This window comes from Noviherbaspirillum sp. (genome assembly GCF_036563305.1).
Taxonomy (GTDB): domain Bacteria; phylum Pseudomonadota; class Gammaproteobacteria; order Burkholderiales; family Burkholderiaceae_D; genus Noviherbaspirillum.
Map to the genome: position 1 here is coordinate 1 of NZ_DATCMQ010000015.1, position 111,155 is coordinate 111,155.

General features: G+C 66.7%; 107 protein-coding genes and 3 tRNA genes (1 of these 110 running past the window's edge). 45 read left to right on the forward strand and 65 right to left on the reverse strand.

Features of this window, described 5'->3' with window-relative positions; all coding sequences use genetic code 11:
- The 5 genes from VIM12_RS15285 to VIM12_RS15305 all read right to left on the reverse strand — a co-directional run.
- Window positions 1-135 (reverse strand): GTP-binding protein (locus VIM12_RS15285; protein ID WP_331942740.1); only part of this gene is annotated, 135 nt, incomplete at its 3' end.
- A gap of 76 nt (window positions 136-211) precedes the next feature.
- A tRNA-Thr gene (locus VIM12_RS15290) sits at window positions 212-286 on the reverse strand.
- 39 nt (window positions 287-325) lie between these two features.
- Window positions 326-399: transfer RNA gene (locus VIM12_RS15295), tRNA-Gly, on the reverse strand.
- Between the two features lie 36 nt (window positions 400-435).
- Window positions 436-521, reverse strand: a tRNA-Tyr gene (locus VIM12_RS15300).
- A gap of 86 nt (window positions 522-607) precedes the next feature.
- Entirely contained in the window at window positions 608-1,558 is a 951-nt protein-coding gene (locus VIM12_RS15305) for a type 1 glutamine amidotransferase (protein ID WP_331942533.1), read from the reverse strand.
- Between the two features lie 142 nt (window positions 1,559-1,700).
- On the opposite strand from VIM12_RS15305, the gene arsC reads away from it, so the two are divergent.
- Complete coding sequence (gene arsC, locus VIM12_RS15310) at window positions 1,701-2,057, forward strand: arsenate reductase (glutaredoxin) (protein ID WP_331942534.1); 357 nt, start codon at window positions 1,701-1,703, stop codon at window positions 2,055-2,057.
- On the opposite strand, the gene VIM12_RS15315 is transcribed toward arsC, so the two are convergent.
- From VIM12_RS15315 to VIM12_RS15335, 5 genes are all read right to left on the reverse strand, one after another.
- Entirely contained in the window at window positions 2,058-3,683 is a 1,626-nt protein-coding gene (locus tag VIM12_RS15315; protein ID WP_331942535.1) for a tetratricopeptide repeat protein, read from the reverse strand.
- Between the two features lie 97 nt (window positions 3,684-3,780).
- Window positions 3,781-5,190, reverse strand: coding sequence for a DHA2 family efflux MFS transporter permease subunit (locus VIM12_RS15320; protein WP_331942536.1), 1,410 nt, complete (start codon window positions 5,188-5,190; stop codon window positions 3,781-3,783).
- 90 nt (window positions 5,191-5,280) lie between these two features.
- Complete coding sequence (locus VIM12_RS15325) at window positions 5,281-5,499, reverse strand: DUF2905 domain-containing protein (RefSeq protein ID WP_331942537.1); 219 nt, start codon at window positions 5,497-5,499, stop codon at window positions 5,281-5,283.
- A 22-nt stretch (window positions 5,500-5,521) separates the two neighbouring features.
- Window positions 5,522-5,719, reverse strand: coding sequence for a DUF2905 domain-containing protein (locus tag VIM12_RS15330; RefSeq protein WP_331942538.1), 198 nt, complete (start codon window positions 5,717-5,719; stop codon window positions 5,522-5,524).
- 50 nt (window positions 5,720-5,769) lie between these two features.
- Window positions 5,770-6,930, reverse strand: coding sequence for a class I SAM-dependent methyltransferase (locus tag VIM12_RS15335; RefSeq protein WP_331942539.1), 1,161 nt, complete (start codon window positions 6,928-6,930; stop codon window positions 5,770-5,772).
- Window positions 6,931-7,023: 93 nt separating this feature from the next.
- On the opposite strand from VIM12_RS15335, the gene VIM12_RS15340 reads away from it, so the two are divergent.
- The 3 genes from VIM12_RS15340 to ttcA are packed head-to-tail and all read left to right on the forward strand — an operon-like array spanning window position 7,024 to window position 9,160.
- Entirely contained in the window at window positions 7,024-7,791 is a 768-nt protein-coding gene (locus VIM12_RS15340) for an SDR family oxidoreductase (protein WP_331942540.1), read from the forward strand.
- An 11-nt stretch (window positions 7,792-7,802) separates the two neighbouring features.
- Entirely contained in the window at window positions 7,803-8,195 is a 393-nt protein-coding gene (locus tag VIM12_RS15345; protein ID WP_331942541.1) for a dihydroneopterin aldolase, read from the forward strand.
- A gap of 14 nt (window positions 8,196-8,209) precedes the next feature.
- Entirely contained in the window at window positions 8,210-9,160 is a 951-nt protein-coding gene (gene ttcA, locus VIM12_RS15350; RefSeq protein ID WP_331942542.1) for a tRNA 2-thiocytidine(32) synthetase TtcA, read from the forward strand.
- A 13-nt stretch (window positions 9,161-9,173) separates the two neighbouring features.
- On the opposite strand, the gene VIM12_RS15355 is transcribed toward ttcA, so the two are convergent.
- On the reverse strand, window positions 9,174-10,061 hold the full coding sequence (locus tag VIM12_RS15355; protein ID WP_331942543.1) for a DUF6279 family lipoprotein: 888 nt from the start codon (window positions 10,059-10,061) through the stop codon (window positions 9,174-9,176).
- Window positions 10,062-10,079: 18 nt separating this feature from the next.
- Between VIM12_RS15355 and glmU the strand changes: the two genes are divergently transcribed.
- Window positions 10,080-11,438: a bifunctional UDP-N-acetylglucosamine diphosphorylase/glucosamine-1-phosphate N-acetyltransferase GlmU gene (gene glmU, locus VIM12_RS15360; protein WP_331942544.1), complete on the forward strand. Its 1,359-nt coding sequence runs from the start codon at window positions 10,080-10,082 to the stop codon at window positions 11,436-11,438.
- A 36-nt stretch (window positions 11,439-11,474) separates the two neighbouring features.
- On the opposite strand, the gene VIM12_RS15365 is transcribed toward glmU, so the two are convergent.
- Window positions 11,475-11,948 (reverse strand): Lrp/AsnC family transcriptional regulator, encoded by a 474-nt coding sequence (locus tag VIM12_RS15365; protein WP_331942545.1) that lies wholly within the window; start codon window positions 11,946-11,948, stop codon window positions 11,475-11,477.
- A gap of 160 nt (window positions 11,949-12,108) precedes the next feature.
- On the opposite strand from VIM12_RS15365, the gene glmS reads away from it, so the two are divergent.
- A complete protein-coding gene (gene glmS / locus VIM12_RS15370; RefSeq protein ID WP_331942546.1) occupies window positions 12,109-13,926 on the forward strand; it encodes a glutamine--fructose-6-phosphate transaminase (isomerizing) in 1,818 nt (605 codons plus the stop codon).
- A 205-nt stretch (window positions 13,927-14,131) separates the two neighbouring features.
- Here the strand turns inward: glmS and VIM12_RS15375 are convergent, their stop codons facing one another.
- The gene (locus tag VIM12_RS15375; protein ID WP_331942547.1) at window positions 14,132-15,727 is read right to left on the reverse strand and encodes a methyl-accepting chemotaxis protein; all 1,596 of its coding nucleotides are present in this window, start codon (window positions 15,725-15,727) and stop codon (window positions 14,132-14,134) included.
- A gap of 195 nt (window positions 15,728-15,922) precedes the next feature.
- On the opposite strand from VIM12_RS15375, the gene VIM12_RS15380 reads away from it, so the two are divergent.
- Complete coding sequence (locus VIM12_RS15380; RefSeq protein ID WP_331942548.1) at window positions 15,923-16,552, forward strand: carbonic anhydrase; 630 nt, start codon at window positions 15,923-15,925, stop codon at window positions 16,550-16,552.
- A 9-nt stretch (window positions 16,553-16,561) separates the two neighbouring features.
- On the opposite strand, the gene VIM12_RS15385 is transcribed toward VIM12_RS15380, so the two are convergent.
- The 3 genes from VIM12_RS15385 to VIM12_RS15395 all read right to left on the reverse strand — a co-directional run bounded on the left by VIM12_RS15385 (window position 16,562) and on the right by VIM12_RS15395 (window position 22,508).
- On the reverse strand, window positions 16,562-18,832 hold the full coding sequence (locus tag VIM12_RS15385; RefSeq protein WP_331942549.1) for an ATP-binding protein: 2,271 nt from the start codon (window positions 18,830-18,832) through the stop codon (window positions 16,562-16,564).
- A gap of 315 nt (window positions 18,833-19,147) precedes the next feature.
- Window positions 19,148-21,682 (reverse strand): sensor domain-containing protein, encoded by a 2,535-nt coding sequence (locus tag VIM12_RS15390; RefSeq protein WP_331942550.1) that lies wholly within the window; start codon window positions 21,680-21,682, stop codon window positions 19,148-19,150.
- Between the two features lie 196 nt (window positions 21,683-21,878).
- A complete protein-coding gene (locus VIM12_RS15395; RefSeq protein ID WP_331942551.1) occupies window positions 21,879-22,508 on the reverse strand; it encodes an ANTAR domain-containing response regulator in 630 nt (209 codons plus the stop codon).
- 384 nt (window positions 22,509-22,892) lie between these two features.
- Here VIM12_RS15395 and VIM12_RS15400 point away from each other — a divergent pair, with 384 nt between their 5' ends.
- Entirely contained in the window at window positions 22,893-23,927 is a 1,035-nt protein-coding gene (locus VIM12_RS15400; protein WP_331942552.1) for a GGDEF domain-containing protein, read from the forward strand.
- Here VIM12_RS15400 and VIM12_RS15405 read toward each other — a convergent pair whose 3' ends face one another.
- The gene (locus tag VIM12_RS15405) at window positions 23,928-24,557 is read right to left on the reverse strand and encodes a LysE family translocator (RefSeq protein ID WP_331942553.1); all 630 of its coding nucleotides are present in this window, start codon (window positions 24,555-24,557) and stop codon (window positions 23,928-23,930) included. It abuts the gene before it with no gap.
- Between the two features lie 132 nt (window positions 24,558-24,689).
- Here VIM12_RS15405 and VIM12_RS15410 point away from each other — a divergent pair, with 132 nt between their 5' ends.
- The 5 genes from VIM12_RS15410 to icmF all read left to right on the forward strand — a co-directional run bounded on the left by VIM12_RS15410 (window position 24,690) and on the right by icmF (window position 34,334).
- Window positions 24,690-25,136, forward strand: coding sequence for an Lrp/AsnC family transcriptional regulator (locus tag VIM12_RS15410; protein ID WP_331942554.1), 447 nt, complete (start codon window positions 24,690-24,692; stop codon window positions 25,134-25,136).
- A gap of 2 nt (window positions 25,137-25,138) precedes the next feature.
- A complete protein-coding gene (locus VIM12_RS15415) occupies window positions 25,139-26,074 on the forward strand; it encodes a LysR substrate-binding domain-containing protein (protein ID WP_331942555.1) in 936 nt (311 codons plus the stop codon).
- Window positions 26,075-26,682: 608 nt separating this feature from the next.
- A complete protein-coding gene (locus VIM12_RS15420; RefSeq protein ID WP_331942556.1) occupies window positions 26,683-26,943 on the forward strand; it encodes a hypothetical protein in 261 nt (86 codons plus the stop codon).
- Window positions 26,944-27,257: 314 nt separating this feature from the next.
- Complete coding sequence (locus tag VIM12_RS15425; RefSeq protein WP_331942557.1) at window positions 27,258-30,827, forward strand: indolepyruvate ferredoxin oxidoreductase family protein; 3,570 nt, start codon at window positions 27,258-27,260, stop codon at window positions 30,825-30,827.
- A 228-nt stretch (window positions 30,828-31,055) separates the two neighbouring features.
- Window positions 31,056-34,334, forward strand: a complete 3,279-nt coding sequence (gene icmF / locus VIM12_RS15430) for a fused isobutyryl-CoA mutase/GTPase IcmF (RefSeq protein ID WP_331942558.1) — start codon at window positions 31,056-31,058, stop codon at window positions 34,332-34,334.
- On the opposite strand, the gene VIM12_RS15435 is transcribed toward icmF, so the two are convergent.
- Window positions 34,335-35,033: a Crp/Fnr family transcriptional regulator gene (locus VIM12_RS15435; RefSeq protein ID WP_331942559.1), complete on the reverse strand. Its 699-nt coding sequence runs from the start codon at window positions 35,031-35,033 to the stop codon at window positions 34,335-34,337.
- Window positions 35,034-35,166: 133 nt separating this feature from the next.
- On the opposite strand from VIM12_RS15435, the gene rarD reads away from it, so the two are divergent.
- Window positions 35,167-36,051, forward strand: coding sequence for an EamA family transporter RarD (gene rarD, locus VIM12_RS15440; protein ID WP_331942560.1), 885 nt, complete (start codon window positions 35,167-35,169; stop codon window positions 36,049-36,051).
- A 10-nt stretch (window positions 36,052-36,061) separates the two neighbouring features.
- On the opposite strand, the gene VIM12_RS15445 is transcribed toward rarD, so the two are convergent.
- Window positions 36,062-37,939, reverse strand: coding sequence for a potassium transporter Kup (locus VIM12_RS15445; RefSeq protein ID WP_331942561.1), 1,878 nt, complete (start codon window positions 37,937-37,939; stop codon window positions 36,062-36,064).
- Between the two features lie 300 nt (window positions 37,940-38,239).
- Between VIM12_RS15445 and ettA the strand changes: the two genes are divergently transcribed.
- From ettA to VIM12_RS15480, 7 genes are all read left to right on the forward strand, one after another.
- Window positions 38,240-39,907 carry an energy-dependent translational throttle protein EttA gene (ettA, locus tag VIM12_RS15450; RefSeq protein WP_331942562.1) on the forward strand — a complete coding sequence of 556 codons (1,668 nt, stop codon included), beginning with the start codon at window positions 38,240-38,242 and terminating at the stop codon, window positions 39,905-39,907.
- 144 nt (window positions 39,908-40,051) lie between these two features.
- Window positions 40,052-40,264: a DUF3565 domain-containing protein gene (locus tag VIM12_RS15455; protein ID WP_331942563.1), complete on the forward strand. Its 213-nt coding sequence runs from the start codon at window positions 40,052-40,054 to the stop codon at window positions 40,262-40,264.
- A gap of 440 nt (window positions 40,265-40,704) precedes the next feature.
- A complete protein-coding gene (locus VIM12_RS15460; protein ID WP_331942564.1) occupies window positions 40,705-41,085 on the forward strand; it encodes a hypothetical protein in 381 nt (126 codons plus the stop codon).
- Between the two features lie 110 nt (window positions 41,086-41,195).
- Complete coding sequence (locus VIM12_RS15465; RefSeq protein WP_331942565.1) at window positions 41,196-41,699, forward strand: GAF domain-containing protein; 504 nt, start codon at window positions 41,196-41,198, stop codon at window positions 41,697-41,699.
- Between the two features lie 4 nt (window positions 41,700-41,703).
- Entirely contained in the window at window positions 41,704-42,129 is a 426-nt protein-coding gene (locus VIM12_RS15470; RefSeq protein WP_331942566.1) for a response regulator, read from the forward strand.
- 114 nt (window positions 42,130-42,243) lie between these two features.
- On the forward strand, window positions 42,244-42,561 hold the full coding sequence (locus VIM12_RS15475) for a metalloregulator ArsR/SmtB family transcription factor (RefSeq protein WP_331942567.1): 318 nt from the start codon (window positions 42,244-42,246) through the stop codon (window positions 42,559-42,561).
- A gap of 37 nt (window positions 42,562-42,598) precedes the next feature.
- Complete coding sequence (locus tag VIM12_RS15480) at window positions 42,599-43,657, forward strand: alkene reductase (RefSeq protein ID WP_331942568.1); 1,059 nt, start codon at window positions 42,599-42,601, stop codon at window positions 43,655-43,657.
- A gap of 12 nt (window positions 43,658-43,669) precedes the next feature.
- Here the strand turns inward: VIM12_RS15480 and VIM12_RS15485 are convergent, their stop codons facing one another.
- Both VIM12_RS15485 and VIM12_RS15490 read right to left on the reverse strand, forming a co-directional pair.
- Window positions 43,670-44,512, reverse strand: a complete 843-nt coding sequence (locus VIM12_RS15485) for a DUF4198 domain-containing protein (protein WP_331942569.1) — start codon at window positions 44,510-44,512, stop codon at window positions 43,670-43,672.
- Window positions 44,513-45,220, reverse strand: coding sequence for a methyltransferase domain-containing protein (locus tag VIM12_RS15490; RefSeq protein ID WP_331942570.1), 708 nt, complete (start codon window positions 45,218-45,220; stop codon window positions 44,513-44,515). It lies immediately after the preceding gene.
- A gap of 389 nt (window positions 45,221-45,609) precedes the next feature.
- Here VIM12_RS15490 and VIM12_RS15495 point away from each other — a divergent pair, with 389 nt between their 5' ends.
- Window positions 45,610-46,425, forward strand: coding sequence for a substrate-binding periplasmic protein (locus VIM12_RS15495; protein ID WP_331942571.1), 816 nt, complete (start codon window positions 45,610-45,612; stop codon window positions 46,423-46,425).
- 56 nt (window positions 46,426-46,481) lie between these two features.
- Window positions 46,482-47,381: a lipid A hydroxylase LpxO gene (gene lpxO, locus VIM12_RS15500; protein ID WP_331942572.1), complete on the forward strand. Its 900-nt coding sequence runs from the start codon at window positions 46,482-46,484 to the stop codon at window positions 47,379-47,381.
- A 22-nt stretch (window positions 47,382-47,403) separates the two neighbouring features.
- On the opposite strand, the gene VIM12_RS15505 is transcribed toward lpxO, so the two are convergent.
- Entirely contained in the window at window positions 47,404-47,928 is a 525-nt protein-coding gene (locus VIM12_RS15505; RefSeq protein WP_331942573.1) for a superoxide dismutase family protein, read from the reverse strand.
- A 151-nt stretch (window positions 47,929-48,079) separates the two neighbouring features.
- On the opposite strand from VIM12_RS15505, the gene VIM12_RS15510 reads away from it, so the two are divergent.
- Window positions 48,080-48,649 (forward strand): molybdopterin-dependent oxidoreductase, encoded by a 570-nt coding sequence (locus tag VIM12_RS15510; RefSeq protein WP_331942574.1) that lies wholly within the window; start codon window positions 48,080-48,082, stop codon window positions 48,647-48,649.
- Between the two features lie 24 nt (window positions 48,650-48,673).
- On the opposite strand, the gene VIM12_RS15515 is transcribed toward VIM12_RS15510, so the two are convergent.
- From VIM12_RS15515 to VIM12_RS15560, 10 genes are all read right to left on the reverse strand, one after another.
- Window positions 48,674-49,843 carry a zinc-dependent alcohol dehydrogenase gene (locus VIM12_RS15515; RefSeq protein ID WP_331942575.1) on the reverse strand — a complete coding sequence of 390 codons (1,170 nt, stop codon included), beginning with the start codon at window positions 49,841-49,843 and terminating at the stop codon, window positions 48,674-48,676.
- Window positions 49,840-50,871 carry an SRPBCC family protein gene (locus tag VIM12_RS15520; protein WP_331942576.1) on the reverse strand — a complete coding sequence of 344 codons (1,032 nt, stop codon included), beginning with the start codon at window positions 50,869-50,871 and terminating at the stop codon, window positions 49,840-49,842. Before VIM12_RS15520 ends, VIM12_RS15515 begins: the two co-directional genes overlap by 4 nt.
- 225 nt (window positions 50,872-51,096) lie before the next feature.
- Window positions 51,097-51,645, reverse strand: coding sequence for a hypothetical protein (locus tag VIM12_RS15525; RefSeq protein ID WP_331942577.1), 549 nt, complete (start codon window positions 51,643-51,645; stop codon window positions 51,097-51,099).
- Window positions 51,646-51,738: 93 nt separating this feature from the next.
- A complete protein-coding gene (locus tag VIM12_RS15530) occupies window positions 51,739-52,041 on the reverse strand; it encodes an antibiotic biosynthesis monooxygenase (protein ID WP_331942578.1) in 303 nt (100 codons plus the stop codon).
- Between the two features lie 83 nt (window positions 52,042-52,124).
- Window positions 52,125-53,276 (reverse strand): DNA topoisomerase IB, encoded by a 1,152-nt coding sequence (locus VIM12_RS15535; RefSeq protein ID WP_331942579.1) that lies wholly within the window; start codon window positions 53,274-53,276, stop codon window positions 52,125-52,127.
- Window positions 53,277-53,374: 98 nt separating this feature from the next.
- Window positions 53,375-53,983, reverse strand: coding sequence for a DUF924 family protein (locus VIM12_RS15540; RefSeq protein ID WP_331942580.1), 609 nt, complete (start codon window positions 53,981-53,983; stop codon window positions 53,375-53,377).
- On the reverse strand, window positions 53,980-55,158 hold the full coding sequence (locus tag VIM12_RS15545) for a sensor histidine kinase (protein ID WP_331942581.1): 1,179 nt from the start codon (window positions 55,156-55,158) through the stop codon (window positions 53,980-53,982). The genes VIM12_RS15540 and VIM12_RS15545 overlap by 4 nt, the downstream gene beginning before the upstream one ends.
- 103 nt (window positions 55,159-55,261) lie before the next feature.
- Entirely contained in the window at window positions 55,262-56,005 is a 744-nt protein-coding gene (locus tag VIM12_RS15550; protein ID WP_331942582.1) for a glutathione S-transferase family protein, read from the reverse strand.
- 109 nt (window positions 56,006-56,114) lie between these two features.
- Window positions 56,115-57,239 (reverse strand): branched-chain amino acid ABC transporter substrate-binding protein, encoded by a 1,125-nt coding sequence (locus tag VIM12_RS15555; protein ID WP_331942583.1) that lies wholly within the window; start codon window positions 57,237-57,239, stop codon window positions 56,115-56,117.
- 80 nt (window positions 57,240-57,319) lie between these two features.
- Window positions 57,320-57,463, reverse strand: a complete 144-nt coding sequence (locus tag VIM12_RS15560) for a hypothetical protein (RefSeq protein ID WP_331942584.1) — start codon at window positions 57,461-57,463, stop codon at window positions 57,320-57,322.
- A 180-nt stretch (window positions 57,464-57,643) separates the two neighbouring features.
- Here VIM12_RS15560 and VIM12_RS15565 point away from each other — a divergent pair, with 180 nt between their 5' ends.
- The 5 genes from VIM12_RS15565 (at window position 57,644) to VIM12_RS15585 (ending at window position 62,128) form a co-directional block, all read left to right on the forward strand.
- On the forward strand, window positions 57,644-57,805 hold the full coding sequence (locus VIM12_RS15565) for a cupin domain-containing protein (protein WP_331942585.1): 162 nt from the start codon (window positions 57,644-57,646) through the stop codon (window positions 57,803-57,805).
- Window positions 57,806-57,849: 44 nt separating this feature from the next.
- Entirely contained in the window at window positions 57,850-59,124 is a 1,275-nt protein-coding gene (locus VIM12_RS15570) for an amidohydrolase family protein (RefSeq protein ID WP_331942586.1), read from the forward strand.
- Between the two features lie 76 nt (window positions 59,125-59,200).
- Window positions 59,201-60,307 (forward strand): DUF748 domain-containing protein, encoded by a 1,107-nt coding sequence (locus VIM12_RS15575; RefSeq protein ID WP_331942587.1) that lies wholly within the window; start codon window positions 59,201-59,203, stop codon window positions 60,305-60,307.
- 185 nt (window positions 60,308-60,492) lie between these two features.
- Window positions 60,493-61,368 (forward strand): lipid A biosynthesis acyltransferase, encoded by an 876-nt coding sequence (locus tag VIM12_RS15580; protein ID WP_331942588.1) that lies wholly within the window; start codon window positions 60,493-60,495, stop codon window positions 61,366-61,368.
- A complete protein-coding gene (locus VIM12_RS15585) occupies window positions 61,358-62,128 on the forward strand; it encodes a phytanoyl-CoA dioxygenase family protein (RefSeq protein WP_331942589.1) in 771 nt (256 codons plus the stop codon). The genes VIM12_RS15580 and VIM12_RS15585 overlap by 11 nt, the downstream gene beginning before the upstream one ends.
- A gap of 39 nt (window positions 62,129-62,167) precedes the next feature.
- On the opposite strand, the gene VIM12_RS15590 is transcribed toward VIM12_RS15585, so the two are convergent.
- Entirely contained in the window at window positions 62,168-64,363 is a 2,196-nt protein-coding gene (locus VIM12_RS15590; protein WP_331942590.1) for a TonB-dependent receptor, read from the reverse strand.
- Window positions 64,364-64,525: 162 nt separating this feature from the next.
- Between VIM12_RS15590 and VIM12_RS15595 the strand changes: the two genes are divergently transcribed.
- Complete coding sequence (locus VIM12_RS15595) at window positions 64,526-65,662, forward strand: PepSY-associated TM helix domain-containing protein (protein ID WP_331942591.1); 1,137 nt, start codon at window positions 64,526-64,528, stop codon at window positions 65,660-65,662.
- A complete protein-coding gene (locus VIM12_RS15600; RefSeq protein WP_331942592.1) occupies window positions 65,659-65,838 on the forward strand; it encodes a hypothetical protein in 180 nt (59 codons plus the stop codon). The genes VIM12_RS15595 and VIM12_RS15600 overlap by 4 nt, the downstream gene beginning before the upstream one ends.
- Here the strand turns inward: VIM12_RS15600 and VIM12_RS15605 are convergent.
- Complete coding sequence (locus VIM12_RS15605; RefSeq protein ID WP_331942593.1) at window positions 65,835-66,524, reverse strand: metalloregulator ArsR/SmtB family transcription factor; 690 nt, start codon at window positions 66,522-66,524, stop codon at window positions 65,835-65,837. The genes VIM12_RS15600 and VIM12_RS15605 overlap by 4 nt on opposite strands.
- A gap of 68 nt (window positions 66,525-66,592) precedes the next feature.
- Here VIM12_RS15605 and VIM12_RS15610 point away from each other — a divergent pair, with 68 nt between their 5' ends.
- Window positions 66,593-67,132 carry an antibiotic biosynthesis monooxygenase gene (locus VIM12_RS15610; protein ID WP_331942594.1) on the forward strand — a complete coding sequence of 180 codons (540 nt, stop codon included), beginning with the start codon at window positions 66,593-66,595 and terminating at the stop codon, window positions 67,130-67,132.
- 1 nt (window position 67,133) lies between these two features.
- The gene (locus VIM12_RS15615) at window positions 67,134-68,225 is read left to right on the forward strand and encodes a cytochrome P450 (RefSeq protein ID WP_331942595.1); all 1,092 of its coding nucleotides are present in this window, start codon (window positions 67,134-67,136) and stop codon (window positions 68,223-68,225) included.
- Between the two features lie 92 nt (window positions 68,226-68,317).
- Here the strand turns inward: VIM12_RS15615 and lon are convergent, their stop codons facing one another.
- On the reverse strand, window positions 68,318-70,753 hold the full coding sequence (lon, locus tag VIM12_RS15620; RefSeq protein WP_331942596.1) for an endopeptidase La: 2,436 nt from the start codon (window positions 70,751-70,753) through the stop codon (window positions 68,318-68,320).
- Between the two features lie 203 nt (window positions 70,754-70,956).
- Here lon and VIM12_RS15625 point away from each other — a divergent pair, with 203 nt between their 5' ends.
- A complete protein-coding gene (locus tag VIM12_RS15625) occupies window positions 70,957-71,556 on the forward strand; it encodes a type 1 glutamine amidotransferase domain-containing protein (protein ID WP_331942597.1) in 600 nt (199 codons plus the stop codon).
- Window positions 71,557-71,598: 42 nt separating this feature from the next.
- Here the strand turns inward: VIM12_RS15625 and VIM12_RS15630 are convergent, their stop codons facing one another.
- Window positions 71,599-72,342, reverse strand: coding sequence for an MgtC/SapB family protein (locus VIM12_RS15630; protein WP_331942741.1), 744 nt, complete (start codon window positions 72,340-72,342; stop codon window positions 71,599-71,601).
- A gap of 59 nt (window positions 72,343-72,401) precedes the next feature.
- Window positions 72,402-73,100, reverse strand: coding sequence for a Crp/Fnr family transcriptional regulator (locus tag VIM12_RS15635; RefSeq protein ID WP_331942598.1), 699 nt, complete (start codon window positions 73,098-73,100; stop codon window positions 72,402-72,404).
- A gap of 195 nt (window positions 73,101-73,295) precedes the next feature.
- Between VIM12_RS15635 and VIM12_RS15640 the strand changes: the two genes are divergently transcribed.
- The 7 genes from VIM12_RS15640 to VIM12_RS15670 all read left to right on the forward strand — a co-directional run bounded on the left by VIM12_RS15640 (window position 73,296) and on the right by VIM12_RS15670 (window position 82,018).
- On the forward strand, window positions 73,296-75,257 hold the full coding sequence (locus VIM12_RS15640; RefSeq protein WP_414691797.1) for an AMP-dependent synthetase/ligase: 1,962 nt from the start codon (window positions 73,296-73,298) through the stop codon (window positions 75,255-75,257).
- 1 nt (window position 75,258) lies between these two features.
- Window positions 75,259-76,047, forward strand: a complete 789-nt coding sequence (locus tag VIM12_RS15645; protein ID WP_331942599.1) for an ABC transporter ATP-binding protein — start codon at window positions 75,259-75,261, stop codon at window positions 76,045-76,047.
- A gap of 488 nt (window positions 76,048-76,535) precedes the next feature.
- Window positions 76,536-77,438, forward strand: coding sequence for a branched-chain amino acid ABC transporter permease (locus VIM12_RS15650; RefSeq protein ID WP_331942600.1), 903 nt, complete (start codon window positions 76,536-76,538; stop codon window positions 77,436-77,438).
- A gap of 12 nt (window positions 77,439-77,450) precedes the next feature.
- The gene (locus tag VIM12_RS15655) at window positions 77,451-78,509 is read left to right on the forward strand and encodes a branched-chain amino acid ABC transporter permease (protein ID WP_331942601.1); all 1,059 of its coding nucleotides are present in this window, start codon (window positions 77,451-77,453) and stop codon (window positions 78,507-78,509) included.
- A gap of 34 nt (window positions 78,510-78,543) precedes the next feature.
- Window positions 78,544-79,845 (forward strand): ABC transporter substrate-binding protein, encoded by a 1,302-nt coding sequence (locus VIM12_RS15660; protein WP_331942602.1) that lies wholly within the window; start codon window positions 78,544-78,546, stop codon window positions 79,843-79,845.
- A gap of 66 nt (window positions 79,846-79,911) precedes the next feature.
- A complete protein-coding gene (locus tag VIM12_RS15665) occupies window positions 79,912-80,751 on the forward strand; it encodes an ABC transporter ATP-binding protein (RefSeq protein ID WP_331942603.1) in 840 nt (279 codons plus the stop codon).
- Window positions 80,752-80,770: 19 nt separating this feature from the next.
- The gene (locus VIM12_RS15670; RefSeq protein WP_331942604.1) at window positions 80,771-82,018 is read left to right on the forward strand and encodes a phenylacetate--CoA ligase family protein; all 1,248 of its coding nucleotides are present in this window, start codon (window positions 80,771-80,773) and stop codon (window positions 82,016-82,018) included.
- Window positions 82,019-82,069: 51 nt separating this feature from the next.
- On the opposite strand, the gene VIM12_RS15675 is transcribed toward VIM12_RS15670, so the two are convergent.
- Window positions 82,070-82,330, reverse strand: a complete 261-nt coding sequence (locus VIM12_RS15675) for a hypothetical protein (RefSeq protein WP_331942605.1) — start codon at window positions 82,328-82,330, stop codon at window positions 82,070-82,072.
- Between the two features lie 100 nt (window positions 82,331-82,430).
- The gene (locus VIM12_RS15680) at window positions 82,431-82,736 is read right to left on the reverse strand and encodes a DUF1330 domain-containing protein (protein ID WP_331942606.1); all 306 of its coding nucleotides are present in this window, start codon (window positions 82,734-82,736) and stop codon (window positions 82,431-82,433) included.
- Between the two features lie 145 nt (window positions 82,737-82,881).
- Here VIM12_RS15680 and VIM12_RS15685 point away from each other — a divergent pair, with 145 nt between their 5' ends.
- Entirely contained in the window at window positions 82,882-83,463 is a 582-nt protein-coding gene (locus VIM12_RS15685; protein ID WP_331942607.1) for a hypoxanthine-guanine phosphoribosyltransferase, read from the forward strand.
- Window positions 83,464-83,550: 87 nt separating this feature from the next.
- Here the strand turns inward: VIM12_RS15685 and VIM12_RS15690 are convergent, their stop codons facing one another.
- Window positions 83,551-84,522 (reverse strand): nitronate monooxygenase family protein, encoded by a 972-nt coding sequence (locus VIM12_RS15690; protein ID WP_331942608.1) that lies wholly within the window; start codon window positions 84,520-84,522, stop codon window positions 83,551-83,553.
- A 175-nt stretch (window positions 84,523-84,697) separates the two neighbouring features.
- On the opposite strand from VIM12_RS15690, the gene VIM12_RS15695 reads away from it, so the two are divergent.
- From VIM12_RS15695 to VIM12_RS15705, 3 genes are all read left to right on the forward strand, one after another.
- Window positions 84,698-85,354, forward strand: coding sequence for a TetR/AcrR family transcriptional regulator (locus tag VIM12_RS15695; protein WP_331942609.1), 657 nt, complete (start codon window positions 84,698-84,700; stop codon window positions 85,352-85,354).
- 535 nt (window positions 85,355-85,889) lie between these two features.
- Complete coding sequence (locus VIM12_RS15700; RefSeq protein ID WP_331942610.1) at window positions 85,890-86,744, forward strand: enoyl-CoA hydratase-related protein; 855 nt, start codon at window positions 85,890-85,892, stop codon at window positions 86,742-86,744.
- A 64-nt stretch (window positions 86,745-86,808) separates the two neighbouring features.
- Window positions 86,809-87,708 carry an SDR family oxidoreductase gene (locus VIM12_RS15705; protein ID WP_331942611.1) on the forward strand — a complete coding sequence of 300 codons (900 nt, stop codon included), beginning with the start codon at window positions 86,809-86,811 and terminating at the stop codon, window positions 87,706-87,708.
- Between the two features lie 34 nt (window positions 87,709-87,742).
- Here VIM12_RS15705 and VIM12_RS15710 read toward each other — a convergent pair whose 3' ends face one another.
- The 25 genes from VIM12_RS15710 to VIM12_RS15830 form a co-directional block, all read right to left on the reverse strand.
- Window positions 87,743-88,369, reverse strand: coding sequence for a LysE family translocator (locus VIM12_RS15710; protein ID WP_331942612.1), 627 nt, complete (start codon window positions 88,367-88,369; stop codon window positions 87,743-87,745).
- A 112-nt stretch (window positions 88,370-88,481) separates the two neighbouring features.
- A complete protein-coding gene (locus VIM12_RS15715) occupies window positions 88,482-89,390 on the reverse strand; it encodes an MBL fold metallo-hydrolase (RefSeq protein ID WP_331942613.1) in 909 nt (302 codons plus the stop codon).
- On the reverse strand, window positions 89,387-89,836 hold the full coding sequence (locus tag VIM12_RS15720) for a hypothetical protein (RefSeq protein ID WP_331942614.1): 450 nt from the start codon (window positions 89,834-89,836) through the stop codon (window positions 89,387-89,389). Before VIM12_RS15720 ends, VIM12_RS15715 begins: the two co-directional genes overlap by 4 nt.
- Window positions 89,837-89,839: 3 nt before the next feature.
- Window positions 89,840-90,475, reverse strand: a complete 636-nt coding sequence (locus tag VIM12_RS15725) for a 2-hydroxychromene-2-carboxylate isomerase (RefSeq protein ID WP_331942615.1) — start codon at window positions 90,473-90,475, stop codon at window positions 89,840-89,842.
- Between the two features lie 27 nt (window positions 90,476-90,502).
- Complete coding sequence (locus tag VIM12_RS15730; RefSeq protein WP_331942616.1) at window positions 90,503-90,706, reverse strand: DUF1289 domain-containing protein; 204 nt, start codon at window positions 90,704-90,706, stop codon at window positions 90,503-90,505.
- A 2-nt stretch (window positions 90,707-90,708) separates the two neighbouring features.
- Window positions 90,709-91,200 carry a YbaK/EbsC family protein gene (locus VIM12_RS15735; protein WP_331942617.1) on the reverse strand — a complete coding sequence of 164 codons (492 nt, stop codon included), beginning with the start codon at window positions 91,198-91,200 and terminating at the stop codon, window positions 90,709-90,711.
- A 1-nt stretch (window position 91,201) separates the two neighbouring features.
- On the reverse strand, window positions 91,202-91,801 hold the full coding sequence (locus tag VIM12_RS15740) for a uracil-DNA glycosylase family protein (protein ID WP_331942618.1): 600 nt from the start codon (window positions 91,799-91,801) through the stop codon (window positions 91,202-91,204).
- Window positions 91,802-91,846: 45 nt separating this feature from the next.
- Window positions 91,847-92,755 (reverse strand): hydroxymethylglutaryl-CoA lyase, encoded by a 909-nt coding sequence (locus VIM12_RS15745; protein ID WP_331942619.1) that lies wholly within the window; start codon window positions 92,753-92,755, stop codon window positions 91,847-91,849.
- Window positions 92,756-92,777: 22 nt separating this feature from the next.
- On the reverse strand, window positions 92,778-94,787 hold the full coding sequence (locus tag VIM12_RS15750; protein ID WP_331942620.1) for an acetyl/propionyl/methylcrotonyl-CoA carboxylase subunit alpha: 2,010 nt from the start codon (window positions 94,785-94,787) through the stop codon (window positions 92,778-92,780).
- 1,002 nt (window positions 94,788-95,789) lie between these two features.
- Window positions 95,790-96,815 (reverse strand): biotin synthase BioB, encoded by a 1,026-nt coding sequence (bioB, locus tag VIM12_RS15755; RefSeq protein ID WP_331942621.1) that lies wholly within the window; start codon window positions 96,813-96,815, stop codon window positions 95,790-95,792.
- Window positions 96,816-96,827: 12 nt separating this feature from the next.
- On the reverse strand, window positions 96,828-97,538 hold the full coding sequence (gene bioD, locus VIM12_RS15760) for a dethiobiotin synthase (protein WP_331942622.1): 711 nt from the start codon (window positions 97,536-97,538) through the stop codon (window positions 96,828-96,830).
- A complete protein-coding gene (bioF, locus tag VIM12_RS15765) occupies window positions 97,535-98,719 on the reverse strand; it encodes an 8-amino-7-oxononanoate synthase (protein WP_331942623.1) in 1,185 nt (394 codons plus the stop codon). The genes bioD and bioF overlap by 4 nt, the downstream gene beginning before the upstream one ends.
- Window positions 98,716-100,041: an adenosylmethionine--8-amino-7-oxononanoate transaminase gene (bioA, locus tag VIM12_RS15770; protein WP_331942624.1), complete on the reverse strand. Its 1,326-nt coding sequence runs from the start codon at window positions 100,039-100,041 to the stop codon at window positions 98,716-98,718. The genes bioF and bioA overlap by 4 nt, the downstream gene beginning before the upstream one ends.
- A gap of 21 nt (window positions 100,042-100,062) precedes the next feature.
- Complete coding sequence (locus VIM12_RS15775) at window positions 100,063-100,848, reverse strand: enoyl-CoA hydratase/isomerase family protein (RefSeq protein WP_331942625.1); 786 nt, start codon at window positions 100,846-100,848, stop codon at window positions 100,063-100,065.
- Window positions 100,849-100,850: 2 nt separating this feature from the next.
- Window positions 100,851-102,458, reverse strand: coding sequence for a carboxyl transferase domain-containing protein (locus tag VIM12_RS15780; RefSeq protein ID WP_331942626.1), 1,608 nt, complete (start codon window positions 102,456-102,458; stop codon window positions 100,851-100,853).
- Between the two features lie 6 nt (window positions 102,459-102,464).
- Window positions 102,465-102,857 carry a YchJ family protein gene (locus VIM12_RS15785; protein ID WP_331942627.1) on the reverse strand — a complete coding sequence of 131 codons (393 nt, stop codon included), beginning with the start codon at window positions 102,855-102,857 and terminating at the stop codon, window positions 102,465-102,467.
- The gene (locus VIM12_RS15790; protein ID WP_331942628.1) at window positions 102,854-103,507 is read right to left on the reverse strand and encodes an HAD family hydrolase; all 654 of its coding nucleotides are present in this window, start codon (window positions 103,505-103,507) and stop codon (window positions 102,854-102,856) included. Before VIM12_RS15790 ends, VIM12_RS15785 begins: the two co-directional genes overlap by 4 nt.
- The gene (locus VIM12_RS15795) at window positions 103,507-103,902 is read right to left on the reverse strand and encodes a rhodanese-like domain-containing protein (RefSeq protein ID WP_331942629.1); all 396 of its coding nucleotides are present in this window, start codon (window positions 103,900-103,902) and stop codon (window positions 103,507-103,509) included. The genes VIM12_RS15790 and VIM12_RS15795 overlap by 1 nt, the downstream gene beginning before the upstream one ends.
- Window positions 103,899-105,029: an acyl-CoA dehydrogenase family protein gene (locus VIM12_RS15800; RefSeq protein WP_331942630.1), complete on the reverse strand. Its 1,131-nt coding sequence runs from the start codon at window positions 105,027-105,029 to the stop codon at window positions 103,899-103,901. Before VIM12_RS15800 ends, VIM12_RS15795 begins: the two co-directional genes overlap by 4 nt.
- Before the next feature lie 73 nt (window positions 105,030-105,102).
- Window positions 105,103-105,771 (reverse strand): SDR family oxidoreductase, encoded by a 669-nt coding sequence (locus VIM12_RS15805; protein WP_331942631.1) that lies wholly within the window; start codon window positions 105,769-105,771, stop codon window positions 105,103-105,105.
- 66 nt (window positions 105,772-105,837) lie between these two features.
- Window positions 105,838-107,022 (reverse strand): acetyl-CoA C-acetyltransferase, encoded by a 1,185-nt coding sequence (locus tag VIM12_RS15810; protein ID WP_331942632.1) that lies wholly within the window; start codon window positions 107,020-107,022, stop codon window positions 105,838-105,840.
- A 15-nt stretch (window positions 107,023-107,037) separates the two neighbouring features.
- Window positions 107,038-108,831 (reverse strand): bifunctional isocitrate dehydrogenase kinase/phosphatase, encoded by a 1,794-nt coding sequence (gene aceK, locus VIM12_RS15815; protein ID WP_331942633.1) that lies wholly within the window; start codon window positions 108,829-108,831, stop codon window positions 107,038-107,040.
- Between the two features lie 8 nt (window positions 108,832-108,839).
- Window positions 108,840-109,766, reverse strand: coding sequence for a pyridoxal-phosphate dependent enzyme (locus VIM12_RS15820; RefSeq protein ID WP_331942634.1), 927 nt, complete (start codon window positions 109,764-109,766; stop codon window positions 108,840-108,842).
- A gap of 48 nt (window positions 109,767-109,814) precedes the next feature.
- The gene (locus tag VIM12_RS15825) at window positions 109,815-110,252 is read right to left on the reverse strand and encodes a PaaI family thioesterase (protein ID WP_331942635.1); all 438 of its coding nucleotides are present in this window, start codon (window positions 110,250-110,252) and stop codon (window positions 109,815-109,817) included.
- 61 nt (window positions 110,253-110,313) lie between these two features.
- On the reverse strand, window positions 110,314-111,155 hold the 3' portion of the coding sequence (locus VIM12_RS15830) for an isovaleryl-CoA dehydrogenase (protein ID WP_331942636.1). Its footprint extends 343 nt past the window's final position; only the last 842 of its 1,185 coding nucleotides appear in the window; its start codon lies off the right edge, out of view; the stop codon is at window positions 110,314-110,316.

The window sequence follows — 111,155 nt, forward strand, 5'->3', positions numbered from 1 at the left end:
CTTCGCCTCGCCGCCGAACTTGGCCGACAGAACGGTTGCGATTGCAGCAGTCAGCGTGGTCTTGCCATGGTCAACGTGACCGATCGTGCCCACATTCACGTGCGGTTTGGTCCGCTCAAACTTGCCTTTTGCCATTTTCGACTCCTAACGATTTGATGAGAATGTCCAGGCACGCGCCCGACTGTCTTGCGTATGGATGACCCAAGAAAACTGGTGCCCTTGACGTGGATTGAACACGTGGCCTCTCCCTTACCAAGGGAGTGCTCTACCACTGAGCTACAAGGGCATCTGGTGTCCGCACTTGAAATGCGTCCGACCTTAAAACTGGAGCGGGTGAAGGGAATCGAACCCTCGTCATAAGCTTGGAAGGCTTCAGCTCTACCATTGAGCTACACCCGCAAGGAACTCTTACTTCAGCCGCGCACATCTCTCTGCTGGTGGAGGGGGCTGGATTCGAACCAGCGTACTCGTAAGAGGGCAGATTTACAGTCTGCTGCCATTAACCACTCGGCCACCCCTCCGCAGGGAACCCCAGACTATAGATTAAGCACGGAGTCCTTGTCAACAGCAAAAAGTGTTCTGCCGATACTTTTTGAAGCGCCACCGGTCAGAAACGGGTTTCTCTCGCGGCCGCCAGGAAATCGTCCAGGATGGGAGTGCAATCGAGCAGTTCGGCGCTGCCGCCGCGGTGGAATTCCGGGTGCCACTGCAGGCCCATCACGAAGCGTGACTTGCGGTAGCGGATTGCCTCGATGATGTTGTCCTTCCCCGACACCGCTTCCACCACCAGGTCGCGGCCAAGCTCCTTGACTGCCTGATGGTGGATGGAGTTCACCAGGGCTTCGGGCTTTGCCGGAAACAGGCGGCTGAGGCTGGATCCCTGGGGGAAGTGGACAAGATGATAATGGCTGTCGTACAGATCGTTGACGTGCTCGATGGCCGCCGGAACGTCGGAGGCAATGTCCTGGTACAAGGTGCCGCCGAAAGCGACGTTGATCAGTTGGCAACCACGGCATACGCCGAGCACCGGTTTGCCTGCCTCGACGAACTCGTGCAGGAGTTCGAGTTCGTAGACGTCGCGCGCACGGTCGCCGCTCCATTCGGGACGGGTTGCGGCTTCCGAATAGGTCTGAGGCGATACGTCGGCGCCACCCTGCAGCACCAGGCCATCGAGATGCTTCGCATAATCGCGCAGGCGGATATTGCTGGGATGGAGCAGGCCGCTTGCATTGACCGTCGGGATCATGAAGACGAGCACGTCGCGCGACATGATCCACTGTGCGATCGACTCTTCGAGATATTGCAGAGTCTTGCTGCGCAGGCCTTTCGCACCTGGTTCGGGGTGGAATATGCGGGCCGAAATGCCGATCTTCAGGGTGCGCTGGGTGATCCGGCGCAGCACCCGGTCGGACAGCGCGCGCATGCGTGCCGAGAGGATGCGCTGTGTCTGGCCCCACGGCGTCTCGCCGGTGCGTGCAGCATGCGTGTCCGCCGGGGTTGCGGTGGCCGGGGCGGACGGATTGGCCGGGTTAGTGAGGGAGTCTTTGTCGTCGGGCATAAATGAGGTGTTCTGGCGCTGCGTTTTGCGCCGCTCCGACTCAGACTGACTTTCCTGCGTGCAGGTTCAATCGACGGGCGGCAGGGGTGCCGTTAGAATGCATCCGCGCATCGCTCAAGATGCGGACCTTTTGCTCGAAACCATGCTGAAAATCTACCACAACCCTCGCTGCTCTAAATCGCGCGGCGCCCTCGCCCTGGTCGAACAATTCGGGCGACAGCAGGGCATTCCGGTCGATGTCATCGAATACCTGAAGCAGCCACCGACGGAAGCCGACTTGCAGGAATTGCAACGCATGCTGCGTATCGACGCACGCGCGATGGTGCGCGACGGCGAGGCGAAATACGCGGACCTGAAGCTTGAAGACGCGGATGACGCGACCCTGCTGTCGGCGCTGGCCCGACATCCCGAACTCCTGCAACGGCCGCTCGTCGTCTATCGCGGTCGCGCCATCATTGCCCGTCCGCCGGAACTGCTCGAGGAATTCCTGCAGGCCTGATCAACCGCGGCCCGAGCCGATGCCGTATTTTCTGAGTATCGACTGGTAGAGGTCCGCCAGTGGCGCAAGACGCGGATTGCCGGGATCGAGGCGCCGCGCAGAATCGATATAGCCCCGGCCGAGCTCGCCCAGTTTCTGGTCCCAGCCCTGGTTCTCCAGGTATTTGAGTACCGCCACCGCGGCGTTGAAGGCGACCTGCGGGTTTTCCGGCAACTTGCGCGCGGCCGCCGTCATCAGCTCGACCGCGCCCTCGTAGTCCCCCTGCTTCGCCTTGTCCACGCCGCCGGCGACCATCTCGACCACCTGCCGCCGGCTTTCCCTGGCCACGACCTCCGCGAGGTCCCGGCGCCCGGCCTGCTCGAACACTTCCATCGCCTTCGCCTGCGCCGCCTCGTCGGGCGCGTTGCTCATGACGTCGCGCATCACTTCGGCGGCGCCGTCATCCAGCCCGTGCTGAAGACAGTGCCTGGCAAGCTCCATCTTCAGGTCATTCGAGATGCCGTGACTGCTGCGGCAGGCAGCGACCGCGCTGCCGAACTCCTGGACGGCCTGCTCCTGGTTGCCGAGACGATCCTGCAGGAGCGCCGACGACAGCGCCCGGCAGGCCGGCGTCTTGCCGATGTGACCGAGGGTCCTGTCCAAGTCGCGGATGACGCTGGAAGCCTGCTGCGTATCGCCCTTCCTCACCAGGGTACGGACCAGGCGGACATGATCCTCGGGGTCGCGAAATTCCGAATACCTGGCCTTGGCGACGACTTTTTGGAACGATTGCTCCGCGAGCTCGAGGTCGCCGGTCTCGAGCGCGACCTCGCCCAGCTTGCGCAGCCGGCGCACCGCGTGCGGCGAGATCGCCACCGCCGCCGACAAGGTCTCCCTGGCCTCGTCAAGCTGGCCGGTCGCCTCCTTGGCCCTGGCCAGCCAGTCGTAGGCGTCCATGTACTTGCTGCTCTCTTCCACCAAGGCGCTGAGCAGCAATTGCGCCTCGCTGAATTTCTCCTGCATGAACAGGGTCTTGGCAAGGCCGAGGCGGCCCCATGCCACGGCCTTGGTGGCGACCAGTTCCTGGTAAATCGCCTCGGCGGTGGCGGCTTCACCGAGGATCACATGCAGTTCGGCCCGCAGCCGCATGAAGTCGGTGGCATAGCGGCGGTGCGTTTCCTCGCCTTGCCTGCACAGCACGATGGCCTCCTGCAGGTTGCCGTGTTCCATCAGGTGATAAACCGGGAGGAAGACGCTGCGCTTCTCGATCGCGCGGGCGATCCGGTCCAGCAGCATGTCGGCGGTGAACGGCTTGAGGATGTAGTCGGTCGGCGCCAGTTCCGCGGCGCTGACCACTTTTTCGTACACACGCTCGGCGGTGACGATGATGAAGATGGTCCACAGCGGAATCAGCTTGTTGTGCCGCAGGTCCTCGAGGAGCTGTTGCCCGTCCTGGCCGTCCCCGAGATCGTATTCGCAGACGATGAGATCGTAGGAGCGATTCTTCAGCGGACGAATGGCGGTGCCGGAACTGACCGCGTGGTCGATCTTCGTGATGCCGCACAGGTTCAGCATGTTGTGCAGGTTGGCGCGCATGCCCGAGTGCGGTTCGATGATCAGTGCAGTCAAGCTTCGGAGTGATGACATGTCCTGTATCCGGGGTGCCGCGGAGTCCGCGCAGGCCGGCGAGTGCCGTTGAGGCTGCCAACATACCATTACTGGCAAGAAATACAACCCCGGCGTTTCAGGTGTCGGACGGCGCTTCCGGTCCCGGCGTCATGCGCCACGCGGCCAGGATCGCGACCATGCACAAGGCCGCGACCAGCAGGAAGGTTTCGCTGAACGCCTGCAACGGACGCCCGCCGGCAGTTGCCGCGAGGCGCCATTCAAGCAGGATACCGACGCCGCTGACGCCGATCGCGCCGCCGAGCTGCCGCATGAAGTTGATGGTGCTGGCGCCCTGGGCAACCAGGTCTGCGCCGAGTCCACGCATCGCCCCCAGGCTCAGGGCAGGCAGTACGAAACCGAGGCCGATGCGGCCGACGACGGCGATCAGCAGCAAGGCGAGATAGCCGGTCCCGCGCGACCCGACCGCCATCATCGCAAACGAGGCCGCCAGCAGCGTCAGGCCGATCGAGACCAGGACGTTGGGCGCAAAACGGTCGGTCAGGCGACCGGCGGCAATGATCGTGAATCCGAGCACGATGCCTGCAGGCAGCAGCACCACGCCGGCCTCCGACGGGGAATAGTGCAGGGCCATCTGCATGTAAACCGGCAGCAGGTAGGTAGAGCCGAACAGGCCGGCGCCATAGATGAAGGCAACCAGCGCCCCCATCGCGAACTGGCGGTACCGGAACAGCTGCATGTTCATCAGGCCGGCGTCATTGCGCAACTGGTAGGCGATGAAGATGCCGATGGCGGCGATGCCGGGCAGCAGCAGGGAGGCCGCCTCGACGAGCCCGTCATGGAGATGCACCAGGCCGTTGAGCAGGCAGGTGATGCCGACGCCGGCCAGCAGCAGGCCTTTCCAGTCGAGCGCGCGGGCGTCGCCGGACATCGACGAGTTCACGGGAAGCAGCTTGTGCACCATGGCCAGCACGGCAAGACAGAACGGAATGACCACGAAGAAGATCGAGCGCCAGCCGAAATGCTCGACCAGCACGCCGCCGACGCTGGGACCCAGCGCCGGGGCCAGCACCACGCCGAAGCCGAAAATTCCCATCGCCCTGCCCTGCTCGCCCCGGTCGAAGGCGCGCAGGATCACGATCGAGGGAATCGGCTGCAGCACGCCGGCGGCGAGTCCCTCGGCCACGCGCATCGAGATCAGCATCGGGTAGTTGATGCTGACGCCGCCGACCACGCCGCCTGCCAGCAGCAGCAGGATCGCGCCGGTGTAGGTGCGCCGCAGACCAAAGCGCAGCAGCAGCCAGGGCGTGGTCAGCATCGAGAGCGTCATCGCCAGCATGAAGGAGGCGGACACCCACTGCGCGCGCTCCTGCCCCAGCGTGAAATGCCGGCTGAGGTCGGGCACCGCAACGTTGACGATGGTGGAGGAAAGGATGGACGCCATGGTGCCGATCATCACGGTCATCAGCACCAGCCATTTGTAGCGCGCGCCGTGGCGGTCGCGGAGTTCTTCCAGGGTGTGGGCCATGCGGGTCGGGAGGGTGAGCAGCGGCAGACGCCCAGCGTACAGGACTTGCGGCCGCGAGGTGTTGTCGCGGCGTAAGGCGGCGCGGCGTCCCTAGCGCGAAATAAATCCGGCCTGACTGAGGAGCTCGGCCACCAGGAAGGCGATCGCCGACCACAGCACGGTCGAGCCGAAGGGCAGGCACATCACCAGGCCCAGCAGCCTGAACCGGATGTCTCCCGGAAGGCGGCCAACCCCGGCCCGGGCCAGGAAGGGCAGCAACGGATAGAACACCAGCAGCGCGAGAAATATGGCGAATACCCAGCGAATCATCGATGGCTCCGTCGGTGGGCGCTCAGCGCAGGAGGCGGCCGACGAGCAGGACCACCATCGACAGCAGCAGGGTGGAAGCGAAGGGCAGGAAGAACTTCCTGCCGAACAGGGTAAAGCGGATATCGCCCGGGAGCCGGCCGACGCCGAGCTTCTCCAGCCACGGCAAGGCGGCGGAGAACACCACCAGTGCGATAAAGATCGTGAGAGTCCAGCGTAACATGGGCGGCCTTCAGCATCGGGGCCGCAGCGGCAGGCGCGGCACGGCTTCCATCATAACCGGTGGCTGCGATCGCCGCGCAGCAGCGCATCCGGGAGCGCCGCCTGCGTGCCGACGGCCAGCACCTTGAACAACTCCCCCATTTCGGCGGGCGAAATCAGCTTCTGCATCGCGTTTGCCTGCGGCAGGTAACGGGCGGCGTCCTCGGGAGGGGTGCGCAGCAGGAGCTCGCCGATCCCGGCGCCGAGCAGGAATGCCGCCTGACTGGTGTACCCGAGCAAATCCAGGCCGGCCTCGACCGCCGAGCCAGCCATGGCGCTGAAATCGACGTGCGCGGTGACGTCCTGCAGGCCGGGCAGGTAGAAGGGATCGGGGTGCGCGTGATGGCGGTAATGGCACATCAGGGTGCCCTGGCCCCGCTGCGGGTGGTAGTACTCGCGCGCGGGAAAGCCGTAATCGAGCAGCAAGGCGACGCTGCCGGCGCCGTCTCTCGCACGACCGGCCAGCAGCATGGCCGCGAGCGAGCGCATGAAGGCGGCGGCCTGCAGGTGCACCTCGGTCAGGTAGCCGGGCGGGAGCGATTCCGCCTCGGGCACCTGGGCCGCCAAGGCGGGATCGCAAGGACGGTCCTCGAACGCGAATCCCTCGTCGCGCAATGCAACGCCGCGCTCCAGCCAGCCATTCCCGGCCCGAACGACCAGGTTCACCGGCATGGCGTCGAGCACTTCATTGCCGATGACGACGCCGGAAAATGCGTCGGGAAGGACATCCAGCCAGCGCACCTCGGGGAAGTCGCGCAGGGTGTCTTCCTGCCGCGCCCGCAGTTCGCCGGAAAGCTCGACGATGGCGTAGCTTTCGACCGGAACCCCGGCTTGCCGCAGCTCGGTCAGGATGTCGCGCGCAAGCTTGCCGGTACCGGCGCCGAACTCGAGCAGCCGCGGTCCGGTCTGTGCAAACAGCGCACCGGCGAGGCGGCCCAGGGTGGCGCCAAAAAGCGGCGTGATCTCCGGCGCGGTTGTAAAATCACCGTCTTTACCGAGTTTTGCCGCCCCGCCACTGTAGTAGCCGAGCCCGGGTGCGTACAGCACCTGTTCCATGTACTGCGCAAACGTGATCCAGCCGCCCGCGCGCCGGATGGTATCGGCAATGACGGCATGCAGCGCGGCCGAGGCGTCCAGCGCGTCCGGCGAGGGTTTGGGTAGTTGAAGTTGCATATTCACTAAGATGGTGAGCGGCGGCGGCAGGCATTGTACGCCGGCCCGGCCAGGGAACGGCGTCGCGGCGATCAAGGTGAAATCAGGAGGGATATGACCACGCAGGCAAGGAAAGTTGCACTGGTAACCGGCGCTGCAAGGCGCATCGGACGCGTGATCGCGCTCGCGATGGCGCAGCGCGGCTGGGACGTGGCGGTCCACTACGGACGCTCCGCCGATGAAGCGCGGCAGACCGTCGGCGAGATCGAAGCCCTCGGCCGTCGTGCCGCAGCCTTCCAGTGCGACCTGGCCGACGCCGACGCGGTCGCGGCACTGCTGCCGGCGGTGACGGACGTCCTCGGCCCGGTGACTTGCCTGGTCAATAACGCATCGCTGTTCGAGCAGGACGATGCCTCGAACTTCTCGGCCGCCGCGCTGGACCGGCACATGCATGCCAACCTCGCCGCGCCAGTGCTGCTGGCGCAGGCGCTGCATGAAGCGACCCCGGAAGGCGGGCAGGCGGTGGCGGTCAACCTGCTCGACCAGAAACTGTTCAATTTGAACCCGGATTTCCTTTCCTACACCTTGTCCAAGTCAGCGCTGCAGACGGCCACCGTGATGCTGGCGCAGGCGCTCGCGCCCAGGCTGCGGGTGGTGGGCGTCGCTCCCGGCATCACCCTGGTCTCCGGCGACCAGAGCGAGGACGGGTTCCGCAAGGCCCACAAGCTCACGCCGCTGCAGCGCTCGAGCACGCCGGAGGACGTCGCATCCGCGGTGTGCTTCGTGGCGGAGGCGCCCGCCATCACCGGCACGACACTGCTGGTCGACGGCGGCCAGCACCTGATACCCCTGCAACGCGACGTCATGTTCGTTGCTCAATAACCAAAGAGATCATGCTTTCTTCCCTCTCCCATCCCCGCCTCGCCGATTGCCGGCGCCTGTTCCTCCGCAACTACGAGGTGATGATCAATATCGGCGTCCATGAATTCGAGAAGAAGGGCGAGCAGCGGGTGCTGGTCAACGTCGACCTGTTCATTCCGCTCGCCGACTCGACTCCGAAGGACGATCACCTGCAGGAAGTGGTCGACTACGACTTCATGCGGGACACGATCGCGCGCCGCATGGCGCAGGGCCACATCCATCTGCAGGAGACGCTGTGCGACGACGTCGCGCGCGCCATGCTGGCTCATCCCAAGGTGCGCGCGGTCCGCGTCTCGACCGAGAAGCCGGACGTCTATCCCGACTGCGACAGCGTCGGCGTCGAAGTCATCCAGGTGAAACCGTGAGCGAGGCGAGGCTGATGGAACAGGCAATCCACATCCCTGCGCGCGAAGGCGCAAACGCGGACGTACACACCGGGGCGAAGAAGGCGGAAAAGATCGCGTACGAGAACAACAAGCTGCACAAGCGGCTGTGCCGCCTGGTCGGCCAGGCGATCGGCGACTTCAACATGATCGAGGACGGCGACAAGGTGATGGTCTGCCTGTCGGGCGGCAAGGACAGCTACGGGCTGCTGGACATCCTGCTGACGCTGCGCGAGCGGGCGCCGATCCATTTCGACATCGTCGCCGTCAACCTCGACCAGAAGCAGCCGAATTTTCCGGCGCACGTGCTGCCCGAGTACCTGACCCGGCTCGGCGTACCCTTCCACATCGAGAACCAGGACACGTACAGCATCGTCAAGCGCGTGATCCCCGAGGGGAAGACCACCTGCTCGCTGTGCTCGCGGTTGCGGCGTGGCATCCTGTACCGGGTCGCCGGCGAGCTCGGTGCGACCAAGATCGCGCTCGGCCATCACCGCGACGACATCATGGAGACCTTCTTCCTCAACATGTTCTTCGGCGCCAAGCTGAAAGGCATGCCGCCGAAGCTGCAGTCCGACGACGGCAAGCACATCGTGATCCGGCCCCTCGCCTACGTGAAGGAGGCGGACATGGAACGCTATGCCGAGGTGCGGCAGTTCCCGATCATTCCCTGCGACCTGTGCGGCAGCCAGGAGAACCTGCAGCGCAAGCAGATCAAGGCGATGCTGCGGGAATGGGAAAAGAAGCATCCGGGGCGCGTCGAGAACATCTTTGCATCGCTGGCCACGGTGGCGCCGTCGCACCTGATGGATGCAAGGCTGTTTGATTTCGCCGGCCTGAAGGCGGACGGCGTCGCGACGGTGGATGGCGACATCGCGTTCGACGACGAACCCTGTGCGCCGCCGGCCGCCAGTGGCGTCGTCAGGTTCGCCGGGCTGGACGACTAGGGGAGTTCGCCCCTTACCGTGCCGCCAGCTCCCGGCTGTCTTCGATCCATTTCTGGAGGCGACGCGACGCATGGTCGCGTTGCTCCGGCGTCGCGATGTTGATGATGGTCGCGACCATCTGCGCCATCCCCTCCCGCGTGTCGTCAAAGAAGGCCCGGTGCTCCGCGTAGGTGAAGTTGTCGACACTGGCGCGCGCATACTCCCGCAGCATCGCCGCCGCCGCCACGCGTGACGGCCGCTCGGCCCGGATGCGATGGAGCATCTTCAGCATCTCCTGCTGCCGGCGCTGCCGTTCCGCCATCCAGATCTCATTGTCGAGCGGCCGCGCGTCGGACGCCGCGCGGATCTTCGCTTCCTGCTCGTCCGAGAAATTGCCGAACCAGTATTCCGCCTGCTTCATTACCTTCTTGAAACGAAAGCGTTGACGGTCCTCAACGCTGCCCCGGAGGTAGTCTTTACGATAGCTCTCGTTGTTGGAAGCAAACTTCCTTTCCAGGTGCGCGATCTGCTCCGGCTCGATCGACATGGCGAGCACGGTCAGCTGGGGCAGGGATTTTTCGACGACGACATCCACGCGTTTCCTGACCTCCGCATAGTCGGCCAGCACGTCCGCAGCGGAAACCCGGGTGCGGAGGCGCTGCTGGACGCGACCCAGGAGCTGTGCGTAATCCTCGAGCTGCGTCCTTCGGTGCCAGGCAACGAATTGTTCGATGTCGCGCTTCACCCAGGGCTTCTGGTCGTCGTTAAAATCGACATAACCATCGAGCCACCAGTACAGGAAGGTGTCGCCATTGGCGTAGCCCAACCGGAGCGCGCTGCACCCGGCAAGCAGGACGAACAGCAGCAACAGGGTCAGCCTGGCGAGGCGAGTGTGCAGGGGCCGCATGATAAGATTTTGCATTACTTCAACTGGTGTCCTATGAACGTTGTCATCCTTGCCGCCGGCATGGGCAAGCGGATGCAGTCCGCGCTGCCCAAAGTCCTTCATCCCCTTGCCGGCAAACCGCTGCTTTCGCACGTCATCGATACCGCCCGCGCGCTTTCCCCCTCCACGCTTTGCGTGATCTATGGTCACGGCGGGGATGCGGTGCCGCAGGCGATGCAGGCAGCCGACCTGGTATTTGCAAAACAGGAACCGCAACTCGGCACCGGCCATGCAGTGATGCAGGCCGTGCCCCATCTGCGCGACGAGGTACCCACCCTGATCCTGTACGGCGACGTGCCGCTGACGAGCCGCAATTCGCTTCAGCAACTGTTGGACAGTGCCGGCAGTAATAAGTTGGCGATCCTCACTGTCGCGCTGCAGGATCCCACCGGCTACGGCCGCATCCTGCGCAAGGCCGGCAACATCGTCGGCATCGTCGAGCAGAAGGACGCGAATGAAGAGCAGCGTGCGATCCGCGAGGTCAACACCGGTATCATCGTCGCCCCCACGCCGTTATTGAAGAAGTGGCTGGGCAGCCTCTCGAACGACAACGCGCAGAAGGAATATTATCTGACCGACATCGTCGCGCGCGCGGTGGAAGACGGCGTCCCGGTCGTCTCGGCTCAACCGGCGGCGATCTGGGAAACCCTCGGCGTCAACAGCAAGGTGCAGCTGGCCGAACTGGAACGCATCCACCAGAACAACATTGCGGCGGCGCTGCTGGAGCGCGGCGTCACCCTGGCCGACCCCGCCCGAATCGACGTCCGCGGCACGCTGAACGCCGGACGCGACGTCAGCATCGACGTCAACTGCGTCTTCGAAGGCAGGGTCGAGATCGAAGACGGCGCCAGCATCGGCGCCCATTGCGTGATCCGCAACGCCCGCATTGCCGCCGGGGCGATCATCAAGCCTTTCTGCCATATCGAGGACGCGGTCGTCGGACCGAAATCGGTGATCGGCCCCTACGCCCGCTTGCGCCCCGGCACCGAGTTGGGCGAGGATGTCCATATCGGCAATTTCGTCGAGGTAAAGAACAGCCAGGTGGCGGCGCACAGCAAGGCCAATCATCTCGCCTATCTTGGCGACACCACCGTCGGATCGCGCGTCAACATCGGTGCGGGCACCATTACCTGCAATTACGACGGCGCCAACAAGGCGCGCACCGTGATCGAGGACGACGCCTTCATCGGCAGCGACACCCAGCTGGTCGCGCCGGTACGCGTGGGCAAGGGCGCCACCCTGGGCGCCGGGACGACGCTGACCAAGGATGCACCGGACGGCAAGCTGACCGTCTCGCGGCCTCGTCAGGTCACGATCGAGAACTGGACGCGCCCTGTAAAGCAGAAGAAGTAGCCGGGACGCGACCAGGATCCGGCCGGGGATCGAGGCTCAGATGGCAATCCGGGTTTCGAACTTGCTGCGATGGACCGAGAAGAACGTGCGCACGTTGCGCACGTTTGCATGGGCCGCCAGGACCCGGTGCGCAAAGGCGTGATATGCCGGCATGTCGGCCACCTGCACCACCAGGACGAAGTCGGGCCCCGGCGAGACCCGGTAACACTGCAGCACGAATGGTTCTCCGGCAACCACCGCCTCGAATTCGGCCAGGCGCTCCGCGCCCTGGTGATCCAGGGTCACCTCGACGATCGCGGTCAACGCCGGCCCAAGCCTTCCCGGGTCGACCAGCACCACCTGCCGGGCGATGACACCGCTGTCGGTCAGGCGCTTCACCCGGCGCAGGCAGGTTGGCGGCGACGCATGGACGGCGGCGGCCAGGTCGTTGTTGGTCAGCGACGCGTCCTCCTGCAGCACCTGCAGAATTCTTCGATCCAGATCATCAAGAAGGAGGGTATCCTCGGCCAAAACGAAATTCTCCAAAAGAATGATTCTTCTGTTTGAAATTATATTTCAATGTGACGAAGGTAAGAAATATTAGTTCAGTTTTCCTGAAATTTCGCAAGCTTATTTCATTTCCTCTCTTCTACGATGACGCCATCTTCACCGACCGTTCAGGGAGTTCACCATGTGTGGCATCGTCGGCGCCGTCGCGCAACGCAATATCACCCCCATTCTCTTGCAGGGCCTCAAGCGGCTCGAGTACCGCGGCTATGACTCCTGCGGCGTCGCGCTGCATATCGACGGCGCATTGAAGCGCTCCCGCAGCACCTCCCGGGTGGCGGACCTGGAGACCCAGGTCGAGAAAGCCGGCCTGAGCGGCTTCACGGGCATCGCGCACACCCGCTGGGCGACCCACGGCGCCCCGGCGTCCCACAATGCCCACCCGCATTTCTCGCGCGAGCGCATTGCGCTGGTCCACAACGGCATCATCGAGAACCATGACGAGTTGCGCGCCGAGCTGACGGCAGCCGGCTACCAGTTCGAAAGCCAGACCGACACCGAGGTCATTGCCCACCTGGTGGACAGCATGTACACCGGCGACCTGTTCGAGACCGTGCAGCAGGCGGTCAAGCGGCTGCACGGCGCATATGCGATCGCGGTCTTCAGCCGCGACGAACCGCATCGCGTGGTGGGCGCGCGCCAGGGTTCGCCGCTGATCGTCGGCGTCGGCAAGGGAGAGAATTTCCTCGCATCCGACGCGATGGCGCTGGCCGGCACCACCGACCAGATCATCTACCTCGAGGAAGGCGACGTCGTCGACCTGCAACTGCAACGCTACTGGGTGGTCGACGCCAGCGGCCGCCCGGCTGAGCGCGAAGTGCGTACCGTGCATGCCCATACCGGCGCCGCCGAGCTGGGCCCGTATCGCCATTACATGCAGAAGGAGATCTTCGAGCAGCCGCGCGCCATCGCCGACACCCTGGACGGCGTCACCGCGATCATGCCGGAGCTGTTCGGCGACAAGGCGTACAACACGTTCAAGAAGATCGACTCGGTGCTGATCCTGGCCTGCGGCACCAGCTTCTATGCCGGCGTCACCGCCAAGTACTGGATCGAGTCGATTGCCCATATCCCCGTCAGCGTGGAGATCGCGAGCGAGTACCGCTACCGCGACAGCGTCCCCAACCCGAATGCGCTGGTCGTCACGATTTCGCAGAGCGGCGAGACCGCCGACACGCTGGCCGCGCTCAAGCATGCGCGGTCGCAGGACATGGTCAACACGCTCACCATCTGCAACGTCGCCACCAGCGCGATGGTGCGCGAGTGCGCGCTGTCCTACATCACGCACGCCGGGGTCGAGGTCGGGGTCGCGTCGACCAAGGCCTTCACCACCCAGCTGACCGCGCTGTTCCTGCTGGCCCTGTCGCTGGCGCAGGTGCGCGGCCACCTGAGCGAGGAGCAGGAGGCGGCACACCTGAAGGCGATGCGCCACCTGCCGGCAGCGGTGAGCGCCGTGCTGGCGCTGGAGCCGCAGATCATCGCCTGGGCGGAGGAATTCTCGCGCAAGGAGAACGCACTCTTCCTCGGCCGCGGCCTGCACTACCCGATCGCGCTGGAAGGCGCGCTCAAGCTCAAGGAAATCTCGTACATCCACGCGGAAGCCTATCCCGCCGGGGAACTGAAGCACGGTCCGCTGGCCCTGGTCACGCAGGAGATGCCGGTGGTGACGGTGGCGCCGAACGATGCGCTGATCGAAAAGCTGAAATCGAACATGCAGGAAGTGCGGGCGCGCGGCGGCCAGCTCTACGTGTTCGCCGATGCCGACTCCCGCATCACGTCAAGCGAGGGCGTGCACGTCATCCGCCTGCCGGAACATTACGGCGCACTCTCGCCCATCCTGCACGTGGTGCCGCTGCAGCTGCTTGCCTATCACACCGCGCTGGCGCGCGGCACCGACGTGGACAAGCCGCGCAACCTGGCGAAGTCGGTGACGGTGGAGTAATCCCCTCCCTGCCGGTGGAATGCCGGCTGGACAACCAGCCCGAAAGCATGGGCCGGCCTGTCACGGGTCGGCCCATGTTATTTGGAAATCCGTCGATGCCCTGCCCGCGCCCCCCGGCTGTTCGTCTGTCCCGGCAATGCAGGGCTACCGCACGGCCGTTTTCCCGGTGCGCACAAGCCCGTAACCGCACACGGCCCGAACCCGGCTATACGCGCACCGATTCAAGTCTGAACACGCTGACCGTCCTGGCAAGGTTTGCCGCCTGGTCCTGCATGGCTCCGGATGCCGCCGCCGCTTCCTCCACCAGCGAGGCATTCTGCTGCGTGGCCTGGTCCATTGCGGATACCGCGCGGTTGATCTGCTCGATGCCGGCGGTCTGTTCCTGGCTGGCGGCGGCAATCTCGGCCATGATGTCGGTGACACGGCGCACGCTCGCGACGATGTCGTGCATGGTTGCGCCGGCATCCTTGACCAGCCTGCTGCCGTTCTCGACCTTTTCCACCGAGTCGCCGATCAGCGCCTTGATCTCCCTGGCTGCGCTGGCGGAACGCTGGGCGAGGCTGCGCACCTCGGTCGCGACCACGGCGAACCCCCGCCCCTGCTCGCCGGCGCGGGCCGCCTCGACCGCAGCGTTCAGCGCGAGGATATTGGTCTGGAAAGCGATGCCATCGATGACGCTGATGATGGCGGCGATCTTGCCCGAGGAGGCGTTGATCTCGTCCATGGTGTCGACCACCTGCGAGACAACGCTGCCGCCTTTCTCCGCGATGCCGGATGCAGCCACCGCCAGCGCGTTGGCCTGCCGCGCATTTTCCGCATTCTGCCTGACCGTCGAGGCGAGCTCCTCCATGGACGACGCGGTTTCCTCCAGCGAGCCGGCCTGCTCCTCGGTACGCGAGGACAAGTCCTGGTTGCCGCTTGCGATCTGCCTGGAGGCAGTGGCGATGAGATCGGTGCCGGCGCGGACTTCCCCGACGATCTTCACCAGGCTGTCGTTCATGGTCTTCAGTGCCAGGAGGAGCTGCCCGGTCTCTTCCGTGGTCCGGACCTCGATCCGGCTGCCGAGGTCCCCCGCCGCGACGGTCTGCGCGATCCGCACGGCCTCGCCGACGGGGACGGTGATGCTGCGCGCGATGTAGGCCGAGCAAAGGACCGACACCAGGAGTGCGGCGACCCCGACGCCAAGCATCAGCGCGATCGCCCGCGACAGGGCGCGATGCCCGTGATTGACGCTTTGCGCGGCAATGTCCTTGTTGAGCCGGACGATCTTCTCCAGCGATTTCTCGGCGCTGGCGGCCAGCGGGACGGCGGCCGCATGCTGCTTGTAGAACTGTTCGAAGAGTTCCGTCTGCGTCTGTACGCTGTCGCTCAGCACGAGGGCGTCGATGGTGGCGCCGAGATCCTTGTCCGCCCGCTTCCATGCATCCCAGTCCGTCAGGAAGGCCTTCCACATTACCGTCTCCTCCGGGGTTTGCGGCAGCGGCTCGTAACGCTTCCATCCTGCGTCGGCAGCCGCCCAGGCCGCCTTCCTCTGCTGGGCGACTTCACTGAACAGCGCCTTCGCCTCGTAGTTGTTCTGGTGGATTGCGGTCCCGATGGTTGCCGCCTGTATCCGCGCATGGGCCTCGCCCAGTGCCAGCAGGCCTTCCACCGACGGCAGGCGTACCTCGCCGATTTCGTCCATGTTGGCGCCGACGCGCGTCACGCCGACGTAACCGGCAAGACCGACGGCCGCCAGGGAAAGCAGCAGGATCGCGGTGAGCGCGGCCAGCTTCCACTTGATTGCAAGATTGTTGAGCATTGCGATTCTCTGTCTAGTTATATCGTTCCGAATGATCGCACAGTTCATTTCCCTTATGAAATAGTCAACCGGCCCGCACCCGGCAGGAGCGGGCGATGGTGTAACATGCGCCCCCGACCGCCGGGCCCGATGCAAGAATGGCCGCAAAAGTAACGCATGCGCCCGGCCGACCGTCATGAATTGAAAGGAAAGCAGATGATTACAGCCCACGCCGCACTCGCCCGCCTGCAGGAAGGCAACCGGCGCTTCATCTCCGGGAGCGGACGCGACCATACCCTCCGCAGCCAGACGCTGCGCAACGAACTGGTGGAGGGCCAGGCGCCGTTCGCGATCATTCTTGGCTGCTCGGACAGCCGGGTGCCGGCGGAGCTGGTGTTCGACCAGGGGCTCGGAGCCCTGTTCGTGATCCGCATCGCCGGCAATATCGTTGCCCCGTCGCAGATCGCCAGCGTGGAATTCGCGGCCGAACGTTTCGGCACGCCACTGGTGGTGGTGCTGGGCCATTCGCGCTGCGGGGCGGTAGCGGCAACGCTGGAACAGATCACGCAGCCGACGCAGAACCAGTCGGTGCACCTGCATTCGATCGTGGAACGCGTGCGCCCGGCGGTCGAGCCGCTGCTGGAGACGGAACTGCGGAACGACCCGGATGCCCTGGTGTGCGCCGCCATCCGCGCCAACGTGCGCATCTCGGCCGACCATCTCCGGCACGGCTCGGAAATCCTCGAGCAACGGATCGCGCAGCGCCAGTTGATGATCGTCGGCGCCGAGTATTCGCTCGAGACCGGCGTGGTGGATTTCTTCGACGGCGTGGACGCGCCCGCCTGAGGGGGGGCGTTATTCCGCCGCGGAGGCGCAGGACTGCCGGTTGCCGGCGCGGCGGACGGCGGCCTGCCTGGCCGCCTGCCCGAGCAAGGTGCGCAGCCGCATGGTGTCCATCGGCTTGACGAAGTAGTCGTCGAAGCCGGCGGCCAGCGACTGCATCCTGTCGCGCTCCTGTCCGTAGCCGGTCAGGGCCACCAGCATCGACGCCCTGGTCGCCGGCAGCGCGCGAAGGCGGCCGGCCAGCGTATTGCCGTCGACGTCGGGCAGGCCAATGTCGAGGATGCAGACTTCCGGCTGCAAGGCCGGCGCCAGCTGCATCGCCTGCGCGGCGCTGGCGGCGACCTCCACCTGATGGCCTGCCGTCTCGAGAAACAGCTTCAGCGTACGGGCCGCGTCCTGGTTGTCGTCCACCAGGAGGATGCGCAACGGCGTGTCCGTGGCGTATGCGGCTGCAACAGGCGGCGAGGCTGTCTCGAGCAGGACGCCCGCATGCTGCGGCAGGCGAACCGCGAAGCGGCTGCCCCTGCCCGGTCCGTCGCTCTCCGCATGCACGCTTCCTCCATGCAGTTCGACCAGCGTCCTGACCAGCGCCAGCCCGAGGCCCAGCCCGCCCTGCGACCGGTCCGAGGTGCGCTCGGCCTGCGCGAACAATTCGAAGACGCGCGCCACGAGGTCGGGCGCCATGCCGATGCCATTGTCGCTGACCGTCAGCCGCACATCCGCCTCGCGCAGGTCCAGGGTCAGGCTGATGCGGCCGTCGTCCGGCGTGTACTTGGCGGCGTTGTTGAGCAGGTTGGCCACGACCTGTATCAGCCGCTTGCGGTCGCCCTTGACGCAGGCGACGCCGGCCGGCTTGCGCACCTCGAGCCGATGGCCGCGGGCCTGCATCAGCGGCGTAACCTGTTCGACCGCGTCGTCGACGATCGCCCGCATGTCCAGCACGTCGGCGGACAGCGTGACCAGGCCACGCGTGACCCGCGAAACGTCGAGCAGGTCGTCGATGAGGCCGGTCATGTGGTCAACCTGTCGCGCGATGATGTCGGAAGTGCTGCGTACCTGCTCACCGCTGAAATGACCGAGCCTGAGCAGCTGGGCGCCGGCGCTGATCGGCGCCAGCGGGTTGCGCAGCTCATGCGCGAGCATCGCCAGGAATTCGTCCTTGCGCTTGTCGGCGTCCCGCAGCTCCTGCTCGGCGCGGTGGTGCTCGGCTTCCTTGTGCTGGAGCGCATCGGCCATGCGGTCGAGGGAGCGCGCCAGATGGCTGATTTCCTCGCGGCCGTAACGGATGCCGGTGCGCGCGTCGAGCGCGCCGGCGGCGATGCGGTCCGCAGTCCGCATGAGCTTGCGCACGCGGCGCACGATCAGGATGTCGCCGACGAACCATGCCGCGGCCAATGCCAGAAGAATGGTTGCGGCAAGGCCGAACAGCGACATCATCTGGTCGCGGCGCGCGGACGCAACGATGTCGTCGCTCGGGATGCCAATGGTCAGCGTGTATTCCGAAATGTCCTTTCCGCCGACCCGCGCGAACGCGTGCAACCGCTGCACCCCGTCCGGTCCGGCAAGCTGCTGCGGCCGCTTGTCGCCGCTGCGCATCGCGGCCAGCATCGCATCCCCGACCTTCCTGCCGAACCATTGCTCGGGATAGGGACGCCTGGAGATGATGCTGCCATCGGCGTCGGTGGTAATCAGGATCGATCCGGGCGGCAGGCTGATATCGCTGACGAAGCGGTCCAGCTCGGTCAGGTCCATGGCGGCGAATACCACCGCGGTCACCCTGTTGTCGCGGTCGATGACCGGATAAGTCAGGTTGATGGTGTGCTTCCCGATCACGCGTCCCAGCACATAGCTGCTGGCGATGAAGCGGCGTTCTTCGATCGCCCTGCGGAAGTGCGGACGGTCGCGCAGGTTCACCGGTCGCGGCGACGGCACCGCGCTGCACCTGACTGTGCCGTCGAGGCCGATCAGGCCGAAATTGGCGTAATGGCTGTTCTTGGCGAGGATGTCGTCCAGCAGGGCCTCGCACTTGCGGTTGTCGGTCACCAGGTCGGGAACGCTGGCGAGGTCGCGCAGGATCTGCCGGGTGGCGGCCAGGGACTGCGCCTCGTTGGCGGCGGCCAGACGTGTCAGCCGCTGCAGGTTTTCCTCGGCGACGCGCACCGCATCCGTGCGGTCCTTCCAGCCGTTAAAAACCGTCATCGCCGCGGTGGGAGCGATTGCCAGCGCCACCAGCAGCATCAGCCGGCTGCGCAGGCTGTTGAATTTGAAAAGACTGACTGCCATCACTCCGCTTTCGTCCGCACCGGAAGACCGAGCCGGCAGCATACCGCGACGCCACCTTCGATGCAGGGATCGCCGTCGGGCCTGCGGTTCCAGCCCTCCGTACGGACGGAACAGGGCGGGTCACGCGGCATCCGAAACTTGAAATCCATGCATCGTCTCTGTCGAGACTGCCGGAAAATACCGTTCCTTCGTCTACCGGGCTGCAAATTCGTTCCCGGAACACACGCCGGTTTGGGCCCGGGTTCGCATTTGACCGCGGCCGCCAGGAAGGGAATGAATAGGCTTGCAAGTCGCGCGGTGCGGGCGCCGGCGGTCTCAATGCAGTTTGTTGAATCCCGCGTCGGGCACGCCGGTGGTCGGATTGATGCGTGACCAGTGGCCGCTCTTCACGAGCTGCTCGAAACGCTCCGCCGGGACCGGCGGGCTGAAGATGAATCCCTGGGCGCCGTCGCAGGCGCGCGACTTGAGGTAGGCAAGCTGCTCCGCTGTCTCGACGCCGCCGGCGACGACCTCGATCCCAAGGTTGTGCGCAAGGCTGATGATGGCGGAGGTGATGGCCGAGTCCTCGCGACGGTGCGGCAGGTGCTCGACGAAGGCCTTGTCGATCTTGAGCGCATCAATGGCGAAATCCTGGAAGTCGCGGAGGGCCGTGGCGCCGGTGCCGAAATTGTCGATCATCAGGCGGATGCCGAGCGCGCGCAGCGCGGCCAGCTGCTCCTTGATTGCGGGATGGCGGGCCAGCATCGATTCCGGCACCTCCAGCGCCAGGCTCGACGGCGCCATTCCGGCGTCGGCGAGAATGGCGGGAATCATCGCCACGAAGCGCGCGTCGCTGAACTGCCGGGCCGAGCAATTGACCGAGAGCCGCAGCTCGGACAAGCCCTGCGACTGCCAGCGGCGGACCTGGTGCGCCGCCTCCCGCAGCGCCCATTCGCCGATCTCGACGATCATCCCGGTCTGTTCGGCGATGGACAGGAAGTCGGCCGGCAGCACGGTCTCGAGTTCGCTCGCATTCCAGCGCAGCAGGGCCTCGACCGTGGCGACCCGCCAGTTGCCGAGGTCGACCTGCGGCTGGTAGTACAGCTCGAACTGCTGATTCTTCAGCGCCGCCCGCAGCGCCGCCTCGCGGTCCCGCTTCCAGCCCTGCTCCGCCCTGGTCATGCCGTTGTAGAGCTGGTAGGTGTGGCGCCCGGCATGCTTGGCCCGGTACAGCGCGAGGTCTGCGCGCTTGAGCAGCTCGACGGAGCTGCCGGCATCCGCCGGATACGTGCTGATGCCGATGCTGGCACCGCTCTGCACCTCCTGCCCCTCCAGCTGGAACGGACGGCCGAGCTCGAGGACCAGCTTGCGCGCCAGCGTCTCCGCCGACTGCGGCTGCGACGCGTCGGCCTGGATCACGACGAACTCGTCGCCGCCCAGGCGGGCCACGAAGTCGGTTTCGCGGATCGACGACACGATGCGCAGCGCGACTTCTTTCAGCAGCAGGTCGCCCGCATGATGGCCGAAGGTGTCGTTGACGTACTTGAACCGGTCCAGGTCGAGCAACAGCAGCGCGAATGGCACGCCGGTGCGCTGCGTCTGCGCCATGGCATTGTGCAGCTGGTTGCTGAAGCTGACCCGGTTCGCCAGCCCGGTAAGGGCGTCATGGCTGGCGAGGAAGCGCGTCTGCTCGTCGGCAAGACGCTCGGCGGTCTGATCGCGCAGGACTTTTGCGAAGCCGTGCAGGCTGCCGTCGTCGCGCCACAGCGGCATGACGGTGCCGGTCGCCCAGAAGCGGGAGCCATCCGCACGGACATGCCATCGGTTGTTTTCCGAGCGTCCGCGCTCACGCGCCTCCCGCAGCTCCCGCACCGGTTCGCCGACGCCGCGGTCCTCGTCGGTGAACAGCTCGGCGCTGTGGGTACCGATGACACTGGCCGCGTCCCGCGCGAAGATGCGCTCCGCGCCGGGGTTCCAGCTGATGATGAAGCCTTCCGCATCGAGCATCATGATGCCGTAGTCGGTGATCCCTTCCAGCATCAGCTGCGCCTCGTCCAGGCCGTGCCGCAACGCGCGTTCGGCGCGCACCGACCGGGAGACGTCGTGAAGAACGACGATGGCGCCCGTCAGGTTTGCCGCTTCGTCGCGCAGCGGCAGCGCGTCGATCCGGAGCCAGGTGCCCTCGCCGTCGCCGCTGCCGGGCATATAGCCCAGCATGCCGTTCACCACATGCCCGTCCAGCGCGCGGCGCAGCGGTCGTTCCTGCTCCGGATAGGCGGTACGCCGGTCCGCCTGCAGCAGGGGCAGCGCGGACAGCGCCTCGCCCGCGGTGACGCTGCCCAGCAACCCGCGGGCGGCGGGATTGGCCAGGATTACGTTTCCCGCGGCATCGGTCAGCACCACCGCCGCGCTCATGTTGTCGAGCACCATCGAAGCAAGCGCCGTCGTCCCCGAGGCTGTCTCCGCCGGCACGGCCCTGTCCGAAGGCGTCCGCAGCAAGGCGAAGTGGACCGTCGTGCCGGCCATCTCCACCGGCACCACCACCAGGGCGACCGTGAGCCAGCTACCGTCACGACGGCGGATGACGAGATCGGGCGCACTGCTGGCGCCGGGCATTGCGGTCTTGCCCGACAGCAGGTCGAGGCTGAGGGAGGAAGCGTTCATCGCGACGGAAACCGGCGCGGCAATCGTGTCGCCGAGCGGCACGCCCAGTATTTCGACCCGGCTCCAGCCGAAGGCGCGTTCCGCCTCGGCGTTCCATTCGACAATCCTGCCATCGGCGTCGATTGCAACCAGCGCATCCCTTGCGTTGTCGACAAGCATGCGGTACAGGTCGTCTGGCGGTGGCGTGTCCGGGAACAAGCGTTTCATCGTTGGCTGGCTGTCTGGCATCGCCTGTGTGACACTGGGTCCGCGCCGGGGTTTCTTCCCGGCGGTCTGTGCAGGGCAAGGACGCAAGCCTGACAAGCCATGTCGCCGGGCAACGTCCCGCACGGCAAGGGAGGATGAGACAGCGCGGTGCGCGATCAGCGCCACGCCAGCCGGCCCCGGTGCGGCGCCATCGAAGTCAGCGCTGGCCGTGCTGGCGGAAGGCCTGGTGCAGGCTGTTGAGAAATTCTTCGGCGTCGAGCAGCCGGGTGGAAATTTCGTTGATCTTGCAGCGGCGCGCCCGCGCGTATTCGCGCAGGACTTCAAAGGCGGTGTCGCGATCGGTCTTGAAACGGGTCATCAGCATGCCCACCGCCATGCTGGTTTCGCGACCGGCTGCGAGCGCCGCCGTCAGGTTCGCTTCACTCCGACGCAAACGCCGGATGTCGTCGGCCCTGGCCAGCGCGGCCTCCACCGCCGGCGCGACCTGGACGGCGTCGATCGGCTTGACCAGATAGCCGACCGCACCATGCGCGGTGGCTTTCTTCACCGTCTCCATCGCGTCCTGCACGGACAGGAACATGAACGGCACGGCGGTTTCCGCCGTCAGGCGCGCGGCCAGGTCGAGTCCCGACATGCCGGGCAGGTTGACGTCGAGCAGGGCAAGATCCGGATCTTCCTGGCGGGCGATCGGAAGGGCCTCCTCGGCGGAGGCCGCCTGCAGCGTGTCATAGCCCGCGTGCTGGAGCACGGTGGAAAGAAGTGCGAGCAGCATCGGGTCATCGTCGACGAGCAGCAGGCGCCGTCGGGCGGGCATCGGGGGCATCATTCGGTTCTCCTCCTCCGCCGGCGCGGAGCGATGACTGATTCTAACGGAAGGCAAAAGACCCGGCGCCACGCGCCTGCCGGCGCCGTGTTGCGACGCAGCGATGCAATGGGCGCGGGGCGCCGCAGTGGTGAGAAAACCCTTGTGCATCAAGACGCTACATTGCTCGAAAGGAATTGACGGGAGGTGTAACAACGCCGTCAATTCGGGATAGAATAGGCACAGCCCGTGCTGTTGAGTGCAGGAAACATCCTGCACGACAGGACGCCGGTTCGCCCCGCGCGAGCGGGTACGACGGACAACACTTTTGCTCCTCATGCTGATCGCATCTCACGCTTTCTCCCGGTTGCACCAAGCTGTTGTCCGCGTCGGACGGGCGCGCTGATCATGGAAGCGCTCCTGAAGCACATGGTCGACATCACGCGTCAGCGCGACCATTCGCTGCTCGACAGTTCCGTCGTGTCGGCGCTGCACGAACTGGTCGGCGCCGAACAGGTCCGGGTGCACGAACTGTTCCGCTTCAGGGACGAGACCTTCATCCGCCCGCGGGTGTGGATCCGCGACGGCAAGGTGGCGACAGCGGAGGACAACGCTGCCGGAGAAAACAGCGGCGAGCCGGTCAGCAAGCTGCCCGTGCTGGTGGAATGCATCCGGGAGCGCGCGGCGAGCGCGGTCGAAGTCGACGCTGCCGGCCGCCACACGCTCTGGCTGCCGGTGTGGCTGAACGACAAGGTCAACACCTGCCTGCAGGTCACCGCGTCGGGGCCTTTCCCGGGTGAGACCCTGCACATGATCGAGGGCATCCTCAGCGTCTACCGCAATTTCCAGAACATCCTCGACTACAGCGAACGGGACTCCCTCACCGGGCTGCTGAACCGCAAGACCTTCGACGAGAAATTCTCCCGCATGCTGTCCTCGGCGCAGCCCGAATCGCCGCAGGACCAGCCGGAACGCCGCCACAGCCCGAACGGCCAGATCGGCCACTGGCTCGCCGTGGTCGACATCGACCATTTCAAGCGCGTCAACGACCAGTTCGGCCACCTGTACGGCGACGAAGTGCTGATCCTGGTGGCCAACCTGCTGCGCTCCTCGTTCCGGGCGCAGGACCGCGTGTTCCGCTTCGGCGGCGAGGAATTCGTCGTACTGCTGCGCGCCACCTGCCTGGACGACGCCCGCAAGATCTTCGAGCGTTTCCGCCGCAACGTCGAACAGCATGTGTTCCCCCAGGTCGGCAGGGTCACCGTCAGTGTCGGCTTCGCCAGCATCTCGAACGAGTCGCCGGTGGTGATCCTCGGGCACGCGGACCAGGCGCTGTACTACGCGAAGGCGACCGGCCGCAACCGGGTCTGTTTCTACGACGAGCTCGTGCAGCGCGGCGAGCTGCGTTCCGAGGTGTCGAACGACACCGTCGAATTCTTCTGATCAGCCGGCTCGCCTGAGCGTCGCCATCATCGCCCCCGCCAGCATCAGCAGGCCGCCGGCCACGCGGTTGCTGCTGCGGACAAATCCCGCGTTTGCCGTGAACCGCTGCGTCTTGCTGCCCAGCCACCCGTACAGGCCGTAGGCGCCGATGTCGAGCAGGATGCAGGTGGCGCCGAACACCAGCATCTGCATTGCCACCGGCCGTGCGGTATCGACGAACTGCGGCAGCAGCGCGACGAAGTACAGCAGCGCCTTGGGATTCGACAGTTCCACCACCAGTCCCTGCCAGAATGCGCGCAGGCCGGTCACCGCCCTGGCGGGGTCCGCGGTCACCGTCATCGCGCTCGCCTTGCTGCGTAGCGCGCCGAGGCCCAGCCAGAACAGGTAGGCGACGCCCGCCCATTTGATCACCGAGAACAGGGTGCCGCTGGCGACGATCAGCGCCGCGACGCCGGTGGCGGACAGGGCGAAGTAAATGGCGTTGGCAACGGCGATGCCGGCCACCGCCCAGTAGGAACGTCGCCAGCCGTTGCTGATGCCCTGTGCGACGACCAGCAACGCGGCCGGCCCCGGCGTGAGGCAGACCACGCCGGTCGTGACGATGAATACCAGATAGGTTTCCCACTGCATGTGCTTCTCCCCTGTTGTTGCGGTTGATGTTTGCCGGAATAGTCTATTAGCCAAAAACCCGGCTTTGAATGGATAATCAAAGGCAAAAGAGCCGGTTCTCCTTGTCTTTCATTTAAATTTTGAGGATTTGCGATGAAGATGGAATTCGACGCGATGGACGCCAGGATCCTGGAGGTGCTGCAGGCGGACGCCCGGACCACGCTGGCGGAAATCGGCCGGCGTATCCACATGAGCCAGCCTGCGGTGGCCGAGCGGGTCCGCCGCATGGAGGCGACGGGCGTGATCGCCGGCTACCATGCGGCAGTCAACCCGGCCGCGCTCGGGTACGGCATCACTGCCTTCATCCGCGTCTCGCGCCGCAGTCACGACACGCCGGTGGAAATAGTCGCGGCGCAGCTGCCGCAGGTGGTCGAATGTCATTCCATCACCGGCGACGACTGCAGCATCGTCAAGGTGGTCGCGTCCTCGGTCGGCGAACTGGAAAAGGTGATCGCCGAGCTGACCCGCTGCGGCGTGACCTCGACATCCCTGATCCTGTCCTCCTCGATTGCCCGCAAGGCGATCCGGCCCGCTGCCTGATCATGGAACTGCGCCAGCTCCGCTATTTCGTCGCCATCGTGGACCACGGCTCGCTGTCGCGCGCCGCGCGCGTGCTGCACGTTGCCCAGCCGGCGCTCACCCAGCAGGTGCAGCAGCTGGAGGACGAGCTCGGCGCGCGCCTGCTGCACCGGTCGGCGCAGGGCGTGCTGGCGACCGATGCCGGCAAGACCTTCTATGAACATGCGCAGGCCATCCTGAAGCAGGTCGGCGACGCCCGCTCCGCCGTGGCGCAGGTGGCGGGCAGACCGGCCGGCACCGTCGCGCTGGGCATCCCGCAAAGCGTCTCCGCGGCGCTCGCCCTGCCGCTGCTGACGGCGGTGCGCAAGCGCTACCCGGAAATCACCCTGCAGCTGACCGAGGAACTGTCGGGCACCCTGATCGACCAGCTGAAGTCGGGCCGCATCAACCTGGCGGTGCTGTTCGACGACGGGCAGCTCAATGCCTTCGCCACCGTGCCGCTGGTCGAGGAAGAGATGCGCTTCATCACCCGCGCCGATTCCCAGTTCGCGCCCGCCGGCAAGACGATTTCGCTGGCGAAGGCGGCGCGCATTCCGCTGATCCTTCCCGGGCTCCAGCACGGCGTGCGCCCGCGCATCGAGAAGCTGGTGCAGGCACAAGGACTGGCGCTCGCCAGTGTCATCGACATCAATTCCGTCGCCATCCTGAAGTCGGCGCTGCTGGCCGACCTCGGCGCCACCATCCTGCCGCCGGCGCCGCTGCTGCCGGAGATCGGGCAGGGACAGCTGACGAGCCTGCGCATCAGCGGCGCGGAAGTCTCGCGCACGATCTCGCTTTGCTCGTCGCGAAACATCCCGCTGACAACCGGAGCGGAGGCGGTGCAGAAGCTGGTGCTGGAAGTGACGAATGGGCTCTGCGGCGACGGCCAGTGGCCGGGGGCGCGTTCGCTCTGCGCTTAGTTCCCGCGGCAGGCGTTGTCGGTCCCATTGTTGTCCGCCGGCCGGCCTTCCACCGCGCATGCGGCGCACCCACTCACTCGTTCGGCCCGCACCGCTCCTGGAAAACGTGCTGCCGGAACCAAACAGGCATCGAATGCCACCGACGGATGGATGCACGGCGACGATGACGAATCGGTCGTCGCGCTACGCCAGCGCACCGTGCCGAAGCCGGCCGGAAGACGACGATTGCCAAAAGAGGATCAACGATGGATAGAGTCAGACCGCCGTTCACTCACGGCGCCGCTGCCGGGCCGTCCACGGCCGACCCCGACCGTGCTGCCCGGCCGCATTCCGCGGACGCGGGTACCGCGTCATCAGCATCGTCGTCAACTGCCCTGCTGCACGCGGCACCCGGCGGCGCTGCTGCCCAGGGGCGCGGTGCGGAGGCATCCTCCGTCGCCCGCAAGTTTGCGGAGAAATGGCTATGCAGATGGAAAGCGCATTCGCTGTTCCATGCTGTCCGCATTCGCCAGTCGCCGGCCACGAAGGTGCCTTTGGAAGCCGGCCAGGATGCGAACAGGGTGGAGCGCCATGCCCAGCGACTGACGAACGAGGTAGAAAAGAATGCAATGCCGACGCTGCTGCGAAACATCGAAAAATTGCTGGGGGTGTGGGATGACCCGGGCAAGTCCCCCAATGAAAGGAACGCAGCGCTCCGCGCATTCAAGAAATACCACGGACATCTTTTTCGATATGCGACCGAGGATGACAGCCAGATCGTCGCGGCGTTGAGGCCGATCAAGCGCCGTCTCGACGACGGGGGGCTTCAGCAGTGTCCGCCTGGCGAGTTGAAGAGGATGCCGTTGACGCATGGGCGGATCCCCGACTGAGCGTTGAGGCCCAGTCTCCGTTGCATGCGCTCGCGCGAGCTGCGCAAGGACGCCCGCGGTGGTGGCATCGCCGGGCTGCGCCAGGCAGCGGGCAGCGGCACGCGGCCGCTCCTGGCGCACCATAAGCCAAGCTTATACCCCCATCCTCATTCCCTATTTGCCGCCTCCGGCCAATCCGCCTACACTCGCTTCATGACATTCCGACCATGGCGGATCGTCATCCGCTACCGCGGTCCGGCAGCCTGTCCTTGCCTCGCCTTACCCGGCGACTACCGACAGGCGCCATCTGAAATCATCAATTTTGGAGACAAGCAATGCAAGCCGATACAGCAGTGGCCACTGCTGGGCAGGCGCCCGCCGACACCGGCGCCCCTGCCCTCGCCCCCGTCAAGCTCGACGACAAATACACTTCCACCTCCGGCAAGATTTTTCTCTCCGGCATACAGGCGCTGGTGCGACTGCCGCTGATGCAGCGCCAGCGTGACCTGGCGGCCGGGCTCAATACCGCCGGATTCATTTCCGGCTATCGCGGCTCGCCGCTGGGCGGACTGGACGAGAACCTCTGGAAGGCGCAGAAGCTGCTCGAAGAGAACCATGTGCGCTTCGTGCCCGGCGTCAACGAGGACCTGGCGGCGACCGCGGTATGGGGTACCCAGACGGTGGATCTGATCGGCCCGGCAAAATACGACGGCGTATTTGCGATGTGGTACGGCAAGGGCCCCGGGGTGGACCGCTGCGGCGACGTCTTCAAGCACATGAACCATGCGGGCACGGCAAGACACGGCGGGGTGCTGCTGGTTGCCGGCGACGACCACGGCGCCTATTCCTCGACGCTGCCGCACCAGTCAGACCATATCTTCTCGGCCTGCATGATCCCGATGCTGTATCCCTGCAACGTGCAGGAATACCTGGACCTGGGGCTGCACGCCTGGGCGATGTCGCGCTATTCCGGCTGCGCGGTCGGCTTCAAGGCGCTGGCCGACACGGTCGAGTCCTCGGCGTCGGTCGATGCCGACCCGTTCCGGCTGCAGATCGCCTACCCGACCGATTTCGTGATGCCCGAAGGCGGGCTCAACACCCGGCTCTCCACCGACACGCTAGGGGTGCAGGCGCGCAAGCAGGAAGCGCTGATGCAGGACTACAAGATCTACGCGGCGCTCGCCTACGCCCGCGCCAACCGCCTCAACCACACCACCATCGACAGCCCGAAGGCGCGGCTGGGCATCATCGCATCCGGCAAGTCCTACCTCGACGTGCTGGAGGCGATGGAGGAGCTGGGCATCGACGAGGCCATGGCGGCATCCATCGGCGTCCGGCTGTTCAAGGTGGCGATGCCCTGGCCCCTCGAGCCGGACAGCGTACGTGAATTCGCGCAGGGCCTGGACGAGATCCTGGTGGTGGAGGAGAAGCGGCAGATCGTCGAGTACCAGCTGAAGGAACAGCTGTACAACTGGCGCGACGACGTGCGCCCGAGGGTGATCGGCAAGTTCGACGAGAAAGGCGAGTGGGTGCATCCGCGCGGCGAATGGCTGCTGTCGTCCAAGGCCGATTTCTCGATCGCGCAGATCGCGCGCGTGATCGCGCAGCGCATCGCCCGCTTCCACACCAGCGACATGATCAAGGCGCGTCTCGCGTTCCTCGAGGCCAAGGACCAGGTGCTGGGCAAGGCGGTGAAGACGCCGCCCCGCCCCGCCTACTACTGCTCCGGCTGCCCGCACAACACCTCGACCAAAGTGCCCGACGGTTCGCTGGCGCTGGCCGGCATCGGTTGCCATGTGATGGCGACCGCGATCTACCCGGAGCACAACAAGCTGACCACCCACATGGGCGGCGAGGGGGCGCCGTGGATCGGCCAGGCGGCGTTCTCGCAGCTGCCGCACGTATTCCAGAACCTGGGCGACGGCACCTATTTCCACTCCGGCTACCTGGCGATCCGCGCGGCGGTCGCCGCCAACGTCAACATCACCTACAAGATCCTCTACAACGATGCGGTGGCGATGACCGGCGGGCAGCCGGTGGACGGCGTCACCTCGGTGCCGATGATCGCGCAGCAGATGGCGGCCGAAGGCGTGCGCCGGATCGCGCTGGTGACCGAGGACATGACGCGCCACGCCGACCGGGCCGGACTGCCGCCCATCGTCACCCTGCATGACCGCAAGGACCTGGACGCGGTGCAGCGCGCGTTGCGCGAAGTGCCGGGGGTGTCGGTGCTGATCTATGACCAGACCTGCGCCGCGGAGAAGCGCCGCCGCCGCAAGAAGGGCGAGTACCCCGATCCGGCGAAGCGGCTGTTCATCAACGAGATGGTGTGCGAAGGCTGCGGCGACTGCGGCGTGCAGTCGAACTGCACGTCCCTGCTGCCGCTGGAGACCGAGTTTGGCCGCAAGCGGGCAATCGACCAGTCCTCGTGCAACAAGGACTATTCCTGCGTCAAGGGCTTCTGCCCCAGCTTCGTCACGGTGGAAGGCGGCACCCTGCGCAAGAGCAAGACCGGCAAATCGAAGGATGCCGCCGGCGACGCCGGCTTCGGCGCACTGCCTGCGCCGGCGCTGCCCGGCTGCGACGCGCCGTACAACATCCTGCTCAACGGCATCGGCGGCACCGGGGTGATCACCATCGGCGCGTTGATCGGCATGGCCGCCCACCTGGAAGGCAAGGGCGTGTCGGTGCTCGACATGACCGGCATGTCGCAGAAAAACGGGTCGGTCACCTCGCACATCCGCATCACGCGCGTGCCGGGCGCGATCCGGGCGCAGCGCATCGCCACCGGCGAGGCCGACCTGGTGCTCGGCTGCGACATGCTGACCGCGGGCGCGCAGGATGCGATCGCCAAGATGCGCGCGGGCCGCACCCGCGCCGTGATCAACATCCACCAGCAGCCGACCGGGCATTTCGCGCAGGACCGCGACTGGCAGTTCCCGTTCGCGGACGTGCAGGCGCTGATCGACGAGTCGGTCGCCGGGCGCGCCGACTATATCGACGCCACCCGGCTAGCCACGGCGCTGATGGGGGACGCGATCGCGACCAACCTGTTCATGCTGGGCTTTGCCTGGCAGAAGGGCGGGCTGCCGCTGTCCGAGCAGGCGCTGCTGCGCGCCATCGAGCTCAACGGCGTGGCGGTCGAGGCCAACAAGCAGAGCTTTGCCTGGGGCCGCCGGGCGGCGGTCGACCTGGCCCGCGTGGAGCGTATTGCCCTGCCTGCCCAGCCGGTCACGCTGCAGATGCCGCAAAGCCTGAACACACTGCTCAAGCGCCGCGTGGCCTTCCTGACCGACTACCAGGACGCGGCGTATGCGGCCCGATACGAAGATCTGGTGACGATGGTGCGCGAACGGGAAAGCGCGCTGGGCCTCGGCGACAAGCTGGCGCAGGCCGTTGCCCGGTCCTACTTCAGGCTGCTGGCGTACAAGGACGAATATGAAGTCGCCCGGCTCTACACCGATGGCCGCTTCGTGGAACAGCTGAAGCAGCAGTTCGATGGCGACTTCCGGCTCACATTCAACCTGGCGCCGCCGCTGCTGGCGAAGAAGGACAGCAAGGGCCGGTTGCAGAAGGCGGAGTACGGCGCCTGGGTATTGCCGTTGTTCCGCCTGCTGGCAAGACTGAGGAAGCTGCGCGGCACCCGTCTCGATCCCTTCGGCTATACCGCCGAGCGGCGCATGGAAAGACAACTGGCCGACGCGTACCGGCAGACCGTGCTGGACCTGCTCGTCGGGCTGCGTCCCGACAACCATGCGCTGGCGCTGAAGATCGCCGCGCTGCCGGAACAGGTGCGCGGATTCGGCCACGTGAAGGAACAGGCGGTCACCCGCTACCAGCAGGAAAGGGAAGCGCTGCTGAAGCAGTTTGCGGCGCCGCAAGCCGGCCTGCCGCACGCCGCGTGACCATCGGGGAGCGGCCGAGGCGGCACGGCGGCTCCCCGGACGCCCGTCGTCCCCGTCGTCCCCGTCGACGCCCCGGACGCGAATAGCGCCGGAATTGTCGGCCGGACGACGGCATTCCGGTTTGACGGCATGTTAGATTGACGTTAACGTAAACGTCATCATTGCCGCAACTGCCGGTTTCTTGACCCTCACCGCCGCCCGGCGCCACGACAGACAAAGAGACAAGCCATGACCGATCTTTCCGAATCCAGGAAACTCACCGAATACAAGCCGGCCAACAAGGTCCGTTTCGTCACCGCCGCCTCGCTGTTCGACGGCCACGACGCCTCGATCAACATCATGCGCCGCATCCTGATGGCCAATGGCGCGGAGGTGATCCACCTCGGCCACAACCGCTCGGTCGACGAGATCGTGACGGCGGCGCTGCAGGAGGATGCGCAGGGCATTGCCATTTCCAGCTACCAGGGCGGCCATGTCGAGTATTTCAAGTACATGATCGACCTGCTGCGCCAGCGCGGCGGCGCGCACATCAAGGTGTTCGGCGGCGGCGGCGGCGTGATCGTGCCGGCCGAGATCGCCGACCTGCACGCCTACGGCGTGAGCCGCATCTTCAGTCCGGAGGACGGCCAGCGCCTGGGCCTGGCGGGCATGATCCTGTCGATGATCGAGGCCTGCGACAGCGACCTCTCCCCCCATGCGCCGACGACGGTGGAAGCGCTCGCGGCCGGCGACATCGCCGCGCGCCACCGCCCGCTGGCCCAGCTCATCACCGCGCTGGAGAACGGCAAGGCGGCGCCCGGGCTGCAGGCGGCGCTGCACAAGCGCGCCGACACCATCACCACTCCGGTGCTGGGCATCACCGGCACCGGCGGCGCAGGCAAGTCGTCGCTGACCGACGAACTGATCCGGCGCATCCGGCTCGACCAGGAGGACGCGCTCAACATCGCGGTGATCTCGATCGACCCGTCGCGCCGCAAGTCCGGCGGCGCACTGCTCGGCGACCGCATCCGCATGAACGCCATCAACCCCTGGAACGGCCAGCCGCGCGTCTTCATGCGTTCCCTCGCCACCCGCGAGGCAGGCTCGGAAATCTCGCAGGCGCTGCCCGACGTGATCGCCGCCTGCAAGGTCGCGGGCTTCGATCTGGTGATCGTCGAGACCTCCGGCATCGGCCAGGGCGACGCCGCCATCGTGCCGCATGTCGACGTGTCCATGTATGTGATGACGCCGGAGTTCGGCGCGGCGTCGCAGCTGGAAAAGATCGACATGCTGGATTTCGCGGATTTCGTCGCGATCAACAAGTTCGACCGCAAGGGTGCGCAGGATGCGTTGCGCGACGTCGCCAAGCAGTACCAGCGCAACCGTGAGCTGTGGATGAAGAAGCCGGACGAGATGCCGGTCTACGGCACCCAGGCGTCGCGCTTTAACGACGACGGCGTGACCGCCCTGTACCAGGGCCTGCTGCCGAAACTGGCGGAACTGGGGCTGAAGACGCAGCCCGGCAAGCTGGCGCCGGTGGGCGTGCGTTTCTCCTCCGGCAAGAATGCCATCGTGCCGCCGGCGCGCAGCCGCTACCTGGCCGAGATCGCCGACACCGTGCGCAACTATCACGCCAGCACCGCGAAGCAGGTGAAGCTGGCGCGCGAGCGCCAGCAACTGCAGGAGGCAGGGCGCATGCTCGCCGCCGCCGGCAGGCCGGTGCAGATCGACGACCTGGTCGCGGAGCGCGACAGCCAGCTCGACGCCGGCGCCCGCAAGCTGCTGGCGATGTGGCCGGACATGCAGGCGGCGTATGCCGGCGACGACTACGTGGTGAAGATCCGCGACAAGGAAATCCGCACGCGGCTCGTGCAGAAAACCCTGTCCGGCACCACCATCCGCAAGGTGTCGCTGCCGAAGTTCGCGGACCATGGCGAGATCCTGCGCTGGCTGATGCTGGAGAACGTGCCGGGCTCCTTCCCGTACACCGCCGGCGTGTTCGCCTTCAAGCGCGAGAACGAGGACCCGACCCGGATGTTCGCCGGCGAGGGCGACGCATTCCGCACCAACCGTCGTTTCAAGCTGGTGTCCGAGGGCATGCCGGCCAAGCGCCTGTCGACCGCGTTCGACTCGGTCACCCTGTACGGCGCGGATCCGGCGCCGCGGCCGGACATCTACGGCAAGATCGGCAACTCAGGCGTGTCGATCGCGACGCTGGACGACATGAAAGTGCTGTACGACGGCTTCGACCTGTGCGATCCGGCGACCTCGGTCTCGATGACCATCAACGGCCCGGCGCCGACCATCCTGGCGATGTTCATGAACACCGCCATCGACCAGCAGATGGACAAGTTCCGCGCCGACAACAAGCGCGAGCCGACCGCCGACGAAGCGCAGAAGATCCGCGCCTGGGTGCTGCAGAACGTGCGCGGCACGGTGCAGGCCGACATCCTGAAGGAAGACCAGGGACAGAACACCTGCATCTTCTCGACCGAGTTCTCGCTGAAGGTCATGGGCGACATCCAGGAATTCTTCGTCCACAACCAGGTGCGCAACTTCTACTCGGTGTCGATCTCCGGGTACCACATCGCCGAAGCGGGCGCGAACCCGATCTCGCAGCTGGCATTCACGCTGTCCAACGGCTTCACCTTCGTCGAGGCCTACCTGGCGCGCGGCATGCACATCGACGACTTCGCCCCCAACCTGTCGTTCTTCTTTTCCAATGGCATGGATCCGGAGTACACGGTGCTGGGCCGGGTGGCGCGCCGCATCTGGGCCGTGGCGATGCGCGACAAGTACGGCGCCAACGAGCGCTCGCAGAAGCTCAAGTATCACATCCAGACCTCGGGCCGTTCGCTGCATGCCCAGGAAATCGACTTCAACGACATCCGCACCACGCTGCAGGCGCTGATCGCGATCTACGACAACTGCAACTCGCTGCACACCAACGCCTACGACGAGGCGATCACCACCCCGACCGACGAGTCGGTACGCCGCGCGCTGGCGATCCAGCTGATCATCAACCGCGAGTGGGGACTGGCGAAGAACGAGAACCCGAACCAGGGCAGCTTCATCATCGAGGAGCTGACCGACCTGGTGGAGGAGGCGGTGCTGCAGGAGTTCGAGCGCATCGCCGAGCGCGGCGGCGTGCTCGGCGCGATGGAGACCGGCTACCAGCGCGGCAAGATCCAGGAAGAGTCGATGCTCTACGAGCACCTCAAGCATGACGGCACGCTGCCGATCATCGGCGTCAACACCTTCCGCAACCCGAAGGGCGACACGATTCCGCAGCAGCTGGAACTGGCCCGCTCGACCGACGACGAGAAGCAGTCGCAGCTGAAGCGCCTGGAGGGCTTCCAGGCGCGCAACGCCGACGGCGCGCCGGCCATGCTGCAGCGGCTGCAGCAGGCGGTGATCGACAACGAGAACGTGTTCGCGGTCCTGATGGACGCGGTGCGGGTCTGCTCGCTCGGCCAGATCAGCAATGCGCTGTTCGAGGTCGGCGGGCAGTACCGGCGGAACATGTGATCAGGAGGTGAAGCGACGCAGTCCTTCGAGGTCGAGCACGGTGATGCCGCCGTACTCGACCCGCACCAGGCCCGCCTCGTGCAGCACCTTCAGCGCACCGTTGACGCGCTGGCGGGAGGCGCCGGCGAGATAGCCGATCTCCTCCTGCGAGATGCGCAGCTGCGGGCTGATGCCGGGGTTCAGGTGCGGGTTGAACAGCGCCGCCAGGCAGCGCGCCAGGCGCGCGGTGGTGTCGAGCATGCGGTCGTACTCGACCAGCGAGATGAACATGCCGAGCCGTTCGTTGAGCAGTTGCATCACGAAGCGGTTGAAACCGATGCTGGTGTCCAGCAGGTTGAGGAAAGTGGCCTTCGGCATCAGCGCCAGCCGGCTGTCGCGCAGCGCAACGACGTCATACTGGCGCGGCGTCTCCTTCAGCAGCGAGCCTTCCCCGAACCAGGCGCCGCTGAGCACCCCGGTGAACGTGATGGTCTTCCCTTCCGGCGATTCGCTGCTCATCTTCAGCAGGCCGTCCATCGTGCCGTACCAGTAGTCGACGCGCTCGCCCTTGCGGCAGACATAGCCGCCGGCGGGAACGAAGCGCTCGAGCGCGGTGGCCTCGACGTGCGCCAGTTGCGCGTCGGTCAGCGCGCCGGCCCAGGCCGCGCCGCGCAACATGTCGGCCAGTGGAAGTGCTGATGCAGGTGCAGATACTGTCATGTTTCTCCGGATTCTTCTTGTGCGCGCCCTGTGCCGGGCGGCTCCTTGCCAATTCTTGCGCATTTTCCCGGGCGGCGCCACGCCGGCATTTGAATGCTGGGATAATCGGCGCACCTTCACCCTTGCATCCGCCATGAATCCAGGAGTCGTCTACGCCGCCAGCGCCTACGCCATGTGGGGCGTGTTCCCGCTTTATTTCAAGGCCTTGCAGCATGTGCCCTCCATCGAGATACTGCTGCACCGGATGTTGTGGTCGCTGGTGTTCGTCGCCGTCGTGCTGGGCTGGCGGCGTCAGTGGGGCTGGCTGCGGGAGGTGCTGTCGAAGCCGAAGGTGCTGGCCGGCTTCGCCCTCAGCGCCCTGCTCCTGTCGGCGAACTGGTTCATCTATATCTGGGCGGTCAACAACGGCCACGTCGTCGACTCCAGCCTCGGGTATTTCATCAACCCGCTGTTCAACGTGCTGCTGGGCGCACTGGTGCTGCGCGAGCGGCTGCGACCGGTGCAGTGGGCCGCGGTGGCGCTGGCGGCATGCGGCGTGGGATGGCTGACCTGGCAGGCGGGCAGCCTGCCCTGGATCGCGCTGCTGCTGGCCGCCACCTTCGGCCTCTACGGCCTGCTGCGCAAGACGGCATCGCTCGGCGCGCTGGAAGGCCTGACGCTGGAAACCCTGCTGCTGTTCCCGCTCGCCGCCGCCTACCTCGGCTGGCTGGCGCTGCACGGGCAGAACAGCTTCGTGCACGCCTCCACCACGACCCAGCTGCTGCTGGCGGCGGCCGGCCCGATTACGGCAATCCCGCTGCTGCTGTTCGCCTCGGGCGCGCGCCGCATTCCGCTGTCGCTGCTCGGGCTGCTGCAGTACATCGGACCGACGCTGCAGCTCCTGCTCGGCGTATGGCTGTACCACGAGCCTTTCGGCGGCGCCCGCATGGCGGGCTTCGCGCTGATCTGGGGCGCGCTCGCGGTGTATTCGCTGGAAAGCGTGTGGCGGGCGTGGTCGGCGCCGGCCGCGCGCGCATGAGGCCGCGGCGTCAGATCATGATCTGCGTGCCGAGCTCGATCACCCGGTTGCTCGGTACCTTGTAGTAGTCGGCGGCGCCGCGCGCGTTGCGCTGCATGGCGACGAACAGGTGCTCGCGCCACGGCGCCATGCCGCGCTGCGGCCCGTGGATGACGTTCTGGCGGGCGATGAACCAGGAGGTGTCCAGCCCCTCGAAGACCATGTCCTGCTCCTCGGCCAGCTCCAGCGCCAGCGGCAGGTTGGCCTCGTCCTTGAATCCGTAGTGCACGTTCAGCTGGAAGCAGTTGTGGCCGAGCGGATGGATGCGGATCCGTTCCGCCGCCGGCACGAAGGGCACTTCGTGGATGTGCACCGTCAGGAATACCACCCGCTCGTGCAGCACCTTGTTGTGCGCCAGGTTGTGCAGCATCGCGTGCGGCACGCCGTCGGTCTCGCCGCGCAGGTAGATGGCGGTGCCCGGCACCCGCGCCGGCGGCGCGACGAACAGCGACTGCAGGAAGTCCTCGAGCGGGATGGTGTGCTTTTGCAGATTGTCGAACACCAGCGCGCGGCCGCGCTTCCAGGTGAGCATCACGACGAACAGCACCAGTCCCAGCAGGATCGGAAACCAGCCGCCGTGCAGCAGCTTCAGCACGTTGGCGGAGAACAGTGCGACGTCGATCACGAGGAAGAAGCCGGTGGCGAACAGGCACAGCGCCAGCGGCAGGTGCCAGCGGTAGCGGATCACGAAGAAGGTCAGGATGGTGGTGACCAGCATGGTGCCGGTATTGGCGATGCCGTAGGCGGCGGCGAGATGGGTCGACGAGCCGAAACCGATCACCGCCGACAGCACCACGGTCAGCAGCAGCCAGTTGACGGTGGGGATGTAGATCTGGCCATACTCGCTTTCGGACGTATGCTCGATCCGCATGCGCGGCAGGAAACCCAAGGCGATCGCCTGTTTGGTCATCGAGAAGGTACCGGAGATCGTTGCCTGCGAGGCGATAAACGCCGCCATTGTCGACAGGATCACCAGCGGAAAGACGCTCCAGGCGCCGAGCTGTTGAAAGAACGGATTGTCCGCGGCGGCGGGATTGTGCAGCAGCAGCGCGCCCTGGCCGAGGTAGTTCAGCGCCAGCGCCGGAAAGGCGACCAGGAACCAGGCCATGCGCATCGGGCGCGCGCCGAAATGGCCCATGTCCGCGTAGAGCGCCTCGGAACCGGTGAAGGCAAGCACGACGGCACCCAGCGCGATGAAGGCGATCAGCCGGTTCCCCTCGAGGAAGCGGAAAGCATGGATCGGATTGAGCGCGGCCAGGACGCGCGGTTCTTCGATGATGTTCACCAGGCCCATCGAGGCCAGCACCACGAACCACAGCAGCATGATCGGGCCGAAGAACTTGCCGAGGCCGGCGGTGCCGCGCGCCTGCAGCGTGAAGAGCGCCACCAGCACCACGACGGCGACCGGGACCACGTACGGCTGCAGCGCGGGGGCGGCCACCTGCAGGCCCTCGACGGCCGACAGGACCGAGATCGCGGGCGTGATCACGCTGTCGCCATAGAACAGCGTGGCGCCGAACAGGCCGAGCAGCATCAGCGGATAGTGAATGCGGGAGGACTTGCTGACCGAGGACATGACGAGCGCGGTCAGCGCCATGATGCCGCCCTCGCCGCGGTTGTTCGCGCGCAGCACCAGGGTCACGTACTTCAGGGAGACCACGATGATCAGCCCCCAGACGATCAGGGAGACCACGCCGAGGACGTTGGGAGCGTTGAGGGCGAGCCCGTGCTCTTCGGCGAAAGCCTCCTTCATGGCATAGAGCGGGCTGGTGCCGATATCGCCGTAGACGATGCCGATGGCGGCGAGCGTCAGGGTCGCGATGCTGCTTTTCGGTTGCGCTGTAGACAAGGGTCGACCATAAGTTGTTATATTGCACCGCACAATATTCCTGGACGCGCCGGATTGCAAGGCCTTTCCGGCACGAACCTGCCACCGGACAAAAATGCGGCCCCCGTCGGGAGGCCGCGCTCCATTGTCGCCGGGCCGTCGTCTGCCGGGTTGCGCCCAGTCAGAAGCCCGCCTCGCACCGTTGGCGCTGCGGCAGGCCATGCCGCGAGGGGGGAATTTACCGCGCCGGGCCGCCTGCGGCGACGGCATCGGTTATCCTTGCACCTCTCTCCCTTTTGCAGAACCACACCCGATATTCCTATGGCTCAATACGTCTACACCATGAACCGCGTGGGCAAGATCGTCCCGCCCAAGCGCCAGATCCTGAAGGACATCTCGCTCTCGTTTTTCCCCGGCGCGAAGATCGGCGTGCTCGGCCTGAACGGCTCGGGCAAGTCGACCCTGCTGAAGATCATGGCGGGCGTCGACAAGGACATCGAGGGCGAAGCCGTCCCGATGCCGGGCCTGAACATCGGCTACCTGCCGCAGGAACCGCAGCTCGACCCTGAGCAAACGGTGCGCCAGGCGGTCGAGTCCGGCCTCGGCGAAGTGGCCGAGGCACAGTCCAAGCTGGACGCGGTCTACGCAGCCTATGCGGAGCCTGACGCCGACTTCGACGCGCTGGCAGCGGAACAGGCGCGGCTGGAGGCGCTGATCGCCACGGCCGGCGGCGGCAACCTCGACCAGCAGCTGGAGATCGCGGCGGACGCCCTGCGCCTGCCGCCATGGGACGCCAAGATCGGCGTGCTGTCCGGCGGCGAGAAGCGCCGCGTCGCGCTGTGCAAGCTGCTGCTGTCCAAGCCCGACATGCTGCTGCTCGACGAACCGACCAACCACCTGGACGCCGAGTCCGTCGACTGGCTCGAGCAATTCCTGCAGCGCTTCCCGGGCACCGTGGTCGGTATCACCCACGACCGCTACTTCCTCGACAATGCCGCCGAGTGGATCCTGGAGCTCGACCGCGGGCACGGCATCCCCTGGAAGGGCAACTACAGCTCCTGGCTGGAGCAGAAGGAAGCCCGGCTGAAGCAGGAAGAGGCGACCGAGTCGGCGCGCCAGAAGACCATCCAGAAGGAGCTGGAATGGGTGCGCCAGAACCCGAAGGGCAGGCAGGCCAAGAGCAAGGCGCGCCTGGCCCGGTTCAACGAGCTGAGCGAGCACGAATACCAGAAGCGCAACGAGACCCAGGAAATCTTCATCCCGGTCGCGGAGCGCCTCGGCAATGAAGTGATCGAGTTCAAGAACGTGAGCAAGTCCTTCGGCGACCGGCTGCTGATCGACGACCTCAGCTTCAAGATCCCCGCAGGCGCGATCGTCGGCATCATCGGTCCCAACGGCGCCGGCAAGTCGACGCTGTTTCGCATGATCGCCGGCCGCGAGCAGCCGGACAGCGGCGAGGTCGTCATCGGGCCGACGGTGCGGCTCTCCCTGGTCGACCAGTCGCGGGAAGACCTGAACAACAAGAAGACGGTCTGGGAAGACGTGTCGAACGGCGCCGACCTCCTGACCGTCGGCCGCTTCGAGATGCCGTCGCGCGCCTACCTCGGCCGCTTCAACTTCAAGGGCAGCGACCAGCAGAAGGTCGTGGGCAACCTGTCCGGCGGCGAGCGCGGGCGCCTGCACCTTGCCAAGACCCTGCTCATGGGCGGCAACGTGCTGCTGCTCGACGAACCGTCCAACGACCTCGACGTGGAAACCCTGCGGGCGCTGGAGGATGCGCTGCTCGAGTTCGCCGGGAGCGTGATGGTGATCTCGCACGACCGCTGGTTCCTCGACCGGATCGCGACGCACATCCTGGCCTTCGAAGGCGATTCCAAGGTGGTGTTCTTCGACGGGAACTACCAGGAATACGAAGCGGACAAGAAGAAGCGCCTCGGCGAAGAGGGCGCCAAGCCGAAGCGCATCCGCTACAAACCGGTGACGCGCTAGGCGCACAGCCAAGCCAGCCTGAACAGGCCTGCCCCCGCGCCGGCCTGTTCGGGACTGGCTGCCTTGCCGGACTGGCGCGCCTCATGCCCGAAGTGCAGGCGCCCCGGCTACTCCCGTCGATATCCCCAATCCCACGCACACCACATGGAACGCAGCATCGTCGGTTTTCACCAGGACGGAGAGCATCACTGGGTCGCGGAACTCGACTGCGGCCACAACCAGCACACCCGCCATGATCCACCGTGGATCAACCGCCCTTGGGTCACCACTCCCGAAGGCCGGGCCGCCACCATCGGCAAGACCCTGCGCTGCAAGAAGTGCGACGACGGCGCGCCGCCCGATCGTCCGCCGCGCTGACCTCCCGCTTCCGCTGCAGTGCATTGCCGTCCTTCGGCTTGCGGCCTTCCCTGGCGCGTGACCCCGTGTGTCGGCGCCCGGTGATCAATGCCGTCGCGAAACCGCCTGATACCGACCAATTTCCCGCTGTTAATGCAGCGTTGAAACCTTTGGCGCTCGCGCCTCCGGTTCAGGTACTGCGGGAAACAGGCTTCAATACATCCCTGCCCAAGATCAAGGCCGGCAGCGCTTCGCGGGTCCACAGTGGCGGAAGCGGTACCCCGGCATCCCATCCACGATGTGGCTTGCCGGGGAGGCACGAGGTGCTGCTTCCCCGTCCGTATCGGCACCTGACCATGCAGGCAGGCGACCAGCGGCCGAGAGCATCCTGCAACGTGCCGGTGCTGCCGCACTTCCATGCGTAGTTGTCAGCAACGCCATTCATTCACAAGGAGAACACCATGCATCGTCAACCCATCAAGTCCTTGCTCGCCTGTCTGCTCGGCGCCGCCTTCCTCGCCGGTTGCGCATCGCCCTCCTCGTCGACCCAGGCATCGGCGAGCGCGGCCGGTATCCAGAAAGGCAGGGTAGTCGCGGTCGAGCCGATCGCCGCTGCGGGCTCCTCCATGTCGGCGCCCGCGGGCGCATCCTCCTCGGCCACTTCCGGCGCTTCCATGACCGGCGCATCGGCAGCCGGCAGCCCGTCGGCGGTGGTCACCGTGCAGTATGCGAACGGCGAGCAGAGCCGCTACGCGGTCACGCAGAACAAGACCACGTTCAAGGTGGGCGATCCGGTGGGCGTCATCATGAACGGGGACCAGAGCGTCATGATGCGCCAGTAAGGACGGCGCGCCAGTGACGGCCGCCGGGCTTGCGTCCGCGCGGCCATCGCCTAAAGTTCGGCGGTGCGCGGCCGTTACCGGTCTGACCGCACCACTGCCGCACTTTGACGATGCTCCCCGCCCCTGTCCCCGACAACGATGATGAACGGCTCGCCGCGCTGCATGCGCTGCTGATCCTCGACACGCCGCCGGAAGCGCGCTTCGACCGCATCGTCGAATTCGCCGCGGCCGAGTTCGACGTGCCGATCGCACTGCTTACCCTGGTCGACCAGCGCCGACAGTGGTTCAAGTCGCGTTTCGGCATGACGCTGTGCGAGACGGCGCGCGACGTGTCGTTCTGCGGCCACGCGATCCTGCACGACGACATCCTGGTCGTCGAGGATGCCCGTGTGGACCTGCGCTTCATCGACAATCCCCTGGTCACCGGCGAACCCTTCGTCCGCTTCTATGCGGGCGCCCCGCTCACCATGCCCGACGGTCACGCGGTCGGCACGCTGTGCGTGATCGATCGCCGGCCCCGGCAGCTCGACAAGCTCGACCTGTCGATCCTGTCCGCGCTGCGCGACATGGCGGTGAAGGAATTGCAGACGCCGGGCGGCGCCCTCGAAGGCTGATGCGATGAACAGCATGATGCCTGTCTCGCCGGGGCGCGTTCGCATGCCGATGCTGCTGCTGGAGAACGACCCGCTGCTGCGGCGCACGGTGGTGCTCACCGCCCGCTCGCTCGGCATCGGCGAGGTGCATGAGACCGGCAGTCCTGCGATCGCACGCCGCCTGCTCAGGGAGCATGCCTTCAGCGGCGCGGTGATCGCCCTCGACTTCGGCGAGCGGAAAATCGCCGAGTACGACCTCGGCGTGATCGACGCCATCCGCGAGAACGAAGGCTGCCGCGATATCCCCGTGGCGGTGCTGGTCGACTACTGCGACGTGCAGTTGCTGCAGGCGCTGCGGCAGCGCGCAGTCACCCGCGTGATCCTGAAGCCCTTCCGGGCCCGCACGCTGCTCGATACCTTCATCGCCTTCCACGAAGCGCAACCGGCCTGAACAGGTGCGGCGGCGGACGTGCGCGCTTCCTGCAGCGCGGCCTGATATATCGTAAGATACCGATATATAGTTCGGATTTTTCCAATCCACCAGGTCCATTGCCCTGCCGCTGCCATGCCGAAGACCGCTTCTTCCGTCGACATCGATCTCGTCCACAAGGCACTCGCCAACCCGCTGCGGCGCGAGATCCTCGCATGGCTGCGGGAGCCGGAACGGCATTTTTCGGACCAGGAACACCCGCTCGACTTCGGCGTCTGCGCCGGACTGATCGACCGGCGCGCCGGCCTGTCGCAGTCCACCGTCTCGGCCCACCTGGCAACGCTGCAGCGGGCCGGCCTGGTGACCTCGCGCCGGATCGGCCAGTGGATCTTCTTCAAGCGCAACGAAACGACGATACAGGCCTTCCTGCAGCAGATGCAGGAAGGCCTGTGACCGCCCATCCCACCCCCAGGAACGACAGGAACAGCCAATGACCACCTTGTTCGACCCGATCACCGTCGGTGATCTCCAGCTTCCCAACCGCATCTTCATGGCGCCGCTGACCCGCGCGCGCGCGACCGGCGAAGGCCGCGTGCCGAATGCGCTGATGCGCGAATACTATGTGCAGCGCGCCTCGGCCGGCCTGATCCTGAGCGAGGCGACGGCGGTGACGCCGCAGGGCGTCGGCTATGCCGACACGCCGGGCATCTGGTCCGACGAGCAGGTGGCCGGCTGGAAGCAGATCACGGACGCCGTGCATGCGGCAGGCGGCCACATCTTCCTGCAGCTCTGGCACGTGGGCCGCATCTCCGACCCGGTCTTCCTCGACGGCCAGCTGCCCGTCGCGCCGAGTGCGATCGCCGCGCAAGGCCATGTCAGCCTGGTGCGACCGAAGCGCGAGTACGTGACGCCGCGCGCGCTGGCCCTGGATGAAATCCCCGGCATCGTCGAGGCCTACCGCAAGGGCGCGCAGAATGCGAAGCTTGCCGGCTTCGACGGCGTCGAGATTCACGGCGCCAACGGCTACCTGCTCGACCAGTTCCTGCAGGACAGCACCAACCGGCGCGACGACGCCTACGGCGGCTCGATCGAGAACCGCGCGCGGCTGATGCTGGAAGTGACCGACGCCTGCATTTCGGTGTGGGGTCCGGACCGGGTCGGCATGCACCTGGCGCCGCGCGGCGACTCGCACAGCATGGGCGACGCCGATCCCGCCGCGACCTTCGGCTATGTGGCGCGCGAGCTTGGCAAACGGCGCATCGCCTTCATCTGCGCCCGCGAGTCGCTCGGCGACAACCGGCTCGGCCCGCAGCTGAAGCAGGCATTTGGCGGCGTGTACGTGGCCAACGAGAAAATGACCAGGGAAAGCGGCCAGCAACTGCTGGCGGACGGCGAGGCGGATGCCGTCGCTTTCGGCAAGCTGTTCATCGCCAACCCGGACCTGCCGCGCCGCTTCCAGCTTGGCGCCACCCTCAACGAGCCCGACAGCGGCACCTTCTACCATCCGACGGCGCAAGGCTACACCGACTACCCGGCGTTGGCCGCCTGAGCGGCGCCGCGTTCAGCGGGACGGCCCGGCCGGCAGCTCGAAACTGAGGCTGCTGCGAAAACTGTCCCACTCGGCCTCGGCGGCATCCGCCGCCGGCACCAGGTGCGCGGCGTCGATCATCCACGTCCCGCCGTACGGCAGCGACAGCGACACCTTGCCGCCGGCGCCGGTGCGGGCGCGGATCGCCAGCGTCTGTCCGTCATGGGTGTGCCATGCCCTGACGAGGGCGTTTTCCAGCGGCTTGCTGTCGAACAGGAGGCTGAATACCAGGGTCTCGCCGGCCCTGCGCACGAGCGGATCGGCGGTCGGGACGATCTCCAGCCGCTGGCCGGTCAGCAGCCCGTAGGTGCCGTCCGACTTGCCGCCGACCCGCAGCAGGATCTTCGCATGGCGGCGCACGCGCTCCCGCCCCGGTTCGCCGGCGGTGCCGGTCTGTTCCCGCTCCTGCGCCAGGGCCTCCAGTCCCGGCTCGCGCAGCCAGGCATCGAAGGCGCCTGGCGGAAGGACGGCGTATGCCGGCGTGCTGTCGTAGACCAGCATGTGGGTGCCGGGATTGGCCAGGGTCAGGCGCAGGGCGCCCGCATCCTGGCCGGCACCGAGCTGTGCGCCAAGGTCGCGCACCGAGAATGTGGAGTAGAGCTGCAGCGCCGCCGTGGTCTCCGCCGCAAGCGGCCGGCGCCGGCCGTTGAACTGCGCGCCGGCCTGCAGGCTGATCTCGACGGGGGCGCCGGCGGCCGGCGAGAAAGGCCGGGCCGACAGCCAGACCTCGTCGGCCGCCGCGCTGCCGGCAGTAGCAAGCGCCGCTGCCAGCAGCAGGCGGCGCAGGGGCAGCGTGGCGCGGACGGCGTTCACCATTCAGGAGGACGGCGAAGGAGCGCGCGCCGGCTTCTGCAGCATCAGGAAGAAATGCGCCTTGACGCCCCAGATCCGCTTGTGGCCGACGTCATGGACCGGCTTGCCGGGCATCAGGCTGGCAATGCGATACAACGCCTGGGAATCGAGCGGGTTCAGGACCGCCTCGTCAGCCCACGCGCCCTTGCCGGACAGGCGCAGCAGGCGCCGCCACGCGCGCTCGGGCAGCAGGTGCAGGAGCGGCAGGCCGGTATGGAATTCCAGCGGATGCCGGCGGTTCGGCGTGGTCAGGAACACCCCCTTGCGCGCGACCCGGTACAACTCCTTCACGAGGGCCAGCTGGCGTTCGAACGGCCCGGCATGCTCGATCACCTCGTTGCAGAACACCCAGTCGAATTCGCCGTCGGCAAACGGCAGCCGCACTTCCCTGGCCGCCTCGGCGGGATGGGCCTGGCGGCCGGGCTTGGGCGCCTCGACCTGGTGCGCGGTGATGCGCGCGCGCTGCGCCGGCGCCGACCAGCCGACCAGGTAGTCGGGCTTGTCGAAAAGGCTGGTCGGCGCCATGCCGACGCTGAGCACCCGCTCGCCCGCCGCATCCCCGCTGAACGCCGCAAATGCGTCGTACAGCTTGCGGCGCTGGGATGTCACCATCCGCTCCAGCCAGCCGCCGGCGGGTGCCCCGTCCATCGCCGCGTCCATTGCGTTTTTCATGAAATCTCTCCCCGCAAGCAAAGATCGTTGTCGATCGCACATTATTCAATGCGTTGCGTGGCTTCCGGTTGTGCCAGCACAAGCCGCCGCGGACTGGGGCGGCGCAACCACACTGACGTCGCGCAATCCTGGCGTGGCGCAGCACGGTCCGGACGAAAGCGCGTGCGCCGGAAGAAAGTGGCCGCTCACACGGCCGGACGGCGAACGACCGACGAGCCCGCTGCCATAACACTGTCCGCCCCCGGTGCAGCGCCTTTTCGCGCGCCTGCCGTCGATGCCGCGCCACGGTGGCGCAAGAGGATTGGCCCCCGGTGCGACCGGCACCTTATAATCGCTCCAGCCAGCCGTGCGCGGCACCGGACCTCCCTTGCCGCACTTCGCCAGTCGCCATGCATCCAATCCTGCCCGCCGTCTTCCCTCCCGTTCTCCCCCTGCTGCGGCGCGTCGCCATCGCGCTGGCGGTCGTCGCGACCGGACTGCTGCAGGCGGCGCCGCTGCAGACACAGGCCGGCGCGCAGAAGACCGTGCTGCGCATCGGCATCGGGCTGGCGAAGCCGCCCTACATCATGGAGCCTGACGGCGTCCTGCCGGGCATCGAGTACGAGATCGCCGAGCGGGCGCTGGCCGCCTCTGGCTACCTGATGCAGGCGGAACAGCTGCCGCCGGCACGGGCGCTGGCCCTGCTGCGCGCGGGGCACCTCGACGGCATGCTGTCGGTCACCGAAGGCATCGGCGGCGACGACTACTTCTCGGAATCCTACCTGCAGTACCAGAACGTGGCGGTGTCGCTCGCCGCCCGGCGCTTCCGGGTGGCCGGGCTGGAAGACCTGCTGCCGCTTTCGGTCGCCGCCTTCCAGAACGCCCACCTGATCCTCGGCAGCGAGTTCAGGTCGATGGCGATGCGTCACAAGAACTATCGCGAGTATCCGCAGCAGGTCACGCAGAACCGGCTGCTCTACAGCGGGCGGGTGGACGTGGTGATCGGCGACCGCCTGATCTTCCATTACCTGACGCGGCAGCTCGACAAGCCGCTGGCCAACGGGCAGGCCGTCGTATTCCATCCGATCTTTCCGCCCAGCCCGCGGATGGCGGTCTTCCGCGACGAAGACGTGCGCAACGCCTTCAACGCCGGACTCAGGACCATCCGTCGCAACGGCATCTACGCCGCCATCACGCGCAAGTACCAGGCCTTCCTCGATCCCTGAACGACCGGTTGCGCCTGATCAACAGCCGGCGGCTCGACCGGCGGTATTGATTGGGGATGAAATGGGCGCTCCTTTCGCTTTACCTGCTTGCCGTCTGCCATATCCACTTTCGTGGCCGGGTGCGGCTGCCGGTGATGCGGCAGGCATTCGACCATTCTTCCTTCATGGCGCCGGTCAACCTGTTCATGCATGCGTTCTCGGCGGTGCCGGCAAGGCCCTACCTGTCGCTGCAGGATTTTCCCGAGCTCGCGACCTTGCAAGACCACTGGCAGGTGATCCGCGCCGAGGCGCTGGCGGTGCAGGAGCAGCAGCGGATCCGGGCGGCCGCCAGCAATGACGACGCCGGCTTCAACTCCTTCTTCAAGAGCGGCTGGAAACGCTTCTACCTGAAGTGGTACGACGCGGCGCATCCGTCGGCCGCGCGCTTCTGCCCGCAGACCGTCGCCCTGCTGCGCGCGATGCCGTGCGTGAAGGCGGCCATGTTCGCCGAGCTGCCACCCGGCGCGCAGCTCAACCGCCACCGCGATCCGTTCGCCGGCTCGCTGCGCTACCACCTCGGGCTGGTCACGCCCAACAGCGACCGCTGCTTCATCGAGGTCGACGGCGAGCGCTACAGCTGGCGCGACGGCGAGGGCGTGCTGTTCGACGAGACCTACCTGCACTGGGCGCGCAACGACAGCGACCGCGGCCGCATCATCCTGTTCTGCGACGTCGAGCGGCCGATGCGGTTTGGCTGGGCGCAGGCGGTAAACCGCTGGCTGGGAAAGTGGATGATGACGGCGGCGAGCTCGCCGAACGAGACCGGCGACCAGCTCGGCGGCGTGAACCGGGTGTTCCGCTATGCCTGGCTCGCAGGGCAATACCGGCGCCGCTTCAAGGCATGGAACCGGCATGCCTACCGGGCGACCAAGGCGGCGCTGATCGTGGCCGCGCTGGCCCTGGTCGTCCTGGCTTGAAGCCCGCCCCGGGGAGAGGAGCTCAGCGGAGGCGGATCACTGCGCAGGCAAGGCGCTTGCCGGCATTTCCGGTCGGCTGGGTCTTGTAGTCGTCCGGATCGGCATGGACGATGAGTCCCTTGCCGATGATGCTGTTCGGCGCACCCTGCGCCAACGAGATCTCGCTGGCCGGCACCGACAGCTGCAGGCTGGCCTTGCCCGATGCATCGGCGACCAGGTTGCCGAAATCGCCGGCGTGGTGCTCGGCGTGGGAAGGGCCGCCGTGGGGACGGTTGCCGGGATTGAAATGGCCGCCGGCGCTGGTGGCGTCCGGTGCGCTGCAATCGCCTTTTTCATGCACATGGAAGCCGTGGGGACCGGGCGTCAGGCCGTCCACGCGCGCATCGACCAGAATCTGGTTGCCCTTCTGCACGAAGCTGACGGTGCCATTGGTGGTGTTGCCCTGGGTCGGGCTGAGGCTGGCGATGGCGATCGGAGTCGGCTCCGAGGTGGTGGCGCAGCCGGCGAGTACGGCGCTGCCGAGCAGCAGCGGGGTCAAGAGGCGCATGTGATTCTCCTTCCGGTGATTGTTGTTGAAATACCATTTTCGGCATCCGATCATCGCACAGCATGCCTGCGGCCTCAAGCGGATGGCGCAGGAAGCGCGCCGATGGCGGCGCGGGCTACAATCGGCAGCGATCGCAACATGGAGACTGCATGTGAACAAGCGTGAATTTTTGGCGGCAGCAGGCGCTGCGGCCGCCCTGCCGGCACTTCCCGCGCGGGCGGCGGCCGGCGTGCCCGGTCCGGTGCTGCTGACGGTGAGCGGCGCCATCGGCGCGGGCAACCGCGGGCCGCTCGACCCGGCGCTGGACCAGATGATGAAGAAACAGGGCGTGAAATTCGAGCGCGCGCATGCCTTCGATTTCGCGGCGCTGCGCCGGCTTCCGGCGCAGACGATACGGCCGACGCTGGAGTACGACGGCCGGCCGCACGCGCTGCGCGGGCCGCTGCTCGCCGAGGTACTGAAGGCGGCGGGCGCGAAAGCGCCGCAGCGGGCAGTGCTGCGTGCAATCGACGGCTACGCGCCCGTGGTGGGCGCCGCCGAACTGGAGAGCCTGCGCTTCATCGTTGCCACCGAACTCGACGGCAGGCCGATGTCCCTGGGCGGACTCGGTCCGCTCTGGGCAGTGCACGACGCCGACCGCATTGCGCAGCTGGCAGCAAAGCCGCTGGCCGAACGTTTCGCGCTTTGCCCCTGGGGCCTGTATCACATCGAGGTGATGTGACACAGGCGAGGCAGGCATGCCAGGTCAGGGCGTGAGCACGATCTTGATGCACTCGTCCTGCTTCTCCGCAAAGATCTCGAAGCCGCGCGGCGCCTCGTCCAGGGACATCCGGTGCGTGATGACGACCGTCGGGTCGATCTCGCCGTTACGGATGCGTTCCAGCAGCGGCTGCATGTAGCGGTGCACGTGGGTCTGGCCGGTGCGGATCGTCAGCGAACGGTTCATCACCGAGCCGAACGGGATCTTGTCGAGGAAGCCGCCGTAGACGCCGGGAATCGAGACCACGCCGCCGTTACGGCAGGACATCAGCGCCTGCCGCAAGGCGACGGGACGGTCGGTCTCGGCGCCGAGCGCCTGCTTGACCCGGTCATAGGCGCCCATCAGGCCCATGCCGTGGGCTTCCATGCCGACCGCGTCGATGCAGGCATCCGGTCCGCGCCCGCCGGTCATTTCCTTGAGCGCGGTGAAGACGTCGACTTCCTCGTAATTGATCACTTCCGCCTTGGATTTTTCGCGCGCCATGCGCAGGCGCTCGGGGAAACGGTCAATGCCGATCACGCGTTCCGCGCCGAGCAGCCAGGCGCTCTGCATCGCGAACTGGCCGACCGGGCCGCAGCCCCAGACTGCAACCACCGCACCGGGCCGGATGTCGCAGGCTTCTGCCGCCATGTAACCGGTGGGCAGGATGTCGGACAGGAACAGCACCTGTTCGTCGGTCAGGTCCTCCGGCACCTTGAAGGCGCCGACGTCGGCATACGGCACCCGCGCATATTCCGCCTGGCCCCCGGCGTAACCGCCGGTGAGATGCGAATAGCCGAAGATGCCGGACGGGGAATGGCCCCACATCTTTTCCGCGAGATGGGCATTGGGGTTGGAGTTCTCGCACACCGAGTACAGCTTCTCCTGGCAGAAGAAGCAGCTGCCGCAGGCGATCGGAAAGGGAATCACGACGCGGTCGCCGACCTTCAGGTTCTTCACCCCCGCGCCGAGCTCGACGATCTCGCCCATGAATTCGTGGCCGATGATGTCGCCCTTCTCCATGGTCGGCACGAAGCCGTTGTAGAGGTGCAGGTCGGATCCGCAGATCGCGGTGGACGTGATCTTCACGATCGCGTCGCGCGGGTTGAGGATCTCGGGATCGGGCACATTGTCGATCCGCACATCCCGCTTGCCATGCCAGACGTTTGCTCTCATCCTGCCGCTCCTTTCCTGATCACAAACCGGTTCCATGCGCCTCGCGGACCCGCCGGCTGGCCGACCGTGGTCGGGATTTCGCCGGTCTCGATCAGCCACTTGAAGCGGCGCAGGTCTTCATCCATTTGCATCGACGGCTCCTCGCCAAACAGCTTTGCCGCCAGCGCGCCGGCCACGCCGCCGGGCGGCCGGTAGCTCATCACGACGCGCACGATGGTGCCGCGGCCGCCCGGCGCGGGTTCGAAGCGAACCGTGCCCTGGTTGTCGACCTGCGATCCTTCCAGCGAGCGCCAGGCAAGGTACCGGTCCGGATCGTCGGCGGTAACTTCGGCGTCCCATTCCACGGTGCTGCCGGCCGGCCCTTTCGCGACCCAGTGCTGGCGGTCGTCGCCAGTGGCCTGGACCGACTCCAGGTGCTTCATGAAGCGGGGGAAGTTCTCGAAGTCGCGCCACATGCGATAGCAGTCGGCCGCCGGACGGTTGATCGTGATCGCTTTCTCGACGCGGATCTCTCCGGTCGCCGTCGGTCCCTGTCCGTGCAGCTTGCGCTGCTGGTTTTCCATGCTGGACAGCAGATCGAGCGCGGTGATGCCGGCCACCGCCACCGCCGCGAGGCCGATGCGGTCGCGCCGCGCATACGGGGAACGGGCGGCATTGGCGAGCATCGCCAGGTCCATCATGTCGCCTGCTACCCGGGACCAGAGCCAGTTCGCCGGGCGGCGCTGCGTGAGGATGCCGACGCCCGCGGTCAGTTCGCGCACGCCGACCGCGCGCATTAGCGCGGGATTGTCGGCGACACCGATCGCGCGCGACACGCGCGAAGGCGCCAGCACCTGCGCCAGGCCGAGGCCGATGCTGAACCAGCCAAGGGCATTTGCCAGTCGCTCGGCGCGGCCGGCATCGGGTGCGCGGTAGTAGGTGTCGAAGCCGGTGGCGCCCTGCTGGTATGGACTCGAGGGGGGTTCGCCAATGCCGGGCAAATGCCCGACGTGAGCCGGGCGGGCCGGCTCTACTGCCATTTCTTGCATGATCTGACCTCCGTGTTCGCTGCGCGCCATGCATTCCGCTGGTGCTGCGCGGGAAGCCGGGCGGTGGAAGGGATGGGGCACGGCGGGATGCCGGCTGCGCCCAGGTTGTCAGTTAGTCAGGGGGGGGCCGGCGGAGTTCCCGCCGGCAGAAGCGGGGGAACAGGTCGGAAGGAGCGAGGAGGAAGCGAGGAAACGTGAGTGGCGGAAAGTCCGGCGCCCCGCATTTCAGGCGGCGGGGTCCTGGCCGTCCTTGCCGCGGCCGGTGCTGGAGACCTGCTCGAAGCTCTCCCAGGGCACCTCGGTGACCTCGGGCTTGGGAATGTGCCGGTAATGCTCCAGGCCCTCGTTGATGTACTCGTCGGACGCGCCTTCCTGCTTTTTCTCCTGCGCCTGCTCGGCGGGCGCGCCGGCGCCCTGCGCGGCCTCCTTGATCGGGAAGCGCCAGTACATCTTGTCGACCTCCAGGCCGCAGGTCTTGCGCACATGCTCGCGCACGGTCATCTCGATGATGTGCGACAGCCGGAAGCGCTTCATCGGCTCCGACTCGAGCACCGCGATGAAGCGCTTGCTGTCGCCGAGGCTGGTGCACTCGGCCGCCACCTGCACGCCGCTGCGGCGGAAGTAGTCGATGATGGCGGCGCGGATGGTATCGGCCTGGCGTGCGCGCCGGCTCGCCTTTGCCCGCGCCGTGACGGCGAAGGCGATGATGCCGATGATGAGCGCGGCAAGCAGCGCGATCAGCGCCAGGGTGACTGCGTCGGCATTGAAGGGCATTGTTGTTCGACCTCTCGGGCGTATCTGTAGGTAGCGGGCCGGCCTATCATATCACCGGGTTTCCGCCGCTTCGGCCGGTATTGCCGGCCGTGCTCAGGCCGACTCGCCCAGCAGCGTGAAATGCTCGACCGTGGGCGGCGCGGCAAAGTACGGCCCGACGATGGCGCGCCATTCCTGGAAAGCGGGCGACTGGCGGAAGTCCACCGTATGGTTCTCCAGCGTTTCCCAGAAGATCATCAGCACGTAGCGCTCCGGCGACTCGATGCCCTTCTGCACCTTGTAGCCGCGGAAGCCTTGCGCGTGCGAAATCACCTCGCGCAGGCCACGCTGTATCGCCTCGTCGAATTCCGCCTGCTTGCCGGCCTGGATGCGGATGTCTGCCAGTTCAAGAATCATGTTCCTCTTCCCAGGAGTGGTTGCCATCGATATTGCTGCACAGCATTATCGCACCGGAGTGCCACTGTTGCCTATGACAACCCTCATGCCGCGGCGCGTTCGGTCCTGCCGCGGCGCGGCGCGCGCGGGCGCCTGGTCGCCGGTTTTTCCGGCGGCGTGCTGTCGGCATGACTGCGCAGGCGTTCCTGCAGCAATGCGACGACTGCGGCTTCCTCGGGGCCGAGCGCATGCAGTTCGTTTTCCATCTCTTCCCGCGTCCGCTGCTGCAGCGCCTGCAGCATGGTGCCATCGAGGTAGGACTCGATCACGGCCGGGTGCACGTAGCACTTGCGGCAAATGCTGGGGGTGTTGCCCAGCCGCTCGGCCACCGACTCGATCGCCCGCACCACGTTCTTCTTGGCCTGCGCGGCGGAGTCGAATTTCTCGTACTCCTGCAGGGCCAGCGCGGCCAGCAGGGTGCCCGACCAGGTCCGGAAATCCTTCGCCGTGTAGTCCTCCCCGGTGATGCTGCGCAGGTATTCGTTGACGTCGCTGGAGTCGACCGAGCGCTGCTCGCCATCGTCGTCGATGTACTGGAACAGCTCCTGGCCGGGAAGATCGCGGGTGCGCCGGATGATCTTTGCCAGCCGCGGGTCGTCGACCCGGATCGCATGCTGGACCCCGCTCTTGCCGCGGAAGCGGAACTCGACCTCCTTGCCGTCGATCCGGACGTGGCGGTCGCGCAGCGTGGTGAGGCCGAATGACTTGTTCTGGCGGGCGTACTCCTGGTTCCCGATGCGCATCATCGTCGCCTGCAGCAGGTAGACGATGGTGGCGAGGACCTTCTCGCGCGGCAGGCCGGGGAGCTTCAATGCCTCGTCGACGCGTTGCCGGATCATTGGAAGCGCCTTGCCGAAATTGATCATCCGGCCGTACTTGACCTCATCCCGGACCCGGCGCCAGTGGGAATGGTAGCGGTACTGCTTGCGCCCCCTGGCATCGCGGCCGGTGGCCTGCAGGTGCCCGTTTTCCCAGGGACATATCCAGACCTCGGTCCAGGCCGGGGGAATCGCAAGCGCCTTGATGCGGGCAAGCACCGCCTCGTCGCGGATCGGCTTGCCGTCCGGGCCGCTGTAGCGGAAGCCTTCCTTTTCCGGCTCCCGGGTGATGCCGGCAACGCCGTCCCCGACATAGCGCAGGCCGACCTGCCTGGCAGTAGCGCGTGCATCGGCGGCAGCCGCGGGAAGGGATGACATGGGGATGTGGTAGTCGCGTAAATACTGGCTTTGACTCCCGGTCGCGCCGGTGGTTGCCCGCGGTGACGCCGGTCAATGCCGGACGCCCGCCGCCGGATTCAGAAGGACGAGCCCTTCTGCTGCAGGAAGGCGATTTCGGCGGGGGTAGAGGTCCTGCCGAGGATCGCGTTGCGGTGCGGGAAACGGCCGAAGCGTTCCACCACTTCCCGGTGGCGCAGCGCGAAGTCGTGGTAGCCGGCGAAGGCCGCGCGCTGGTCGGCCGGCACATCCGCCAGCAGCTGCGCAAACAGCGCCACCGCCCTTTCCTGGTCGGGCATCGATTCCGAATGCTCGAGCGGCAGGTAGAAGAACACCCGCTCGATCGGCCGCAGCAGGCGATCAACGCCCTGCGTCAGCCCTTCCATGCAGAAACGTCGCGCCCGGGCATCCAGGGCGAAAGCGCGCGGCGTGCCGCGGTGGATGTTGCGCGGGAACTGGTCGGTCAACAGGATCAGCGCGAGCCGGCCGGCAGGTGTCGCGGCCCAGGCATCCAGCGCCCCGGTGGCCGCCGCGTCAATGCAGCCGGCAAAGCGCGTCGCCATCGCGCGGTCGGTGGCGTCGTCCTTGCCCCACCAGAGACGTGAACGCGCCGCCGCGACCGTCGCGTCGTCCCCCGGACCGAACCAGAATGCCAGGATGGACCCGACGCTTTCCTGCGTGGCGCTCATGCACTCAGGGACGGATCGCGCTCCGCCTGCTTGTCGGTGCCGGGCAGGGGATGCAGGTCGGGACGACGCCGCATCGGGATCGACAGGCGCACCACCGTGCCCTGCCCGGGAGTGCTGTCGATCGCCAGCTCGCCACCGAGGATGGTTACCCGCTCCTCTATCCCGACCAGGCCGAAACGGCGGACCTTGCGCCGGTCGCCGGGGTACATGCCGACACCGTTGTCCATGATCGCCATGCTGAGGCGCTGGGCATCGATGCGCATCTCCACCCGGACCAGACTGGCCCGCGCATGGCGGGAGATGTTGTTCAGCGATTCCTGCAGGATGCGGAAGACCGCGATCGCCTGTTCATCCGGCACTGCATCGGCCTCCACCTCGTCGTTCATCAGGAGTTCGCAGCGCACGCCGCTGCGCCGCTCGAACTGCCCGACCTGCCATTCGATGGCGGCAGGCAGACCGAGGTCGAGCACCGACGGGCGCAGGTTGTTCATGATCGTGCGGATCGACTTGAGCGTCATGTCCAGGTATTCGAGCGCCGTGCCGGCGCGCTCGCGCAGCAGCGGGTGGCGTTCGCCGGCGCGCTCGTGCAGGGCCGCGATATCCAGGCGCAGCGCCAGCAGGTTCTGTCCCAGCTCATCATGGATCTCGCGCGCGATCCGCTTGCGCTCGTCCTCCCGGATCTTTTCCTGGTAGGCGGCCAGTTCGCGCAGGGTGGCCTGCGAGCGGCGCAGCGCCTCCTCGATGTTGCGGCGCTCGGCGAGTTCGTGTTCATGGCGCTCGATTTCCTGCTGCAGCTGCAGCCGCCCCGGCAGGGGCGCCATGCGTCGCAGCAGCGGCCATAGCACGACGGCGAAGAAAGTGGCGCTGGCCGCCAGCAACGTGCGCATCACGGCGCCGGCCACGCTGACCTTGGCCCAGCCGCTCCACGGCGTGACGGCACAGGTGATCGCCGCGATGAACACCATCAGGACGAACAGCGTGAAGACGGCGTTGTAGGTCTTGCTGACCCGGCGGCGCAGGAACCAGGCGAGCGCCGTGCCCACCGAGAACAAGGCGGCCGCGGTGACCAGCGACGACAGCGCGTAGACAAGGTGAAGGCCGGCGGCATCGTCGGCGGGTTGCAGCATCGGCATCAGGTTGAGCGCGGAAAGGAATTCGATCGGATTGGCGGCCACGTTAACTCCTTTCTTCAGGCTGGCTCTGCGCTGGCGTGCGTCGTGGAAATCGCGCCGTGGTTACAAATGATAACTGAATGGTAATCAGAAATCTGGCATTGCCTCACGCCACCGTTTCCAGCTTGCGGATCTGCTGCCCGGCCAATTCCGGAAAATACCGGCCGAGCATGCGATCGCGATAAGCCACCAGATTGGCGAATCCGGTTGCGGCGTCGCGGGAAGGCGTTTCGAACAGCGGACAGAGCGCATGGGCGACGAACGCGAACGCCGTGGCGTCGGCGCCGCAGGGGCGCCGGCCGAACAGATATTCCTTCTCCCCGAGGATGGCCGAGAGCGAGGCGAATCCCCGCGCGGCGAAGGCGGTACGCTCGGCACCGGTGTACCTGCCCATGCCATGCGCGCGCAGGTTCGATGCCATCTTGCGCCGTGCAAGAACTTTCACCAGGGGGCGCAGCGGCGCGGGAATGGCGTCGAAGATGCACGCCGGGCCGCGGCTGAAATTCCGGTCGTCGTTCCACCGCGCGTCGAGCAGGATCCAGTAAAGATGGTCCTCCAGCATCTTCTCCAGCGTCCATGCCTGGGCCTGCTCCTGCGGCGTCAGTCCGGCATCGAAATCGAACCCGTAGCGCTGCTCGATGTGCCAGCGGATCAGGGTGGAGTCCGAGACCACGGTCCCGCCGTCGTCGATGTAGGGCAACTTGCCCCGTGGCGAACGGAAGAAGCCGTCGGTGTTGCCGGTATACGGCAGGCCGGCGAGCTTGAGCAGCATCTCCGCCTTCATGACGAACGGGCTCATGTCGGGCAGGCCGAGCGGTTCGCCGCAGCCGAACTTGTACAGGATGATCATGCCGCCTCCCGGCGCCGCCGATTGTAGGAAAAGCAAGATTCTAGCAGGGCAGACCGGCCAAAAAAAAACGGCACGCCGCCGCGTGCCGTTTCTCCGGTGGCGGAGAGGATCAGTAGCTGGTGACAGGCACCGGCTGGCCGCCCTTGAAGGTGAAGATCGTCACCGGCGAGGACTTCATGTTGCCCTTGTCGTCGAACGCGTAGGTGCCGGCAACGCCCTTGAACTCGCCCTTGGCGATCTCGGCGTTGACCTTGGCCGGCTCGACCGAATTGGCCTTCTGCATGGCCTCGGCGTACATCATCATGCCGTCGTAGAACGAGGCGGCGTAGACGTCCGGGTCCTGGTTGAAGCGCTTCTTGTACTTCGCCTTGAACTCGGCGCCGTTGGCGGCCCGGTCAAGGATGGCGCCGCCCTGCGCGCACAGCACGTTTTCGCCGACCGCGTCGCCGCCGAGCTTGCCCATTTCGGCTGCGCAGATGGTGTCGCCGCCGAGCAGACGGGCGTTCATGCCGAGCTGCTTCATCTGGCGCGCCATCGGGCCGCCCTGCGGCGCATAACCGCCGAGGAAGACCGCTTCGACCTTCTTGGCCTTGAGGGTGGTCAGGATGGTGTTGAAGTCGGAGGCCTTGTCGTTGGTGAACTCATGGCCTGCCACCGTCATGCCGGAGGCACGCGCCTGCTTCTTGAATTCCTCGGCGACGCCCTGGCCGAAGGCGGTGCGGTCGTCGATCACGCCCACGGTCTTGAGCTTGAGTTCCTTGGCGGCGTACAGCGCCATCTTGGAGCCCAGCTGCGTGTCGCTGGCGTTGATGCGGTACAGGGTCTTGTAACCCTGTTCGGTGATCTTCGGATTGGAGCCGACGGTGGCGACGATCGCGCCGGCGCTGTTGTAGACGCGCGAGGCGGGAATCGCAACGCCGGAGTTGTAGGGACCGACGACGAAGCGCACGCCGGCGTCGACCAGCTTCTGCGCGACGTTGACGCCGGCCTTCGGATCACCCTGGTCGTCTTCGCTCTGCAGCTCGAAACGGACCTTCTTGCCGCCAACGGTGATCTGCTTGGCATTCAGTTCCTCGATCGCGAGGCGCACGCCGTTTTCATTGTCCTTGCCGGCGAAGGACTGCGAGCCGGACAGGGGCCCGCTGTGGCCGATCTTGACCACGGTTTCCTGTGCATGCACGGCGCCGACCATCCCGACCAGCGCGAGCGCAGCCATTATTTTGTTCGTTTGCATCTGGTTTCCTCGATTTACACTCGTTCTTGTAAACGGCGCATCCGCTCGTGCCGGGCGCCGGCCGTTGTGAAGTGGGTATTTCACGGGTCTGGATTATGGCCAAGTTGCGGGAAAATTATCTTGCGTTGTTTAGCCCCAAAACCGGGGTTTCCTTCAAATTTCGCGTGGGTTTCTTCATTTTCTGAATTTAATTCGGCAGATGCCGACAAAACGGGCAATTCCATGACACCGGACGACACCGCCGGGCTTCCCGGCAACCTCTTCGCCGCCCTTCCCCTTGCGGCGGGCGGCGGCGAGTATTTTCAGACGCTCGCCGGCAACGCCTCCGCGCGCGTCGAACGCATCGTCTCGCCGGCCACAGCTCGCCGCCCGGCTTCTGGTACGACCAGGACGAGCAGGAATGGGTGGCGGTGCTGGCGGGCGAGGCGGTGCTGCAGTTCGAGCGCGACGGTCGCAAGGTCCGGTTGCGTCCCGGCGACCATCTGCTGATTGCCGCCCACGAACGGCACCGGGTGGACTGGACCGCGCCGGACCGCCCGACGGTCTGGCTGGCGGTATTCTATTGAGGCTGCCGCTGCACCTGCCCCCCTCGACACCACGGAAGGCTTCCATGGACCTGATCCTTCGCAACGCCACCCTCCCCGACGGCAGCACTGGCGTCGACATCGCCATCGAAGGCGGCCGCATTGCGGCGCTGGGGCCGCAACTGGCGGCGACGGCAGTCGAGGAGATCGACGTCGGCGGCGACCTGGTGACGCCGCCCTTCGTCGATGCCCACTTCCACATGGATTCCACCCTCAGCTACGGACTGCCGCGGGTGAACCGCAGCGGCACGCTGCTGGAAGGCATCGCGCTGTGGGGCGAACTCAAGCCGTCGCTGGCGCAGGGAGCGCTGGTGGAAAGGGCCCTGCAGTACTGCGACTGGGCGGTGGCGCGGGGCCTGCTGGCGATCCGCACCCATGTCGACATCTGCGACGACCGGCTGCTGGCGGTGGAGGCGCTGCTGCAGGTGAAGCGGCAGGTGGCCTCCTACCTCGACCTGCAGCTGGTGGCGTTTCCGCAGGACGGGCTGCTGCGCAGCGCGGGCGCGTTCGACAACCTGAAGCGCGCCATCGCCATGGGGGTCGACGTGGTCGGCGGCATACCGCATTTCGAAAGGACCATGGCGGAAGGGGCGGAGTCGGTACGGCTGCTGTGCGAGTTCGCGGCCGCACAGGGTCTGCGGGTCGACATGCATTGCGACGAGTCGGACGACCCGCTGTCGCGCCACATCGAGACGCTGGCATTCCATGCGCACCGCCTCGGCATGCAGGGACGCGTCACCGGTTCGCACCTGACGTCGATGCATTCGATGGACAACTACTACGTCAGCAAGCTGCTGCCGCTGATGCGCGAGTCCGGTGTCGCCGCGATTGCGAACCCGCTCATCAACATCACGCTGCAGGGCCGCCACGACGGCTACCCGCGGCGGCGCGGGATGACCCGGGTACCGGAGCTGATGGCGGCGGGCATCGACGTCGCCTTCGGCCACGACTGCGTGCTCGACCCCTGGTACGGCCTCGGCTCGGGCGACATGCTGGAGGTCGCCCACATGGGGCTGCATGTCGCGCAGATGACCGCGCAGGACGCGATGCACGCCTGCTTCCTTGCGGTCACCGAAACGCCGGCGCGGATACTCGGCCTGGAAGGCTACGGTCTGCGACCCGGCTGCCATGCCGACCTGGTGGTCCTCGATGCGGGCAGCACGATCGAGGCAATCCGGCTGCGGGCGGCGCGCCGCTACGTGCTGCGACGGGGGCGGGTGGTGAGCCGCTCGCCGGCGCCGCATGCGGCGCTGGCGCTGCCCGGCCGGCCGGGCGGGACGGATTTCCGGCACGGACGATGAGTGCCGCCTCCCCCGACGGACATCCGCGGCGTTAAGATGTGCGGGCAAGGAAACACGAGATCCAGGATTCGACAGCATGGGTAACAAGGGATACAGGCGCGCGGCCGTCATCGTCATCTTCATTGCCGCGGCACTGGCGGCAATCGCGGTCGCCGCCCTGCATTTCGGCAGCCAGGCGCTCAAGCGCCAGGTCGAAGCGGCGCTTGGCCCGGAGAGCACGGTCGACGACATCGTGGTCGGCTGGTCGGCGATCGAAGTGCGCGGCATCACGATAAAGGCGCCCAAGGGCTGGCCGACGGCGCATGCGCTGCGCGCGGAGAAGGTGGTGATCGCGCCCGACCTGTTCGCGCTGGTATCGGCAAGGGTGCATGTGCCGAGGATCACGATCGAGAAGGCCTACGTCTCGGTGTGGCGCGGCGCGGACGGCCGGCTGCGGCTGCTGCCCAGCCTGCTGGAGCGCAAGACGCACGGCGCGGACCAGGCGGCCGGCGCCGGGCCGGAAATCAGCATAGGCAGGATCGAACTGCGGCACGGCGCGCTCGAATTCTTCGACAGCACCGTGCGCCGGCCGGCGCACCGTACCCGGCTGGAACAGCTGCATGCGACGGTCGAAGACCTGCACCTGCCCGACCTCGCCGGACGCACCACGGTCAAGCTGGACGGGGCGGTGAAAGGCGTGCGGCGGGACGGCCGGCTGCTGATCGACGGCTGGGCCGAGATGGCGAAGCGGAATTCCGACATCACGACCAAGCTGCAGGGCGTCGACCTGCTGGCGCTGCAGCCCTATCTCATCAAGGCGTCGGAAACCGGCGTGCGCGCGGGCAGCCTCGACCTGCGGCTGAAGTCGGTGGTGCGCAACAACCGTCTTCATGCGCCGGGCAGCGCGACAATCAGCGGACTGGAGCTGGCGCCCGGCGAGGGGCCGTTCGCCACATTCATGGGAGTGCCGCGGAGCGCGGTGCTGGCGGCGCTGAAGAACCGCAAGGGCCAGATCACGGTCGATTTCACGCTGGAAGGCAAACTCGATGACCCGCGCTTCTCGCTCAATGAAAGTTTTGCCGCGCGCATCGGCTCCGCCGTGGCCGAAACCCTCGGTATCAGCCTCGAAGGACTGACGCGCGGCGTCGGTGGCGCAGCCGAAGGCATCGGCGGCGTCGTGCGCAAGCTGTTCGGCCGCCCGTGAAAGCAGGCCGGGCGTCGCACGCCGGGCGGCGACCTGTGGCATCATCGCGTGCCGGACTGCGTGGCGCCGGGTTGCCTGGCGCTCGGTCCTGATCCTGTGCCCTGGAATTCGTGTCCGGGACCCCTGCAGAGTTCGTGCTGCCGCCCCGGCTTTCCGTTGTTCCCAATTTTTTCCGGATATTGTCAATGAGGTTACTGCTTGGCCTGATGTGGCTGCTGCATTGGCTGCCCCTGCCGGTGATCGGCCGCCTGGGCGAGGCCGTCGGCAGCCTGCTGTTCTTCGCGATGCGCTCGCGTCGCGCGATCACCCTGGCCAACCTGCGCCTGTGCCTGCCCTCCCTGTCCGGCCGCGAGCGGCGCCGCATCGCCCACCAGCACTTCCGCTACTACGCCCGCAGCATCCTGGAGCGCAGCGTGCTGTGGTGGGGCTCGGAGGCAAGGCTGCGGCGGCTGGTGGTGATGGAACCGGGCCTGCCGATGGACGTCATCGAGGCCGGCCCGACGATCCTGCTGTGCCCCCATTTCGTCTGCCTCGACGTGGCCGGCGCGGCGATTGCGCAGCGCATCTCGGCCTGCTCGATGTACGTGCCGCAGAAGAACAAGGTGTTCGACGCCGCGCTGCGCCGGGGCCGCGCCCGCTTCCGTCCGGTCCGCCTGTTCACCCGCAGCGAGGGCGTGAAGCCGATCATCCGGGCGATGCGCGAGCGCCTGCCTTTCTTCATGCTCCCGGACATGGACTTCGGTCCGCGCGACGCCGAATTCGTGCCTTTCTTCGGCATCCCCGCCGCCACCCTGAGTGCGCCCGCCCGTATCGCGGCGGCGACCGGCGCGCGCGTGGTGCCGGTGATCGCGACCTACCTTCCCGGCTACCGCGGCTGGAAGGTAAAGTTCTATCCTGCCTGGGAAGACTATCCTGGCGGCGACATCACCGAAGCGACACGCCGCATGAATGTCTTCATCGAGGAACGCGTGCTGGAGGCGCCGGCCGAATACTTCTGGGCGCACCGCCGTTTCAAGACCCGTCCGCCGGGCATGCCCGACGTATACCAGAATGAACGCTGACGCCACGCTCCTGCCCGCCGCCCGGATCGACGATTTCCATCGCGACGGCTACCTGGTCCTGCCCGGTTTTGCCGCGCCCGAGGCGCGCGAGGCCATGCTCGCGGTGACGCGCGATCATCTCGGCCGCGCGCTGCCGCCGGTGGAATACGAGGCCGAACTCGGCTACCCGGGCGCGCCGGCCTCGCTCGACGCCCCGGGCGGACGCACTGTCCGCCGGCTGCGCGCGGCCTGGCAGCGCGACGAGGCGTTCCGTTCCTGGGCCGCCGATCCGGCGCTGCTGGCCCGCCTGCGCCAGCTGATGGGCGACCGGATCTGCCTGACGCTGGCCCATCACAACTGCGTGATGACCAAGCATCCGGGGTACGGGACGGCCACCGGCTGGCACCGGGACATCCGGTACTGGTCGTTCATGCGCAATGACCTGGTGTCGGTATGGCTGGCGCTGGGCAGCGAGCGGGAGGAGAACGGCGCGCTCAAGGTGATACCGGGCTCGCACCGGCTGGATGTGCAGGCCCACCGGATGGACGCGCTGGACTTCCTGCGGCCCGACCTGGAGGAAAACCGGGCGCTGTTCGCGCAGGGCCGGGTGGTCGAGCTCGATCCGGGCGATGTGCTGCTGTTCCACAGCGGACTGTTCCATGCGGCGGGACGCAACGACAGCGACGCGGTGAAGTATTCGGCGGTGTTCGCCTACCGTGCGGCGGACAACCTGCCGCTGCCTGGCAGCCGCTCGGCCGCCGCCGGCGACGTCGCGCTGTAGGACGGGTCGCGCCTGGGGGCCGCCGCTGCCGCGCGGGCCTCAGAAATCCACCGACGCCGACACCACGAACGTGCGTGGCGCGCCCAGTACGAGGTAGCCGGCACCCGGGTAGCCGCCGGCCGAAGCCCAGTAATCGCGGTCCGCCAGGTTCTCGATCTGCCCGCGCAGCGTCACCAGCTGGTTGCCCACCGTCGTCACATAGCGCAGCCCGGCGTCGAAACGGGTCCAGGACGGCAGCTTCTGCGTGTTGGCGGCATCCGCGTACTGTGCAGCGGTGTGCAGCACGCGGCCGCTCAGCGTCAGCCCGCGCACACCCGGAATGTCCCATTCGGCGCCGAGGTTGGCCTGGTATTCCGGGGCGCCGATCACGTCGCGGCCGTCATTCGCGGTGCCGGTGCGCTTCTGCTCGGCGTCGAGGAAGGTCAGTCCGCCCAGCACGCGTACCCCGCGCGCCGGCGTGCCGTAGACGGTCATCTCGGCGCCGCGGTTGCGCTGCTCGCCGCCGACGGAAAAACGGTTGGCGGCATCGACAAGTCCCTGCGGCTGCGAGGTGGTGAACAGCGCCAGGCCGGCTCCGAAGCTGCCGGCGTCGTACTTGATTCCGATTTCCTTCTGCTTCGATCGCGCAGGCGAGAAGATTTCGCCGGGATTGACCGCCGTCGCCGGCGGCGTCGGCGCCCGGCTCAGCGCCTCCGCATAGTTTGCATACACCGACAGGTTCTCCGCCGGCCGCACGACCAGGCCCGCCACCGGCGTCACGCTGCCCTTGTTGTAGGACGCGGTGGACAGCCCGGTGTTGAAGTCGTAGCTGGTCTGGCGGATCTTCTGGTGCCGCGCGCCGAGCGTCAGCAGGACGCTGTCCTGCGCGAAGGACAGCGTGTCGGCGATGGCAATGCTGGTGAGCCGGTTGCGATTGGTCAGGTTGGGGTCGCGCAGCGAACCGCCGACGAGGGCGGTGGCAGGCGGCGCGGCAACCTCCACCGGTGCGTAAAGGCTGGAGGGGAAGCCGGCCATGTCGCTCAGCGCGTAGGCGTTGCGCTCCCTGCCGTCGAACGCCGAGACCGAGGCCACCAGGGTATGGCCGACGGCGCCGGTCTTCAGCTTCGCGCGGATGCCTGCTTCGCCGGTGCGGATGTTGTCCCTGCGCGCATTGTCGAAGCGGTAGGTGCTGGTTGCGCCGCCGCTGCCGACGATCCGGGGGTTCGCCAGGGCGTTGTCCTCGACGCCCCGGCGCATGCCGGCGGCGGCCCACGCGGTGACGTCCTGCGACAGGTCGATTTCCCCGCGCAGGGTGCCGAACACATCGCGCTCGTAGGAATACGACCAGGGTTGCGCGTAGTTGGACGAGGCATCCGGTGCGCGCGGCACGTCGAAGCCCGGTCCGATGTCCACGCTGGGACGCGCCCGGTCCAGCTTGTGCTGCTGGTAGCCGAGATCGGCGGACAGGCGGAAATTGCTGCCGCGGTGGTCCAGCCCCACCGAGAGCAGGTTCAGCTCGCGCTCTTCGTCGTCGATGGCGGTGCCGCCGTCGCGTCGCGCCACGTTCAGCCGGATGCCGGAACGCTGGTCGGGGCCGAAACGACGGGCAATGTCCGCGGCGAGATAGCGCTGTCCGCCACTCTCCAGCCCGGCGGTGGCCTGCGTCAGCGCTTCTTCCGGCGCGCGCTTGGGCACCAGGTTGATCGCGCCGCCGATGCCGCCGTTGCCGGGAGCGGCCCCATTCACGAAGGTGTTCGCGCCGCGCAGCACCTCAACCCGCTCGAGCAGCTCGGTCGCGACGAACTGGCGCGGCAGCAGGCCGTACAGACCGTTGTAGGCCATGTCGTCGGACTGCACCGGGAAGCCCCGGATCACGTACAGCTCCTGGTAGTTGCCGAAGCCGCGGGCGACCCGCACCGTCGGATCGTTCAGCAGGACGTCGGCGACGCTGCGTGCCTGCTGGTTCTGGATCAGCGCCTGGGTATAGGCGGTGCTGCTGAAGGGCGTGCTCATCACGTCCACGTTGCCAAGGATCCCGAGCCGTCCGCCGCGCGCCACCTGCCCCCCCGCATAAGGTGCCGGCAGGCCTTCCGCCGAGGCGTCGGCGGAGGCGTTGACGGTGACCGTCTGCAGTACGGTCTCGTTGCCGCCCGCGGCGCCGGCGGCGGACTGTGCCTGAACCGCACCGTGGAAACCGGTGCAGAGGAAGAGCACGGCGGCCGCGATGGCGGTGCGATGGAGGTCGGGTGTGCGCATTGCCAGTACCTGCCTTTCTTTTGGGTCAAGGAATGCCATCGGAAGCGGACGAACGCGGAATGGCGCGATAGAGAGCGACCGAGAGCAATTGAATGCAAATGATAACGATTCTCATTATAATTGTGGAATCTCAGAACGGCAATGCGAACTGCGAGGATGACAATGCGCACCACCACACTTCGCCGCTGGGCCTGGATCCATAAATGGAGCAGCCTGGTGTGCACCGTCTTCATGCTGCTCCTGTGCCTGACCGGGTTGCCGCTGATCTTCCATCACGAGATCGGGCATCTGCTCGGGACCGAGATCGAGGCGCCCGAGATGGCGCGGGATGCGCCGCGCGCCAGCCTGGATCGCGTGCTGGAAGTCGCGGTGGCGCGCCATCCCGGCAAGCAGGGCATGTTCGTCTCGCAAGAGCCGGACGACGACCGGATCTGGTACGTCACGCTGTCCGACACGCCGCGCGCCGATACCGGGCTGAAGCAGGTGGCGGTCGACGCCCGTACCGCCGAGGCGCTGGGCGAGCCCAGCCTCGACTCCGGCTTCATCCACCTGATGTACCAGTTGCACGTCGACCTGTTCGCCGGGCTGCCCGGCACGCTCTTCCTCGGTGCGATGGGCGTGCTGCTGCTGGTGGCCATCCTGTCCGGGGTCGTGCTGTACGGCCCCTTCATGCGCAAGCTGGATTTCGGCACCGTGCGCCGGCAGTCCTCTCCCCGCACCCGCTGGCTGGACCTGCACAACCTGCTCGGCATCGTCACCCTGGTGTGGGCGCTGGTGGTCGGGCTGACCGGTGTCATCAACACCCTCGCCGACCCGATCATCGACCTCTGGCGCTTCGACGAGGTGGCCGACATGACCGCGCCCTACCAGGGGCTGCCCCCGCCGGAACGCCTCGCATCGCTGCAGCGCTCGGTCGATGCCGCGCTCGCGGTCGAGCCGGGAATGGCGGTCCGTTTCATCGCCTTTCCCGGCACCACCTTCTCCAGCCCGCATCACTACGGCGTGTTCCTGCGCGGCGACCGCCCGCTGACCTCGCGCCTGGTGAAACCGGTGCTGGTCGATGCGCGCACGACCCAGGTCACCGACAGCCGGGACCTGCCCTGGTACGTCACCGGATTGCTGGTGTCGCAGCCGCTGCATTTCGGCGACTACGGCGGCATGCCGATGCAGATCCTGTGGGCGGTGCTCGACATCGCGACCATCGCGGTGCTCGGCAGCGGGCTCTACCTCTGGCTGCGGCGCAGGCGTACCGCCGACGACACGGTCGAAATCATGGCCGGCGCCGAGGCGCGGCAATGACGCCGGTATTCAGGAAGGTCTGGCTGGCGCCGGTGCTGACCGGCGCGCTGACGGCGGTCGGGCTGGTGGCCGCCCTGCTCGGCGATGATGTCTGGGACTGGCTGTCGGCGGCGGCCCTCGGCGTGCCGGCCGCGCTCTGTATCTGGTACGGCGTGCTGCGGCGCCGGGGCGGCTAGACGGCGAGGCGGAAGCCGTCGCGCAGTCCGGCGCGGCCCGCCGGCGTCAGCTGCAGCACGCGCGATCCCGGGTTGCGCAGCAGCCAGCGCCGCCGCAGCAGCTCCTGCAGCAGGCCGGCGCCGAGCGCCCCGCCTAGATGGAACTCCCGCTCGCTCCAGTCGAGGCAGGCGCAGGCGAAACGGCGCCGGGTGGCGCGCAGTGCGGCCAGGTCGAGGCCGAAACGGGCGAAGGCTGCCTCGCCTTCCGCCGTCAGCAGATAGTCCTTGTCGCGCAGGCGCAGCAGGCCCTGCTCCTGCAGCGCGCGCAGCAGCGCCACCGAGAGCTCGCCGGCGAGGTGGTCGTAACAGGTGCGCGCCTGGCGCAGGCTTTCGGGCGTCCCGCGCGAGGCGGGCAGTCGCCGCGGCGCCGGGCGCGGCGCGAGCGCCGCCAGCGATTCCAGTGCACTGGCAACATGCGGACCGGCCAGCCGGTAGTAGCGGTGCCGGCCCTGCGTCTCCACCGACAGCAGCCCGGCCTCCAGCAGGCGCGCCAAATGATTGCTGGCGGACTGGGCGGAGATGTTGGCGGCAAACGCGAGCTCGCCGGCCGGCCGCGCCCTTCCGTCCAGCAGCGTCCACAGCATCGTGGCCCGCGCCGGCTCGCCCAGCAGCGCCGCCGTACTGGCCACCCCCTGTCCTGATTCCATGTTTCACCTCCCGATGAACTATCCCGCGAACGCGCATCGTAGCATCCTGCCATCCACAGGAGGAAAGCATGTACGCAGTCGTCTTTGAAGTATTGCCCACGGCACAGGGCTATCAGCGCTATCTCGACATCGCGGCGGCGCTGCGCCCGCAACTTGACGGGATCGACGGGTTCATCTCGATCGAACGCTTCCGCTGCACCAGCGAAGCAGGATGGATCCTGTCGCTGTCGCAGTGGCGCGACGAGTCCGCCCTGGTGCGCTGGCGCCAGCATGGCGAACACCACGCCGCCCAGGCCGAGGGCCGCGCGGCGGTCTTCGACGACTACCGCATCCGCGTCGTGCGCTTCGAGGAACTGCCGGTTGCCGGTGCGCCGCGCCTCGGTTTGCGCGAGCACGGCGGTGAAGCGGCCGGCGGATTCCGCCGCCGCTTCGCCAGCCTGGCCGATGCGGGACGCCGGATCGACCTTCTGGACGACGGCGTGCTGACGGGAGATTCGCGATTGGGCAGCGACATCCGCTGGGGCACGGTGATCCGCGACTATGGCATGCGCGCGCGGGCGCAGGCGCCGCAGCATTTTCCGTTGGCGCCGCCGGCGCGGAGGGGATGACATGGACAGCCCGCTCTTCCTGCAGTCGGCGGTCGCCGATCCGTTTGCGCGATACGCGCGCAATCTTTCCGCCGGCGCCGCGCACTACGATGCATCCACGCGGACCTGGGCCGTGTATTCCCATGCCGGATGCCGGGCGGTGCTGGAAGCCAGCGCCGCGGAAATCCCCGGCGCCGCGCTGGACGGGCTGGAAGGCACGGCGGCGCGTCTCGGCAGGCATCTCGTCCGGCTGGCGAACCCGCCCGCCCACGCGCCCCTGCGGCAGATCGCGATGCGCCTGTTCGACAGCCTGCACGCGCCGCCGCTCGCGGCACTGCTGGCGTCGCTGCTCGACGCCGCCGGCGACGATCCCGACTGGGTCGATGCGGTGGCGAAGCGACTGCCGGCAATGGCGCTGATGAAGGGGTTCGGATTCGGCGCGGACGCGACCGCCTTCCTGCTGCCGCGCGTGGAGGGGCTCGCCGCGCTGATGCAGCCGGCCAAGTCACCCGCGGTGGCGGAAGCGGTGCACCGTGCCGCGGCGGAAGCCTGGCCGGTGCTCGAGGCCGAGGCGGCGCGGCTGTGGGGCGAGGCGGACGAGCGCGCGACGGCCAACCTCGCCGGCATGCTGATCCAGGGGCTGGACGCGGGACACGGCCTGCTCTGCAACGCGCTGTTGCAGGCGCTGGCGCTGCCGCAGCCGCAGCGGCCACGCAGCCCGGAAGCATGGCGGCTGCTGGCGGTCGAGACCCTGCGGTTCGATCCGCCGATACACAACACCCGGCGGCGCCTGGTCCGCGACCTGGACATCGGCGCGGCAAGCATGCGGGAAGGCGAGACGGTGCTGGTGGTGCTGGCCGCCGCCAACCGCGATCCCGGCGTATTCGCGCACCCCGAGCGCTTCGACGTGCATCGTCCGAACAATACGGCCCATCTCGGCTTCGGCGCCGGCGCGCATGCCTGCATCGCGCGCGAATTCGCCACCGTGCTGGCGGCCGGGACGCTGCAGCTGCTGTTCGAGCGAGGCCCGGTGCGGCTGCTGACGGCGAAGGTGGCGCATGCGCCGCTGGTCAACGCCCGCCTGCCGCTGCAGCTGCGCCTGCGGCTGGGCTAGGGAAAACGGGATGCCGCGGCGCGCGTATCGCGTGCGCCATCCTGATCCTGTGCATCACGGGCGGCACGGCCGCCCGCAGGCGCGCCCGCCGATCACGACGCATCCCCGATGAGCAGGTTGCCGATGGCAACGCTCATCGCGTCGTCCACCGTCTCCAGCCAGACGAACTGCAGCTCCCGCAGCGCCTGCGCCGGGATCTCGTCGATGTCCTTGCGATTCCGGGCCGGCAGCAGCACCACCCTGATGCCGGCCTGCAGCGCCGCCAGCACCTTTTCCTTGACGCCGCCGACCGGCAGCACCAGGCCGCGCAGGCTGATCTCGCCGGTCATCGCGCAGTCGTAGCGCACCGGCTTGTTGCGGACCAGCGATGCGAGCGCCACGTAAATGGCGACCCCCGCGCTTGGTCCGTCCTTCGGCATCGCGCCGGCCGGCACATGCACATGCACGTCATGCCGGTCGAAGGTGTCGGCGTCGATCATCAGTTCAGCGCAATGCGCCTTCACCAGCGTCAGCGCCGCCTGCGCGCTTTCCTTCATGACCTCGCCCAGCTGCCCGGTCAGGATCAGCTTGCCGCTGCCCGGCATGCGGCTGGCCTCGATGAACAGGATGTCGCCGCCGGCCGGCGTCCATGCCAGGCCGGTCGCCACGCCCGGGAGGCTGGTGCGCATCGCGAGCTCGCTCTCGAACTTGCACGGCCCGAGGATGTCCGCGAGCCCGCCGGCATCCACATGCACGCTTTCGGCGGCGCCTTCGGCAATCTGCATCGCCACGTAGCGGAACACGTTGCCGATTTCGCGCTCGAGGTTGCGCACGCCTGCCTCGCGGGTGTAGTCGCGGATGATGGCATGCAGCGCATCGTCGCTCAGGCTGCACTGCTCCGGCTTCAGCCCGTCCGCCTCGAGCTGGCGGCCGACCAGGTAGCGGCGCGCGATCTGGTGTTTCTCTTCCTCCGTGTAGCCCGGCAGCTGGATCACTTCCATGCGGTCGAGCAGCGGCCCGGGGATGGTGTCGAGCATGTTTGCCGTGCAGATGAACATCACGCGCGACAGGTCGAACGGCAGCGCCAGGTAGTTGTCGCGGAAGCTCGCGTTCTGCTCGGGGTCGAGCACTTCCAGCAGCGCGGCCGCCGGATCGCCCTGCGGCCCGCTGCCGAGCTTGTCGATTTCGTCCAGCATCAGCACGCAGTTGCGGCTGCCGGCCTTGCGCAGCGCCTGCAGGATGTTGCCGGGCAGCGCGCCGACGTAGGTGCGGCGATGGCCCCGCACCTCCGCCTCGTCGTGCACGCCGCCGAGGCTGACCCGGGCAAACTTGCGGCCGGTGGCGCGTGCAATGCTCTCGCCGAGCGAGGTCTTGCCGACGCCGGGTGGACCGACGAAGCAGAGGATCGGGCTTTTCCCGTTGGGATTGAGCTTGCGCACAGCGAGGTATTCGAGGATGCGGCGCTTCACCTTCTGCAGGCCGAAATGCTCCTCGTCCAGCACGCACCGGGCCGCGGCGATGTCGATCGCCGCTTCCGGCGTGGCCGCCCAGGGCAGCTCGGACAGCCATTCCAGGTAGGTGACCAGCGTCGGATATTCGGCGGCGGCCTCGGGCATGCGCTCCAGCCGCTGCAGTTCCTTGCGCGCGTGCGCATCGGCGTCGGGCGGCAGGCCGGCGCGGTCGAGCGCTTCCGCCAGCCGTGCCACCTCGTCGTCCCCGGGGCCCGCCTCGCCCAGCTCCTCGCGTATGGTCTGCAATTGCTCGCGCAGCAGGTATTCGCGCTGCCGGTCGTCGATCCGCTCCTTGGTCTGCGCGTTGATCTCGCGCGACAGGCGCAGCACTTCGATGCGCTCGGCGAGGTAATCGAGCACCTTGTCGAGGCGCAATTGCAGTTCACTGGTCGCCAGCATCTCCTGCTTCTGCTGGAGCGGGAAGTCGATCAGCCCGGCGACGAAATCGGCCAGCGCCGCGGCGGAAGTCACGCCCTCGGTCGCGCTGACCAGCTCCAGCGGCGCCTGCGGCAGCAGTTCGATCGCCTCCGCGGTGCGCTCCTTCAGCTGCAGCAGCCGGGCCTCGATGCCGGCGCGCTGCTCCTCGTCATCGACCAGCCGCTCCACGCGGGCCACGTGAAACGGGAAGCCGTCGATGAACTCGAGCACACGGAAGCGCTGCTCGCCCTGGCATACCATGTAGTGATTGTCGTCGTCGGACTGCACATAGCGCAGGATGCTGGCGGCGGTGCCCACCGTATGCAGCTGGTCCGGCTCCGGCGTGTCGACCTCCGCGTCGTGCTGCAGCAGCAGGCCGACCTCGGCCCCGTGCCGCACCGCCTCCTGGGCCGCCGCGATCGAGGCGTCGCGGCCCACGCTGATGGGCAGCACCATCCCGGGGAAAAGCACGATGCAGCGCAGCGGGATGATCACGATCGCATCGTCCGGCAGGCCGGGCAGGCCGGCCCTGGCCTTGTCGTCGCGGCTTTCCGAAATCGTGCCTGCGCCTTCCCCGGCCAGCACGCTCTCCAGCAAAGCCGCCTGTTCGGCCCTGTTCATGTCGTTGTCCTTGAAGTTGCGCGAGCGCGCACGGGTGCCGCGCCCATCGTCTGCGAGTTTGGACAGGGACGCTTGCAGCGCCGTTCCGGCCGCGCTGCGCCTATTTGTCGCCGGAGTGAGCGGGAACAAACCCGCCGGGCCAGGCAGCACCCGAACTTTTTCGATGCCGTTTACTCAACCAGTTTTCAGACAGGAGGACAGCCATGAATCCGGAACTCAACGGGATGCGCGTTGCGATCCTCGTCACCGACGGTTTCGAGCAGGTGGAACTGACGGAACCGAAGCGTATGCTGGAACAGGAAGGCGCCGTGACGACGCTGGTGTCGGACAGGTACGACGAGGTCCAGGGCATGCATCATGACAAGCCGGGCGACCGTTTCCCGGTCGAACTGCTGCTGCGGGAAGCGGACGCCCATGCTTTCGACGCGGTGCTGCTCCCCGGCGGGAAGGTGAATGCGGCCAAACTGCGCGACATTCCCGAAGCGCAGGGCTTCGTGCAGACCATACAGGAAGACGGCAAGCCGATCGCGGTGATCTGCCATGGCGGCTGGCTGCTGGTATCCGCCGGCCTGGTGGAGGGGCGCACGATGACGAGCGTGCCGGCGCTGGAGCAGGACATCCGCAATGCCGGCGGCAACTGGGTGGACGAGGAAGTCGTGGTGGACGGCAACATGATCAGCAGCCGCACGCCCGAGGACATCCCCGCCTTCAACAGCAAGATGGTGGAAGTCATCGCCGAACGCATGCGGGCCAACCTGCGCGGCACCGCGGACGAGAACGCGGTCGGTATCGCCAGCAGCTGAACCCCACACCGGCTCCGGCCGGCTCCCTGGCGTCATCCTGCGCTAGTTGCGCGCGTGCGACAGGTTGAAGCTCTCCAGCCCCTCGAACTGGCCCATCTCGCGGGCCAGTTCACTGATCGACGTGCCGCTCGACTTGCTGAAGGCGACCGCCACGAACTGCCATTCGACCCTGCCTTCGGTTCCTGAAATGGCGATCGATCCCGGCGCGATCTCGTAGCCGCGCTTGACCGCCGCCTCCCGCAGCACCGACTCCGCCGGGCCCATGCCGGGCCTGAACCGCATGACGATCTTGATCGCCTGCCGGGAGGGCAGCCATACGCTCATCTTCGGAATCCAGATCATGCAGAACGCCGACATCAGCGCCAGCAGCATTGCCGACAGATAAAAGCCCACGCCCACCAGCACGCCGATGACCGATGTCGCCCAGATCGAGGCGGCGGTGGTGAGGCCGCTGATGTTGTAGCCCTCCTTCATGATCACGCCGGCGCCGAGGAAGCCGATGCCGGTCACGATGCCCTGGATGATGCGGGTGGGATCGGCCCCCATGGCGGGCAGCGCATTGCCGCCGTACCAGTCGGCCGGATAGCCGGCGATCACCGTCAGCGCCGCGGACGCCATGCAGACCAGGCCGTAGGTCCGCATGCCGGCCGCCCGGCCGCGGTAGGAGCGCTCGTAGCCGACCAGCAGCCCGAGCAGCAGCGCGCCGAAGAGGCTGTAGAAGACGATCAGGTTGGCCGCGATCACGTCGTGCGACCAGAACGCGGCGAGGGATTCGAAGGAAGGCAAGTCGACGAGGAAATCGGGCATTGGCATACCTGGGTGGCGGCGGACGGGGCAGCGGTTCGTCAGGCCCGGAAACGGCGCAGGCCGTCCAGGTCGAGGATCTGGATGCCGCCGTAGTCCACCTTCAGCAAGCCCTCCTTCTCCAGCACCTGCAGCGCCTGGTTGGCGCGCTGCCGGGACGCGCCGGACAGGTAGCCGATCTCCTCCTGCGAGATCTGCAGCAGGGTGTCGGCGCCGGGGTACAGGTGGGCGTTGAACATCGCGGCCAGGCAGCGGGCGACACGGGCATCGACGTCCAGCATCCTGTCGAATTCGACCATGCCGATGAACTGGCCGAGGCGCTCGTTGAGCTGCATCAACAGGAACCGGGTGAAGGGCAGGCTGTTGTCGAGCAACCAGTTGAAGGTGCGCACCGGCATGCGGACGATGCGGGTATCGCGCAATGCCGTCACGTCGTATTTGCGCAGCTCGTCCTTGAGTATCGTGCCCTCGCCGAACCAGGCACCCGAGGACAGTCCGATGAAAGTCACCGACTTGCCTTCCGCCGACAGGTTGTTCATCTTCACCAGCCCGTCGACGATGCCGATCCAGGCGTCGACCTTCTCTCCCTTGCGGCACACGTAGGCGCCGCGCGGCACGAACTGCTCGATGGTATCCGCCTCGACCCGCATCATCTGCTCGGCGGTCAGTCCGCGCGCCCAGATCGCCTCGCGCAGCACTTCGTTCAGCGGCTTTTTCGTGGGTGTCTTTGTGCGTTGCATCAACGATAGTTCTTGTTTTAATGAGGATTGTCAGCAGGATGACAGAACGCGCGACGGGTTCTGTCTAGTATCCTGAGCAAACAAAAAGCACGGAGACATTGTAAGCCCATACGACCGCCGCGGACATCACCGCCGGCGTGGGCTTGCGCCCTCCGCTCCTTGATGACGGTACGACTGTTGAAAGAGAGTGGGACGATGGTAGAGATGAACGACCTCGGCGGGCAGACCTTTCCCCGCCTGCTGCTCCAGCACGCGCGCATCCGTCCGGACGCGCCGGCCTTCCGCGAAAAAGACCTCGGCATCTGGCAGACGTGGACCTGGTCCCAGGTTGCGGACGAGGTGCGCCTGTTTGCCTGCGGCCTGGCGGCGCTCGGCTTCCGCCGGGGGATGAACCTTGCCATCATCGGCGACAACCGTCCCCGGCTGTACTGGGCGATGCTCGCTGCGCAGTGCCTGGGCGGCGTCGCGGTGCCGCTGTACCAGGATGCGCCGGCAGCCGACATGGCCTACGTGCTCGACGATGCGGAGATCGATTTCGCGGTGGTCGAGGACCAGGAACAGGTCGACAAGCTGTTCGAGATCAAGCAAGGCATGGACGGCGACCGCATCACCCACATCATCTACGACGATCCGCGCGGGCTGCGTCACTACCATCAGCCGGAGCTGGCGTCGTTCGAGCAGGTGCAGCAGCGCGGCCGCGCCTTCGAGAAGGAACACCCGGGCTTCTTCACCCACCAGGTCAACGCCGGCACCGACGACGATACCGCGGTTATGCTGTACACCTCCGGCACCACCGGCAAGCCCAAGGGCGTGTGCCAGACCCACCATTCCTTTGTCGCGGCAGCGCGCGGCGGGGTGGCCTTCGACAAGCTCGGCGCCGACGAGGACATCCTGTCCTACCTGCCGATGGCCTGGGTCGGCGACCACCTGTTCTCCTTCGCCCAGCAACTGGTGGCCGGCTTCACCGTCAATTGCCCGGAGTCGGGCGAGACCGTGATGACCGACATGCGCGAGATCGGCCCCACCTACTACTTCGCTCCGCCGCGCGTATTCGAGAACATGCTGACCACGGTGATGATCCGGATGGAGGATGCCGGCCGCCTCAAGCGCGCCATGTTCCACCATTACATGGAAGTCGCGCGCCGGGTCGGGTCGGACATCCTCGACGGCCGCAAGGTCGGCCTGCTCGACCGCCTGCGCTACACCCTCGGCAGCTTCTTCGTCTACGGACCGCTGAAGAACGTGCTCGGACTGTCGCGGGTGCGCGTCGCCTACACCGCCGGCGCGGCCATCGGCCCCGACCTGTTCCGCTTCTACCGCTCCATCGGCGTCAACCTGAAGCAGCTGTACGGCGCAACCGAGACCTGCGCCTACGTCTGCCTGCAGCCCGATGGCCAGATCAAGTTCGACAGCGTGGGCGTGCCGGCGCCGGGCGTGGAAGTGAAGCTGGCGCCGAACGGCGAGGTGCTGGTGCGCTCCAGCGCGATGCTCAAGGGTTACTACAAGCGTCCCGACGCCACCGCCGAGGTGCTCGACGACGACGGCTATTTCCACACCGGCGACGCCGGCGTCTTCGACGAGCAGGGCCACCTGAAGATCATCGACCGGGCGGCGGATGTCGGCCGCATGACCAGCGGCCAGATGTTCGCGCCCAACTACATCGAGAACAAGCTGAAGTTCTTCCCCTTCATCAAGGAGGCGGTCGCCTTCGGCAACCAGCGCGACAAGGTCTGCGCGTTCATCAACATCGACATGGAAGCGGTCGGCAACTGGGCGGAACGCCGCGGCATTGCCTATTCCGGCTACACCGACCTCGCCGGCAAGCGCGAGACCTACGACCTGATCGCCGAGTGCGTGGAGAAGGTGAACGCCGACCTCGCCTCCGAAAGCCTGATGTCCGGTACCCAGATACACCGCTTCCTGGTGCTGCACAAGGAGCTCGACCCCGACGACGACGAGCTGACCCGCACCCGCAAGGTGCGACGGCGCTTCGTCGCGGAAAAGTACAAGGTGCTGATCGATGCGCTGTACGGCGGCAGGACCAGCCAGTACATCGAGACGCAGGTCAAGTTCGAGGACGGGCGCCAGGGCATGGTCGCGGCCGACCTGCGCATCGTCGACGTCCGGACCTGGGACGAACTGAAGAAGGCGGCCTGACATGGACATGCGGCGCAAGACCGGCGACGTCATCCTCGCCCTGAAAAACATCTCGCTGTCCTTCGGCGGCGTCAAGGCCCTCACCGACATCTCCTTCGATGTCCGCGAACACGAAATCCGCGCGATCATCGGCCCCAACGGCGCCGGCAAGAGCTCGATGCTCAACGTGATCAACGGCGTCTACCGCCCGCAGCAGGGCGAAATCATCTACCGCGGCGAAACCCGCCGCGACATGAACACCTACGCCGCGGCCAAGAGCGGCATCGCCCGCACCTTCCAGAACATCGCCCTGTTCAAGGGCATGAGCGTGCTCGACAACATCATGACGGGCCGCAACCTGAAGATGCAGACCAACTTCCTGCTGCAGGCCCTGTACTGGGGCCCGGCGCAACGCGAGGAGATCGCGCACCGCAAGAAGGTCGAAGAGATCATCGACTTCCTCGAGATCCAGCACATCCGCAAAACCCCCGTCAGCCGCCTGCCCTACGGCCTGCAAAAGCGCGTCGAACTCGGCCGCGCGCTCGCCGCGGAACCGCAGATCCTGCTGCTGGACGAGCCGATGGCCGGCATGAACGTCGAAGAGAAGCAGGACATGTGCCGCTTCATCCTGGACGTCAACGACCAGTTCGGTACGACCATCGTGCTGATCGAGCATGACATGGGCGTGGTGATGGATATATCGGACCGGGTGGTCGTGCTGGATTACGGCAGGAAGATCGGCGACGGCACGCCGGAGGAAGTGAGAAGCAACCAGGACGTGATCAACGCCTACCTCGGCGTGGCGCACTGAGCGCAGGCGGCCTGGCAGCAGCAGAAAAGCAAGCAGAGAAGCAGCAAGGCAAGCAAGAACCGGCGATGCGAAGCAAGCCCAAGGCAATGCGAGCAACGCGAGCGAGCCGTAAAGAGCACTCCGCTTTGGCAAGCCGAATGCACCGGACCCGCAGCGGATAAAGAAGCGAAACTTGTCTGAGCCGAAGGCGAGTTTCTTTCGCTTCCCGCTGCGGGTCCGGTGAATTTCGGGCACCTCCGAAGGGGGCGCAGCCATCGCGGTCGCCTTTCTTGCCTACTTCTTTGGCGAAGCAAAGAAGTAGGTCGCCCGCCGGGGCGGGTCCCGGCAATGCTCCGCGGAGAGACGACAGCCCAGGGGCACCGAAGAAAAACACAGCAACGAGAACAACAGCCACAAGAACAACAGCCACAAGAACAACAACCCGAGAGCGCAGCACCAGACCCAGAACCAGCAAAAAACAAAAACCAAAGAGACAAGGCAGGCAACAAATGGCACTAAGCTTCTTCCTGGAAGTCCTGATAGGCGGCCTGCTGGCAGGCGTCATGTACGCCCTGGTAGCCCTCGGCTTCGTCCTGATCTACAAGGCCTCCGGCGTCTTCAACTTCGCCCAGGGCGCCATGGTCTTCTTCGCCGCCCTCACCTGCGTCGGCCTGGTCCAGACCTTCGACCTGTCCCTCTGGATCGCCATCCCGCTGACCATGGCCGCCATGGTCCTGCTGGGCCTCGCCACCGAACGCATCGTCCTGCGCCCGCTGGTCAACCAGCACGAGATCACCCTGTTCATGGCCACCATCGGCCTGACCTTCTTCGTCGAAGGGCTTGCCCAGCTGATCTGGGGCTCCCAGGTGCGCCGCCTCGACATCGGCATCCAGGACGTGCCGATCGAATACCTGATGGCCAACTACAACGTGATGGTGTCGCAGTTCGACGTCATCGCCGCGCTGATCTGCGCCGCCCTGGTCACCGCCCTCGCGCTGTTCTTTTCCCGCACCAAGGTCGGCCGCGCGCTGCGCGCGGTGGCCGACGACCACCAGGCGGCGCTGGCCGTCGGCATTCCGCTGCAGCAGATCTGGGGCATCGTCTGGGCCGTGGCCGGATTCGTCGCGCTCGTCGCCGGCCTGCTCTGGGGCGCCCGCAACGGCGTGCAGTTCGCGCTCACCTTCGTCGCGCTCAAGGCGCTGCCGGTGCTGATCCTCGGCGGCTTCACCTCGATCCCCGGCGCCATCGTCGGCGGCCTGATCGTCGGCGCCTCGGAAAAGCTGGCCGAGGTTTACCTCGGACCGCTGGTCGGCGGCGGCATCGAGGGCTGGTTCCCCTACGTGCTGGCGCTGCTGTTCCTGCTGGTGCGGCCGGAAGGGCTGTTCGGCGAAAAGATCATCCGCAGGATTTAGGGAGGACGACCGATGTTTTACCGCGAAGCAGGGCAGTTCAAGATCACCTACCAGGCCGACAGCCAGGTCTTCCCCATCCGGCAGGACCGCAACGCCATCCTGGCGCTGCTGCTCGTCGCATTCTGCGTGGTGCCCTTCACCGCCTCGCCATACACCTTCTCCGCCATCCTGATCCCGTTCCTGATCTTCTCGCTGGCGGCGCTCGGGCTCAACATCCTGACCGGCTACGCCGGCCAGCTTTCCCTCGGCAGCGCCGCGTTCATGGCGGTCGGCGCCTTCGCCTCGTACAACTTCATCCTGCGCATTCCCGGCATTCCGCTGCTGGTCGCCTTCATCCTCGGCGGCATCTGCGCGGCGCTGGTCGGCGTCGCCTTCGGCCTGCCCTCGCTGCGCATCCGCGGCTTCTACCTGGCGGCGGCGACGCTGGCGACGCAGTTCTTCGTGGTCTGGTGCCTGACCAAGATCGGCTGGTTCACCAACTACAGTTCCTCCGGCGTGATCACCGCGCAGCAGATGCAGATTTTCGGCTACACATTCGACACGCCGGCCAGCAAGTACCTGCTGACGCTGTCCATCGTCTGCGTGATGGCGCTGCTGATGAAGAACATGGTGCGCAGCAATGTCGGCCGTTCCTGGATGGCGGTGCGCGACATGGACATGGCGGCGGAGGTGATCGGCTTCCGCCTGATGCGCACCAAGCTGCTGGCGTTCGCCGTGAGCTCCTTCTACTGCGGCATCGCCGGCGCGCTGTATGCCTACGCCTATCTCGGCACCGTGGAGCCGGAAGCCTACAGCCTCGACCTGTCGTTCCGCATCCTGTTCATGATCATCATCGGCGGCGTCGGCTCGGTGGCGGGCGCCTTCTTCGGCGCCGCCTTCATCGTGCTGCTGCCGATCCTGCTCAACATCATCGCCCACGCGCTGGGGCTGCCGACCTCGGTCGCCTCCAACCTGGAGCTGATGGTGTTCGGCGCGCTGATCATTTTTTTCCTGATCGTGGAGCCCCATGGGCTTGCACGCTTGTGGCAAATCGCGAAGGAAAAGCTGCGTCTCTGGCCTTTCCCGCACTGAGTCCGTTGCTGTTGACTATAACTAGGAGGAAGACATGAAGCTGATCAAAACCGCGCTGCTCGGCGCAGCCCTGGCCGGCACCGTCACGGTGGCGGCCGCCCAGGAACAGTACATCCCCATCCTGTCCTATCGCGTCGGCCCGTATGCCGCCGGCGGCTCCGGCTTCTTCGGGGGGGCGATCGACTACATGAACCTGGTCAACGCCAACGGCGGGATCAACGGCGTCAAGCTGAAATGGGAGGAGTGCGAGACCGAATACAACGCCTCCCGCGGCGTCGAGTGTTACGAGCGCCTGAAGTCGAACAGCGGCGGCGCCTCGCTGGTCGAGCCGCTGGCGACCGGCATCGCCTACGGCATCCTCGACCGGGTCGCGGTCGACAAGGTGCCGATGACGACGCTGGGCTACGGCCGCTCCGATGCCGCCAACGGCAAGGTATTTCCCTATGTCTTCCCGCTGATCACCAGCTACTGGAACCAGGCGGCCGCGATGACCGCCTACCTCGGCAGCAAGGAAGGCGGCATGGAAAAACTGAAGGGCAAGAAGATCGTTCACCTGTACCACGACTCGGCCTTCGGCAAGGAGCCGTTGCCGGTGCTGGAGGCGCAGGCGCAGCAGTACGGCTTCGAGCTGATCAAGATTCCGGTCGCCCATCCCGGCAACGAGCAGCAGTCGCAATGGCTGCAGATCCGCCAGGCGCGGCCCGACTACGTGATCCTGTGGGGCTGGGGCGTGATGAATGCGGTGGCGATCAAGACCGCGCAGCGAAACGGCTTCCCGCGCGAGAAGATCCTCGGCGTCTGGTGGGCCGGTTCGGAGGAGGACACCATACCCGCCGGCGACGCCGCCAAGGGCTACACCACGATGACCTTCAACACGCCGGGCAACTATCCGGTGCTGGATGAGATCCGCAAGAAGGTGTACGAGGCGGGCCGCGGCAACCTCGACGACAAGTCGCGCGTCGGCTCGGTCTATCACATGCGCGGCGTGACGGCCGGCATCCTGTGGGTGGAGGCGATCCGCAAGGCGCAGGAGAAGTACGGCAAGGGCAAGACCCTGACCGGCGAGCAGGTGCGCTGGGGCTTCGAGAACCTGAACGTCGACGAGGCGCGCCAGAAGCAGCTCGGCGCGTTTGGCATGTTCCCGCCGGTGAAGACCTCCTGCGACGACCACGAGGGCTCCGGGGCGGTCAAGGTGCAGCAATGGAACGGCAGCAAGTGGGTGCCGATCACCGCCAACTGGGTGGTCGGCGACAAGGCCCTGACCCGCAAGCTGCTGGAGGAATCGTCCAACAAGTATGCGGCGGAGAAGAACATCAAGCCGGCCTGCCTGAACTGACCGGAAGCCGCCACGAACCGGCCTCCCCGTCGGGGAGGCCGGCCGCCACAACGATACGGGAATGCCATGAGCCTGACTGCCTCGCCGATCGCCCCCGGGCCTGCGACGCCCTGCCTGTCCGTCAACAACATCGAGGTCATCTACGACCACGTGATCCTGGTCCTGAAGGGCGTTTCGCTGCAGGTGCCCAAGGGCCGCATCGTCGCGCTGCTCGGCGCCAACGGCGCCGGCAAGTCGACCACCATGAAGTCGATTTCCACTTTGCTGCGCGGCGAGCGCGGCGATGTCACCAAGGGCAGCATCGAATTCATGGGCCAGCGCATCGACCAGCTCACCCCGAACGAGCTGGTGAAGCGCGGCCTGTCGCAGGTGATGGAAGGCCGCCATTGCTTCGCCCACCTGACGATTGAAGAGAACCTGCTGACCGGCGCCTACACCCGCAAGCTGTCCCGTTCCGAACTGAAGGAGCAGCTGGAGATGGTCTATCACTATTTCCCGCGCCTGAAGCAGCGGCGCGGTTCGCAGGCCGGCTACACCTCCGGCGGCGAGCAGCAGATGTGCGCGATCGGCCGCTCGCTGATGGCGCGGCCATCGATGATCCTGCTCGACGAGCCGTCGATGGGACTGGCGCCGCAGATCGTCGAGGAGATCTTCGAGATCGTGAAGGACCTGAACGGCAAGGAAGGCGTGTCCTTCCTGGTCGCCGAGCAGAACACGATGGTGGCCCTGCGCTACGCCGACTTCGGCTACATCCTGGAGAACGGCCGGGTGGTGATGGAGGGCGACGCGCGGGACCTGGCGGCGAACGAGGACGTCAAGGAGTTCTACCTCGGCGTTTCCGGCGCCGGGCGCAAGAGCTTCCGCGACATGAAGTTCTATCGCCGCCGCAAACGCTGGCTGGCCTGAGCCATAGGGACGAACCGACATGAGCAAGCATCTCGACGCACTGGAAACCCGCGACCCGCAGCAGCGTGAACGCGCACTGATGCAGGCGCTGCCGCAGCTGATTGCCGATGCGCAGTGCGCGCGCGGCTGGGCCCGCATACTGCAGGGCGTGGAGGCACGCGCGGTCGACAGCCGCGCGGCGCTGGCGCAGCTGCCCGTTACCCGCAAGTCCGACCTGAAGCAACTGCAGCAGCAGGACCCACCCTTCGGCGGGCTGACGACCACCGACGCCCGTCACCTGCGCCGGGTGTTCATGTCGCCCGGTCCGATCTTCGACCCGGAAGGCCATGGCGCCGACTGGTGGCGCTTCGCCCGCCCGATGGCGGCGCTCGGCCTGCGCGAAGGCCACCTGGTGCAGAACTGCTTTTCCTATCATTTCACGCCGGCCGCCTTCATGGCGGAGGGCGGCGCCGCCCGGCTGGGATGCGCGGTGATCCCGGCCGGCATCGGCCAGACCGAAATGCAGGTGCAGGCGATCGCCGGTTTGCGGCCGGACGCCTATGTCGGCACGCCTTCCTTCCTCAAGATCATCATCGAGAAGGCGAACGAACTCGGCGCCGACATTTCCAGCATGCGGCGCGCGCTGGTCGGCGCCGAGGCCCTGCCGCCCTCGCTGCGCAACTGGCTGCAGGACAACGGCGTGCCCCATGTACTGCAGATGTACGGCTCGGCCGACATCGGCAACATCGCCTACGAGACCGCCAGCGACGGCGAGGTGCATCCGGGCATGGTGCTGGACGAGGAGCTGGTCCTCGAGATCGTGCGCCCGGGAACCGGCGACCCGGTGGCGGAAGGCGAGGTGGGAGAAGTGGTCGTGACTTCCTTCAATCCCGACTATCCGCTGGTGCGCTTCGGCACCGGCGACCTGTCGGCGATCCTGCCCGGCGTATCGCCCTGCGGCCGCACCAACACCCGCATCCGCGGCTGGATGGGTCGGGCCGACCAGACCACCAAGGTGCGCGCGATGTTCGTCCACCCGTCGCAAGTGGCCGAAATCGCCCGGCGCCATCCGCAGCTGCGGAAGGCGCGCCTGGTGGTCAGCGGCGAAATGGGAAACGACGTGATGACGCTGCTGTGCGAGGTGGACACGCCGTCCGCTGTCGATGTGCCGGCGCTGGTGGAATCGATCCGCGAGGTCACCAAGCTGCGCGGCGAGGTGAAGCTGCTGGCGCCGGGCACCCTGCCGAACGACGGCCGGGTGATCGAGGATGCCCGCAAATACGAGTAGGCTCGCAGGACAGGCCGGGCCGGCATCGATGACGGCCGGCCCCCGGGTCCGCTAGAACGACTTCTTCACCACCTTGTCCGGCGACGTGCCCGGCCGGTCATTGACCGCTTCGTCGACGCCGCCGGTCTCGCGCAGGTCGGTGTCGACCTGCCCGGCTTCCAGGTCCTTGTAGGCCTGCTTGATGTCGTCGCGCACTTCGCCATCGTATTCGTCGTTGGACTCGTCGCGCTCGTGCGGCATGCGCGGCGTCGAGCCTTCCTTGTACGGCCGCTGGGTGCTGATCTGGTGCTGCTTCAGGGTACGATCCTGCATGACGCTCTCCCTTTGTTGGGTTGACAAGGGTTCGAGGCCGCACTGGTGGAAAGATTCCCGCGATTGATGGCTGTCGGGCACCGGCGCCCGTCATGCCCGGTTATTCGGCGCCTTCCACGATGAACAGACGCCCGGTGGAATGGGCGACGCGGATATCCTTCGCCTTCCGGTACTCGGGCGATGCATACCAGGCCTGCGCCTGTGCCAGCGACGGGAATTCGACGATTACGGTGCGCAGGCTGCCGTTGTGCTGCGCGTCCTCCCCTTCCTTCTGCTCGCGCGCGCCGCCGCGCACCAGGAAGCGGCCGCCGAACTGCGCGACGCTTTCGGTCGCCAGCGCCCGGTAGCCCTCGTACGGGCCCGGATTCTGGACGCTTACTTCGGCGACAACATAGGCCTTCTTCATGGATCCTCCGTTTCGTTGGTCGGGTCACCCCGGGTTGCAGGCGGGGGCGTGACGGCATATCATGGCCGCCTTCTGGAATACCGGGCAGGATAGCATCCGCCCGCCGGTTTCCGTCTTCCACCCATCGTCCTCCGAGGTTGCCTCCATGCCGTTCATCGACTCCGACTTTCACCGCGACAAGGCGCGCGCTTTGATGAAGGATGCCGAACGCCTTTTCGACGCCGCCGCCGTCCAGCAGGCGGTCGACAAGGTGGCGGCGCATCTCAATGCGCGCTTCGACAACGACGACGCCCCGGCTTTCCCGCTGGTGCTCGGCGTCATGGGCGGCGCCGTGGTGTTCTGCGGCCAGATCCTGACCCGGCTCAGCTTCCCGCTCGAATTCGACTACATGCACGTGACCCGCTACGGGACCAAGGACCAGGGCGGCAAGATCGAATGGAAGGTGATCCCGCGCTCCAATGTCGAGGGCCGGACGGTGATCGTGCTCGACGACATACTCGACGAAGGCGAGACCCTGGCGCACGTGAAGGAGCGCCTGCTCGAGATGGGGGCAAAGGAAGTCGTGCTGGCGGTGTTTTCGGACAAGGACATCGGTCGCACCAAGCCGGTTACCGCCGACTACATCGGGCTGACGCTGCCGGATCGTTTCGTGGTCGGCTACGGGATGGATGCCTACGGCTACTGGCGCAACCTGCCGGAGATCTGGGCGATCAAGACCCCGGGCTGAGTCGCACATTGATCTTCCGCGGACCCGGACGGCGCAGGCCGCCGGGTCCGTTTTCATTTGCGCCTGCGCCGCGCGGCGGCCCGTGCCCTACAGCGCCAGCCGGCGACGCGCCGCCGCGTATTCCGCCTTCAGCTTCTCCATCACCTCTTCCACCGACAGCACCGCATCCATCAGGCCGACACCCTGGCCGGCCCCCCAGATGTCGCGCCACGCCTTGGCCTTGCTGCCGCCGCCGGAACCGAAGTTCATGGCCGACTTGTCGGCGGTAGGCAGGTTTTCCGGATCCAGGCCGGCCGCGACGATGGACTTGCGCAGGTAGTTGCCGTGCACGCCGGTAAACAGGTTGGTATAGATGACGTCGGCTGCGCTCGACTCGACAATGGCCTGGCGATACGCCTCGTCCACGTTCGACTCCTTCGTCGCCAGCCAGCGGGAGCCGATGTAGGCGAAGTCGGCGCCCATGGCCTGGGCGGCGAGGACCGCGTCGCCGCTGGCGATCGATCCGGACAGCGCGACCGGACCGTCGAAGAATTTCCGCACCTCGCCCACCAGCGCGAACGGGGACAGCGCGCCGGCATGCCCGCCCGCGCCAGCCGCGACCAGGATCAGGCCGTCGACGCCCGCCTCCAGCGCCTTCTGTGCGTGGCGGATGGAGATCACGTCATGCAGCACGATGCCGCCGTAGCTGTGCACCGCATCCAGCATCTCCTTCGGCGGCGCGCGCAGGCTGGAGATGATGATCGGCACCCGGTGGCGCACGCAGACCTCGACATCGTGCGCAAGACGGTCGTTGGACTGGTGCACGATCTGGTTCACCGCGATTGGACCTACCGGCTTGCCGGGGTTGGCTTCCCTGAACGCGGCCAGGTCTTCCTGGATCTCGGTCAGCCAGGTGTCGAGCAGTTCGGCGGGGCGCGCATTCAGCGCAGGGAAGGAACCGACGATGCCGGCCTTGCACTGCGCCTTGACCAGGGCCGGTCCGCTGGCGATGAACATGGGCGAAGCGATGACCGGCAGGCTGAGATTCTGCAGGGCGGGCGGCAGACGGTTGTTGCTCATGACTACTCCTATGCTGGCAGGGCCGGCGCACCGGCGATGACGGTTGACGATGGATTGCAGATGGCGGCTTCCGCGTTGCCGGTCGCGCTTTCCGGACGAAGGCGATTGCGTTTTCCGTTTTTCTGTTTATGATGTTATCAGAAAAAACAACGTTATTTGCACGCCTATCGCCGACATGAAAACCAGAAAAAACGACGTGGTCGATTTCCGCCAGGCGCAGGAAGACCTGCGCGGCGCGCTGCGCCAGGGCATGCTCGACGCGGCCACGCGCCTGCTGCGCGAGGAAGGACCGTCGGCCCTGACGGTGCGACGGGTGGCGGATGCGGTGAACTGTTCGACCACCCTGCTCTACTCGCTTTTCGGCGGCAAGGACGGCCTGGCGAACGAGCTCTACCTGGAAGGATTTGCCCGGCTCAAGGGCGCCTTCGCGGCCGCCGAGCAGACCGGACGCAAGAACTCCGACAAGGACAGGCTGGCGCCGCTGCGCATGCATGCGCGCATCTACCATGCCTACGCGAAGGAAAACCCCGCCTACTACATGGTGATGTTCGGCGACGCCATCGCCGGCTTCGTGCCGCCGGTCGAATCGCGCAAGCAGGCATGGGAATCCCTCGCCGCGCTGATCGATACCTTCGCGCGCCTCATGGAAGAAGGCGCGCTGCCGAAATCGAATCCGACCGCCGCCGCACGCCTGCTCTGGGCCGCCATGCATGGCGCGGTCAGCCTGGAACTGAAGGGCTACTACCTGAAGACGGACCGCGCGGACGAACTGTTCGACGCAGCGGTAAACGCGGTACTGACGGCGCTGCGAGTGGCAACGCCGGAGGAATGAACGACGGCGCCCGAGGACCGCTCAACGCATTCCCGCGTGCGGCACGCAGGCAGCGAAGAGCAAGGACCAGAAGAGAAGCGCAAGGAACGGAAGAGAAGCTAGGCGAAGAGAAGCGCGGCGAGGCGAAGCGAGCCCAACGCAATGCGAGCAACGCGAGCGAGCCGTAGAAAGATTTCCGCTTTGGCAAGCCGAATGCATCGTACCTGCAGCGGATAAAGAAGCGAAACTTGTCTGAGCCGAAGGCGAGTTTGTTTCGCTTCCCGCTGCAGGTGCGATGCATACGGGCACCCCCGAAGGGGGCGCAGCCATCGCGGTCGTCTTTCTTGCCTACTTCTTTGACGAAGCAAAGAAGTAGGTCGCCCGCCGGGGCGAGTCCCGGCAAGCCTCCACGGAGTGACGACAGTCCAGGGGTACCGAAGAAAAACCGAACACGAACACGAACACGAACACGAACACGAACACGAACACGAACACAAACACAAACACGACCACGAACCCGAACAAGAAAACCAAAACCCATCACAAAGGAGACACCATGGAATACCAATCCCTGCGCCTCACCATAGAAAACAAGATCGCCCACCTCACCCTGAACCGCCCGGCCGCGCTCAACACCATGCACCCGGTGCTATGGCGCGAACTGACCGAGGTGCTGAAGCGCCTCCAGCGGGAAGCCCCGGCAAGGGTGCTGGTCATCTCCTCCACCGGCAAGCACTTCACCGCGGGCATGGCGCTGGACGTGTTCGGCGGCGAAGGCATCGCGCTGGACGACAGCAGCGCCGGCGGCCGCGCCAACGTCGTCCCGCAGCTGGAGGACATGCAGGAAGCCTTCAACCTGATCGAGCGCCTGCGCATGCCCGTGATCGCCGCCATCCAGGGCGGCTGCATCGGCGGCGGCGTGGACATGGTGTCCGCCTGCGATATCCGGCTTGCCACCAGCGATGCATTCTTCTGCATCCAGGAAATCAACATCGGCATGACAGCCGACCTCGGCACGCTGCAGCGGCTGCCGAAACTGATCCCGGAAGGCATCGTGCACGAGCTGGCCTACACCGGCCGCCGCCTGACGGCGCAGCGCGCGCTGGCGGTGGGACTGGTGAACGAGGTGCACGACACGCAGGACGCGATGCTGGAGGCGGCCCTGCAGATGGCGAGGGAAATCGCGGAGAAGCCGCCGGTGGCGATCTGGGGCAGCAAGCAGGCGATCCACTATGCGCGCGACCACGCCACCGACGACGCATTGCGGCAGATGGGCTGGCTGCAATCCGGCATCTGGCAGGGAAGCAACCTGAGGGAGGCATTCGAGGCGAAACAGCAGGGCCGGGCGCCGCGCTTCGACGACCTGCCGCCGCTGCATTCCTTTGCCGAAGCCGACTACCGGCTCAAGTGACGTCGCGCAAGGCATGCGCGGCGCGAGCGACAAGAATGCATTCCACCATCCGAAGGAGACCATCATGTTCCAACCGAAACTAATGCAGGGCAAACGCATCCTCGTGACCGGCGGCGGCACCGGCCTCGGCCGCGCCATGACGGAGAAATACCTGTCGCTCGGCGCCGACGTCTACATCTGCGGGCGCCGCAAGCAGGTCTGCGACGAGACGGCCGCGGCGCTGATGGCGCAGCACGGCGGCAGCGTAAAGACCTTCGGCCTCGACATCCGGGATGCGGCGGCGGTGGACGACATGGTGGAGCAGATCTTCGCCGACGGGCCGCTGACCGGGCTGGTCAACAACGCCGCCGGCAACTTCATCTCGCCGACGGCGGCCCTGTCGCCGCGCGGATTCGACGCCGTTGCCAACATCGTGATGCATGGCACCTTCTACGTCACCCATGCGGTGGGCCGCCGCTGGGTGGAGATGGCGCGCAACGGGCAGTGGAAACCCGAGGACGGCTACCGCAGCGTCGTTTCCATCATCGTCACCTGGGTCCTGAACGGCGGTCCCTTCGTGGTGCCGTCCGCGATGAGCAAGGCGGCGATCCATGCGATGACCATGTCGCTGGCCACCGAGTGGGCGCCCTATGGCGTACGCCTGAACGCGATCGGCCCCGGCGAGATCCCGACCGAGGGCATGAGCAAGCGGCTCAACCCCGGTGAGGAACCGGGCGCGCGCTCGGCCAAGGTCAACCCGATGGGGCGCGCCGGCAAGATGGAAGAGCTGCAGAATCTCGCCACCTTCCTGATGAGCGACGGCTGCGACTGGCTCAACGGCCAGGCGATCATGATGGACGGCGCCAGCCATCTCGCAACCGGCGGCAATTTCTACGAGCTGCGCAACTGGTCGGAGCAGCAGTGGAAGGAAGCGCGCGAGCGCATCGAGGCGCAGAACCAGAAGGACCGGGCGCAACGCGGCTAGCGCATGGCCGCGGCAGCGGCCGGCAGCGGCGATCTCAGCGGCTGGTGGTCGCGAGCTTCAGCGCCAGCAGCGCGAACACCGTGCCCGCCACCCGGTTCATCACCCGCTGCGCGCGCGCCGAACCGCCGAGCCGCGCACCGATGGCGCCGGCCAGCAGCGCGACGCCGCCGAACACCAGCAGCGTCGCCAGCATGAACAGCGCACCGAGCAGCATCATCTGGACGCCGAGCGGGCCACGCGCCGGATCGGCAAACTGCGGCAGGAAGGCGAGGAAGAAGATCGAGACCTTCGGGTTGGTGACGTTCATCACGATGCCGCGCCGGTACAGCGCCCATCCCCCCGGTCCCGCCGCGCTGCCGAGCCGGATCGACTCGGCCGGCGCGCGGAATGCCTGCCACGCGAGATAGAGCAGGTAGGCCGCCCCCGCCAGCTTCAGTACCGTGAACGCCAGGTCGGACGCCGCGAACACGGCGGCCACGCCGAACGCGACCAGCAGCGTGTGCACCACCAGCCCGGTGCACAACCCTAGCGTCACCAGGACGCCGGCACGCGGCCCGCGCAGCGCGGACTGGGTGAGCACGAAGATGTTGTCGGGGCCCGGCGCCAGGCCGAGCAGGATGGCGGTGGCGAAGAAGGCGGCGGCGACGTCCACTGGAATCATTGTCTACTTTCTCGGCTTGGGGCCGCTTGTCAGGTTGCCGGCATCCGCGCCAAATCCTCGCCGGCGCGCGGCAATGGTCGCCACTCGCGGACGCCCTGCCCCTTTCATCACCTCAATCGCGGTTCAGCAGCACGCCATCCCTCAGCTGCGCGACCCCGGCCTTCTCCAGTTGCGCCACCGCCCATTGCGCAAGGTCCGCGTCGGACTTGTGCAGGTAGCGCCGGTTGGCTTCATGGAACAGGAACATGCCGCCCAGCAGGGTCTCCACCTCCGGCAACGGAATCGCCTGCTTCTCGAGCAGCAGGAACTTGAGCAGCACCTTGATCGCATGCTGCGCATTGCGCGCCGGATCGGCGGTGTAATAGTCGATGCGCGAGAACGCGGTCTGCAACGCGCGGTCCACGTCGGTGAACGGTGCGCCGTGGCCGGGGATCACGAGTTTCGCGCCGAGCGTGGCAATCAGTTCCAGCGTGGCCCGTACTTCCGCGAAGCCGGACTCGCCCTCCAGTTCGGGGAAGACGACGCCGAAGCCGTTTTCCCACAGCGCGTCGGCGGAGATCAGGATGCGCTCGTCCGCGCACCAGAACACCAGCGAGTGCGGGTCGTGGCCGGGCGCCGCGAGTGCCTGCCACTGCAGGTCGCCGAGCACCAGCAGGTCGCCGGGGGCGATCGTCTCGTCGAAGCCGAAGCGCTCGCACTGCTGGCCGGTGGCCTTGTAGCTCAGCGCCTCGACATTCCACTCGCGTACCTTGTCGGCTTCGGCGACGGGGATCGCGGTGCGGCTGCCGTACGCGGCCTGCAGCGCCGCATTGCCGCCGCAGTGGTCGGAATGGAGGTGGGTATTCAGGATGCGATCGAGCGGGCGGCCCTTCAGTGCATGCCGTACCATCGCCAGCGTCTGCGCGGCGTGAGTGGAATAGCCGGTGTCGACCAGCGCGGTGCCGCTGCCGCCGTCGAACAGGATGTTGTTCGAGGAAAGCCAGCCGCGCTCGAACACGCGCATGGTCGCGGGCAGCTTCATTTCTTCATCTGGTAGGCGAGCGAGATCTTGGCGAACTCCACCAGCAGGTCCCGGGTGCCGCCGTTGAAGGTGGTGAAGCTGTTGCCGGTGCGGACCACCAGGCGCGGCGGGAAGATGGCGCTCATGTAAGGGACGCCGATCAGCTTGGCGCTGCGGATGTCGTGCCATTCGACCTGCCGGTTGTACATCCAGCGCTGGGTGATGCCCTTGTCGTCGACCGTCACGGTCGAGCGCAGGAACCAGTAGTAGCTGATGGCAAGCATCAGGGCAGCGCCCAGCAGCAGCATCTTCACGCCGAAGCCGTATTCCAGCAGCGGAAAACGCAGCACGATGTTGGCCGCATAGCCGGCCAGCACGATGGTGACGAAGGTGGCGAGCAGCTTGAACCAGCCGCTGTACGCGGGGCCGGTGACGGCATGTTCCGGCTTGTAGAATTCAAATTTCATTGTCTATTTCTTACGTTGGATGCCCGGTGGCAGGGTCTGCGCGCCGAGGAACGCGGACGACTGGAAGAACGGGTCGCCACGCAGCCAGGCCTGCAGCATGTCGGTGGCGTCCAGCCCCCAGAAGCAGCGATTATCCACTACCGCCGTCGGCACGCCAAATACGCCGGCGGCGATCGCCGCCTCACCGTTGCGGCGCAATGCCTGCTTGACCTCGTCGCTGCCGAGCATCTCCGGCGTGACCCGCAGTTCCTGCAGCAGCGCGCGGAATGGCGCTTCGTCCGTCGGCAGGCGGCCTTCGCGCCAGACGAAATGAAAGATCCGGCGCATGGCCTGCGCGCTGCCGCCGGCAGCGATGAACAGGCGCAGCAGCGGCAGGGGATTGAACGGATGATGGCCGGGCATGGTGATCGGGATGCCCTGCCTGTGCGCCAGCCAGGCGCAATGCTCGAAGGTCCAGGTGCGCTTGGGCGCGATCTCCGCCGGGCCCTTGTTGTCCCAGTGGTCGAGCAGGCCGGCCAGCAGCACCGGCCGGTAGCGCAGTTCGGTGTCCGCCGGCAGCGTGTGCAGCAGCTCCGCCTGCAGGTAGGAGAACGGGGAGATGAAGTCGAAATACCAGTCGATGGTCTTTTTCCCGGACATCTGCTTGCTCCTGTGGTGGGCCTGCCGTTAGTCGAATGCCGCCTGCCGGCGCCGGTGGATCTCGGTCCACACCGCGCGCTTGGTTTCCTCGGATGCGCCGCCCCAGGCCACGATTTCGTCGATGGTACGCAGGCAGCCTTCGCACAGCCCCGTCTGCGGCTGCATCCGGCAGATGCTGATGCACGGCGACGGCACCGGGCCGGGATCGCGAAGCGGATCGAAATCGATCATCGTCAGTTGCGCAGCGCGACGTCGGCGACCGGTGCGCCGGTCAGCGCACGCAGCTGTGCCGGCGTCAGGTTGAACACCGCATGCGGATGGCCGGCGGCGGCCCACACGCTGTCCAGCTTCAGCAGGTCCTCGTCGATCAGCATCACGGTCTTCTCCAGGTGGCCGAGCGGGCAGACGCCGCCGATCGCGTAGCCGATGCGGGTCTTCACGAACCTGGCATCGGCACGGCCGAGCGGCCCCACCAGCGCGGCGACCTTCTGCTCGTCGACACGGTTGGCGCCGCTCGCGACCACCATCACCGGCGCATCGTCGGCGAGCCGGCGGAAGACGATGGACTTGGCGATTTCGGCGACGCTGCAGCCGAGGCCGGCGGCGGCCTCCGCCGAGGTCTTGCCGGTTTCGGGCAGCATCACGACCGGCTTGTCGTGGCCGAGCTCCCGCAGGAGTTCGGCCACGCGGCGCGCGGTGTCGGGCAGTGGTGCTTCAGCTTGCATGTCAGTCCTTCATGATCGATGCGACGCGTTCCCGCAGCACCGGCAGCAGCAGGCGCTCGAACCAGGGATTGGCTTTCCACCAGGCCTGGTTGCGCGGGCTGGGATGCGGCAGCGGCAGGAAGCGCGGCAGGTATTGTTCGTAGGCCGCGACGGTCTCGGTGAGCGTACCCCTCGCATTCTCACGCAAATAGAATTTCTGCGCATGCCAGCCGACCAGCAGCGTCAGCCGCAGCTGCGGCATGCCGGACATCAGCCGGGGATGCCACGCGGGCGCGCATTCCGGGCGCGGCGGCAGGTCGCCGCTGGCGCCCTTGCCGGGATAGCAGAAGGCGGTCGGAACGATTGCCACCCTTTCGGGAGCATAGAACGCGTCCCGGTCCAGTTGCAGCCAGTCGCGCAGGCGGTCGCCGGACGGGTCGTTCCAGGGAATGCCGGTTTCGTGCACGCGCCGCCCTGGCGCCTGGCCGACGATCAGCAGCCGCGCCGCGGGCGATGCCTGCACCACCGGCCGCGGCCCGTGCGGCAAGTGCTGCGCGCACAGCGTGCACTGCCGGATCTCCTCCAGCAGGATGGGAAAAGGCTTTCCTTTATTGCCTGTCATGTCCGTCGTTCCGGCCGCGTCGCACCGCCGCGGCTGCCGGCCGTCCTACCCTGCCCGCTTCGCCGCGATCGCATTGCCGGCCCGGCTGGCCGCCTTGCGTCCCAGGTGCTGCGAGATGAACTGCCCGGCGTCGACCACCTTGTCGAAGTCGATCCCGGTTTCGATGCCGAGGCCGCGCAGCATGTACAGCACATCCTCGGTCGCGACGTTGCCGGTGGCGCCCTTGGCATACGGGCAGCCGCCCAGGCCGGCCACCGACGAATGGAAGATGCTCACGCCCACGTCCAGCGCCGCGTAGATGTTGACCAGGGCCTGGCCATAGGTGTCATGGAAATGGCCGGACAGCTGCGACAGCGGGTATTCCTTCGCCACCGCCTCGTACACCGCCCGGATGCCGGCCGGGGTGGCCACGCCGATGGTGTCGGCGATGTCGATCTCGTCGCAGCCGAGGTCGCGCAGCCGGCGCACCACGTCCGCCACCGCCGCCGGCGCCACGCCGCCCTGGTAGGGGCAGCCGAACGAACAGCTGATGCTGCCGCGCAGCCGCACCTGGTTCTGCTTCGCCGCCTGCGCGACGTCGCGGAAGCGTTCGATCGATTCCGCGATCGAGCAGTTGATGTTGCGCTGGGAGAAGGCTTCCGACGCGGCGCCGAAGATCACCACTTCATCGGCCTTCGCCGCCAGCGCCGCCTCGAAGCCCTTCATGTTGGGCGTGAGGGCGGAGTAGACGACGCCGGGCTTGCGGCGGATCCGGTCCATCACCTCGGCCGAGGTCGCCATCTGCGGCACCCACTTGGGCGACACGAAGGAGGCGGCTTCGATGTTGGCGAAACCGGCGTCGGTGAGGCGGTCGACCAGCTCGACCTTGACCTCGGCGGGAATGGTTTCCTTCTCGTTCTGCAGGCCGTCGCGCGGGCCGACCTCGACCAGCTTTACCTTGGTGGGCAGGGACATGATGTTTCCTTTTCTGTTTCGATCAGGCGGCCTTGAAGGCCAGCAGCTGCGCGCCCTCGGCCACCTGGTCGCCGACCGCGTACAGCAGGTCCTCGACCGTGCCGTTGGCGGGCGCGGCGATCGTGTGTTCCATCTTCATCGCTTCCATGATCAGCAGCGGCGTGCCCTTCTCCACGGTGCTGCCCTTCTCGGCCAGCACCGCGACGATCTTGCCGGGCATCGGCGCGGTCAGGCGGCCGCCCTCGGCCTCGGCCTCGCCGGCGTGTGCGAGCGGGTCGTTATAGTCGAGCGGGTAGTGCGCGCCGCCGGTGAACACATGGAACTTGTCGCCGTCGCGCACGACCGTGCCGCGCACGGTCGCGCCGTCGAGCTTGATCACCAGCTGGCCGCCATCCTCGGCGACCAGCGTCATCAGCGCGTCGCGTCCGTCGTAGCCGGCGCGCCAGCCGTCACGCGCGTAGCCGATGCGCAGCAGATGCCGGCCGGCGTCGTCGCCGAAGTCGAGGCTGCGCACCAGCTGTCCGTTCATGCGCCAGCCGCTGGTGTCGGCCCAGGGATCATTGGCCGCGCTGTGGCGCTCGGCCGCGAGCAGCGATGCCGCCGCCAGCGCCAGCACCGGCAGCGTGGCCGCCTGCGGCGCCGGGAACAGCGCGTCGCGGTTCCGCTCGATCAGTCCGGTGTCGAGGTCGGCCTGCGAGAACGGCCCGCTTTCGACCAGGCGCTTGAGGAAAGCGACGTTGGTCGCCAGCCCGACCACCTGGTAGTCGGCCAGTGCCTGCGACATGTGGGCCAGCGCTTCGGCGCGGTCCTCGCCCCAGACGATCAACTTGGCGATCATCGGGTCGTAGAACGGGGAGATGGCGTCGCCGGCACGCACGCCGGAATCGATGCGGATCGCCGCCGGACGGCCCTCGGCCACGCCCTTGCCAAGTTCGAAGTTGACCGCCGGCGGCGTGTGCAGGTGGCGCAGCGTGCCGATCGACGGCAGGAAGCCCTTCTCCGGGTTCTCCGCATAAATCCGCGCTTCCAGCGCATGACCGTGGATGCGCAGCGCATCCTGCTTCTTCGGCAACGGCTCCCCGGCCGCCACCCGCAACTGCCATTCGACCAGGTCGAGGCCGGTGATCATCTCGGTGACCGGATGCTCGACCTGCAGGCGGGTGTTCATCTCCATGAAGTAGAAGCTGCCGTCCTGGTTGGCGATGAATTCCACGGTGCCGGCGCCGACATAGCCGACCGCCTTGGCCGCCGCCACCGCCGCCTCGCCCATCGCGCGGCGCCGTTCCGGCGTCATGCCCGGCGCCGGCGCTTCCTCCAGCACCTTCTGGTGGCGTCGCTGCACCGAGCAATCGCGCTCGAACAGGTAGACGCAGTTGCCGCGGGTATCGGCGAACACCTGGATCTCGATATGGCGCGGCCGGGTCAAGTATTTCTCCACCAGCACCTTGTCGTCGCCGAAGCTGTTGATTGCCTCGCGCTTGCAGGAATCCAGCGCCGCCTTGAAATCCTCGCTCTTCTCGACGATGCGCATGCCCTTGCCGCCGCCGCCGGCGGAGGCCTTGAGCAGCACCGGGTAGCCGATGCGGTCGGCCTGCTGCTGCAGGAAGGACGCGTCCTGGTTGTCGCCGTGGTAGCCGGGCACCAGCGGCACGTCCGCAGTTTCCATCAATGCCTTGGCGGCGGACTTCGAACCCATCGCGCGGATGGCCGACGCCGGCGGTCCGATGAAGACCAGGCCGGCTTTCGCACAGGCCTCGGCGAAGTCCTCGTTCTCGGACAGGAAGCCGTAGCCGGGATGGATGGCCTGCGCGCCAGTGGCCAGCGCGACCTCGATGATCTTGTCGGCGCGCAGGTAGCTTTCCTTGGCCGGCGCCGGGCCGATCAGGACCGATTCATCGCATACCGCAACATGTTTGGCATTGGCATCCGCTTCCGAATACACCGCGACGGTCTTGATGCCGAGGCGGTGGGCGGTGGCGGCAACCCGGCAAGCGATTTCGCCGCGGTTGGCTATCAGGATTTTTGTGAACACAACGGGTCTCCTTTTGGGGTCTGTCTTGGTTCTTTCGGTCTTGCTGCTGTTCTTTGCTGCTGTGTGTCTAGGTACTTGTCGCTGCTTCGGTGCGTGTCTTTGCGTTCGTACGGTATTGCTGCATTGTTCTCTTCGATGCCCCGGTTCTGCTTCCACTCCGCGGGTGCTAGCCGGGACTGGCCCCGGCGGGCCACCTACTTCTTTGCTTCGTCAAAGAAGTAGGCAAGAAAGACGACCCCAAGGCTTGCCCCTTCGGGGTTCCCGCAAAAGAGACGAGTCCCGCGGGAAGCGGGGCAAATTCGCCTTCGGCTCAGACAAGCCCCGCTTCTTTATCCGCGTGACCCGCCTCTTTTGCGGCTGCGCCAAGGGGGACTTCAACTCCCACACCATCCCTACCCTGACCCTTACCTTGAAGGGAAGGGCAATCTGTCGCGAATGTGCGGGCAGCGGGACTTTAGCTGACGCAGTCTTGCTTCTTTGTCTGCGACACCCAGTTCTTCGGCGGCTGCGCCGAGGGGAAACGCAACTTCCACAACGTCCGTACACCATCCCTTACCTTAAAGGGAAGGACAATCCAACGCCGATGCGCAAACAACAAAGAAGTGCGCTGCTTGAAGCACCCGATGCCGCCGGCAAGACCTTGACCAATTCCCTCCCCTTCAAGGGGAGGGTCAGGGAGGGGATGGTTTGGTTTTGCCGTTCCCGTTTGCGCAGCCGGAAAAGAGGTTGGTCTCGCGGATAAAGAAGTGGGGCTTGTGTGAGCCGCAGGCGAGTTTGCCCCGCTTCCCGCGCGGCCTGCCTCTTTTCCGGGCACCCCCGAAGGGGGCAAGCATTCGGGTCGCCTTTCTTGCCTACTTCTTTGGCGAAGCAAAGAAGTAGGTCGCCCGCCGGGGCGAGTCCCGGCTAGTCCCCACGGAGTGGCAACAGCACCGGGGCACCGAAGAAAGACCGGCAGACGAGCCTCCAGACATGCGCGCGGAGAAACCATCGTCGTGCCCCGTATTACTCCGCCATTCCCGCACTCACCTCAGTATGCTTAACCCGCATCCCCAACTTCTCCAGCAACACCCTATCCGCCTCCGCATCCGGATTCCCGGTCGTCAGCAACTTGTCCCCATAAAAAATCGAATTCGCCCCCGCCTGGAAGCACATCGCCTGCACCGCTTCCCCAAGTTCCCGGCGCCCCGCCGACAACCGCACCCGCGCCTTCGGCATGGTGATGCGCGCCACCGCGATGGTGCGCACGAATTCCAGCGGATCGAGCGGATCGAGCCCGTGCAGCGGCGTGCCCGCCACCTGCACCAGGTGGTTGATCGGCACCGACTCCGGATACGGGTCAAGGTTGGCGACCTGGGCGATCAGGCCGGCGCGCTGGCGGCGCGATTCGCCCATGCCCACGATGCCGCCGCAGCAGACCTTGATGCCGGCGCCGCGCACCTTGTTCAGGGTATCGAGCCGGTTCTCGTAGTCGCGGGTGGTGATGATGTTGTTGTAGAACTCGGGCGCGGTGTCGAGGTTGTGGTTGTAGTAGTCGAGGCCGGCGGCGGCGAGGCGCTCCGCCTGGCCGTCTTCCAGCATGCCGAGCGTGGCGCAGGCTTCCAGCCCGAGTTCCTTGACGCCCCGCACCATCGCTTCCACATGGTCGAGGTCGCGATCCTTGGGGCCGCGCCAGGCCGCGCCCATGCAGAAGCGGGTCGCGCCGTGCTCCTTGGCGGCGCGGGCGGCGGCCAGCACCTGTTCCAGTTCCAGCAGCTTCTGCGCCTGCACGCCGGTGTCGTAGCGCGCCGCCTGCGGGCAGTAGCCGCAATCCTCCGGGCAGCCGCCGGTCTTGATCGAGAGCAGCGTCGCCAGCTCCACTTCCTGCGGATCGAAATGCTGGCGATGCACCTGCTGGGCGCGGAACATCAGCTCGTTGAACGGCAGGTTGAACAGGTCCAGCACCTTGTCCACCGGCCAGGCTTTTTCGGCTTCGGCGCGGGCGGCGGCGGGAGTGCGGAGTTCGCGGAACGGAATGGCATGAACGGACATGGGTTTCCTTCTTCAGTGATGCCCGGGGCGGCCCTGCGGCCAGCCCGGCAGGCGTGCAAAATCGAGATGTGCGGCGGCCTCGGCCGGCGACGGCGCGGCCAGGCGGGGGATGCGGCCGAGCAGCGGGGCCGGCAGTCGCGCGGCGAGGGATTCTACATTGGCGTCGAGATGGCGCATGCCGGCATCGACCGTATTGGCGACCCAGCCGGCCAGCGTGAGCCCGCGCGCCGCGACCGCCTGCGCCGTCAGCAGCGCGTGGCTCAGGCAGCCGAGCCGCAGGCCGACCACCATGATCACCGGCAGCGCCAGCTGTTGCGCCAGGTCGGCCGTGTCCTCTTCTTCATTCAGCGGTACGCAAAAGCCGCCGACCCCTTCCACCACGACGGCATCCGCCTGCGCCGCCGCTTGCCGGTAGCAATCCAGCACCGGCGCAATGCGCAGCGCGATCCCCTCGCCGGCCGCGGCCAGGTGCGGCGCCGCCGCGTCGCGCAGCAGGAAGGGCGTCGTCAGCGCCCGTGGCAGCGACAGGCTGGCGGCAGCGGCGATGGCGTCGACGTCCTCGTTATGCCAGCCGTCGCCGCGCCATTCCATGCCGGCAGCGAAAGGTTTCATGCCGGCGGCGCGCAACCCGCGCCGGCCCAGGCCGTGCAGCAGCGCGCAGGTCACCAGGGTCTTGCCGATCTCGGTGTCGGTGCCGGTGACGAACCAGGCCGGAATGCTCATGCGGCAGCCTCCAGCGTGTTGAGCGCCTGCGCCAGGCGGGCGACGTCCTGCATGCGATGGGCGGCCGACAGCGTGACGCGCAGCCGCGCCGTCTCCTTCGGCACGGTGGGCGGCCGGATCGCCGGTACCCACAGGCCCTGCGCATGCAGCGCTGCCGCCGCATCCAGCGCGTCGCTGTTGGTTCCGATCACCACCGGCTGTATCGGTGTCTCCGACGGCAGCAGCCGCCAGCGGCGCAGCGACAGCGACGCGCGCAGTTCGGCGACCAGCGCGCGCAGGTGGGTGCGGCGCTCGGCGCCCTCGTGCCCCGCAATGATGGCGAGGCTGGCCAGCAGCGCATGCGCCAGCGCCGGCGGCGTCGCGGTGCTGTAGATGTAGGGCCGGGCGCGCTGCACCAGCCATTCGATCACGGTCTCGTGGGCGGCGACGAATGCGCCGCCCACGCCGGCGGCCTTGCCGAGCGTGCCCATGTAGACGACATTGGGCGAGCGCACGCCGCAGTGTTCGAGCGCGCCGCGACCGTGCGCGCCGAGCACGCCGAAACCGTGCGCGTCGTCGATCACCAGCCAGGCGTCGTACCGCTCGCACAGCGCCTGCAGCGCGGCGAGCGGCGCAAGGTCGCCGTCCATGCTGAACACGCTGTCCGTCACCACCAGCTTGCGGCTGGCGGTACTTGCCTGCAGCAGACGCGCCAGCGCCGCGACGTCGCCATGCGCGTAGACCTGCACCTCGGCGCGCGACAGGCGGGCGCCGTCGATCAGCGACGCATGGTTGAGCGACTCGGAGAACAAGGCGGCGTCGCGGCCGCCGAGCGCCGACAGCAGTGCCAGGTTGGCCATGTAGCCGGTGCAGAAGTAGAGCGCGCGCGCCTGCGCGATCGACGGTGACATGAATGCCGCCAGCGCTTCCTCCAGCAGGACGTGGGCGCGGGAATGCCCGCTGATCAGGTGCGAGGCGCCACTGCCCGCGCCATACCTTGCCGCGCCCTCGCGCAGCGCCTCGACCACGGCCGGATGGGCGGCGAGGCCGAGGTAGTCGTTGCTGCAGAACGCCAGCAGCGGGTGGCCGTCCACCGTCATCTGCGGCGCGCACGGGGTTTCCGCGGTGCGCAGCCGGCGCCGCAGGCCGTGCTGGTCGAGCGCGCGCAGCGACTGCGCCAGTCCGGCGATCAGTGCGCTCATGCCAGCGTCCTGTCGAAGGCGGCGAGCGTGCGGGAGGCCAGCAGCGCGGTCTCCTCCTCGTCGAGGATGTAGGGCGGCATCAGGTAGACCGTCCTGCCGATCGGCCGCAACAACAGTTCCTGCTGCAGCGCCTCGGTGAAGAAACGGCGCGCAAAGCCGGCGTCGGCGTCCACGGCGTCGAAGGCCCAGATCATGCCGCGCTGGCGGAAATGGCTTACCCGCGGATGCCCGGCCAGCGGCGCCAGCGCGCGCGTCATGCTGTCCGCCCGTTGGCGGTTCCGGCGCAGCACGTCGTCTTCCTCGAAGATGGCCAGCGTCGCCAGCGCGGCGCGGCAGGCGAGCGGATTGCCGGTATAGGAATGCGAATGCAGGAAACCGCGGGTGATGTCCTCGTCGTAGAAGGCCTGGTAGATGGCGTCGCGCGTCATCACCAGCGACAGCGGCAGGTAGCCGCCACTGATGCCCTTGGACAGGCAGATGAAGTCGGGCCAGATGCCGGCCTGCTCGCAGGCGAAAAAGCTGCCGGTGCGGCCGCAGCCGACGGCGATCTCGTCGGCGATCAGGTGCACCTGGTAGCGGTCGCACAATGCGCGCACCAACTGCAGATACAGCGGATCGTGCATCGCCATGCCGGCCGCGCATTGCACCAGCGGCTCGAGGATGATGGCGGCGATGCTGTCGCCGCGCTGCTGCAGCAGTTCCTCCAGCGCGCCGGCGGCACGGCGTGCAACATCTGCCGGGCTTTCGCCGTCGGCTGCCTGGCGCGCATCAGGCGACGCGACGACATGGGCCTGCCGCAGCAGCGGGCCGTAGGCGTCGCGGAACAGCGCAACGTCGGTCACCGCCAGCGCGCCCACCGTCTCGCCATGGTAGCTGCCCTGCAGGCAGACGAATTCGCGCTTGCCGGCGCGACCGCTGTTGCGCCAGTAGTGGAAGCTCATCTTGAGTGCGATCTCGGTGGCCGAGGCGCCGTCGGATGCATAGAACGCGTGGCCGAGCACGCCGCCGGTCATCGCCGACAGCTGCTCCGACAGCCGCACCACCGGCTCATGGGTGAAGCCGGCCAGCATCGCATGCTCGAGCAGGTCGAGCTGCTCGCGCAGCGCGGCATTGATGCGCGGATTGGCATGGCCGAACAGGTTGACCCACCAGGAACTGATCGCGTCGAGATAGCGCTTGCCCTGGCGGTCGTACAGCCAGGCGCCGCGGCCATGGCTGACCGGGATCAGCGGCATGCGCTCGTGATGCTGCATCTGCGTGCACGGATGCCAGACGCTTTTCAGGCTGCGTGCGACCCAGGCGGATTGTTCGGTGTGGCTCAATGGCGGCTCCAGGATGAGGGTTCAGCTCAACCAGCCCGGCTTAGCTTTCTCCAGGAACGACTTCACGCCCTCCTTGCCTTCGTCCGAGCTGCGTATGTCCGCGATCCGCTGTGCCGTGTCGGCGATCAGGTGCGCCGTCAGCGGCGCACCGGCGATGTCCTGCACCAGGCGCTTGGCTTCCTTCACTGCGTTCGGGCTGTTCCCGGCTAGCGACTTGAGGATGCCCGTCACGGCGGCATCGAGTTCGGCGGCGGGTGCAAGCTGGTGCACGAAGCCGATGCGGTGCGCCTCCTGCGCGGAGAAACGCTCCGCAGTCAGGAAGTAGCGGCGCGAGGCGTTTTCGCCCATGGCGCGGATCACGTAGGGCGAGATTGTCGCAGGAATAAGACCGAGTTTTACCTCGCTCAGGCAGAAATTGGCTGTCTCTGCGGCAACAATGATGTCGCATGCCGCCACCAGTCCCATGCCGCCGGCGTAACAGTCGCCCTGCACCTTCGCCAGCACCGGCTTGGGGCAGGTGTAGATGGTGCGCAGCATTTCCGCCAGCTGCGCCGCGTCCGCCAGGTTCTCCTCGCGGGTATAGGCGGCCATCTTCTTCATCCAGTTGAGGTCGGCGCCCGCGCAGAACGCCGGGCCGTTCGCTGCCAGCACGATCGCGCGCAGTTCGGCCGACGCGCCCAGCGCGCGGAAGGCGCCGGTGATCTCGGCGATGGTGGTCTCGTTGAACGCGTTGCGCACGTCGGGCCGGTTGAGGGTGACGGTCGCCACCCGGCCTTCCGTGGTTACGTTGAGGGTCTGGAATTCCATGATTACATCCTGAACACGCCGAACTTGGTTTCCGGGATCGGCGCGTTGAGCGCCGCGCTGAGTCCGAGCCCGAGCACCATGCGGGTGTCGGCCGGGTCGATGACGCCGTCGTCCCACAGACGCGCGGTCGCGTAATACGGATGCCCCTGCAGCTCGTACTGCTCGCGGATCGGCGCCTTGAACGCCTCTTCCTCCGCGGCGCTCCAGCTGCCTCCCTTGCCCTCGATGCCGTCGCGCTTGACGGTGGCCAGCACGCCCGCCGCCTGCTCGCCGCCCATCACCGAGATGCGCGCGTTGGGCCACATCCACAGGAAGCGCGGCGAATACGCGCGGCCGCACATACCGTAGTTGCCGGCGCCGAAGCTGCCGCCAATGATCACCGTGAACTTGGGCACCGATGCCGTCGCCACCGCGGTCACCATCTTGGCGCCGTTGCGGGCGATGCCTTCGTTCTCGTACTTGCGGCCGACCATGAAGCCGGTGATGTTCTGCAGGAAGACCAGCGGGATCTTGCGCTGGCAGCACAGCTCGATGAAGTGCGCGCCCTTGAGCGCCGACTCCGAGAACAGGATGCCGTTGTTGGCGATGATCCCGACCGGCATGCCGAAGATGTGTGCGAAGCCGCACACCAGCGTGGTGCCATAGCGCGCCTTGAACTCGTCGAAGGCGCTGCCGTCCACCACCCGCGCGATCACTTCCCGCACGTCGAAGGGCTTGCGGGTGTCGGTCGGGATCACGCCGTACAGTTCCTGCGCGTCGTACTTCGGCGGCACCGGTTCGCGCAGCAGCACCTGCTGCGGCTTCTGGCGGTTCAGGTTGCCGACGATAGTGCGCGCCAGCGACAGCGCGTGCAGGTCGTCCTGCGCCAGGTGGTCGGCCACGCCCGACAGCCGGGTGTGGACGTCGCCGCCGCCCAGGTCCTCCGCGCTCACCACCTCGCCGGTCGCCGCCTTTACCAGTGGCGGGCCGCCGAGGAAGATGGTGCCCTGCTCCTTGACGATGATGGATTCGTCGCTCATCGCCGGCACATACGCGCCGCCGGCGGTGCAGGAACCCATCACCACCGCAACCTGCGGTATGCCCCGGGCCGACATGTTGGCCTGGTTGTAGAAGATGCGGCCGAAGTGATCGCGGTCGGGGAACACCTCGTCCTGGTTCGGCAGGTTGGCGCCGCCGGAGTCGACCAGGTAGATGCAGGGCAGGTTGTTCTGGTCGGCGATCTCCTGCGCGCGCAGGTGCTTCTTGACCGTGACCGGGTAGTAGGTGCCGCCCTTGACGGTGGCGTCATTGCAGACGATCACGCATTCCTGCCCGGCCACGCGGCCGATGCCGGTGATGATGCCGGCCGCCGGCGCGGCGTCGTCGTACATGCCGTAGGCCGCCATCTGCGACAGCTCGAGGAAAGGCGTGCCCGGGTCGAGCAGCATCTGCACCCGGTCGCGCGGCAGCAGCTTGCCGCGCGCAGTGTGCTTGGCGCGCGCGGCTTCGCCGCCGCCGAGCGCGATCTGTTCCACCTTGGCCTTCAGGTCGTCCACCAGTTTCTGCATTGCCGCGGCATTCGCGCGGAAGTCCTCCGCGCGCGGATTGAGCTTGGATTCGAGGATAGTCATCTGTTGTTATCTGCCTTCTGGAAAACTGCCGTCCACGTAAAACCATTTGCCGCCTTCCCTGCGGAAGCGGCTCACCTCATGCATGCGATGGGCGCGCCCGCCCACCTTGTAGCGTGCGACGAACTCCACGATGGCGGAGTCGCCGTCCTGCTCATGCCTGCGCACTTCCAGTCCCAGCCACTTGCCGCCGTCGTCCTGCGTCAGATCTTCCGCAGGGCGGGTCTCCGGGTGCCAGGTGTGCTTCAGGTAGGCCTCGTCGCGCCGCGTGTAGGCGGTGTAGCGCGACCGCATCAGCTGCTCCGCCGTCTGCGGCAGCTCGCCGTCATCAATGTATCGGCCGCAGCAAGCGGCGTAATCCTTGCCGCCGCAGGGGCAGGCGGCGCTTGCGGTCGTCTTCATGCCAGAGCCAGGGCAGGCAGCTGCGCCATGTCGTCGAACACCCGCTCGGCGCCAGCCTCCAGCAACAACTGCGCATCCATCAGCTCGGCATAGCCGTACACCGTCATGCCGGCCGCGCGTGCGGCGGTGATGCCGGTCGGCGTATCTTCCACCACCAGGCAACGCTCCGGCGCCACGCCCATCACCTGCGCTGCCTGCAGGTAGACATCCGGCGCCGGCTTGGTGCGCGCGACTTCCATGCCGCTGAACATCCTGCCCTCGAACCAGGGCCGCAGCCCGGTCTTGCCCAGCGTCAGCTCCATCTTGGGCCGGTCGGCGCCGCTGGCGACGCAGAACTTCATGCCCGCCGCATGCAGGCGTTCGACCGCCGCCGCGACGTTGCGCACCGGCGCGACACCCTGGGCCAGCGCGGCATTGCGACGCGCGACGAACTGCTGGTAGAAATCGGGCGGCGCGGGCCGGCCTATCCGCTGTTCGATCATCGGGATCTCGTCCCGCACAAGGCGGCCGACGAATGCGCTGTAGGTCTCCTGCAGCGTGATGTTCCAGCCGAGCTCGCACAGCATCGCGGCCAGCACCTTGCATGTCGCCAGCTCGCTGTCCACCAGTACGCCGTCGCAATCGAATGCGACCATGTCGAAACGTGCCATTACGCCTTCTTTGTCTTTTCCGCCACCGGCGCGCCGGCGGCCTTCCATGCGCCGAAGCCGCCCTCGATATGGGCAACGTTCTCCATGCCCATGTCCTGCACGGTCTTGGTGGTCAATGCGCTGCGCCAGCCGGCGGCGCAGAAGAAAATGAATTCCTTCTTCTCGCCAAACACCGGCTTGAAGTAAGGCGAGTCGGGATCGACCCAGAATTCGATCATGCCACGCGGCGCGGGAAAGGCGCCGGGGATCACGCCCTCGCGCTCCAGCTCGCGCACGTCGCGCACGTCGACGAACTGCACGTTCGGATCGTCGAGCCTGGCGCGGGCTTCCTCGACGCTGTAGGTCTTCACCTGCGCCATCGCTTCATCGACCAGTTGCCGGTAACCCTTCTTCATGCGAGCGCCCTCCCGATCAGGATTTTCTGGATGTCGCTGGTGCCTTCGTAGATCTGGCAGACGCGCACGTCGCGGTAGATGCGCTCCACAGGGAAATCGCTGACGTAGCCATAGCCGCCGTGGACCTGGATCGCGTCCGAGCAGACCCGCTCCGCCATCTCGGTAGCGAACAGCTTGGCCATTGCCGCTTCCTTCAGGCAGGGCTTGCCGGCATCCTTCAGGCTCGCCGCGTGCAGGATCAGCTGGCGCGCGGCCTCGATCTGCGTCGCCATGTCGGACAGGCGGAACTGCACCGCCTGGTGCTCGAACAGGGTCTTGCCGAAGGAGGTGCGCTCCTTGGCGTAGGCCAGCGCCGCATCGAAGGCCGCGCGCGCCATGCCGACCGCCTGCGAGGCGATACCGATGCGCCCGCCCTCCAGTCCGGACAGCGCGATCTTGTAGCCCTGCCCTTCCTCGCCGATCAGGTTGGCCGCCGGAATGCGGCAGTTCTCGAACAGGATCTGCGCGGTGTCGGACGAATGCTGGCCGAGCTTGTCCTCCAGCCGAGCCACGATGTAGCCGGGCGTGCTGGTCGGCACCCAGAACGCGCTGATGCCGCGCTTGCCGGCCGCCTTGTCGGTGACCGCCATCACGATCGCCACATCCGCATGCTTGCCGCTGGTGATGAATTGCTTGACGCCGTTCAGCATGTAGTGGTCGCCGTCGCGCGTCGCGGTCGTGCGCAGCGCCGAGGCGTCGCTGCCGACATGCGGCTCGGTCAGGCAGAAGGCGCCGAGCATCTCGCCGCGCGCCAGCGGCTTCAGCCATTGCTCCTTCTGCGCATCGTTGGCATAGGCCATGGCAATGCTGCAGACCGGGCAGTTGTTGACCGAGATGATGGTGGAGGTGCCGCCGTCGCCGGCCGCGATTTCCTCCAGCACCAGCGCCAGCGACACATAGTCGAGGCCGGCGCCGCCCAACTCTTCCGGCACCGCCACGCCGAACGCGCCGAGCTGCGCGAGGCCCTCCAGCGCCTCCTTCGGAAAGTGGTGTTCCTTGTCCCAGCGCGCGGCATTCGGCGCCAGCAGTTCTTCGGAAAATTCCCGCATTGCGTCGCGGATCATCTGGTGCTGTTCGGATAGAACCATGTCGTGTCCCGGTGGATGTCCCTGTCGGCACCCGCTTGTGGCGGGCGCCTGTTGTTGTATTTGCGGCCAGCCCTTACCAGGCCAGGTGCTTGCCGACGTAGTTGCGGAAGCTGCCGCTATCTTTTGCCTCCAGCCCGCCGATCACCTTCAGCAGGCCGCCCACGCTCTCCTCGACGGAAATGGTGGCGTTCTCCCCGCCCATGTCGGTACGGACCCAGCCGGGGCAGAGCGCGACGCACACTGCACCCGGGTAGTCGAAGGCGGCGGTCTTCACCACCATGTTCAGGGCCGCCTTGGACGCCCGATACAGCCAGCCATAGCTTGACGACGCCTCGGTGATGCCGGCCATGCCGCTGCTGATAAAGGCGAACTTGCCCTGCGCGGCCTCGACCATCGGCGCGACCATGGGTATCGCCTGCATCGCGCCCAGCACGTTGGTGTGCATGACCTGGTCGAAGTCCTGCACTGTCGGCGCGTTGCGTTCCTGCTTGCGCGGGCCGTACACGCCGGCCACGTAGACGGCCAGGTCGAGCTTCTCGCCGTCCAGCTGCCAGCCGAGACCGGCCATCGATTCCGGCTTTGTCACATCCAGCTTGAGCGCCTGCGCGCCGAGGTCGTGCAGCGCCTGCAGCCCGGCGTCGTCACGCGCCGTGGCGAACACCTTCCAGCCGTCGCCGCGGAGTTGCCGAACGAATTCATGGCCGATGCCGCGCGAGGCGCCGATGATGAGTGCGGTAGGCATGCCGTTCTCCTTCCAGTACCGTCAGGTGCCGGGCGGCGCATTGTGCCCCGCCCGTTGCTGCCTCGATCAGACCAGCTCGATCGCCATTGCGGTGCCTTCGCCGCCGCCGATGCACAGCGCCGCGACGCCCATCTTGCCGCCGGTCTTCTGCAGCGCGCCGATCAGGGTCACGATGATGCGCGCGCCGGAGGCGCCGATCGGATGGCCGAGCGCGCATGCGCCGCCGTGGATGTTGACCTTCGCATGGTCGATGCCGTGCTCGCGCATCGCCGCCATCGGCACCGCCGCGAAGGCTTCGTTGATCTCGAACAGGTCCACGTCCCTGGTGGTGAGGCCGAGCTTCTTGTACAGCTTCTCGATCGCGCCGACCGGCGCCGTGGTGAACCAGTTCGGCTCCTGCGAATGCGTCGCATGGCCGAGCACGCGGGCGATCGGCTTGCAGCCGAGCTTCTTCGCGGTCGATTCGCGCATCATCACCAGCGCGGCGGCGCCGTCGTTGATCGAGGACGAGGAGGCGGCGGTGATGGTGCCGTCCTTCTTGAAGGCCGGCTTCAGCGCCGGGATCTTGTCGAGCTTGGCCTTGAGCGGGCCTTCATCCTTGTCCACGACGACCTCGCCGCCCTTGGCGGCCACGGTGACCGGCGCGATTTCCCACTTGAACGCGCCGCTGGTGGTCGCGGCCTGCGCGCGCTTCACCGACTCGATCGCGTAGGCGTCCTGCTCCTCGCGGGTGAACTGGTACTTGGCCGCACACTCCTCGGCGAAGGTGCCCATCGAACGGCCGCGCTCGTAGGCATCCTCCAGTCCGTCCAGCATCATGTGGTCGTACATCATGCCGTGGCCGATGCGGTAGCCGCCGCGCGCCTTCGGGATCAGGTAGGGCGCATTGGTCATCGACTCCATGCCGCCGGCGACGACCACGTCATTGGTACCGACCACCAGCGAGTCGAATGCGAACATCGCGGCCTTCATCGCCGAGCCGCACATCTTGGACAGGGTGACGGCGCCGGCGGACACCGGAATGCCGGCCTTGATCGCCGCCTGCCGCGCAGGCGCCTGGCCCTGGCCGGCCATCAGGCAGTTGCCGAACAGGACTTCGTTCACATGCTGCGGCTCCAGGTTGGCGCGCTCGACGGCGGCGCGGATCGCGACCGCGCCCAGTTCGGCTGCCGTCAGCGCGGAAAAATCGCCCTGAAAGGCGCCCATCGGGGTGCGGGCTGCGCCGACGATGACAATAGGATCGTTGTTCATTAGGGTCTCCAAGGGTCATGCAGCCTGGGCTGCGGGATTGAATGGTTTGTAACTGAATCGCAATTCCTGCGGATACGGAAATACGTCTTCAACATGGCCATCCAGGATTCGCTGTTTGGCGTTCTGCCAGTACTGTGGGGTGAGCAGGTCAGCATGGTGCTTCATGAAATACTTGCGCACTTGCGGATTGCCGAGCAAAAAGGTGCCGAACTGCTCCGGGAACACGTCGTTCTTCGCGACCGGATACCAGGGTTCGCTGGCCATCTCGTCTTCCTCGTTGCGCGGCGTCGGGATCGCCCGGAAATTGCAGTCGGTGATGTACTCGATCTCGTCATAGTCGTAGAACACGACCCGGCCGTGGCGGGTGACGCCGAAGTTCTTGTACAGCATGTCGCCGGGGAAGATGTTCACGCCCACCAGGTCCTTGATCGCGTTGCCGTACTCGACGATGCCGTGCTCCATGGCCGCATGGTCGCCGCGCTTCTCGGCCTCGGCCAGCCAGATGTTGAGCGGCGTCATCCGGCGTTCGATGTACACATGCTTCACGATGATCTCGTCGCCCTCTTCCTCGACGATCGACGGCGCGACTTCCTTCAGCTCCGCCAGAAGTTCGGACGAGAATCGCGCGCGCGGGAAGGCGACGTTCGAGTACTCCAGCGTGTCCGCCATGCGGCCGACGCGGTCGTGGTACTTCACCAGCAGGTACTTTTCCTTGACCAGGGCGCGGGTGGTGTCCTTCGGTGGCGGAAAGAAATCCTTGATCGCCTTGAATACGTACGGGAAGGACGGCAGCGCGAACACCACCATCACCAGCCCGCGGATGCCGGGCGCCGCCTCGAAGCAGTCGGAGGAATGCTTCAGGTGGTGCAGGAAGTCGCGGTAGAACGCCGCCTTGCCCAGCTTCTGCAGCCCGAGGATGGTGTAGATCTCGCTGCGCGGCTTGTACGGCATCAGCGTGCGCAGGAAATGCACATAAGCCGACGGCACCTCCATGTCGACCATGAAGTAGGCGCGGGTGAACGAAAACAGCACCGTGATCAGCGTCGGATCGAACAGCACGGTGTCGAGCACCAGTTCCCGCTTGCGGTTGTACAGGATGGGCACGACGAACGGGAACACGCGGTTGCCGTTGATGCACTTGCCGACGATGTAGGCGCCCTTGTTGCGGTAGAACAGGCTGGACAGCACCTGGATCTGGTGGTTCGGCTCCAGCATTTCGGTGCCGAACATCGCGCGCATCCGCGTCTCCACGAAGCCGACGTCGCGGTCGAGGTCGGCGAACGGCGGCGTCAGCTGGAAGTTCGTGATGATGCGCCTGAGCGTGTAGTGCAAGCCGTCGGTGGCCGGGTAGTAGACGCGGTAGGTCGGTTGCGGCTCGTCGGTTTCCAGGTACTCGGTCGAGACCGCCGGACGCACGAAGATGAAATCGTTGTGGTAGTACGAGCGGTGCAGGATGTTGCAGCATACCGAGTTGAAGAAGGTCTCCGCCAGCTCGGGCTGCTTGTGGTTGACCAGCAGGCCGATGTAATGCAGCTTCACTTCGCGCCAGACCTCGTCGCCGATCTCGTCCTGGGAATACTCGTCCTCCAGCACGTGCACGCATTCCTGCACACGGGTGTCGTAGAAGGCGATGCGCTCGCGCGCGTTGCGCTGCGCGGCCTTCCAGTCGCCGCGCTCGAAGAAGCGGCGCGCATCCTGGCTGGCCTGCCGGAACAGCCGGTAGTGCTTGTCGAATCCATCGAGGATGGTGCGCGCGATGTCGAACGCGATCTGCGAGGACAGGAGCTTGGGGAAGGCGGTCTGGGGCATGGCGGCGGTCAGAGCGTGAACTGGACTTTCCAGTCCTCCAGTTTAGCCAAATCCACGCCGATGCCGCCGCAGACGACGAACAGTGGCCGCGAGAAAGATTGCAGTTCCGGCAAGCTGTCGTAGCCGACCGCCAGCGCTGCGCCGCAGGCGGGCTCGACCAGGGTGCGCATGTCGTCGGCGAAGCGGCGGCAGGCAGCGACAGCCCGCGCGTCGCTGACCACCACGCTGCGCACGTCGTGGCGGCGGGTCCAGTCGAACGCCTGCTGCGCCACCCGGCGCGCACCGAGGGTGCCGGCGATCGAGGTGATGGCCGGCAGGCTGACCAGCTCCCCGGCCCGCACCGCGGCATGCAGGGAGGCGGCGCCGTCGGTCTCGACCGCGATCAGCGGCACATGGGCGAGGCTGTTGCGATGCAGGCCTTCGAGGATGCCGCTCATCAGGCCGCCGCCGCCGACCGAGCAGACAACGACGTCGAATTCGCCCTGCCGCGCCGCCTCGTCGATCAGGGTCGCGTTGCCGTCCCAGATGTCGGGATGGTCGAACGGCGGCACGTACATCACGTCCGGCGCCTCGCACAGCCGCAGTGCGTATTCATTGGCCTCGTCCCACACCGCCCCATGTACCAGGACCTCGGCGCCGATGTCGCGTATGCGCCGGCGCACCGTTTCATGGGTGGTTTGCGGCACCACGATGGTGGTGCGCAGGCCCAGCGCCTGGCCGGCCACCGCGGCGGCGAATCCCGCGTTGCCGCCGGACGGACAGACGAAGTGCCGGATGCCGCCGCCGGCCGCGCGCTGGCACATGCGGCCGATGCCGCGCAGCTTGAAGGAACCCGAAGGCTGGAGGTTTTCCATCTTCAGCAGCACGTTCTTGCCGAGCGCGGCGGACAGTCCGTCATGGCGGAGCAGCGGTGTGGAAATGTGGAGCGAAGTCATGGCTGGAATATGGAGGCGATCTGAAAAAATGTCATTACCGTAGGATTACTACTCCCGCGGCAGGACCGCCATGGTACCGGACAGCTTGCTGACGAGCGTGCTGCCGCCTGCGCTGACCGCGAACACTTCCGACTCCACCACGTGGAAGGCCCTGCCCGGTTTCAGCACCGTGGCACGGCAGAACAACGACTCGCCGCGCGCGGCGCGCAGCAGGTGGATCTTGAACTCGACCGTCAGGATATAGCCGTCCGCCGGCGTCACCGTCATCGCCGCGCCGCCTGCCGTGTGGTCGGCGATGGTCGACAGCACGCCGGCATGCACCACGCCGGTGTGCTGCAGGTGGCGCGCCTCCAGCGTCAGCGCCGACTCGCACCAGCCTGGCCCGCAATCCCTGAGCGCAATCCCGAGCTCGGCCAGGAAGGCCGCTTCCCGGAAGCCGCGGGTGACGACGTCGCGATAGGCTGGATCGGGGGCAGTCAGTGGCATGCCGGTCTCCGGTGGGGCCGCGCCGGTGGCACGGCGCGGCATCTGCTTGCTTGGTCTGTGCTTATCTGGTCTCGGCGAACAGCTCGCGGCCGATCAGCATGCGGCGGATCTCGCTGGTGCCGGCCCCGATCTCGTACAGCTTGGCGTCGCGCCACAGGCGGCCGGTCGGATTCTCGTTGATGTAGCCGTTGCCGCCCAGGGTCTGGATCGCCTCGCCGGCCATCCAGGTCGCCTTTTCCGCCGAATACAGGATGGCGCCGGCGGCATCCTTGCGCAGCGCGCGCACCTGCTCCGGACTGGTCGCACGGTCGCAGGCCTGGCCGACCGCATACACATAGGCCTTGCATGCCATCATGGTCGAATACATGTCGGCGATCTTGCCCTGCATCAGCTGGAACTCGCCGATCGGCTGCCCGAACTGCTTGCGCTCATGGATGTAGGGAACGACCACGTCCATGCAGGCCTGCATGATGCCGAGCGGGCCGCCGGACAGCACGGTGCGTTCGAAATCGAGGCCGGACATCAGCACATTGACGCCGCGCCCGAGTCCGCCAAGCACGTTTTCCGCCGGCACTTCGCAGTCCTGGAACACCAGTTCGCCGGTGTGGGAGCCGCGCATGCCGAGCTTGTCGAGCTTCTGCGCGACCGAGAATCCCTTGAAACCCTTTTCGATCAGGAACGCGGTCATGCCGCGCGGGCCGGCTTCGATGTCGTTTTTGGCGTAGACCACCAGCACGTCGGCATCGGGACCGTTGGTGATCCACATCTTGGTGCCATTGAGCACCCAGCGGTCGCCTTTCCAGTCGGCCCGCAGCTTCATGCTGACCACGTCGGAGCCGGCGTTCGGCTCGGACATCGCCAGCGCGCCGACGTACTCACCGGAGATCAGCTTGGGCAGGTACT

What these genes read in the sequence shown, in the direction of transcription:
- VIM12_RS15305 (WP_331942533.1), bottom strand. Translation starts at nt 1,558, where the DNA reads ATGCCCGACGACAAAGACTCCCTCACTAACCCGGCCAATCCGTCCGCC.
- arsC (WP_331942534.1), top strand. Translation starts at nt 1,701, where the DNA reads ATGCTGAAAATCTACCACAACCCTCGCTGCTCTAAATCGCGCGGCGCC.
- VIM12_RS15315 (WP_331942535.1), bottom strand. Translation starts at nt 3,683, where the DNA reads ATGTCATCACTCCGAAGCTTGACTGCACTGATCATCGAACCGCACTCG.
- VIM12_RS15320 (WP_331942536.1), bottom strand. Translation starts at nt 5,190, where the DNA reads ATGGCCCACACCCTGGAAGAACTCCGCGACCGCCACGGCGCGCGCTAC.
- VIM12_RS15325 (WP_331942537.1), bottom strand. Translation starts at nt 5,499, where the DNA reads ATGATTCGCTGGGTATTCGCCATATTTCTCGCGCTGCTGGTGTTCTAT.
- VIM12_RS15330 (WP_331942538.1), bottom strand. Translation starts at nt 5,719, where the DNA reads ATGTTACGCTGGACTCTCACGATCTTTATCGCACTGGTGGTGTTCTCC.
- VIM12_RS15335 (WP_331942539.1), bottom strand. Translation starts at nt 6,930, where the DNA reads ATGCAACTTCAACTACCCAAACCCTCGCCGGACGCGCTGGACGCCTCG.
- VIM12_RS15340 (WP_331942540.1), top strand. Translation starts at nt 7,024, where the DNA reads ATGACCACGCAGGCAAGGAAAGTTGCACTGGTAACCGGCGCTGCAAGG.
- VIM12_RS15345 (WP_331942541.1), top strand. Translation starts at nt 7,803, where the DNA reads ATGCTTTCTTCCCTCTCCCATCCCCGCCTCGCCGATTGCCGGCGCCTG.
- ttcA (WP_331942542.1), top strand. Translation starts at nt 8,210, where the DNA reads ATGGAACAGGCAATCCACATCCCTGCGCGCGAAGGCGCAAACGCGGAC.
- VIM12_RS15355 (WP_331942543.1), bottom strand. Translation starts at nt 10,061, where the DNA reads ATGCAAAATCTTATCATGCGGCCCCTGCACACTCGCCTCGCCAGGCTG.
- glmU (WP_331942544.1), top strand. Translation starts at nt 10,080, where the DNA reads ATGAACGTTGTCATCCTTGCCGCCGGCATGGGCAAGCGGATGCAGTCC.
- glmS (WP_331942546.1), top strand. Translation starts at nt 12,109, where the DNA reads ATGTGTGGCATCGTCGGCGCCGTCGCGCAACGCAATATCACCCCCATT.
- VIM12_RS15375 (WP_331942547.1), bottom strand. Translation starts at nt 15,727, where the DNA reads ATGCTCAACAATCTTGCAATCAAGTGGAAGCTGGCCGCGCTCACCGCG.
- VIM12_RS15380 (WP_331942548.1), top strand. Translation starts at nt 15,923, where the DNA reads ATGATTACAGCCCACGCCGCACTCGCCCGCCTGCAGGAAGGCAACCGG.
- VIM12_RS15385 (WP_331942549.1), bottom strand. Translation starts at nt 18,832, where the DNA reads ATGGCAGTCAGTCTTTTCAAATTCAACAGCCTGCGCAGCCGGCTGATG.
- VIM12_RS15390 (WP_331942550.1), bottom strand. Translation starts at nt 21,682, where the DNA reads ATGAAACGCTTGTTCCCGGACACGCCACCGCCAGACGACCTGTACCGC.
- VIM12_RS15395 (WP_331942551.1), bottom strand. Translation starts at nt 22,508, where the DNA reads ATGATGCCCCCGATGCCCGCCCGACGGCGCCTGCTGCTCGTCGACGAT.
- VIM12_RS15400 (WP_331942552.1), top strand. Translation starts at nt 22,893, where the DNA reads ATGGAAGCGCTCCTGAAGCACATGGTCGACATCACGCGTCAGCGCGAC.
- VIM12_RS15405 (WP_331942553.1), bottom strand. Translation starts at nt 24,557, where the DNA reads ATGCAGTGGGAAACCTATCTGGTATTCATCGTCACGACCGGCGTGGTC.
- VIM12_RS15410 (WP_331942554.1), top strand. Translation starts at nt 24,690, where the DNA reads ATGAAGATGGAATTCGACGCGATGGACGCCAGGATCCTGGAGGTGCTG.
- VIM12_RS15415 (WP_331942555.1), top strand. Translation starts at nt 25,139, where the DNA reads ATGGAACTGCGCCAGCTCCGCTATTTCGTCGCCATCGTGGACCACGGC.
- VIM12_RS15420 (WP_331942556.1), top strand. Translation starts at nt 26,683, where the DNA reads ATGCCGACGCTGCTGCGAAACATCGAAAAATTGCTGGGGGTGTGGGAT.
- VIM12_RS15425 (WP_331942557.1), top strand. Translation starts at nt 27,258, where the DNA reads ATGCAAGCCGATACAGCAGTGGCCACTGCTGGGCAGGCGCCCGCCGAC.
- icmF (WP_331942558.1), top strand. Translation starts at nt 31,056, where the DNA reads ATGACCGATCTTTCCGAATCCAGGAAACTCACCGAATACAAGCCGGCC.
- VIM12_RS15435 (WP_331942559.1), bottom strand. Translation starts at nt 35,033, where the DNA reads ATGACAGTATCTGCACCTGCATCAGCACTTCCACTGGCCGACATGTTG.
- rarD (WP_331942560.1), top strand. Translation starts at nt 35,167, where the DNA reads ATGAATCCAGGAGTCGTCTACGCCGCCAGCGCCTACGCCATGTGGGGC.
- ettA (WP_331942562.1), top strand. Translation starts at nt 38,240, where the DNA reads ATGGCTCAATACGTCTACACCATGAACCGCGTGGGCAAGATCGTCCCG.
- VIM12_RS15455 (WP_331942563.1), top strand. Translation starts at nt 40,052, where the DNA reads ATGGAACGCAGCATCGTCGGTTTTCACCAGGACGGAGAGCATCACTGG.
- VIM12_RS15460 (WP_331942564.1), top strand. Translation starts at nt 40,705, where the DNA reads ATGCATCGTCAACCCATCAAGTCCTTGCTCGCCTGTCTGCTCGGCGCC.
- VIM12_RS15465 (WP_331942565.1), top strand. Translation starts at nt 41,196, where the DNA reads ATGCTCCCCGCCCCTGTCCCCGACAACGATGATGAACGGCTCGCCGCG.
- VIM12_RS15470 (WP_331942566.1), top strand. Translation starts at nt 41,704, where the DNA reads ATGAACAGCATGATGCCTGTCTCGCCGGGGCGCGTTCGCATGCCGATG.
- VIM12_RS15475 (WP_331942567.1), top strand. Translation starts at nt 42,244, where the DNA reads ATGCCGAAGACCGCTTCTTCCGTCGACATCGATCTCGTCCACAAGGCA.
- VIM12_RS15480 (WP_331942568.1), top strand. Translation starts at nt 42,599, where the DNA reads ATGACCACCTTGTTCGACCCGATCACCGTCGGTGATCTCCAGCTTCCC.
- VIM12_RS15485 (WP_331942569.1), bottom strand. Translation starts at nt 44,512, where the DNA reads ATGGTGAACGCCGTCCGCGCCACGCTGCCCCTGCGCCGCCTGCTGCTG.
- VIM12_RS15490 (WP_331942570.1), bottom strand. Translation starts at nt 45,220, where the DNA reads ATGAAAAACGCAATGGACGCGGCGATGGACGGGGCACCCGCCGGCGGC.
- VIM12_RS15495 (WP_331942571.1), top strand. Translation starts at nt 45,610, where the DNA reads ATGCATCCAATCCTGCCCGCCGTCTTCCCTCCCGTTCTCCCCCTGCTG.
- lpxO (WP_331942572.1), top strand. Translation starts at nt 46,482, where the DNA reads ATGAAATGGGCGCTCCTTTCGCTTTACCTGCTTGCCGTCTGCCATATC.
- VIM12_RS15505 (WP_331942573.1), bottom strand. Translation starts at nt 47,928, where the DNA reads ATGCGCCTCTTGACCCCGCTGCTGCTCGGCAGCGCCGTACTCGCCGGC.
- VIM12_RS15515 (WP_331942575.1), bottom strand. Translation starts at nt 49,843, where the DNA reads ATGAGAGCAAACGTCTGGCATGGCAAGCGGGATGTGCGGATCGACAAT.
- VIM12_RS15520 (WP_331942576.1), bottom strand. Translation starts at nt 50,871, where the DNA reads ATGCAAGAAATGGCAGTAGAGCCGGCCCGCCCGGCTCACGTCGGGCAT.
- VIM12_RS15525 (WP_331942577.1), bottom strand. Translation starts at nt 51,645, where the DNA reads ATGCCCTTCAATGCCGACGCAGTCACCCTGGCGCTGATCGCGCTGCTT.
- VIM12_RS15530 (WP_331942578.1), bottom strand. Translation starts at nt 52,041, where the DNA reads ATGATTCTTGAACTGGCAGACATCCGCATCCAGGCCGGCAAGCAGGCG.
- VIM12_RS15535 (WP_331942579.1), bottom strand. Translation starts at nt 53,276, where the DNA reads ATGTCATCCCTTCCCGCGGCTGCCGCCGATGCACGCGCTACTGCCAGG.
- VIM12_RS15540 (WP_331942580.1), bottom strand. Translation starts at nt 53,983, where the DNA reads ATGAGCGCCACGCAGGAAAGCGTCGGGTCCATCCTGGCATTCTGGTTC.
- VIM12_RS15550 (WP_331942582.1), bottom strand. Translation starts at nt 56,005, where the DNA reads ATGATCATCCTGTACAAGTTCGGCTGCGGCGAACCGCTCGGCCTGCCC.
- VIM12_RS15555 (WP_331942583.1), bottom strand. Translation starts at nt 57,239, where the DNA reads ATGCAAACGAACAAAATAATGGCTGCGCTCGCGCTGGTCGGGATGGTC.
- VIM12_RS15560 (WP_331942584.1), bottom strand. Translation starts at nt 57,463, where the DNA reads ATGGAATTGCCCGTTTTGTCGGCATCTGCCGAATTAAATTCAGAAAAT.
- VIM12_RS15570 (WP_331942586.1), top strand. Translation starts at nt 57,850, where the DNA reads ATGGACCTGATCCTTCGCAACGCCACCCTCCCCGACGGCAGCACTGGC.
- VIM12_RS15575 (WP_331942587.1), top strand. Translation starts at nt 59,201, where the DNA reads ATGGGTAACAAGGGATACAGGCGCGCGGCCGTCATCGTCATCTTCATT.
- VIM12_RS15580 (WP_331942588.1), top strand. Translation starts at nt 60,493, where the DNA reads ATGAGGTTACTGCTTGGCCTGATGTGGCTGCTGCATTGGCTGCCCCTG.
- VIM12_RS15585 (WP_331942589.1), top strand. Translation starts at nt 61,358, where the DNA reads ATGAACGCTGACGCCACGCTCCTGCCCGCCGCCCGGATCGACGATTTC.
- VIM12_RS15590 (WP_331942590.1), bottom strand. Translation starts at nt 64,363, where the DNA reads ATGCGCACACCCGACCTCCATCGCACCGCCATCGCGGCCGCCGTGCTC.
- VIM12_RS15595 (WP_331942591.1), top strand. Translation starts at nt 64,526, where the DNA reads ATGCGCACCACCACACTTCGCCGCTGGGCCTGGATCCATAAATGGAGC.
- VIM12_RS15600 (WP_331942592.1), top strand. Translation starts at nt 65,659, where the DNA reads ATGACGCCGGTATTCAGGAAGGTCTGGCTGGCGCCGGTGCTGACCGGC.
- VIM12_RS15605 (WP_331942593.1), bottom strand. Translation starts at nt 66,524, where the DNA reads ATGGAATCAGGACAGGGGGTGGCCAGTACGGCGGCGCTGCTGGGCGAG.
- VIM12_RS15610 (WP_331942594.1), top strand. Translation starts at nt 66,593, where the DNA reads ATGTACGCAGTCGTCTTTGAAGTATTGCCCACGGCACAGGGCTATCAG.
- VIM12_RS15615 (WP_331942595.1), top strand. Translation starts at nt 67,134, where the DNA reads ATGGACAGCCCGCTCTTCCTGCAGTCGGCGGTCGCCGATCCGTTTGCG.
- lon (WP_331942596.1), bottom strand. Translation starts at nt 70,753, where the DNA reads ATGAACAGGGCCGAACAGGCGGCTTTGCTGGAGAGCGTGCTGGCCGGG.
- VIM12_RS15625 (WP_331942597.1), top strand. Translation starts at nt 70,957, where the DNA reads ATGAATCCGGAACTCAACGGGATGCGCGTTGCGATCCTCGTCACCGAC.
- VIM12_RS15635 (WP_331942598.1), bottom strand. Translation starts at nt 73,100, where the DNA reads ATGCAACGCACAAAGACACCCACGAAAAAGCCGCTGAACGAAGTGCTG.
- VIM12_RS15640 (WP_414691797.1), top strand. Translation starts at nt 73,296, where the DNA reads ATGGTAGAGATGAACGACCTCGGCGGGCAGACCTTTCCCCGCCTGCTG.
- VIM12_RS15645 (WP_331942599.1), top strand. Translation starts at nt 75,259, where the DNA reads ATGGACATGCGGCGCAAGACCGGCGACGTCATCCTCGCCCTGAAAAAC.
- VIM12_RS15650 (WP_331942600.1), top strand. Translation starts at nt 76,536, where the DNA reads ATGGCACTAAGCTTCTTCCTGGAAGTCCTGATAGGCGGCCTGCTGGCA.
- VIM12_RS15655 (WP_331942601.1), top strand. Translation starts at nt 77,451, where the DNA reads ATGTTTTACCGCGAAGCAGGGCAGTTCAAGATCACCTACCAGGCCGAC.
- VIM12_RS15660 (WP_331942602.1), top strand. Translation starts at nt 78,544, where the DNA reads ATGAAGCTGATCAAAACCGCGCTGCTCGGCGCAGCCCTGGCCGGCACC.
- VIM12_RS15665 (WP_331942603.1), top strand. Translation starts at nt 79,912, where the DNA reads ATGAGCCTGACTGCCTCGCCGATCGCCCCCGGGCCTGCGACGCCCTGC.
- VIM12_RS15670 (WP_331942604.1), top strand. Translation starts at nt 80,771, where the DNA reads ATGAGCAAGCATCTCGACGCACTGGAAACCCGCGACCCGCAGCAGCGT.
- VIM12_RS15675 (WP_331942605.1), bottom strand. Translation starts at nt 82,330, where the DNA reads ATGCAGGATCGTACCCTGAAGCAGCACCAGATCAGCACCCAGCGGCCG.
- VIM12_RS15680 (WP_331942606.1), bottom strand. Translation starts at nt 82,736, where the DNA reads ATGAAGAAGGCCTATGTTGTCGCCGAAGTAAGCGTCCAGAATCCGGGC.
- VIM12_RS15685 (WP_331942607.1), top strand. Translation starts at nt 82,882, where the DNA reads ATGCCGTTCATCGACTCCGACTTTCACCGCGACAAGGCGCGCGCTTTG.
- VIM12_RS15690 (WP_331942608.1), bottom strand. Translation starts at nt 84,522, where the DNA reads ATGAGCAACAACCGTCTGCCGCCCGCCCTGCAGAATCTCAGCCTGCCG.
- VIM12_RS15695 (WP_331942609.1), top strand. Translation starts at nt 84,698, where the DNA reads ATGAAAACCAGAAAAAACGACGTGGTCGATTTCCGCCAGGCGCAGGAA.
- VIM12_RS15700 (WP_331942610.1), top strand. Translation starts at nt 85,890, where the DNA reads ATGGAATACCAATCCCTGCGCCTCACCATAGAAAACAAGATCGCCCAC.
- VIM12_RS15705 (WP_331942611.1), top strand. Translation starts at nt 86,809, where the DNA reads ATGTTCCAACCGAAACTAATGCAGGGCAAACGCATCCTCGTGACCGGC.
- VIM12_RS15710 (WP_331942612.1), bottom strand. Translation starts at nt 88,369, where the DNA reads ATGATTCCAGTGGACGTCGCCGCCGCCTTCTTCGCCACCGCCATCCTG.
- VIM12_RS15715 (WP_331942613.1), bottom strand. Translation starts at nt 89,390, where the DNA reads ATGAAGCTGCCCGCGACCATGCGCGTGTTCGAGCGCGGCTGGCTTTCC.
- VIM12_RS15720 (WP_331942614.1), bottom strand. Translation starts at nt 89,836, where the DNA reads ATGAAATTTGAATTCTACAAGCCGGAACATGCCGTCACCGGCCCCGCG.
- VIM12_RS15725 (WP_331942615.1), bottom strand. Translation starts at nt 90,475, where the DNA reads ATGTCCGGGAAAAAGACCATCGACTGGTATTTCGACTTCATCTCCCCG.
- VIM12_RS15730 (WP_331942616.1), bottom strand. Translation starts at nt 90,706, where the DNA reads ATGATCGATTTCGATCCGCTTCGCGATCCCGGCCCGGTGCCGTCGCCG.
- VIM12_RS15735 (WP_331942617.1), bottom strand. Translation starts at nt 91,200, where the DNA reads ATGCAAGCTGAAGCACCACTGCCCGACACCGCGCGCCGCGTGGCCGAA.
- VIM12_RS15740 (WP_331942618.1), bottom strand. Translation starts at nt 91,801, where the DNA reads ATGACAGGCAATAAAGGAAAGCCTTTTCCCATCCTGCTGGAGGAGATC.
- VIM12_RS15745 (WP_331942619.1), bottom strand. Translation starts at nt 92,755, where the DNA reads ATGTCCCTGCCCACCAAGGTAAAGCTGGTCGAGGTCGGCCCGCGCGAC.
- bioB (WP_331942621.1), bottom strand. Translation starts at nt 96,815, where the DNA reads ATGTCCGTTCATGCCATTCCGTTCCGCGAACTCCGCACTCCCGCCGCC.
- bioD (WP_331942622.1), bottom strand. Translation starts at nt 97,538, where the DNA reads ATGAGCATTCCGGCCTGGTTCGTCACCGGCACCGACACCGAGATCGGC.
- bioF (WP_331942623.1), bottom strand. Translation starts at nt 98,719, where the DNA reads ATGAGCGCACTGATCGCCGGACTGGCGCAGTCGCTGCGCGCGCTCGAC.
- VIM12_RS15775 (WP_331942625.1), bottom strand. Translation starts at nt 100,848, where the DNA reads ATGGAATTCCAGACCCTCAACGTAACCACGGAAGGCCGGGTGGCGACC.
- VIM12_RS15780 (WP_331942626.1), bottom strand. Translation starts at nt 102,458, where the DNA reads ATGACTATCCTCGAATCCAAGCTCAATCCGCGCGCGGAGGACTTCCGC.
- VIM12_RS15785 (WP_331942627.1), bottom strand. Translation starts at nt 102,857, where the DNA reads ATGAAGACGACCGCAAGCGCCGCCTGCCCCTGCGGCGGCAAGGATTAC.
- VIM12_RS15790 (WP_331942628.1), bottom strand. Translation starts at nt 103,507, where the DNA reads ATGGCACGTTTCGACATGGTCGCATTCGATTGCGACGGCGTACTGGTG.
- VIM12_RS15795 (WP_331942629.1), bottom strand. Translation starts at nt 103,902, where the DNA reads ATGAAGAAGGGTTACCGGCAACTGGTCGATGAAGCGATGGCGCAGGTG.
- VIM12_RS15800 (WP_331942630.1), bottom strand. Translation starts at nt 105,029, where the DNA reads ATGGTTCTATCCGAACAGCACCAGATGATCCGCGACGCAATGCGGGAA.
- VIM12_RS15805 (WP_331942631.1), bottom strand. Translation starts at nt 105,771, where the DNA reads ATGCCTACCGCACTCATCATCGGCGCCTCGCGCGGCATCGGCCATGAA.
- VIM12_RS15810 (WP_331942632.1), bottom strand. Translation starts at nt 107,022, where the DNA reads ATGAACAACGATCCTATTGTCATCGTCGGCGCAGCCCGCACCCCGATG.
- aceK (WP_331942633.1), bottom strand. Translation starts at nt 108,831, where the DNA reads ATGCCCCAGACCGCCTTCCCCAAGCTCCTGTCCTCGCAGATCGCGTTC.
- VIM12_RS15820 (WP_331942634.1), bottom strand. Translation starts at nt 109,766, where the DNA reads ATGACTTCGCTCCACATTTCCACACCGCTGCTCCGCCATGACGGACTG.
- VIM12_RS15825 (WP_331942635.1), bottom strand. Translation starts at nt 110,252, where the DNA reads ATGCCACTGACTGCCCCCGATCCAGCCTATCGCGACGTCGTCACCCGC.